Consider the following 110790-nt stretch of genomic DNA (forward strand, 5'->3'; position numbering starts at 1 on the left):
ACCCGCGATCGCCAGCTCCAGCGCACGCCGGCCCATCTGCTCCAGCGGCAGCCGAACCGTGGTCAGCCCCGGCCACACGTCCCGCAGCGTCGCGATGTCGTCGAAACCGGCCACGCCGATCTCGTTCGGTACGTCGACCCCGCGCGCCCGCAACGCGGACATCGCGCCGACCGCCATCACGTCGTTCACCGCGAACAGGCAATCCACGTCGGCCTTGCGATCCAGCAGCTCGCCGGCAGCGGCGTACCCACCGTCGCGAGTGAACTCGCCGGTCTGCACCACGAGCGGCTGCAGTCCGGCCTCGGCGAGTGCGGCAACGAATCCCTCGCGCCGATCGCGCGCGGTCGCCAGACTGTCCGGTCCACCGAGTACGGCGAACTTGCGCCAGCCCAACCGCACCAGCGAACGCGCCATTTCGGCCGCACCGGCACGGTTGTCGGGCTCGATCGTGTGCGCAGGCATCCCGGACTGGCTGACCAGGGCGAGGCCGGCGCCGGAGTTGAGGAACGTCTCCACCTCGGACGCTGTCCGCGCAAGGCTCTCGTCATCAGTACGCCGACTGCCGATCATCACCGCGGCCCGCGCCCGCTGCGCCCGCAACGACGACAGGTAGGCGATCTCGCGGTCGGAGTCGCGGAACGTGCTGGCCATCATCACCAGCAGGTTGCGTTCGTCCGCGGCCCGCATCACGCCGTTCGCGATCGCCGCGAAGTACGGGTCCTCGATGTCGTGCACGAGGATGCCGACCAGGTTGGTCGACGACTTCGCCAGCGCCTGCGCCTGCGCGTTCGGTGTGTAGCCGAGTTCGTCGGCGGCGGCCTTGACCCGTTCCTGCAGCTCCGGACGGGGCACCCGGTCCCCGCCGTTGAGCACGCGAGAGGCGGTCGCGACCGACACACCCGCGCGCTGTGCCACGTCCAGCAATGTCACCGGTGCTCGAAGATTCACTGGCCTACCCTTCCGTACTCTCCCCCTGGGCGGTGGCGGTCACCTTATCGGAATTCGCGCTCCGTCACCGCTGTACAGCCGCGTCCGGTCACGCTGTGTGCGGTCAAGTCGCCGCCAATCCCGGCAGAACCTGGCATTGCGACGCGGGAGTGACTAGCCTTCCGAGCCATGACGACCGTCCGCGCCAGGGTGACGATCCTGGTCTCGTCCACCGTGCTCAGCCTTGCAACCGTCACCGGTACCGCCGCGGCTGCTCCGCTCCCGGACGACTCCGGTACGCCGGTCGCTCCACCACCGGCCGTGACCGGCGTACCGCCGTACGTCGACCAGGCCACGCACAGCACCGAGCCGATCTACGACTACGCCTCCGCGGTCCGCGAGTCCGTGTACGTCGACACCACGATGGACACCGACTCCGACGGCAAGGACGACGTGATCGCAGTCGACATCGTGCGGCCGAGCGAGACCGAACTGACCGGTCTTCGCATCCCGGTGATCATGGACGCGTCGCCGTACTACTCCTGCTGCGGACGCGGCAACGAGAGCGAGAAGAAGACGTACGACGAGAACGGCGTCATCCAGAAGATGCCGTTGTACTACGACAACTACTTCGTCCCGCGCGGGTACGCGGTCGTCGGCGTCGACATCGTCGGCACCGGCCGGTCGAGCGGTTGCGGCGACGTCGGCGGCAAGGACGAGATCGACTCCGTGGTTGCGGTGATCAACTGGCTGAACGGCCGCAACAGCGCACATACCGCCGACGGTCAACCAGTGAGCGCGACCTGGACCAACGGCGCGGTCGGCATGATCGGCAAGTCGTACGACGGCACGCTGGCCAACGGTGTCGCGGCGACCGGCGTCCGCGGGCTGAAGACGATCGTGCCGATCTCGGCGATCTCCTCGTGGTACGACTACACCCGGTCCGGCGGCGTTCCGTACTCCGACGACTACATGCCCTGGCTGGGCGGGTACGTCGGCCACGACAGCCCTGCGTGTGAAGCGGTTCGCGGTGATCTCGGGGACAACGACGACGACGATACCGGCGACTACACGAAGTTCTGGGCCGAGCGGGACTATCTGAAGGACGCCGGCAAGGTGAAGGCGTCGGTGTTCATGACGCACGGTCTGAGCGACTACAACGTGCAGACCAACCACTTCTCCCAGTGGTGGGCGGCGCTGGGGAAGAACAACGTGCCGCGCAAGCTCTGGCTGGGTCTCGAGGACCATGTTGATCCGTTCGAGTTCCGCCGCGACGCATGGGTCGACGAACTGCACAAGTGGTTCGACTACTGGCTGCAGGGCCTGCCGAACGGCGTGATGAAGGAGCCGATGGCATCGGTCGAGACCGCGCCCGACGTGTGGCGTGACTACAAGACCTGGCCGGCCGTGAACCACTCGATCCCGGTGCCGCTGTCCTCCGGCAAACTAGGAGCCTTGGGCAAGGGATCCGTCACCGTCACCGACGATCCGGACCTGACGGAGGACGACATCGTCGCCGACCCGTCCGAGGTGATCGCGGGCCGGCAGATGTTCCTGTCCGCGCCACTGCCGCGGTCGATCCGGATCAGCGGTACGCCGACTGTGACGCTGAAGATCAAGTCCGACTCGATCACCACGCCGGTCACCGCGCGCCTGATCGAGTACGGCGAGGCGGAGCGGTACACCGGCGTACGTCGTACCGATGACAGCACGTGTGAAGGGTCGAGCGTCGACTACGACGACAGTTGCTACTTCACTGTCGACAAGCTCACCGAGCAGAGCGACCACGGCATCGTCGGCCGCGGCTGGATCGACGCCGCCCACAGCGCCTCACTGAGCATGCCGACACCGCTCACGCCCGGCCAGTGGACCACGGTCAACGTCCCCCTCCGCGCCCAGGACGAGGTGATCCCGAAGGGCCGCATCCTCGGCCTCGCGGTCACCCTGTCCGACACCGAATGGACCACCCCCAACGACACCGGCGCCACCATCGACATCGACCTGGCCGGCAGCACACTCAACCTCCCGCTCACCACCGGCAAGGTCCCGGCGCCGGCCAAGGTCCAGCCGATCGACGTAGACATCAAGACCCCGTCCCAGCGCCCAGACCTCCACGACCCAACCCACTGAGCTCCAGGCGACGAGCGCGCGGGACTACTCGAACGTGAACCTGTAGACCTGGGACTCGCGGGGCTGGAAGCCTAGGCGTTGGTACAGGCGGTTTGCTGCTGCGCGCGACGGGCGAGACGTCAGGTCGACTGTCTTGGCGCCTGCCAACCGCGCGATGCGGAGGGCGTCCTCGGTCAACGCAGCGCCAACCCCTTGGCCGCGTGCCGCGTCGTCGACCACGACGTCCTCGATCCGCGCCCGCAGGCCGGTGGGAATCGGGAACATCACCAACGTCAACGTGCCCACGATCATGTCACCACTACGCGCCAGCAGAACCGTGTTGGTCCCACAAGACACCAACCGCTCCAACGCCTCCCGATCGAGCGGCTCAGCCGACGCCGACAACTGCGGCATCAACCGCCCGAAAGCCTCTTCCACCTCGTCGGTGACCTCACCCAGCACCTCGATCGCAACACTCACAACCCGCACACTACTCAACTGGTGAAGGAGCTGAAGCGACCCCAGGCCGCCGTGACGGCTCTCATGTCCGGCGCCGACGTGCAGGCGGTTGTCACCATCAGCGGCCCGAGCGATCTCCTCCACCCGGGCGGTGAGATGCAGATCGACCGACCGTCGCCGGTGACGGCCTTGGTCGGCGGCGACGTGAGCACGCAGGCCGAACAGCTACGAGCCGCCAGCCCCATCACTCACGTCACCGCCGAGGTACGCACTACGACGGACAAACCTGGGTACGACGTCGCGAGCGAGGCCGCCCGGTTCTTCCAGCACTACTTGGCTTCGGCAACGAACTGCATCGGGTCGCCGAAGCCGAGGTCGGTGATGCCGGCGGTGTAGAAGGCGCCGATCAGCAGCGAGCGCCGGTGGGCGGCGAACGTGAGTACGTGCGCGACCATTCCGCCGTACGTGAAGACGCGCGGTGGTTCGCACGTCGTGTCGACGAAGCTCTCGTCGAAGCGGCCGTCCTCGTTCAGTTGGTTGACCAGAGCAACGAACCGCGATCCCGCCTCCGCGTGCCGGGCGCGGAGCTCGGAGATCGGTGTGACGACCTCCCGCCCGCACTCCGGCACCTGGAACGGCCGGTCCTCCACCGACGCCAGCCACATCTCCTCCTGCCAGACCAACCGGTCCAGCAGGTACCGGATCGAGATGTCGTCGTCGATCCCTTCCACCGAGAGCTCGATCGGCCGGTCCAGCGTCGCCGCGTCGAGCCGCCCACCGCGCTCGATCATCTCGCCGGTCAACCAGACGTGGTGCTCGACCATCCTGACCAGTACGTCCATGCCTCTCACCTCTTCCCTGGCCGGCAGGCGCAGACCCGCCGGTGGCTGAAAATGAACCCCACTGGGCGCGGCGAGAAAGAACACCCGCGACGCCTCTCGCCGCCAGTCCCGCGGCGACATCCCATAAGCCCTGGCGAACGCCCGCGTGAACGCCTCGTGCGACCCGTACCCGGCCTCCACCGCGACATCCAGTACGGCGACCTGCTCGGCCAGCAACCGGTACGCCGCCCGTTCCAGCAACAACCGCCGCCGGAACGCGAACGGCGACTCACCCGCCACCGCCCCGATCACCCGATCGAAATGGAATCGCGACAGGTGCACCCGCCCCGCGAGATCGGCCCCGTTCACCACCTCACACGGTCCGGCCAACCCCTCGGCCACCACCGCCACGAACTTCTCGAACACATCCGCCATACCCCCACTCTGCACTCCCCAGCCCCCACCGCACTTGATCGAAATTGCGGAGCACGGGTTGTCGCGGTGTGGAGTACTCCGCAGTGTGTAGTAGTGTGCTGGGTAGAGCACCGGGAGGATGGTCTGAGGGGTCCTTCCTCCCGGTGCGCCGAGGAGGGTCATGGACACGAGCCAATTGCTCAAAGGTGTGCTGGATCTTGCCGTGCTCGCCGTGCTGCGAGATGCGGACGGCTACGGGTACGACGTACTGCGGCGGCTGCGGGCGGCGGGGCTTGAGGATGTCGCGGACGCGTCGGTGTACGGGACGTTGCGGCGGTTGTTCGCGGCGGGTGCTTTGACGTCGTACGTGCAGCCGAGTGAGGAAGGGCCGCACCGGAAGTACTACGGGCTGAACAAGACCGGCCGTGAGCTGCTCGACCGGTCCACCAAGACCTGGAACCACTTCGCCGACACGATGTCGGTGCTGCTGCTGGACAAGGAGGCGGCGTGAACAGCACTCTGACCGGAGCGGTCGCGACCTACCTGGCCCAGGTGCGGGCCGAGCTGAGCGACCTGCCGGCCGGCGAGCTGGAGGACGTGCTCGAGGACGTCAGCGGTCACCTCTCCGAGGTGGCCGGCGAGTTCGACGAGGAGCCGACCTCCGCCGCCCTGCAGGAGCGGTTGGGTATGCCGCGGCAGTACGCCGACGAACTGCGGACCGCGGCCGGTTATCCGCCGCGGACGCAGCCGGTCGCCGATCGCGACGCCGGCCGGAAGGCGCTGCGCTGGGGCCTGATCGCGGCCACCGTCGGCCCGTTCTTCGTTGCCATCGGCGTCTTCGCCTGGTCGCACGCGGAGAGCGCGTTCTTCGGGTTCGTCGGGTTCGCGGTGCTGTTCGGCGCGGCGTACCTCGGGGTCCGGGCGCTGCGCGGTCACGACCCCCGGATCGTGCTGGACACTCCTCGGGGTGAGCAGGGCGCGACCGCGATCCGCGGCATGATCGAGCAGATCCCGCCGAACGTCCGGCACGAGCTCGTCTCGATCGGCCAGCCGGTCTGGTGGGTGGTCCGCGGCGTGATCGGCGGCGGCGGGTTCTTCGCGCTGTGGGGCGCCGGCGCGGTCACCGTGGTCGGCTCGCTGGCGGGCGCCGCGGTCTCGATCTGGATCGGCCGCCGGACCCAGCAGGACCGCCGCTGGCTGTGGTACGTCGTACCCCTCAACGTCGTCGCGACGATCGCCGTCCCGGCCTTCCTGGCCGCGGCGTACATGGGTGCGTCGTTCGGGTTCCTCAACAACTACGGCGACTACCGCGGCAGCTCGTCGTCGTACAACCCGCCGGACGGGCTCATGTACGGCGGGACGGACGTCTCGAACCTCTACCCGTTCGATGCCCAGGGCAAGCAGGTCTCGGTGCGGCTGTACGACCAGAACGGCAACCCGATCAGCCTGCCGCTGCAGGACTGCGCGGCGACCTACGGTGGGCACCAGCCACAGACCGGCAACCTCTTCCCGCAGGCCGTGGTCAGCCCGGACGAGAACGGGAACGTCGACGAGGCAACCTGCAAGGACTCCGCCAAGGCGCCGTTCGTACCGCCGCCGGCCCCGGCCACGTCACTCCCACCCACCCCGACTCCGAACCCGACGCCGACTCCCAACCCGACGCCGGCCAAGACCACCCAGCCGACCGCCAAGGCTCCGACGCCGAAGCCGGGAGTCACGCTGACGGTCTCACCGACCCGCTAGTGCCCCATCCCCGCCGCGGCGACGCTGCGGTACGTGTATCCGAGCCGCCGGTAGACCGCGATCGCGGCAGCATTGTCGCGGTCCACCATCAGCGCCGCGCGCCCGTGCCGCTTGACCAGCTCGGCGGTCACGAACCCACACACCTGCCGCGACAACCCCTTGCCTCGAGCAACAGACCGGGTGGCGACGCCGGCCAGGAACCCGACCTCCGGCGCGCTCCAGGCATCGGCCGCGATACTCAGCAGCCCACCACCGTCACCGGTCACCGCCGCCCACCGCCGTACGCCGCCACGCCCGGGCCACGCGTACGACGACGGCGAGGCCTCCGTCAGCAACTCCTCCACGCCGTCCTCGCCGTCGAGCCAGGCGGCCGTGGTCGTCACCACCGGCACCTCGGCCGTGTCCATCCAGCCGAACGACGCCGAGAACTCCATCCCCGGCACGCGATCCGCCAGCTCCCGCAGCAACTGCTCGTCACCAAAAGGGCGGTACGTCGGTCCTACCTCGGCAACCACCTTCGACGTCAACCGAGCCACGGCGTCCACGGGACCGGCGACAGCCAGTCGATCCCGCTTCGAGAGATCCGGCGCCGCCACGGCCACCGCGTCGCCGTCGTACCAGGCTCGGACGCCTTCGCTGAAGCCTTGCCCCGCCCAGACGATCAACGGATCGCCGGCACTCGCCCGGATCAGGTCGGCCGCCGTCAGGATATTGCGCACGCAACTATTGTGACTCAACCCTTTGGACGGCGTACGGGGCGAGGTGGTGGTAGCCGCGGACCGAGACGCGGCGGAGGCGGCGCAGGCGGTAGGCGGGGTGGCCGTCCAGGGCCGCGGCCAGCTCACGGTCGGCCAGGACGCGGCCCGGCTTGCACTCCGCGGTGAGGCGGGCGGCCAGGTTGACGACCTCGCCGTACACGTCGCCGAGCCGGATCAGGATGCTGCCGTAGGAGAGACCGATCCGCAGCTCGGGCATGTCTCCGGCCGCGGTGACGGCTTCCTGCAGGGCCAGCGCGACCGCCGCGCCTTGGGCCGCGGTGTCGGTGACGAACAGGACCTCGTCGCCGATCGACTTGATCACCCGGCCGCCGTTCAGCGCGACGACGTCGGCGGCCATGCCCTCGAACCGCTCGATCAGCTGGCCGAGCTCGGTCTCGGTCATCCGCCGGGCCAGCCGGGTGTAGCTGACGATGTCGGCGAAGCCGACCGCCCGGATGCCGCGGGCCAGTTCATCAGAGCCGGCCACCGCGCGCCCGGCCGCGGCGGCCAGGTGGCGGCGCCACACGTAGGTCTGCAGGCGCTCCATCGCAGGCAGCAGTTGCCCGGCGACCTCGATCGCCTCGTCCGCGGACAGCTTCGAGCCGGCCAGGAACTCCAGGAACATCGCGGACTGCCAGGACGCCAGCCGGGACTGGGTCTGGCCGAGCTTGCGGGCCAGCGACGACTCCATCTCCTCGGCGACGAAGTTGTCGTCCTCCAGCGCGGCGACCAGCCTCAGCGCCTCGACGTCGTCGTCGGTGAAGGCGACCTCGTCGTCCGGCACGGTCGCGAACCCGAGCGCGCGCCACATCCGCTCGGCCCGGTCGCTCGAGATCCCGGCCCGCTCCGACACCTCGAGCCGGGTGAACTTCCGTTCCCCGCCCAGCAACGCCCGCTCGAACTCCCGCTGCATGCCGACCAGATCCACCTGCCCGTTCGCAGCCGGATCGGGGTCAGGCTCAGGAACCACGACGCCGGAGTCCCTCTCGTTCTGTTCCCTGTCCACCGAGCGCTCGGCTCGACGGTCAGGAGCCACGACGCTCGACGATGGTGGCGTCGATGGCATCGCGGAACGCGGGCAACTTGCGGGTCAGCTCGTCGAACTTCTCCCGGGTGAAGTGCAGCAGTTGCAGCCGCGACTTCGCCGTGACCGTTGCCGTGCGCAACGTGTTCTTCCGGACCGCCACCTCGCCGGCGATGTCACCCGGGCCGAGCTCGGCGATCTCCTCGCCCTTCACCCGGACCGCCGCCGTACCGCTCAGGATCAGGTACGCCGCGTCCGGCGGGGTCTGCTCCAGGATCAGCGACCAGCCGGCCGGCACGGAGACCTCCTCGCCGGCCCGGAAGATGTCCCTGATGTCACGTCCGGACAGATCCGCGAACAGCGGCAGGTCCCGCGGGGATGTCCTACCCAAAGCCACGTCGATCCTCCGAGCCCGCCGGGCCACCCCGGCGATCAGCCGATGTTTCCAGTCGGTAACTCTAACGGCTCGCCACGGCGAAGGTCACCCCAGCCTGGATGCGACCAACAGCACAGGCGGGCGGCGCCGGTGGATGGCGAGGTGCGGGTGGTGGGCGACCTGGTCGGGAGTCGGGAGGGGCTCGTCGACCACGTCGAGGCTGAAGCCGTGCCGGCGGAGAGCGGCCAGCGTCGAGCCGATGGTGCGGTGATACTTGATCACACCGTCGACGAACCAGGAACGCCGCCGTACCCCTTCGTCGGCGTAGTCGTCCACGACGCAGTCGGCGGCGACCACCGGCGCCGTCATCACCGGATGCTCGACCGAGAACACGAACGAGCCACCCGGCGTCAGCCATCGGGCGACCCGCGCGACCAGGTCGGAGAAATCTTCGACGTAGTGCAGGGCCATGCTGCTCACCACGAGATCCGCACACCTCGGCGCCAGATCGAAGGCAGCCAGATCCGACCGCACATAGCGAACAGCCGGATGCTGAGCCGCCGCCGCCAGCATCTGTTCCGAAGCGTCGACCGCAGTCACCTCGTCCGCACCCGCCTCCGCAAGCCGGACCGCCAGACCACCTTCACCACACCCGAGATCGACGACCCGCAGTTCCCCGACCGGCGGCAGTACGCCGTCCATCGCGGGGATCTCGAGTTCGTCGTTCAACCCGAGTCCGGTCCGCCGCAGTTCGCGGTATCCGTGCAGGAATGCCGGATCGTCGTACACCTCGGAGCCCTTCACAGCCAGCGCTCCAGGTCGTGGATGTCGATCATCGGCAGTTCCCACCGCAGCGCGAACTGCTCCAGGTCAGCCGGTCCCGCCATCACGCCGTCCGGTCGCATCACCTCGCAGCACACGCCGACCGGCGCCAGCCCAGCCGCGACACACAACGCGACCGTCGCCTCCGTGTGCCCTTGCCGTTCGGCCAGCAGCCCGGGCCGCGCCGCGAGCGGAAACACATGCCCAGGCCGCAGGAAGTCCGTCGGTACGGCGTCCGCCGACGCCAGCCGTCGTATCGTCGCCGCCCGCTCGGCCGCGGCTACCCCGGTCCCGGACGAGGACGCCAGATCCACCGACACATGCATCGCGGTCCCCTGCCGGTCGCCCTCACCCGGCATCGGCGGGATCTCCAACCGCTCCAGTACGTCGGCCGCACACGGAATCGTCGTGTGTCCGCAGACCTGCGTGAGCAGGAACGTCATCGCCTCCGGCCGGAACCGCTCACCGGCGAAGACGACATCGCCCTCGCTCTCCGCCGTCGGATCCCACACCACGACACCTCCACCGGCGGCGATCTGCGCAACCACCTTCTGCACGCCGACCTCGCCGCTCAACTGACCGGCCCACGGCAACTGCGAGACCGCCCGCAGCAACTCAGGACCGTGCCCCTCGCGCGCCATCCGGACCAGGAGGTCGCTCTCCAGGTTGACCCGATCGCCTTCGGCCAGCGTCCCGAGCTTCGTCTTCTGCAAGGTGTTCGGCACCAGGACGACCGAGAACCGGTCCTTCAGCACTTCGGCGACCGTGATGCTCACGCCGTCGATCCCGACCGAAGACTTCGCGACCAGCCGGGCGAGCAAGCGGTCCGGCGGCTTGATCCAGACCCGGCGGCCGGCCGGTTCGTCGTCGACCCGGAGCACCTTGCCGACTCCCTCGACATGCCCCTGGATCAGGTGACCGTCGATCCGGTCGCCCACCGCGACCGGGAGCTCGACGTGCAGCGTCGTACCGGAGGTGATGCGATCCAGCGTCGTACGGCGCCGGGTCTCGGCGGTCACGGTCACCCGGAGTTCGCCGGGGGCGGCCGCCTCTGCGGTGAACCTGACCCCGTCGACACAGACCGCACCACCCGGCGCAACCTGGAGTCCGGACTTGATCCGCAGTACGTCGTCGGTGACCTCGACGACCGTGGCGGTGTGCTCGATTCGTCCTGTGAACATGCTTCGCTCTCCGGCAGAAGGATCCGGCCAGGGACCCGCACGGATCCGAGCTGAAGCGGGGTATCACCGCATGGCCCCGGTCGTTGCCGGGTCACTCCGCCGTCCGGCGGAGCCGACGGGCCCGGGATCGCTCCCGACCGTCACACCTGGAATCGCACCAGTCGGCAGTAAACCACACGCCAGCCGTTGACCGTCGTGACAGCCGAGGTTACCGTGACCGGAAATCGATTTCTCAGTCAGAACTCTGCCCTCCCCGCCCTAGGAGACACGCATGCGGAAACGATGGTTGCTCCTCGTCCCTGCCCTGATCGGAGCGGCCCTCGTGCCCGCCGACCAGTCCCCACCGGCCCAGGCCGCGCCCGTACCGTCGCCCGCCGAGCGAGTCGCAAAGCTGACCGGGCCGGAGTCGATCAACGACACCGAGGCCCGGTTCGGGCTGAAGGCGACCGACCTCGGCATCCTGTGGGACAACGGATCCGGGGAGATCCTGACCGCGTTCGGTGACAGCTACGGCAGTGGCTGGACCGGGCCGGGCGGTGGGACCGGCGACCAGGCCACCATCGACTGGCGGTGCAACCTGCTCCTCCGCAGCAAGGACCGCAACCTGTCCGACGGGATGACGCTGGACTCCGCGGCCGAGGACCGGCCCGGCCACGCCAAGCAGTTCCTCGACTGCAAGAAGGTCGACCGCGACGAGCACACGGTCATTCCGACGGCGGGCATCTCGGTCGGCAAGCGCCAGTACATGCAGTACATGTCGGTCAACTACTGGGGTCCGGCCGGCAGTTGGTTCACCAACTACTCGGGCTTCGCCTACTCCGACGACAACGGCGAGACCTGGACCAAGGACGCGGACGCGCGCTGGCAGAACACCACGGCCTGGGACGACAACTTCCAGATGGTCGCGCTGACCCGCGACCAGGGCTACGTCTACATGATCGGTACGCCGAACGGACGCTTCGGCAACGCCCACGTCGCTCGGGTCCCGGAGAAGCTCGTGCTGGAGAAGAAGGCCTGGCGCTACTGGGACGGCCGGACCTGGTCACCGCAGGAGTCGGCCGCGGCACCGATCGCGGTCGGTCCGATCAGCGAAGTCTCAGTGCAGTACAACGCCTACCTGGGCAAGTGGCTGATGATGTACCTCGACGAGTCGCGGGCCTCCGTCGTACTGCGCTCGGCGAAGTCCTTGACCGGACCGTGGAGCGGTGAGCAGGTCGTTGTCAAGGGCACCGACTACCCCGGCCTGTACGGGACCTTCATGCACCCGTGGTCGTCCGGCGCGGACCTGTACTTCACGATGTCGCAGTGGGATCCCTACAACGTGTTCCTGATGCACACCAAGCTGACTGACGACGGGCAGGTCACCAACCTGGTCACCGATCCCGGCTTCGAGGGCCAGACCGGCAGTACGCCGACCGCACCCTGGCAACTGAGCGGACGCGGCGGCATCGACCGCACCAACCTCGGCCACAGCGGCGCCAACAACGCATACGTCCGCGACTCGATCGGCGCCCACCAGCTCCAGCAGACTGTTGCCGTCCGCCCCCATCACACGTACCGCCTCTCCGCCTGGATGCGGACCGCGGAGAACAACTCCGAGACGATGCTCGGCGTACGCACTCTCCGCGGCAAGACCATCGCCCAGGAGACCGGCGGCGCGCACCCGGCGTACACGAAGGTCAGTGTGGACTTCGACTCCGGAGGTGAGTCGCTCGTCCAGCTGTACGGCGGTTTCTTCGGCCACAGTCAGGACGTGTGGCTGCAACTGGACGACGTCGTCGTCGAGGAGATCCGGTGAGGCGGCTGGTCCTCGTCCTAGCGATCATCGCCGGCTGTCTGGTCACGACAGGCACCGCGGAGGCCGCGACGGGGCAACTGCTGCGCGACGACACCGGCCTGTATCCGCGGGCGATCCGGCTCGAGCACAGCGGCGCGGCCAACGGCCGGATCATGGCCAGTGTCGTCACCTTCCAGGGCAATGCGGACGGCGTCGGCGCGATCTACGAGAGTACGAACAACGGTGCCAACTTCACGCAGGTCGGCACCGTCGAGGACTCCGGGGCCGCGGACGGCAAAGGGCTGTGCTGCGCCACCCTGTTCGAGCTGCCGACAGCGATCGGCGCCATGCCGGCCGGGACGTTGCTGTGGGCCGCGTCGATGGGCGCCGACGCGCGACCGATGTCGCTACGGATCCTGAAGAGCACCGACGTCGGCCGCACCTGGTCGTACCTGTCCAGTTGCGCGACTGCCCCGAACGACCGCGGACTGTGGGAGCCCGAGTTCTCGGTCGCGGCCGACGGCCGGCTGGTCTGTCACTACTCGGACGAGACCGATCCCGCGCACAGCCAGAAGTTGATGGAGGTCCGCAGTACCGACGGCGTCACCTGGACCGACCCTCGGCCGACGGTGTCCAGCCCGACGTTCGGGCATCGCCCGGGCATGCCCGTCGTACGACGGTTGCCGAGTGGGACGTACGTGATGTCGTACGAGATCTGCGGCCTTGGCGGGCAGTACGACTGCGTCGTGCACACCCGGCAGTCGCCGGACGGTTGGAACTGGGGATCGCCGTCCCACCTCGGCCTCCGCGCGCAGACCGTGGACGGGAAGTACTTCACGCATGCGCCGACACTCGCGATGGCGCCGAACGGCAAGCTGCTGCTGATCGGCCAGATCCTGCAGAACGCCGACGGATCGGTTGCCGCCGACAACGGGCGGACGATCTTCGCCAACACCGAGGGATCGAACGGCACCTGGTACGAGCTGCCCGCACCCGTTGCCGTCAACAACCCCTACAACAACTACTGCCCCAACTACAGCTCACCGATGGTCCCATCGGCCGACGGCAACACCGTCCTGGAACTCGCCACCGACTACGACGGCACAGTCTGCAAGACCTACTACGCCACCGGCTCCGCGATCGGCACCCAGGACGCGAGCGGCGTCACGAATGCGACGTACCGGCTGGTGAGTGCGCAGAGCGGCCACTGCCTGGACGTCTCGGCAGACTCGCGGGAGCCGGGCGGCAACATCCAGCAATGGACCTGCAACAACCTCGGACCACAGAACTTCCAGCTCACCTCGGAGGGCAACGGGTTCTTCCGGTTCCGCGGGCAGAACAGTCAGCTCTGCATGGAGGTCGCGAGCAACTCCTCCACACCCGGTGCGAACGTCCAGCAGTGGACCTGTCAGGACGGCGGGTGGCAGCGCTGGCGGGCAGTGAACGTGGGCCGCGGCTACTACACGTTCGTCGGCCAGAACAGCAACCTGTGCCTGGACGTGGCCGGTGGCTCGCCGGCGCCCGGAGCCAACGTTCAGGTCTGGACCTGCAACAACCTCCAACCCCAGATCTGGCACCTCGAACGCCACTGACCCCCGCCCCCACCCGCCCCCACCCGCCGTCCCGGCCGCCGGCCCCGCCTCCCGCGGTACGCCTCGAACGCCTCGAACGCCGACCCCGCCTGCCCCAGCGGTACGCCTCGAACGCCGACCCCGCCCCGGCCTCCGGCTCCGGGCCTGTCCCCCGCGGCACCTCGTCTGGTGGGTCAGCCCAGCACCCGGTGGGTTGACCCACCGCGTGCGGCTGGCCAACCCACCGTCTCGTGGGCTGACCCACCAGCGGGGGCGCGGGGGTGCGGGGGCGCGGGGTGCGGGGGTGCGGGGTGCGCGGGGTGCGCGGGGTGCGCGGGGTGCGCGGGGTGCGGGGGTGCGGGGGTGCGGGGGTGCGGGGGTTAGGAGGCTTCGGCTGAGGGGCGGCGGCGACGGCGGGGACTGGTACGGCGGGGGCGGATGGGGCGGCGGGGGCCGACTAGGCGGGGGCCGGCGAGGCGGTCCTCGAGTCGCCGGGCCTCGCGGCGGATCGGCTGCGCGACGTACTCGCCGAAGATGACGCCCGACGCGATCGCGACGCCGATGGCGACCGCGGTGGCGAGGCTCACGATGCCCAGCAGGTCGCCCAGACTCATCAGCTCGTACAAGCCCTTGTAGATCGTGAGTCCGGGCAACAATGGGATCGTACCGGACACGACCACGACCAGCGGCGGCACGCCGAACCGGCGACCGAGCGAGTAGCTGCCGATCCCGACGGTGAACGCGGCCGCAGCGGTCGACCAAGCCGGCCCGAAGTCCGCGCGGGTCATCAGCGTGAACACCAGCGACCCGGCAGCGCCGATCACCGCGACCGGCGGCAGGGCCCGCAGCGGCGCGTACGACGCGTAGGCGAACGCGACCGCCATCAGCGCACCGGAGCCGACCATGATCGGCAGGTTCGCCAGCTGGATCGTCTGCGCCTCGAGACCGACGTTCAGACCGAACCTGAGGCCAAGTGCGAGCCCCAGACTCACACCGGCGATGATCCCGCCGGTCAGCAGCATCGCCTCCAGCAGGCGGGCCGCCGCAGTCACGTAGTACCCGGTGATCGCGTCCTGGACAGCACCGGTGAGCGCGATCCCGGCCAGCAGCATGATGATGCCCGCGGCAACTACCAACGATGGTTTCACCGGTGCATGAACGGCGTACAGGATCAGCGCGACCGCGCTCGCGACGAACGCGCCGGCGACCTGCTGGTAGAACGCGGGCAGTCGCTGCCGGCTGAACCACCGGTTGTTCAGGTCGATCACGACCGCGGTGACGACCGCCACCAGCGTGATCAGCCAGCCTCCGCCGAGCAGCAGCGTCGCGCCGCCGGCCATCACACCCCACGCGAGTACGGCGGTCCAGCGCGGGTACGGCGGACCCGCCGACGTCAGCCGGGCCAGTTCGCGACTCGCCTCGTCCCGGGTCAGGTCGCCGCGGGCGAACCGCCGTACCAGCCAATCGACCTCGGTCAGGCGGGAGAAGTCCTGCGACCGGTAGCGGACCAGCCGGATGTGCGTCTCCGGCGCGACGTCCGGCGCCGCCTGGTACGAGATCGCCATCGAGGTGAACGTGATGTCGACCTCGCAGCCGCGCAGACCACCGGCCGCGGTCACACCCAGGATCGTCGCGGTCGCGTCCGCCGTACCGGCGCCGCTGGACAGCAGCACCTCACCGACCCGCAACGCCAGGTCGAGGGTCCGGTAGCCCTCCCGCTGCTCGTCCCGCTCCATCACTCGCCGAGCAGGCGATGGGCCATCGCCAGGTCGGTGATGAGGATGTTCACCCAGCCCCCGAGCAGCGCGGCGCGGATCGCGGAGAACTTCCGGTCCCCGCCCGCGACGCCGATCCGGCGCGGCACCGCCAGCAACTCCTTGGCGGTCACTCCGATGACCCGCTGGTCGAACGTCGAGCGCACGTGCCTTCCCTCTTCGTCGAAGAACCGGAAACAGACGTCACCGACGGCGCCGAGCCGGCGAAGCTCGTCCTGGTCGGCCTCGGCGACCGCGTTCCCACTGCGCTGCAGCAGCGGCGAGGGCTCGAGACTGCCGATCCCGACCAGGGCGTCGGTGAGCTGTCCCCAGGTGCCCAGAACGTCCCGAACGGACACGTCGTTCATCATCGCCCGCCGGACCGCGGGCGTCCCGACCAGTCCGGGCGCGGGCAGGTAGACCGGCATCCCACCGGTCAACTCGGCGAACCGCGCGGTCAGCCGGGTCGCCTGCATCTGCACCGCCGCGTCACCCAGGCCGCCGACGATCTGGACCACCCGGTCGACCACCGGGACGCTCTTGCGCGGCATCCGGTCGACCGCGCTGATCAGCGTCTCGCTCCAGGACGAGATCCCGATCACGTGCGCACCGGTCAGCGTCATGTCCAGGTACGCCGCCGCACCCGAACCCAGCGCCGGCAGTACGTCGTCCCCGGCACCCGCGGTGTCGACCACCACGGCGTCCCGGAGCCCGTACCGGCCCTGCAACTCGTCCTCGAGGTCGCTGTGCACCCCGCTCGGCATGGTCACCACGGTGTGCACGATGCCGACCTCGACGGCCTGCTTGAGCATCCGCGACACCCGCGCCTGGGAGAGGTTGAGCTCGGCCGCGATCCTCGGCTGCCGGATGCCCTTCTCGTGGTACATCCGGGCCACCTTCGCCAGCAGCCGCAACTCGTCCAGCCCGGGCTGGCGCACCGCGCGGTTGCCGTTGGCCACGTCGACTCCCCTTAGGACACGATCAGGAATGGACTATAGGTCAGCGGCGGCGGGCGAACCCGATAAACTGACCGCAGTTTGCAAGACCACACGTGCTCTGGGGTCGGTGGAATTCCGAGCCGGCGGTGACAGTCCGCGACCCGTACACCCGCGAGGGTGTCCGGTTGACCTGGTGGAACTCCGGGACCGACGGTGAAAGTCCGGATGGGAAGATGCACGTGGCAGTCTTCGCGATGCCGTCCGGTGTGCGCTGTCCGCGCGATCGGACCCGTCGTGGAGCTTGTCGTTGCCCCCGGAGTGCCAGGCCGAGAGGACAACGACCGTGACCACCGTGACAACCCGCCTGGACACCATCCAGCACGCCGTCGACCAGATCGCATTGGGGCGACCCGTGGTGGTCGTCGACGACGAGGACCGCGAGAACGAGGGCGACCTGACGTTCGCCGCGAGCCTCGCAACCCCCGAGCTGATGGCGCTGCTCGTCCGGCACACCAGCGGCTACGTGTGCGCGCCGGCCGCGCCGGAGGTGCTCGACCGGCTCGAACTGCCGCTGATGGTGCCGGACAACCAGGACAGCCTGCGTACGGCGTACACCGTCTCGGTCGATGCGAGCAGTGGCGTCGGCACCGGCATCTCGGCCGCCGACCGGGCCCGGACCGTCCGGGTGCTGGCCGACCCGGCGGCGCGGCCCACGGACCTGATCCGGCCCGGCCATATCCTGCCGCTGCGCGCGGTGGCCGGCGGCGTCCGCCAGCGGCCGGGTCATACCGAGGCCACGGTCGAGCTGGTCCGGCTGGCCGGACTGCCGCCGGTCGGCGTGATCGGCGAACTGATGAACGACGACGGCACGCTGATGACCGGAGCCGACCTGCGCGCCTTCGCCGACACGCACGGCTTCGCGATGGTGTCGATCGCCGACCTGGTCACCTTCCTCGGCTGACCAGCCTGCGGGCGGCCGCCGCGATGCCGTCGGGCGAGAGCCCGAAGTGATCCAGCAGGTAGTCGGCCGACCCGGTGGGCGCGAACTCGGGGATCCCGAGGATCGTCACCCGGGCCGGATGCTGCTGGACGACGGTCTCCGCGACGGCACCACCGAGCCCGCCGCCGGACACCGCCTCCTCGGCGGTCACGATTCCGGCCGTCTCCCGCGCGGCCGCGACCACAGCGCCGGTGTCCAACGGCTTCACCGTCGGCATCGACAGCACCCGGGCCGAGATCCCTTCTGTGGCGAGCTGCTCGGCGGCGGCGATCGCTCGCCACAGCACGGTCCCGTTGCTGATCAGCGTCACGTCGTCGCCGGCCCGGACGGTGATCGCCCGGCCGAGCCGGAACTCGTAGTCCTCGTCGTACACCTTCGGCACGCTCATCCGGCTGACCCGGATGAACACCGGCCCGTCCGAGGCCGCCGCCCAGCGCAACGCGGCCGCCGTCTCGATCGGGTCGGCCGGCACGATCACCGTCAGGTTGGAGATCGCCCGCAGCCAGGCGATGTCCTCGATCGAGTGGTGCGTGGGGCCGAGTTCGCCGTACGCCACCCCTGGACTCATCCCGCACAGCTTCACGTTGGTGTTCGAGTACGCCACGTCCGCCTTGATCTGCTCGAGCGCGCGACCGGTGAGAAAGCAGGAGGCGGCCGACACGAACGGGATCCGGCCGCCGTTGGCCAAGCCGGACGCGACCCCGACCATGTCCTGCTCGGCGATGCCGACGTTGATCAACCGGTCCGGGAACGCCTTGCGGAAGCTGTTCAGCTTGCTCGAGCCAACCGAGTCGTTCACCACCCCGACGATCCGGTGGTCCGCGTGCGCGAGCTCGGCCAGCGTCTCGACGTACGCGTCCCGGCAGTCGTACCGCGGCCGGTCGGCGATCGAGGTCTCGACGAGAGTCATCGGAGCTCCTTGGCGTAGCCGGGAACAACGGCGTCCAGCTCGGTCAGTGCCTGCTGGAACTCCGCCGCGTCCGGCACCCGGTGGTGCCACGCGACGTTGTTGCTCATGAACGAGATCGGGTGGCCCTTGTGGGTGTGCGCGATCACGAAGGTCGGCTTCCCGGGCCGGAACGGTACGGCGGACAGCACGTCGAGCAGCTCGCCGTGGTCGTGCCCGTTCACCTCGACCACCGCGAACCCGAACGCCGCCGCCTTGTCCGGCAACGGATCCAGGTCGTTGGTCTCCTTCGTGGTGGCGCCCTGCTGCAGCCGGTTCCGGTCGACGATCACGGTCAGCCGGTCGAGCTGGTACTGGGACGCGGCCATCATCGCCTCCCAGTTGCTGCCCTCCTGCAACTCGCCGTCGCCGACCAGCACATACGTACGCCGCAGCGACACGTCGAGCTTGGCCGACAACGCGTGCCCGACCGCGACCGGCAGGCCGTGACCGAGCGGACCGGTGTTCGCCTCGACGCCGGCCACCTTGCGCCGGTTCGGGTGACCGTTGAGCGCGGACAGCGGCTTCAGGAACGTGGCCAGGTCGTCGACCGGCAGGAACCCGAAGGCGGCCAGCGTGGTGTACAGCGCCCCGGCGACGTGGCCCTTGCTGAGGATGAACCGGTCGCGCTCGGGGTCGGTGACCGAGTCCGGCGTGATGTCGAGGACCGCGCCGTACAGGGTCGCCAGGATGTCGATGGCGGAGAAGTCACCGCCGATGTGGCCGGCTCCGGCGTAGTGGACCAGCTTGAGGTCCTGGATCCGGATCTGCCGGGCCGCCTCGGCGATGTGCGCCACCTGCTCGGCGCGGCTGCTGTGGATCGGCAGCCGCCCGGGCATCGGCATCGTCGTGTGTTCGACGGTCAGCGTCATGCGATCTCCGCCATGGAACTCAGCAAGACCTTCTGCACCAGCTTCTGTGCCGCCAGAGCATCGTGCGACGCCTGTGCGGCGGCCAGTGCCTCGTCGTCCAGTACGTCGAGCGCGTGGTGCACCGCCTTCAGGAACTGGATCGCCTGCTTCGCGGCCTCGACACTGTCCTCTCGGAACGGGAACTGGTCCAGCTGCCAGACACCCTCCCAGTTGTTCTTCCGCAGCGTGTGGAAGAACTCGAACGTCTCGACCAGGTGGACCGACCCGACCACCATGTCGTCGTCCCAGCCGCGCAGGTTGTCGTTCACGTCGATCGCGAACAGGCGGTTGTAGTCGATCGCCAGCTGCGCCGCGTCGGCCGGTGTCTCCTGGCCGTAGAGCGAGTGGCCGAAGTCGAGCAGGATGCCCAGGTTCGGCAGGCCGATCTTCTCGATGCCGAGCAGCGTGCGGGCGACGTTCGGGAAGATGATCTTCACCCGCGGCTCGCGCGGCTTGTACTCGATCACGAAGTTGATGTCGGGGTGTGCCGAGACGAGCTCCTTCAGGCCGTCCAGCGCCAGGTTCCAGATGTCGTGGTAGTTCACCTGGAACGGGTAGTCCCAGCCGTCCTGGCCGGGCCACAACTTCACGTACGAACAGCCGAGGTCCTTGGCCAGCTCGGTTGCCTGGTGCAACAACTCGATCGCCTGCTTGCGGACGCCGGGGTCGGGGTTGGTGAGCGAGCCCTTGACGAAGTCCCGGGTGTAGATCTCCGGAGTGATCGCGATCGCCTTGAGGTTGTTGCGCTTCAGCGCGTCCTTCACCTCGTCCAGCGTCCCGTCGTACCCCGCGAACGGCCAGTTCAGGTCGACCACGGACAGATCGCCGACGGCGCCGGCCTTGTCGATCTGCTCGAGCAGCCCGACCGGGTCGCCGTACCCGTCGGTGGCGTAGCGGTCCTTGTAGGTGGCGAAGTGCCAGACCCCTGCGCCGAAGACCGGCATGTCAGTCATGATGTGCTCCTTTGGCGGGCAAAACGGCGGATCTTGGCGAACATGTCCTCGAGCAGGAAGCGGACGTCGACCTGTTCGCACACGTGGATCGGGTTGTCGGTGCCGGGCAGGTACCAGCCGTCGACGCCGAAGCGCGGTGCCGGCCGGACCCGGAAGTTGCCGCTGTGCGGGTAGAGCATCAGCGAGATGGCCGGGGAGTCGCCGAGCGAACGGGATTCGATCGGCTCGCCGTGCCAGGTGGCGTTCCACTCGATCAGCTGGTCGATCAGGTACTTGCCGAGCGGGCCGGCGTCGCCGATCTTCTCCTCCAGCTCGGCGTAGCTCACCGAGACCTTCGTGTAGACGTCGCTGGTGACCTGCCACACCGTCATGCCGGAGCCGAAGACCACGTTGGCGGCGTGGATGTCGTTCGACAGGTTGAACTCCATCCGGTGGTCCGCGCTGTAGCCCTGGTAGCCGCGACCGCCGATCCAGATCACGATCACATCCCGGTCCACGATCGCCGGGTCGAGCAGGATCGCCGAGGCCATGTCGGTGAGCGGGCCCAGGAACGAGACGAACAGCGGGTCGTCCTTCGTGGCCGGCTTCGACTCCTCGATGATCAGCCGCGCACCGGGCGAGTCCAGCGGGGTCTGCTCGTCCGGGATGCCTGTCGGAGCGCCATTCGCGACGGGAACCTTGCCGGTCAGGTCCAGCAGGTCGAGCAGGAGGTCGATCTCCTCGCGTGACTCCTCCATGCTCCGGTCCGACCGGCGGGTGCCGAAGTGCGCGGGAATCAGCCCGCGGATGTCGAAGGTGGGCGACAACAGCCCATGCACGATCGCGAACTGGTCGTCGGCCTCGTTCTTGGCGTCGGTGTTGATGATCACCCGGCGTCTGCTCGGCTTCACCTGTGTCGACCTCCATCGGCTGATCGAATAAATATTCACTACTGCATAAGACGTCGCCATGAGTGTCGCCACGACGCTAGAGTCCCGTCAAGGGCTCGGTTGAACGTTGTCAGACTTGGAGGGCGATCGATGGCGCCGGCCGTACTCGCGGTGGACCAGGGCACCACGAACTCGAAGGCAGTCCTGGCGAGTGCTGACGGCACCGTGCTGGCCACCGGGTCCGCACCGGTCGCGCTCTCGGCTCCGCAGCCCGGCTGGGCCGAGCAGGATGCCGACGACCTGTGGCGCAGCGTGCTCGAGGCGATCTCGTCGTGCCTGGCCGCCGCGGAGCCCGTCGAGATCGCCGGGATCGGATTGTCGACGCAGCGTGAATCGGTGGTCGGCTGGGACCGTCGTACCGGTGAGGCTGTGGGCCCGGTCATCGGTTGGCAGGACGTGCGTACGACGTCCTGGTGTTCGTCGCTCCCGCCCGGCTTGGACACACTGGTGCGATCTCGCACCGGACTGCGGGTGGATGCGATGTTCTCGGCGCCGAAGCTCCGCTGGCTGCTCGACCACACGAACGCCGATCGCGTGGGCACCGTGGACTCGTGGCTGATCCATCGGCTGACTGGTTGCCGTGAGCACCTGACTGACGCGGGCAATGCCTCGCGGACCTTGCTGTACGACGTACTCGGGCTCGACTGGTCCCCGGCGCTGCTCGAGGCCTTCGGCGTACCTCGATCCGTACTGCCCGAGGTACGGCCTTCGAACGCCGGATTCGGCGTCACCGCAGGCGTTTCAGGCCTGCCGGACGGGATCCCGATCGTTGCCGTGCTGGCGGACTCGCATGCGGCGATGTACGGCCAGGGCTGCACGCGGGCCGGGATGATCAAGGCGACGTACGGGACCGGGTCGTCGGTGATGACGCCGGTCGACGAGTTCGTTGCGGACGGATGCACTCTGGCGTGGCTGACGGACCGGCCGCTGTACGCGCTCGAGGGGAACATCGTCTCCTCGGGCGCCGCGCTCGCCTGGACGGCCACCACACTCGGACTGCCGGACGTGGGCACGTTGATGGAACTCGCGGCGACTGTGGACGACGCCGGCGGAGTCAGCCTGGTGCCTGCGTTCGCCGGCCTCGGGGCCCCGCACTGGGACCGTGCCGCGCGGGCCGCGATCACCGGGATGAGCAGTTCCACCACCCGCGCGCACCTGGCCCGCGCCTGCGTCGACGCCGTCGCTCACCAGATCTGCGACGTCACCGACACCATCCCGGGCACACCCGCACGCCTGCGCGCCGACGGCGGCGCGACCGTCTCGGATCTCCTCATGCAGACCCAGGCCGACCTGCTCGGCCACCCCGTGGAGGCTGCCGATGTTGCCGAGATCTCGGCCCTGGGCGCCGCCGAGCTCGCCTGGGCCACTCTCGGCGCTCGCACCGGCTGGGCCGCCCAGCGCGGCTACCGCAGCTTCGAGCCCGCCATCGACGCCGCTGCGCGAGCGAACCGCCGCGTCGAGTGGGCGGCCGCGGTCGCCTCGGTTCGCACCTCGAAGTGACGTCCATCTCGCTCTGAGTGTGCTGACCGGATGTGGTCGGACATCGCTTTCCGTGACGGGTTGACTCGTCGTGACGGCCCACCTAAAGTGGCGGCCACAGGCCTCGGAAAGCCCTTTCCCAGGCTCACGAGGGGAGGCGGCGATGTGCGAGTTCGGACCGGGCCCGGCCACGGCGCTGCCGGGCGGCATCGGCATCTCGTTGCTGAAGGTGTACGACCTCCGGGCCCCGGACGGTTCGGCCGGCGGGTCCCCGCACGTGCACCTGGCCTGCTCCGAGGGGTACTACGTGGTCGCCGGATCCGGCGCGGTCCAGACGCTGAACCCCAAGGGCTTCACGGAGACCCCGCTCGAGGCCGGCGCTGTGGTCTGGTTCGACCCCGGGACGATTCACCGGCTGGTCAACGGCGGCGGTCTCCAGATCCTGGCGCTGATGTCGAACTCCGGGCTCCCCGAGGCCGGCGACGCCGTACTGACGTTGCCGCCGGAGCACCTGACGGACCGCGAGACCTATCTGAAGGCGACCACCCTCACCGGCGAGGGTGAGGCCCGGACCACGTCCGCGATGGCCCGGCGCAACCTCGCGCTCGACGGCTTCGCCGTACTGCGGGAGTCCTACGAAACCGACGGGCCGTCCGCGCTGGACGACTTCTACGCGGCGGCGGTCCGGATCGTCCAGCCGCAGCTACCGGACTGGCGCCGCCGCTGGGACCAGGGCGCTCGCCGGCTGGCCGAGCAGACCGGCGCCGCCCTCGATGCTCTCGAAGCCGGTACGGCGCCGCACCTACAGACCGCTGAACTCCACGAACTACCCGCCCCCACCGAGTTCGGCCTGCATGGCATGTGCGGTCGCCTCGACACCTACGACATTTCTTCGCGAGAGGCAGAACAGTGAACGAGCGACGCGTCGGCATCGTGATGAACGGCGTCACCGGCCGGATGGGCCTGCGCCAGCACCTCGAGCGTTCCATCGTGGCGATCCGCGAGCAGGGCGGCCTGCCCGCCGCCGACGGGACGATGATCATCCCCGAGCCGATCCTGGTCGGCCGCAACGAGCTGAAGCTGCGCCGGATCGCGGAGCAGTACGGCCTGACCCGGTGGACCACCGACCTGTCCGAGGCGCTCGCCGAGCCGGACGTCGAGATCTACTTCGACTCGTCGCTGACCCAGCTCAGGGAGAAGGGGGTCCGCGCCGCGGTCGAAGCGGGCAAGGCGATCTACTGCGAGAAGCCGATCGCGGAGAGCCTGGACGCGGCGATCGACCTGGCCCGGTTGGTCCGGGACGCCGGGCTGAAGAACGGCATCGTCCAGGACAAGCTGTCGCTGCCCGGGCTGCGCAAGCTCAAGCGACTCGTCGACGGTGGGTTCTTCGGCCGGATCCTCTCGGTCCGCGGTGACTTCGGCTACTGGGTCTTCGAGGGTGACTGGCAGGAAGCGCAGCGGCCGTCGTGGAACTACAAGCTCGAAGAGGGCGGCGGCATCATCCTCGACATGTTCTGCCACTGGCGGTACGTGCTCGACCAGACCTTCGGCCAGGTCAAGTCGGTGTACTGCCAGGGCGCGACCCACATCCCGACCCGGGTCGACGAACAGGGCAACGAGTACGCCGCCACCGCGGACGATTCGGCGTACGGCGTCTTCGAGCTGGAGGGCGGGATCATCGCGCAGATGAACTCCTCCTGGGCGACGCGGGTGTTCCGCGACGAGCTGGTCGAGTTCCACGTCGACGGGACCGAGGGATCCGCGGTCGCGGGGCTGCGGAACTGCCGGGCGCAGCACCGGTCCGCGACGCCGAAGCCGGTGTGGAACCCGGACCTGCCGGCCACCGAGAGGTTCCGCGACCAGTGGGCGACGGTGCCGGACAACGAGGTGTTCGACAACGGGTTCAAGGTGCAGTGGGAGATGTTCCTGCGGCACGTGGTCGACGACGCCCCGTTCACCTGGGACTTCGTCGAGGCCGCCAAGGGCGTGCAGCTGGCCGAGCTGGGCCTGCAGTCCTGGCGCGAGGGCCGCAAACTCGAAGTCCCCGCCCTGAACCTCGAGGGACAGCTGTGACGCTCGAGGTTCTCCTTCCATCCGGTGGTGGGTTGGAGAGGTACCGGTTGGTGGGTGAGCCGGTTGCTCGGGGCACCTATTCGCCGGCTCGGTCGCGGCTGGCGTTCGCGGCTGCGCACGTGGTGGCGGATCCGCTGGGGGACAACTCGCCGGGTGCGCCTGCGGTGATCGATTGGGAGCACACGCTGGAGTTTCGGCGCCATCTGTGGTCGCTGGGGTTGTCGGTGGCTGAGGCGATGGACACCGCGCAGCGTGGGATGGGGCTGGACTGGCCGGCGACGCAGGAGTTGATCCGGCGGTCCGCGGGCGAGGCGCCGGACGGGCGGATCGCGGTTGGCGTCGGCACAGATCAGCTCACCGCTGCGAGCCGTCCCGCCGCCGGCTCCGGCGGTGCCCACGCGTTGGACGCGGTGATTGCCGCGTACGAAGAGCAGCTCGGTCTGGCCGAGGAGGTCGGCGCACAGCCGATCCTGATGGCTAGTCGGGCGTTGTGTGCTGCGGCCGAGTCGCCTGACGACTACCGGAAGGTCTACGACCGGCTGCTGGGTCAATCGACCCGCCCGGTGATCCTGCACTGGCTCGGGTCGATGTTCGATCCGGCGCTCGACGGCTACTGGGGTAGCGACTCGCTCGACACCGCCGCCGACGTCGTCGTCGATCTGATTGCCGACAATGCGACAAAGGTGGACGGCATCAAGGTCTCGCTGCTGGACGCCTCGCGTGAAGTTGCCCTGCGCAACCGTCTGCCGGAGGGCGTCCGGCTCTACACCGGCGACGACTTCAACTACCCGGCCTTGATCAAGGGCGACGACGACCGCTACAGCGACGCGCTGCTCGGCATCTTCGCCGCGATCGCGCCCGCCGCCGCGGCGGCGCTGAAGGCGCTGGACGACGGCGACCTCGACACCTACGACCGTGTCTTCGCACCGACGGTCCCGCTCGCGCGGCAGATCTTCTCGGCGCCGACGTACTACTACAAGACCGGGATCGCCTTCCTGGCCTGGCTGAACGGGCACCAGCCCGGGTTCTCGATGGTGGGTGGCCTGCAGACCGGCCGGTCGCTGCCCCACCTGGCCGACACCTTCCGGCTCGCCGATCAAGCCGGCGTACTGACGAATCCGGATCTTGCCGTTCAGCGGTTCGGGCAGTTGCTGCGGGTGGGTGGAGTCGACGCGTGAATCGCTACAGCCTGAACCAGGCGACGACGAAGTACTGGCCGCTCGAGGATGTCGTCGCGGCCAGCGCCGAGGCCGAGCTGTCGTGGATCGGGCTGTGGCGTGAACCGATCCAGGAGTACGGCGTCGACAAGGCCGCCCGGCTCGTCGCCGACGCGGGACTGAAGGTGTCGTCGCTGTGCCGCAGCGGTTTCTTCACGTCGACCGATCCGGCCGAGCGAGCAGCGAAGATCGAGGACAACCGTCGCGCGATCGACGAGGCCGCCACGATCGGGACCTCCGTGCTGGTGCTCGTCAGCGGCGGTCTGCCGCCGGGCTCGCGCGACCTCGACGGCGCGCGTTCCATGGTCCGCGACGGGCTGGCCGAGCTGGCGCCGTACGCGTCGGAACGCGGGGTCAAGCTCGCGGTCGAGCCGTTGCATCCGATGTTCTGCTCCGACCGGTGTGTGGTGTCGTCGCTGTCGGGCGCCCTGGATCTCGCCGAGCAGTTCCCGGCGACGCAGGTCGGCGTGATCGTCGATGCCTATCACCTGTGGTGGGACGCCGACGTCTACCGGCAGATCGAGCGCGCGGGTGAGCGGATCCTCTCCTACCAGGTGAGCGACTGGGTCGTCCCGCTTCCGGAGGACACACTGCTCGGCCGGGGCATGATGGGCGACGGCTCGATCGAGCTGCGCCGTCTCCGTGCAGCGTGCGATGCGGCCGGGTACGACGGGCCGATCGAGGTAGAGATCTTCAACCAGAAGCTGTGGGACGCGCCAGGGCAGCAGGTCTTCGACCTTGCGCTCGCGCGGTATCGGGAACACGTCATCTGACCCTCGACATCAGGAGCTGACCGTATGAGTGACCGGACCATTCCCGCCGACGGCATCGGCATGCACCTCTACACGATGCGCGACGTGCTGGCCGAGGACTACCCGGGGACGCTGAAGCGCCTCGCCGGGATCGGATATCGCACGATCGGGGTGAGCGGGCGGTTCGACCACAGCGCCGAAGAGATCCGGTCCTTCGCGGACGACGCCGGGCTGTCGATCGTGCTCGAGCACATCGGGTACACCCGGATGGCGGACGACTGGGACAGCGCGCTGGCCGGCGTGAAGACGCTGGGCGGGAAGTGGGTCGTCGTACCGTCGATTCCCTCCGAGCTGCATTCGGTGGAGGGTTTCCGTACGGCGGCCGCGGCGTTCACCGAGGCGGGTAAGGCTGCGCGTGATGCCGGACTGAAACTGCTGTTCCACAACCACGGGCGCGACTTCGACTCGGTCGACGGGCAGATCCTGTTCGACATCCTGCTGGACGTGGATCCGGAACTGCTCGGGTTCGAGTTCGACCTGTACTGGGCGGTCGAGGGCGGCCAGGATCCGGCGCAGTACTTCCAGGAGAACCCGGGCCGGTTCCCGGCGCTGCACGTGAAGGACATGGCCGCGGACGGGTCGTGGGAGGACGTCGGCGCCGGCAAGCTCGACTTCGCCGCGATGTTCGCGCACGCCTCGGAGGGCGGGGTCGAGCAGTGGCTGGTCGAGCACGACAAGCCGACCGACGCCTGGCACTCGGCCGAACGCAGCTACCGCGGCCTGACCGAACTCCGGTTCTGAACGGGACCACCAGATACGGCTTAACCGGATCAGATCTGGTGACGACCGCTCACTGCTGGTGAGATCGGTCTAGGCTCGATCCGTGCCGAAGGAGCCTACGGTCCGGCTGACCGCCATCCGCCGCCTGTACGAGGTGAGCGCCCGGATGGGTGCCGGGCGGAGCCTGGCCGAGACGCTGCAGGCAGTCGTCGACGGTGTGGTGGACGGGCTCGGCTTCGGCATCGCCGTACTGAACCTGCGCCACCCGGACGGCAAGTTCGAGGTGATCGCGGTGGCCGGCTCGCCGGAGGCGCGGGAAGCCCTGCTCGGCACGGTGAGCGCGGCGGACATCTTCGACGGCGAGTTCGCCATCGCGGACAAGTGGGGCGGCTTGCGCTTCGTGCCGCACGAACGGCTGCCCGAAGGCGAGGTCGTCGGCTGGGTGCCCGAGATCCCGGTGTCGGACGACCCCGCCGCCTGGCATCCGCTGGACGCGTTGTTCGCGCCCCTGCACTCGTCCGACGGTGAACTGGTCGGGATGCTGGCGGTCGACCTGCCCGAGGATCAGCGGCGGCCAGGGCCGATCCACCGGGAGTTGCTGGAGATCTTCGCCACCCAGGCCGGGCTGGCGATCGACAAGGCCCGGTTGACCGATCAGTTGCTGGCCGAGAAGACCCGGCTCGAGGCGAGCGAGACAACGTTCCGGATGGTCTTCGAGGGCGCCGGGAACGGGATGGCCACGATCGCCTTCGACGGGTCCGAGGCGGGCCGGATCGTGCGCGTGAACGACGCGTTCTGCCGGATCACCGGGTACGCCGCCGCCCAGCTGATCGGCGTACCGATGGTGGACTTCCTCCGCGACGAGGAGCCGGCCCAGTCCCAGCGGGAGCTCGAAGAGCTTGCCCGAGGCAACAGAACGTACCGGTTCGAGCGCATCTTCACCCAGCCCGGCGGCAACGAGATCTGGCTCGGCGGGACGGCGACGATCGTCGCCCAGGGCGCCGGGCTGCCGCGGATCCTGCTGATCCAGATCGACGACGTGACCGCCCGCAAGGACGCCGAGCGCGAACTGCGCCACCACGCCGCGCACGACCCGCTGACCGGCCTGCCCAACCGTCGCCTGCTCCAGCACCGCTTCGCCGCGGTGCTGGAGCGGACCCGCGCGTCAGGCCGGCCGGGTGCCGTGCTGTTCTGCGATCTCGACCACTTCAAGCTGGTGAACGACGGCTACGGTCACGAGGCCGGCGACCGCGCGCTGCGCGAGATCGCCACCCGGCTGGCCGCCGAGGTCCGGCACGGCGACACCGTGGCCCGCCTGGGCGGCGACGAGTTCGCGATCCTCGCCGAGGACATCGTCGACGAGGACCTCGCGACCCTCATCACCCGCCTCGAGACCGCCGTCAGCCGCCCGCTCCCCGGCATCACCATCGAGGTCAGCACCAGCATCGGCACCGCCCCGATCACGCCCGGCTCGACCGACCTGGACACCCTCCTCCACACCGCCGACCAGGCAATGTACGACGCCAAGCACCGCCGCGGCTGACCTCAGGCGGCGTCCAGGGTGGCTACCTGGTCGGGGGTGAGTTCGAGGTCCAGGGCGGCGTACGAGTCGCGGATCGTCTCCGGGCGGCTGGAGCCGGGGATGGGGACGACGTGCGGGGACTTGGCCAGCAGCCAGGCGAGGGTGACGCGCTGCGGGCTGACACCGAGGTCGGCGGCGAGCCGGTGGAACGCGGGGTGCTTGCTGCCGAGGTCGCCGGCGTTGGAGATGCCACCGAGCGGCGCCCAGGGCAGGAACGCGATGCCGAGCTCGTCGCACAGCTCGAGCTCCGGCTCGCTGGACCGGAACGCCGGCGAGAACTGGTTCTGCACCGAGACGAGGCGGCCGCCGAGGATCTCGTTGGCCTGCTTGATCTGGGCCGGGTTCGCGTTCGAGATGCCGGCCATCCGGATCTTGCCGGCGTCGAGCAGGTCGCGGATCGCGCCGATGGAGTCCGCGTACGGCGTCTTCGGGTCGGGCCGGTGGAACTGGTAGAGCCCGATCGCCTCCACCCCGAGCCGCTTGAGCGACTCGTCCGCCGCCTCCTTCAGGTGCGCCGGGGACCCGTCCACGGTCCAACTGCCGTCACCGGGTCGCTGGTGGCCACCCTTCGTCGCGACCAGGACCTTCGAGGTGTCGCCGCCGTACGACGCCAGCGCCTTGGCGATCAGGGACTCGTTGTGGCCGACGTCGGTCGCGGTCAGGTGGTACGCGTCGGCGGTGTCGATCAGCGTGATGCCGAGGTCGAGCGCCGCGTGGATGGTCGCGATCGACCGGGCCTCGTCGGGCCGGCCCTCGATCGACATCGGCATGCCGCCGAGCCCGATCGCGCTGACCTCGACGTCGCCGATCCGGCGGGTGTGGTTCGTCTGAGCTGCCATGTCTCCAACGTCCCGCGTGCGGGTCTCCGATTCCAACAGGAATCTCCGCACAGACTCAGCACTCCTGGTGCTGAATCGATGTCAAGGGGTTACCTTTCGAACGGTAGTTACGTAAGAATGTGACGCAACTCGACCTCCCCTGGATCGGAGCCCGCCCGTGCCTCCTCCTCCCACCCGTCGTACCTTCCTCCAACTGACCGGCCTGAGCGCCGCCGCGGTCGCCATCGGCGTCGCCGCGCCGGCCGGCGCCGACGCCACCCCGGGACGCCCGATTCCGTCCGGCGCCTTCGCGCTCGGCGTCGCCTCCGGTGATCCGCGCACCGACGGTTTCGTCCTCTGGACCCGACTCGCCCCGACGCCGCTGGCGACCGACGGACACGGCGGGATGCCCGCTGAGCCCGTCCCCGTGCAGTACGAAGTCGCCGAGGACAGCCAGTTCAAGCGCGTCGTACGCCGGGGGCTCGCGATCGCCACCCCGGAGCTGGCGCACGCCGTACATCCCGAGGTGCGCGGTCTGCGGCCGGACCGCGAGTACTTCTACCGGTTCCGCGCCGGCAGCGAGCTCAGCCCGGTCGGCCGGACCAAGACGCTGCCGGTCCAGGGGTCGCAGTTCACCTTCGCCACCGCCTCGTGCCAGGCCTGGTACCACGGGTACTTCGCAGCCCATCGCGACATCGCCCGGCGGGCGCCGGACGCGGTGTTCTTCCTCGGCGACTACATCTACGAGTACGGGATCGTTGCCAGCGACAACCTCTGGCGCGAGGGCGTCTCGGTCGGGCCCGAGCACGGCGTGGAGATCGAGACACTGGAGCAGTACCGGTTGCGGTACAGCCTGTTCAAGACCGACCCGGACCTGCAGGCCGCGCACGCGGCCGCGCCGTGGTTCCTGGTCTGGGACGACCACGAAGTACAGAACAACTACGGCGCCGACAACTCGCTGTACGGGATCCCGCCGGAACTGTTCGTGCATCGCCGCGCCGTTGCGTATCGCGCGTTCTACGAGAACGTACCGGTCGCCCTGGACAGCCTGCCGCATGGACCGGACGGTCAGCTCTACCGGCGGTACGACGTCGGATCGCTCGCGCGGGTGCACCTGCTCGACACCCGGCAGTACCGCGACCCGCTGCCGGTGGACGAAGCCGATCGCGTGTCCGAGCAGCGCACCATCATGGGCGCCGAGCAGGAGAAGTGGCTGTACGACGGACTCCGGCATTCACCCGCGGCCTGGAACGTCGTTGCGGGCGGTGTCGTCCTCAGCGCGATCACCGACGACCGGACCGAGCAGTGGGACGGCTATCCGGCGAACCGGCGCCGGGTGCTCGAGGCGATGGGCCAGGCGGGCACCGCGGTGATGCTCACCGGCGACATCCACCGCCACGTGGCCTCGGAACTGAAGCTGGACTTCGCGAATCCGGACTCGCGGACGGTCGGCGTGGAGCTGGTGTGCTCGTCGGTCGGCTCCAACGGGGACGGCACCGACACCGACCAGTACGCGCAGGACTGGCTCCAGCACCCCTACGTGAAGCTCTACAACGCGCGCCGTGGGTATGTGCACTCGACCTTGACCCGATCCGACCTGACCTCGGAGTTCGTCACCTTCCCCTACATCCAGGCCGACGCGAACGCCGAACCGCGGGTGGTCGCGACCTTCCGCACGCCCGCTGCCGATCCTCGTCTGGAGGCACTGTGATGAATCGTCCTCCCGCCATCACCCAGCTTCGTGGTACCGGCGACATCGGCACCCTCACTCTCGACTGGAAACCTGTGTCGTGGGCAACGGTTGTCGACCACTACGCCGTGTACGTCGCCGAGCCCGGATCCGCGACGTACACCCTGCTGGGCAAGACCGTCTATCCACACTTCGTGCATCGCGGCCTCGGATTCGCCGGCGTCACCAGGTCCTATCGGGTGGTGACAGTGGATGCTGCGGGCAACAGGTCGCAGGCGTCGCGTTCCCTTGCCGCTGCGAACAAGACGTCCGTGACGCTATCCGGTCAACCGATCGCGCGAGTCGGCGTCTATGACGGCAAGGGCTCGGAGCTGGCGCTGTCGCCCAAGGGGTACGCCGACTACCCGGTGCGCTTCCCGTCGGACGTCGACTACACCTACGGGACTTCGGTGCCTTCGGCCGACTGGTCGTACCTGTTCCCCGGGCCGGCGGACAAGTGGGCCGGAACGAAGAACCACACAGTGACGTTCCGGTTCGATCTGACCGCGCCGCCGGAGCAGGATCTCGACCTGGCGCTGTGGCTGATCGACAGCCACGCCAGCATCCCGGGCTCCGCCGTACTGTCCGTCAACGGCACCGAGGTCGGGCGGCTGGCGTTCGCGAACGGTGCCACCAAAGGCTCGACGATTGCCGACAGCACCTACCCCGGTTCACCGCTCAAGCCGTCGTACCTCGAGGCACCGTTGCCCAAGGCACTCTTCCGGACAGGTCAGAACGCAATCGAGCTGATGAAGGACGAGGGCTCATGGATCGCCTACGACGCCTTCGGGATCTATGCGCGGACGTGACGGCAACCCAGGCCGCCGTGTCGACGGCGGCCTGGCTGCCTGACCTCAGCTCTTACACGTGTCAGCTGGCGTGCACGCGTGGGTCGCGGTCTTCGACGACGTACGTCTGGCGCGCAGGTGAACGACGGCGGGGCACGATAGGTCCATGCAGATCGACGAACGAGTACGACGAGCCCGCCCTGACGACATCCCCGCGCTCGTGGACCTGGTGTACGGCCTGGCCGAGTACGAGCGAGCCCCCGACGAGTGCCGGCTGACCGCGGACCAGCTCCACACCGCACTCTTCGGCGAGAACCCCGCCGTCTTCTGCCACGTCGCCGAACACGAGGGCGCGGTGGCCGGATGCGCCCTGTGGTTCCTCAGCTTCTCCACCTGGCGCGGCGTCCACGGCATCTACCTCGAAGACCTCTTCGTCCGCCCCGAAACCCGCGGCACCGGCCTCGGCAAAGCCCTCCTCACCGCCCTGGCCCAAGAGTGCGTCATCCAAGGCTACGAACGCCTCGAATGGTCCGTCCTCGACTGGAACACCCCCGCCATCGACTTCTACAAGTCCCTGGGCGCCCACCCCCAAGACGAATGGACCATCTACCGCCTGACCGACGAACCCCTCACCCGCCTCGGCTCGTAGCCTCCGGGCCGGTGACGCACCCGGAATAGGCGCGGGGGTTCGGCCGTTGATGCGGTGTCTTGGTTGATACGAGGAGGTGTTTGGTGGAGGACTTGCGGGCGCTCAGTTATGGGCTGGGGCAGCAGTACTTCGAGGAGCGGGATTATCGGGGGGCTATCCGGGCTCTGCGGCCGGTGGTGGAGGAGACGCCTGAGGATGTGGGGACTCGGTTGCTGCTGGCTCGGGCCTACTATCACGCCGCGTTGCTGAAGCCGGCTGAGGAGCAGTTGCTCGAGGTGATCGAGCGGGAGCCGACCGAGTACTACGCGCACCTGATGATGGCGCGGACGCTCGAGCGGCAGTCCCGGACCGAGGAGGCCGGCAAGCACCGCCGGATCGCGGCGGCGCTCACCGGTGACGACGAACTCCTCAAGCCTCACAGCGCCTGACGACGGGCGCGTTCAGCGCGCCTGACGTTGGGCGACGTACAGGTCGGGGACGGCGGGGCGGTCGCCCAGTAGGTAGGTGCCGTTCTCGAGGTCGCCTTGGAAGTCGCGGGGCAGGCCGCTCGGGTCTGCGGTGAGACCTTGCAGGCCGACGGTGATGCTGCGGGGTGCGACGTCGGCGAGCTGGATCGCGTAGGGACTGCCGGAGGTGATCCGGACGTTCCAGTGCGCGATCCGCGCGCCGAACAGCGGCCCGGACGCGGCAGACCCACCGACCCGGCCGTTGTTCACCAGCGTGATGTCGGTACGGGCGTTCTCGAACGGCATCGCGCGATGCGTGTCGAACGTCCCCTCGGCCATCCGCCCGCGCCGCCAGACGTTGCCCGCCGACAGCCCTTCCAGGTTGAGGCCGTGATGCGTCGACCCGGACGGCAGCGGCACCGTGAACTGCTCGATCTCGAACCCGTCCACCTGGTTGTCGTGCGACTGCATCCGGCAGGCGAAGCTGTGATGCGCGGACCGGCCGCCGACCACCACGTTCGTCAGCGTCACCGCCTTCGTCGTGGTGAACCCGAACCCGAGATCGCAGTTCTCCACCCGTACGTCGTCCGCCCAGCAGTCGTGAACCGCCTGGAAACACAGGCCGTTCGACCCCGGATGCCTGTTGTGCGCGGTCATCGGCCGCAGCTCGTTCCGAATCGTCAACGACTCGACACCGACGTCGTGGACCGTCGGCCCGACCTCCCGCAACCGCGACGGCCAGCTCGGCCGGAGGTCGTACCTGAGCGGCTGGGCCAACCGCACCAACCGCTCACCCAGCACCGCCTCGATCCGCACCGGCCACTGCAGGCTCGCGTACTGCACGTACTGCCCACCGGACCCGGTCGTCAGCTGCGGTGCCTTCACTGGCCAGTCGTACTCCCGCGTCCCGGCCACGTCCCCGGCCAGATGCCGCAGTACGCCGGCATCGGCCGGATTGTCGGTCTCGAGTACGACGAGATCCCCGGCGGCGAGGTGTTCGGTCGAAGACACGAGCAGCGTCCGTTGACCGCGGGACGCCGCACCGACCTCGGCCAACGTGTCGCCGAGCAACCAACCTTCGGAGCCGGCGTAGTCCTCGGCCTCCGACAGTGCCTTCCGCTCCGGCGCCATCACCCAGATCTGGCCACCCGTCCACGACCAGCGGCTGTTGCCGGTCGACTGCAGGTTCGGCCGGTAGCCCTCCTCGAGCGGGCGGTTGAAGTGCAGGATCGTGCGCTCCCGGCCCGCTCCCGTCAGGACGACGTTCGACCAGTGGATCCAGACCGGCGAGTCGAAGCGGTACACACCGGGAGGTACGACGACCGTTCCGCCACCGCGACTGCCGGCGTACTGGAGGGCCTGGGTGAAGGGGACGGACGCGTCCGCGGTGCTGCCGGGACGAGCGCCGAAGTCGGTGACGTTCGCGACCACCCGCGGGCGGAGCGGGTGCTCGCCGCCGCGGAAGCCGGCGTGGGAGATGTCGGGGATGAGCGGATGGGCGCCGGGTGCCTCGGCCCATTCGGCCAGGAGTTGGGTGGAGAGGTCACCACGAGAGGCCGGCGGGGTGGCAGCGGCGGCAGGTGAGGTCAGCAAGGTGGTCGCGGGAACGGCTGCGGCACTGCCGAGCAGGAGACGCCGGGTCAGGCGGGGCGAGGTGTTGGGGTTCTGCATGGAGAACTCTCCTCAGGGGCGGTGAGGTTTCGCATGACGGGACCTAGTTTCACCACATGGACCCGGCCTGACAAGGGCGTGATGGAATGACGGACAGGTGATTGGCGTTGGGCTGGGCATCGGTAGTTTAATAGTGAACTATCTACCCAGTCGAGGAGGACAGATGCAGTTCGGTGTGTTCACCGTCGGTGACGTGACCGAGGATCCGACCACCGGTACGACCGTGAGCGAGGCCGAGCGGATCAAGGCGATGGTGGCCATCGCACTGAAGGCCGAAGAGGTCGGCCTGGACGTGTTCGCGCAGGGTGAGCACCACAACCCGCCGTTCGTGCCGTCGTCGCCGACCACCCAGCTCGGCTTCATCGCCGCGAAGACCTCGAAGATCATCCTGTCCACCGCGACGACCCTGATCACCACCAACGACCCGGTGAAGATCGCCGAGGACTACGCGATGCTGCAGCACCTGGCCGACGGCCGGGTCGACCTGATGATGGGTCGCGGCAACACCGGACCGGTGTACCCGTGGTTCGGTCAGGACATCCGCAACGGCATCGGGCTCGCGATCGAGAACTACGCCCTGCTGCGCCGGCTTTGGCGTGAGGACGTGGTCGACTGGGAAGGCAAGTTCCGTACGCCGCTGCAGGGCTTCACCGCGACCCCGCGGCCGCTGGACGGCGTACCGCCGTTCGTGTGGCACGGGTCGATCCGCTCGCCGGAGATCGCCGAGCAGGCCGCGTACTACGGCGACGGCTTCTTCCACAACAACATCTTCTGGCCGGTCTCGCACACCCAGCGGATGATCGAGCTGTACCGCAAGCGCTTCGAGCACTACGGCCACGGCGCCGCGGACCAGGCGATCGTCGGTCTCGGCGGTCAGGTGTTCATGCGGAAGAACTCGCAGGACGCCGTCAACGAGTTCCGGCCGTACTTCGACAACGCGCCGGTCTACGGACACGGGCCTTCCCTGGAGGACTTCAGCCGGGAGACGCCGTTGACGGTCGGCAGCCCGCAGCAGGTGATCGAGCGGACGCTGACGTTCCGGGAGCACTTCGGTGACTACCAGCGCCAGCTGTTCCTGATGGACCACGCCGGGCTGCCGTTGAAGACCGTGCTGGAGCAGCTGGACATCCTCGGCGAAGAGGTGGTTCCGGTACTGCGCAAGGAGTTCGCCGCCAAGCGGCCGGCGCAGGTCCCGGACGCGCCGACGCACGCTTCGCTGAAGGCCGCCGCCGAGCGGGCACGCGACCTGGAGACGATCGCGGAGCCGGCCGGATCGGTCGAGGAGACGAGCCGATGAAGGAACGGGTGATCGCCGTGGTGACGGCCGGGCTGACGACACCGTCGTCGTCCCGGCTGCTCGCCGACCAGCTGGCGGCCGCCGTCCGGGACGAGTTGTCCGGGCGCGGGATCGAGTCGCGGATCGAGCTGATCGAGGCCCGCGACCACGCGCATGAGCTGACGAACAACCTCCTCACCGGCTTCCCCTCGGCCGAGCTGGAGAAGGTGCTCGCCACGGTGGCCGGGGCGGACGCTCTGATCGTGGTCTCGCCGACCTTCAGTGCGTCGTACTCCGGGCTGTTCAAGATGTTCTTCGATGTGCTCGACGACCAGGCGTTGGCCGGCAAGCCGGTCCTGCTCGCGGCGACCGGCGGGACCGAGCGCCACTCGCTGGTGCTCGAGTTCGCGCTGAGGCCGCTGTTCGCCTATCTGAAGGCGATCCCGGTCCCGACCGCCGTGTACGCCGCGTCCACGGACTGGGGTCCGAACGCGACGACGCTGCGGCCGCGCATCACTCAGGCCGCGAGCGAGCTGGTCGCCGCCCTGCAGCACGAGACGCCGACGCACGCGGATCCCTACGACAACCCAACGCCGTTCGAGGACCTGCTGAAGGGCTAGGACCGCTCGTCGATGAGCAGTGAGATGCCGTCGAGGATCCGGGTGAGGCCGAAGGACAAGGCGTGCGCGGGGTCGATGACCGACTGGAACTGCTCGCCGACAGAGGTGCCGACCCGTCCCGCCACCGGGAAGTGCTGAGCCGCGCCGGACATGACGCGGGTCAGGGTCGGCGAGATCTGCCGCCACCACTCCTCGTCGGACAGCCCGGACTCGCGCTGGGTCCGGAGCTGTTCGGCGCCGGCACGGGCGGTCCCGTGAACGTGCGTGAGCACCAGGGTCAGGGCCGAGTCCATCTCGACGTCGGTCAGCCCGAGGCCGTCGAGCGGCCGTAGCTCGGCCTCGTACTTGACGGTGATGTTGGGGCCGAGCGCGTTGCGCATGGTCGGGACGTCGTGGATCCAGGGGTGCTTCGTGAGCACGTCCCAGTTGCGACGGGCAATGAACTCCAGCGCTCCACGCCAGCCGCCGGGCTGCCGCGAGGGTTCGTCGGCGTCGGCGTACAGGTCGCCGTACACGCTGTCGAACATCAGGTCGGTCAGCTCGCCCTTGCCCGGGACATGCGTGTACAGCGACATCGTCCCGGCCTTCAGCTGCTCGGCGACCATCCGCATCGAGACCGCGTCGAGCCCCTGAGTGTCGGCCAGGTCGATCGCCGTGTCGACAATCGCCCGCACGGTCAGGCCGGACCGGCCGGGCTTGGTGTGGCTGCCCCAGAGCAGCGCCAGACTGCGCGCCGGATCGGGCGCGGACACCTTCTTTCCTGCCAACGGAACTAACTCCAGCCGCTCGTCGTTGTCCCGATCGTACCTGAGTCGTACAGTGTACGGTACACTCTACGACTCAACCTGGGCGAGAGGTGGGAAGTGACTACGGAACGTGTAATCGAGGCCGTCGGCGTACGGAAGAACTACTGGGGCGGCACCGAGGGCGCGGGGCTGAACGGTTTCGACCTGGAGGTCACCGCCGGCACGGTGACGGGGCTGCTCGGCCCCAACGGTGCCGGCAAGACGACGGCGGTGCGGATCCTGTCCACACTGCTCGAGCTGGACTCCGGTACGGCGACGATCGCTGGGTACGACGTCCGTCGGCAAGGAGCGGAGGTACGGCGCCGGATCGGGCTGGTCGGGCAGTACGCCGCGATCGACGAAGTACTGACCGGGCGGCAGAACCTGGTCATGTTCGGCCGGCTGAACCACCTGGGGCGCACGGCCTCGGTACGCCGAGCCGACGAGTTGCTCGAGCGGTTCAGCCTGACGGAGGCAGCCGGTCAGGCGGTCAGCAAGTACTCCGGTGGGATGCGGAGACGGCTCGATCTGGCGGCCAGCCTGATCGTGGCGCCGGCGGTCCTGTTCGTGGACGAGCCGACGACCGGGTTGGATCCGGCCGGGCGGCTCGAGGTGTGGTCGGCCGTACGGCAGTTGGTCGACGGCGGGACGACGGTGTTGCTGACGACGCAGTACCTGGAGGAGGCGGATCAGCTGGCGAACCGGATCTCGATGCTCAAGGCCGGGGTGGTCGTGGCCGAGGGCACCCCGGACGAACTGAAGACGCGGCTCGGCTCGGACTGGCTGGACCTGGCGCTGGTCGATCCAGCCGACGTGCAGCGGGTGGTCGGGTTGGCCGGACCACTGGCGGACGGAGACATTCGGATTGCCGGCAATCGGATCAGCGTGCCGGTGAAGGACCGCACCAAGGCCCTCGTGGTGATGGCCAACTCGTTGCACGAGGCAAAGATCGAGCCGGAGGACATCACCTTGCGCAGACCCACGCTGGACGAGGTGTTCCTGCACCTGACGGGACCGGAGGTGGCGGCATGACGGGGTTTGGATGGGCGCTCGCGGATGGGTGGACGATCGCGCGGCGGACCTTGACGCACTGGCGGATGCAGCCGGGGCTGGTGCTCTTCTCCTGGTTCTTCCCGGTGCTGATGCTGCTGATGTTCGGCGGGCTGCTCGGCGGGGCGATGGACTTCCCCGACGGCGAGTCGTACTACGAACTGCTCGTGCCGGGGATCTTCGCGCTGTCGATGCTGTTCGGGCTGGAAGGCACGATGACCGCGGTCACCCAGGACCGGGACAAGGGGGTGACCGACCGGTTCCGCTCGCTGCCGATGAGCTCGGCGGCGGTCGTCCTCGGGCGGTGCATCGCGGACATGCTGGACTCGGTGGTGACGCTGATCGTGCTTGCCGCGGCCGGGCTCGCGCTCGGCTGGCGGTGGCATGAAGGACTGCCGGCCGCGGTGGCCGCGTTCGGGTTGCTGTTGCTGCTGCGGTTCGCATTGCTGTGGATCGGGATCTTCATCGGGCTGACGGTGAAGAACGCTCAGAGCGTGACGATGGTGCAGGTCCTGGTCTGGCCGATCGGCTTCCTGTCCAGTGCGTTCGTCGCCACGTCCACGATGCCGGCCTGGCTCGGCACGATCGCGCAGTGGAATCCGTTGTCGGCCACGGCCACCGCGTCGCGTGCCCTGTTCGGCAATCCCGATCCGTCGGCGACCGCCACCTGGATCGGCACCCATGCCGAGCTCGCGGCGATCATCGGGCCACTGGTCCTGACGGCAATCTTCCTGCCCCTGTCAGCCCACCGCTACCGCACGCTCTCCCGGTAGAGATGCCTGTGGGGCTCCGGCGGCATACCGCTGGAGCCCCACTCTAGAGCTTGCCTATGGCATCAATTGGCCGCCGTTGACCTCGATGATCTGGCCGGTGACGTACGACGCCATCCGCTCGGAGGCGAGGAACAGGATGGTGCCGACGCACTCGTGCGGGGTGCCGGAGCGGCCCATCGGGATGGTGCCGATCATCGCGTTCATCTGCTCGTCGCCGGTGTGGCGGTCGTGGAACGGGGTCTTGATCACGCCGGGCGAGATCGCGTTGACGCGGATGCCGTCCGGTGCGACCTCCTTGGCCAGGCCGCGGGTGAAGGTGCTGACCGCGCCCTTGCTGGTCGCGTAGACGACCGACCCGCCGCCACCGCCGTTCCGGCCGGCTATCGAGGTGACGTTGATGATGGAGCCGCCGCCCTGCGCGCGGAACACCGGCACGATCTTGCGGCTGACGGCGAACACCGACGTCAGGTTCACGTCGAGGATCCGGTGGAACTCCTCGTCGGGTACGTCGGTCACAGGGGTCCGCTTGACCAGGTCGCCCGCGTTGTTCACGAGTACGTCGATCCGCCCGTGCTTCGCCAGCACGTCGTCGATCAGCTTCCCGGCCGACGCCGGATCCGCGAGGTCCGCCTGGTGCAAGGACGCCGTACCGCCGGCCGTCTGCACCGCGCCGAGCGTGTGCCTGGCTCCCTCCTCGTTCTGGTGGTAGTGCAACGCGACCGCGGCCCCGGTCTCCGCGAACCCCACCGCCGCCGCGGCCCCGATCCCGCTGCTGGCCCCGGTCACCACCACAACCTGATCCCTGAAATCCAGATATCCCATGCGCCCCATCCTCCCCCGACGGCGCCTGGGAACGCGCCGTGGGCCAGTTCCAAGCGGCGCGGCCGGGGGTAGATTTTTTGGATGGGATATGCGCTGGGGCGGTTGGATCTTCGGCGGTGGCGGACGGGGGATGCGCTGCGGCTGACAGCGGCGCATCGCGATCCCGAGATGGCGAACCAGAACGGGATCGTGGACCGGGCGTCCGCGGTGGACTGGATCGGGCGCGTGGCGGACCTCGACAACGGGCATGTGTACGCCGTCGCGGACGCGGACGACCACCCGATCGGGTGTGTGGCGGTGACGAACATCGACCGGCATCAGGTCGGCTGGACGTGGTACTGGACCCTCGCCGAAGTCCGCGGCCAAGGCGTCGCCCGGGACTCGCTCCGCGCCCTCGCCAACTGGGCCCACCGGGAGGCCGGCCTCTACCGACTGGAGCTCGGTCACCGCACCAACAACGCGGCCTCGTGCGCGGTCGCCGCCGGTGCCGGTTTCCTCTACGAAGGCCTCGAACGCCAGCGCCACGCGTACGACGGCACCCGGTACGACGTCGAACGCCACGCCCGCCTGGCCACCGACCCGCTCAACCCACCCCAACGCCCAGTCACCGTCACCATCTGAGCCGTCAGCCCTTCGGCGGCTGCAGAACGCAGAACTCGTTCCCGTCCGGATCGCCGAGAAGATGCCAGGTCCAGCCGTCCTCGACGATGGGCTCAACGGTCACCTGCGTCGCCCCCAGCCCGCGCACCCGACTCACCTCGGCGGACAGATCCGGCGTCCGAAGGTCCAGGTGCAGACGGTTCTTGCCGACCTTCCGATCGTCCGTACGCTGCAGCAGAACTTCACAGCCACGCCCGTCGCCCGGAATCAGACTCAGGTACGTCGCCGACGAGCCGCCCGCGCGGTCGTAGCCCAGGACCTGGCTCCAGAACTCGGCGGAACGATCCAGGTCGGACACGTCGACCACGATCGCCAGCTCGCCGTGGGAGTACCGCTGCACCTCGCGATCAACCATGCAGCGACCCTACTGATCAGAGCGTGAGCTTCGGGTGGCGGTTGACGTCTTTGTAGAGGAGGTAGCGGAAGCGGCCAGGGCCACCGGCGTAGCAGGCCTGGGGGCAGAAGGCTCGGAGCCACATGAAGTCGCCCGCCTGCACCTCGACCCAGTCCTTGTTGAGCAGGTAGACCGCCTTGCCCTCCAGCACATACAGCCCGTGCTCCATCACATGTGTCTCCGGGAAGGGGATCACGCCGCCCGGCTCGAAGCTGACGATGTTGACGTGCATGTCGTGCCGCACATCGTCCGGATCCACGAACCGCTGCGTCTTCCACCGCCCCTCGGTGTCCGGCATCGCCACCCCCTCGACGTCCACCTCGTTCGTGACGAACGCCGGCGGTACGTCGATCCCCTCGATCCGCTCGTACGACTTCCGCACCAGGTGGAACCGCGTGACCCGATCGCTCACGTTCCGCACGGTCCAGTCCACGCCCGGCGGCACGAACGCATACCCACCCGGCCCGAGCTCGTGCTTCTCGCCGTCCAGGGTCACCGTCACGCTGCCCTCGACTACGAACAGCACCGCCTCGGCGGCCGGATCCGTCTCCGGCCTGTCACTCCCGCCACCGGGAGCGACCTCGACGATGTACTGCGAGAAAGTCTCCGCGAACCCGGACAACGGCCGCGCGAGCACCCACAACCGGGTGTCCTCCCAGAACGGCAGCCGACTGGTGACGATGTCCCGCATCGTGCCGCGCGGGAGTACGGCGTACGCCTCGGTGAAGACGGCGCGGTCGGTGGTGAGGTCGCTCTGCGCAGGCAGACCGCCCGTCGGGGAGTAGTAGCTCATCCTCGTTCTCCTCGGTTCAGCAGCCGCCCGCGGGGGCCGGCCTCGATGTCGACGGGAACGCCGCGGAGCCAGGTACGGCGGACCACGCCGGTGAGCGGGCGATCGGCGTACGGCGTGATGGCGTTCTTGTGCTGCAAGGCGTTCGGGTCGACGACGAAGGTCTCGTCGGGCGCGAGTACGCAGAGGTCGGCGTCGTACCCGACCTCGATCCGGCCCTTGGTCCTCAGCCCGACCTGCGCGGCCGGCGCCTGGCTCATCCAGCGGGTGAGGTCGGCCAGGGTGAGGCCGCGCTTGCGCGCCTCGGTCCACACCGCCGGCAGCCCGAGCTGGAGCGAGGCGATGCCACCCCAGGCGGTGCCGAAGTCACCGGTGTCGAGGTGCTTGAGGTCGATCGTCGACGGCGAATGGTCGGACACGACCAGGTCGATCACGCCGTCGCGCAGGCCGTCCCAGAGGCGTTCACGGTTCTCGGCCTCGCGGATCGGCGGGCAGCACTTGTACTGTGTCGCGCCGTCGGGGATCTCCTCGGCGGTGAGGGTCAGATAGTGCGGACAGGTCTCGGCCGTGATCCGTACGCCGTCACTGCGAGCCGCAGCGAGTAGCGGGAGGACGTCGGAGGAGGAAACGTGCAGGATGTGCACCCGGCAACCTGTCGCGCGGGCGAGTTCGATGACGTTGGCGACGGCTTCGGTTTCCGCCGCACGGGGGCGTGAGCGCAGGAAGTCGAGGTAGGTCGCGCCGTTCGGCGGTGGGGCATCGTCGATCCGGTGGGCATCCTCGGCGTGGACGATCAGCAGGCCGTCGAAGGCGCTGATCTCTCGCATCGCCGCCTGGAGTTGCGCGTGATCCAGCGGCGGGAACTCGTCGACGCCCGAGTGCAGCAGGAAGCACTTGAATCCGAAGACTCCAGCGTCGTGCAGCGGACGCAGGTCGGGGACGTTGCCCGGGATCGCGCCGCCCCAGAAGCCGACATCGACGTACGCCTGGTGCTGGGCGGTCTTCCGCTTCACCTCGAGCGCCGGTACGTCGCACGTCGGCGGGATGCTGTTCAGCGGCATATCGATGATCGTGGTGACGCCGCCGGCCGCGGCGGCCCGGGTCGCGGAGGTGAAGCCCTCCCAGTCGGTGCGACCCGGATCGTTGACGTGGACGTGGGAGTCGACCAGGCCAGGCAGCAGCACCTCGTCGTCGGCCAGGTGCACGTGCTCGGTGGCCGCGAGGTCGGCGTCGTACGGCGCGACGGCGGTGATCCGCCCGTCCCGGACGCCGACGGCACACGCCCGTTCACCTGCGGCGCTCACCACCCGGCGAGCCCGGATCACGAGGTCCAACGCTGTCATGCATCGCCCCTCTCACTTGCTGTCATCGTAGGTGGTCCGCCGCGATCCGCTCCCCGAGTCGCTGCAGCAACGGCACCGGTTCCGCGATACACCGCCGTACGTCGGGCTCCAGGTCTGTCAGGGCGTACGCCGCGACTACGCCGGCTGATCGCAGTCGCTCAGGGTCCAGCTTGTTGCTGCCACAGACCGCGACGACCGGGATGCCCGCGGCGGCGGCCGCGACTCCGGCGACTGCCTTGCCGTGCAACGTCTGCTCGTCGAGCGCACCTTCTCCGGTGATCACGAGGTCGGCGCCCTGGAGCTGTTCGTGGAAGCCGACGAGCTCGAGTACCAGCTCGATCCCTGGTCGCAACTCCGCCCCGAGGAGGGCCAGAGCTGCGAAACCCACTCCGCCGGCCGCGCCGGCTCCCGGGGCATGACGGAGGTCCTGCCCGGTCTCCCGAGCCACCAGATCGGCCCAGCGCGCCAGGGCGGCGTCAAGCTCCTTCACCTGCTCGGGGTTGGCGCCCTTCTGCGGGCCGTAGACGGCGGCAGCACCAGTTGCCCCGGTCAACGGGTTGTCCACGTCGCACGCCACCACGACCTCGATGCCGTCCATACGTTCCCGAAGGGCACGCAGGTCGAGCGCAGCTGTGCCACCCAACGCCGTGACGATCCCGGCTCCACCATCGGTTGATGCGCTACCGCCGATGCCCAGAATCACGCGGGTGCAGCCGTCGTCGATCGCGGCGGCCATCAGCTCGCCGGTTCCGCGTGAGGTCGCTGTCATCGGGGCGGGCGCGCCACCCGGCAACCGGACCAGGCCCGAGACGTCGGCCAGCTCGACGACGGCTACGTCGCCGCGGCGGGCGAAGCCGGTTTTGACTGGTTCGCCGGTCGGGCCGGAGGCGGTGACCGGAACCAGGTGGAAGCCGGCCGCGACAGCGGCGGCCAAGGTGCCGTCGCCGCCGTCAGCTACTGGAACGGAGACCACAGTCAGGTCCGGGTGAACCCGGCGGAGGCCGGCGCCGACCGCGGCGGCGACCTCCGCACTGGTCAGACTTCCTTTGAATTTGTCCGAAGCAACTATTGCCCGAGGCATCAGTCGAGCAGGGCGAGGGCGGTCGGGGCGTCGTCCGGGCTCTCGGCCAGGTCTTCGAACTCGACGATGTTGTCGATCTCCAGACCCATGGACACGTTCGTCACGCGCTCGAGGATGACCTCGACCACGATCGGGACCTGGTGCTCGACCATCAGCTTCTTGGCCTGCTCCAGCGCCGGCAGGATCCCGTCCGGCTCGAACACCCGCAGCGCCTTGCAGCCGAGTCCTTCGGCGACCTTCACGTGGTCGACGCCGTACCCGTTGAGCTCAGGGCTGTTGATGTTCTCGAACGACAGTTGCACGCAGAAGTCCATGTCGAACCCACGCTGTGCCTGCCGGATCAGCCCCAGGTACGAGTTGTTCACGACCACGTGGATGTAGGGGATGTTGAACTGCGCCCCGACCGCCAGCTCCTCGATCAGGAACTGGAAGTCGTAGTCGCCCGACAGTGCCACGACCGTGCTGTCCGGATCCGCGACCGCAACGCCCAGCGTCGCCGGCACAGTCCATCCGAGCGGGCCGGCCTGACCGGCGTTGATCCAGTGCCGCGGCCGATACACGTGCAGCAACTGCGCAGCCTGGATCTGTGACAATCCGATCGTCGACACGTAGCGAGTGTCGGGACCGAACGCGCGGTTCATCTCCTCGTACACCCGCTGCGGCTTGACCGGCACGTTGTCGAAATGCGTCTTGCGCTCCAACGCCGTCTTCCGGGCAGAGCACTCGTCGGCCCACGCGGACCGGTCCGCCAGCTTGCCCTCGGCGGCCCACTCGCGCGCCACCTCAACGAACACCTCCAGCGCGGCGCGAGCGTCGGACACGACGCCGTAGTCCGGTGCGAACACCCGTCCGATCTGGGTCGGCTCGATGTCGACATGAATGAACTTCCGCTGGCCCTTGTACACCTCGAGGCCGCCGGTATGCCGGTTCGCCCACCGGTTGCCGATGCCGAGCACCAGATCCGAGGCCAGGAAGGTCGCGTTGCCGTACCGATGCGACGTCTGCAGCCCCACCATCCCCGCCATCAGCGGGTGGTCGTCCGGCAGCACACCCCAACCCATCAGCGTGGGTACGACGGGAATCCCGGTCAGCTCGGCGAACTCGACCAGCAGGTCCTCCCCGCCCGCGTTGATGATCCCGCCACCGGCGACGATCAGCGGGTGCTCAGAGGTGGCCAGCATCTCCAGCACCTTCTCCGCCTGCGCCCGGGTCGCGGCCGGGCGCGGCACCGGCAGTGGCTCGTAGGTGTCGATGTCGAAGTCGATCTCGGTCAGCTGGACGTCGATCGGCAGATCGATCAGCACCGGTCCGGGACGGCCCTCGCGCATCAGCTGGAACGCCTTCTGGAACGTCCCCGGCACCTGCGCGGCCTCCATCACCGTCACGGCCCATTTCGCGACCGGCTTGGCGATCGAGGCGATGTCGACCGCCTGGAAGTCCTCCTTGTGCAGCTTCGCCACCGGCGCCTGACCGGTGATGCACAGGATCGGGATCGAGTCGGCCGAGGCGGAGTACAGGCCGGTGATCATGTCGGTGCCGGCGGGACCCGACGTACCGATGCAGACTCCGATGTTGCCTGCGCGAGCACGGGTGTAGCCCTCGGCCATGTGCGAGGCAGCCTCGACATGGCGCGCCAGCACGTGCTTGATGCCGCCGTGCTTCTTCATCGCGCTGTAGAAGGGGTTGATCGCTGCGCCGGGCAGACCGAACGCCTGCGTCGAGCCTTCCTTCTCCAGGATCAGGACCGCGGCGTCGACCGCGCGCATGCGGGCCATCAGTCCGTCGCCTTCCCGGACAGGCGCTCGACTCCACGGAGCAGGACGGAGTGGTCGAGACCGCCGTCGCCGTTCGCCTTGGCGGACGCGACCAGTTGGGCAACGAGCGCACCCAGCGGTACGACGACTCCCGCCTCGCGCGCGGCGGCGGTGACGATGCCCATGTCCTTGTGATGCAGGTCGATCCGGAAGCCGGGCTGGAAGGAGCGGGACAGCATGTTCTCCTTCTTCTGGTTCAGTACCGCGGATCCGGCCAGGCCGCCGCCGAGGACTTCGAGGGCTGCCTTGGTGTCGACGCCGTACGCCTCCAGGAAGATCACGGCCTCGGACACCGCTTGGATGTTGGCGGCGACGATCAGCTGGTTCGCGGCCTTGACCGTCTGGCCCGAGCCGCTCGGCCCGACGTGGACGACGGTCTTGCCGACGACGTCGAACAGCGGCTTGGCGATCGCGAAGTCGTCGGCCTCGCCGCCGACCATGATCGACAGCGCGGCGTTCTTCGCGCCGGTCTCGCCGCCGGAGACCGGGGCGTCGAGCATCCGGAAGCCCAGCGCCCGCGCCTGCTCGGCGAGCTGCTGCGTGACGTCCGGCCGGATGCTGGAGAAGTCGATGATCAGCGTGCCGGTCTCGGCCAGCTGGAAGACGCCGTCCTCCCCCTCGAGCACCTGCTGCACGTCGGGCGAGTCCGGGACCATCACGGCGACCACGTCAGCGTCCTTGACCGCGTCGGCCAGCGAGGTCGCGGCACGACCGCCGGCCGCGACGAGTTCCTTGGCGCGGTCCGGGCTGCGGTCGAAACCGGCGACCGTGTGGCCGGCGTTGGCCAGGTGCACGGCCATCGGGTTGCCCATGATGCCTAGGCCGATGAAGGCGATGTTCGTCATGTCTGTCTTCTCCTATGCAGTGGCCGGCCGGCGCTCGCGCGGCAGCCAGCCGAAGCTCTCGTCGGTGGTGGTGGACGGCTTGTACTCGAGGCCGACCCACCCGGCGTACCCCTGGTTCTCGAGGTCGGCGAGCTGCCGGTCGAGCGGCAGCGATCCGGTGCCGGGTTCGTTGCGGCCGGGCGCGTCGGCGATCTGGACGTGCGCGATCCGGTCCGCGTGGCCGGCGATCACGCGATCGACGTCGTCGCCGTTGACCGCGAGGTGGTAGAGATCCGCGAGCAGTCCGACGTTCGGTACGTCGTACGCCGCCTGAACGCGATCGATCACGGCCAACGCGTCGGCCGCGGTGCGCAGCGGGTACCGGTCGGCGCCACTGACCGGCTCGATCAGCACGGTGCCACCGATCCGGGCGGCCGCGCGGGCGGCGAGACCGAGGTTCTCAACGGCGAGCTCGTCCTGCTCGGCCGCGCTCTGGTCGTCGACCCGGTTGCCGTACAGGGCGTTGAAAGCCGGGCAGCCGAGCCGCTCACCGATGCCGATGGTGGCGTCGATGTTGTCGCGGAACTCGCCCGACCGCTTCGGCCAGGAGACCAGGCCGCGATCGCCGCCGGGCATGTCGCCGGCGAAGAAGTTGAGGCCGACCAGCTGGACGCCGGCGTCCTCGATCGCGGTGACGAAGGCGTCCGCGTCGGTGTCCGACGGCACCGCCTCGGCGAACGGCCACCAGAACTCGACCGCGCCGAAGCCCGCCCGCCGGGCGGCCGCCGGTCGCTCCAGCAACGGCAGTTCGGTGAACAGGATCGAGCAGTTCACCGCGTAGCGCAGTGCGTGACTCATGGCGCCCCTTCCTCTTGACTTCCGTATCGTGGAAGTTTGTTTCTGTTCTGCGAAATGACCATAGGATGCCTGGAAAGGACGCGTCAAGGTTTGAGTGGCCGGTCCGCCGTTGTACGTTCCTGTCAGGACCGGGCGATCGGGCCAGAGGAGGTGCGCCGTGCTGGTATCCGAACTGCTCGACGCGCCGGAGCTGGGCCTGCGCCTGCTGCACGCGCCCGACGGCACGCTCGATCGCCCGATCGGGCGGCTCGTCACGACCGACCTGCTGGAGCCGGGCCGGTACCTGAACGGCGGCGAACTGGTGCTGACCGGGCTGGTCTGGCGCCGTACCGAGGCCGACAGCGAGACCTTCGTGGCGTCGGCGGCCGGTCGCGGCGCGGCCACGATCCTGGCCGGCCGGGCGCTGCTCGACCGCGTTCCCGACGACCTGCTCGATGCTTGCCGTCGGCATCAGATTGCGCTCGTCGAAGTACCGGTCGAGGTCGCGTTCGCTGACGTGACCGAGTACGTCGCGGCCGCGGGTGCAGCCGAGACCGGAGCGCGGCTGTCCGCAAGCCTGGTGCGGCAGCGGCAGTTGCTGTCCTCGATCGCCGCCGGCCGGAGTCTGGACGAACTCGCTGCCCGCATCTCTGCGGAGATCGGGCATGCCTGCAGAGTCATCACGTCGACCGGGCGACAGGTCGTGCCTGGTCCTGGTGAACTGGACGACGCGACCCTGGACGCGGTCACCCGGCAGTTTCTGATCGCGGATCGGATGCCGGGGGTCGCGGCCGTGGGCGACGCGGCGTACAGCCTGTTCCCGATCGGGTCGGGGCTCGACAACCGGCTGACGGCCTGGGTGTTGCTGATCGAAGGCGACCATCGGGAGTGGCCGCGCGATCACGTCGAAGCCGTGCAGGAGTTGTGTGCCGTCGCCGCGCTTGATCGCGCTCGCCGGGACGAGGGCCGACTTGCTCTCCGGCCGCTGGTGTCGGACGCCTTGGCGCTGGTCGAGTCAGGCGGTCCGCTCGCCGAGGTCGCGATTCGCTTGCGGCAGGCCGGTGCGCAGTCGGATCGGCCGATGGTGGTTGCGGTCGCCGAACTCCGCGACGAACCGCGCAACGACATCGCGTTCAGCGTTTTCGAAGACGTGGCGTTGACCGTCGGTCCGGCCGTGGTCGCGGCCGGCCGGGACGGTCTGCTGGTCGGCTTCCTGCCGTCGTCGCCCGGGCTGCCCGAGCAACTGCGCCGATCGTTCGCCCGGCTCTCACCTGGGCTCGGGCGCGGGAGACTGTCCGTCGGAGTCAGCGGTGAGACGGGTGTCGACGCATTGGCCGGTGCGCTGGAGGAAGCGCGATTCGCCCAACGTGCAGCGCAGGCGGGCAGGACTCCGGTGTCCGTGGTGACGTCGGACGAGGTCGCGTCGCATGTGTTGCTCCTCGCAACATTGCCCGACGACGTACGCCGTACTTACACCCATCGGGTTCTCGGGCCGGTGCTCGAGCACGACCGCCGTACGAATGCCGAACTGCTTGCCACGCTGCGGGAATTCCTCGCCTGTTCGTGTTCCTGGGCGCGTACGGCGGAGTCGATGCACCTGCACGTCAACACGGTTCGCTACCGGATCGAACGCGTAGAGCAACTGACCGGACGCGATCTGTCCCAGTTGGAGGACCGTGTCGACGTGTTCCTCGCACTGAAATCGCTGTGAACGCGGCGGTTTGGGTGATCACACAGATTCACGTGGTCTGAACCCCCGCATCTTCGGAGGTTCACCGGGTGCAATCGGACGCGGCATGCGCTCAGGCTTTCGAGCAGGCCAGAACCGCCGTAGCCGAGGAGTGTGTCCCGATGAAGACAGTCCCGCGATCGAGCCGCCATCCCGTTGACGAGGTGCTGCCTGCCGGCAAGCTCGCCGTGTACGGCGCTCAGCACGTGCTCGCCTTCTACGCCGGCGCGGTGATCGTACCCATCCTCCTGGCCAACTCGATCGGCCTCAGCACCCAGCAGCTGATCCACCTGATCAACGCCGACCTGTTCACCTGCGGCATCGCCTCGATCATCCAGTCCGTCGGATTCTGGAAGGTCGGAGTCCGGCTGCCGCTGCTGCAGGGCGTGACGTTCACCGCGGTGTCGCCGATGATCGCGATCGGCCTGGCCGCCGGCGGCGGGACCGACGGCCTGCTGGTCATCTACGGCGCGGTGCTCGTCGCCGGTCTCGCCACCTTCTTCATCGCGCCCTTCTTCAGCCGGCTGATCCGGTTCTTCCCACCGGTCGTGACGGGTTCGGTGATCACGATCATCGGCCTGGCACTGCTGCCGGTGGCCGCCGGGGACGCGGTCGGCGGCGCGGGGGCGACGGCCGATCCGACCAGCGGCAAGAACCTGGCCTACGCGCTCGGAACGCTCGGCCTGATCGTGCTGATCCAGCGGGTCTTCAAGGGGTTCATGGCCACGGTCGCCGTCCTGGCCGGCCTGGTGGTCGGGACTCTGGTCGCGTGGGCCTTCGGCGACGCACATTTCAGCGCGGTCGGCGACGCGGCCTGGGTCGGGGTCACCCAGCCGTTCTACTTCGGCTGGCCGAAGTTCTCGATCGCGGCGATCATCTCGATGGTCGTTGTCATGCTGATCACCGCGGTGGAGACGACGGGTGATGTCTTCGCGACCGGTGAGATCGTCGAGAAGCGGATCGGCAAGGACGACATCGCCCGCGCGTTGCGGGCCGACGGCCTGGCCACCACGATCGGCGGCGTCTTCAACTCCTTTCCCTACACCTGCTTCGCCGAGAACGTCGGGCTGGTCCGGCTGACCCGGATCCGCAGCCGCTGGGTGGTCGCGGCGGCCGGCGGGATCATGATTCTGCTCGGACTGCTGCCGAAGGCCGGTGCGATCGTGGCCGGGATCCCGCACCCTGTGCTGGGTGGCGCGGCGCTGGCGATGTTCGCCACCGTGGCCGTGGTCGGCTTCCAGACCCTGGCCAAGGTCGACTTCCACGACCACCGCAATGTGGTCATCGTGGCGACCAGCGTCGGCCTGGCCATGTACGTCACCGCGCAGCCCCAGGTCGCCCAGGCGGTGCCGGGCTGGGCCGAGATCATCTTCGGCAGCGGCATCACGCTCGGCAGCCTGACCGCGATCGGCCTGAACATCCTCTTCCACCACGTCGGCAAGGACTACGGTCCCGCGGTCGCCGGGCAGCCGGGTGACACGGTCCGGCTGGACCAGGTCAACAAGATCAGCCGCGAGGAGTTCGTGGAGACCTTCGGGGGTCTGTTCCAGGGCCCGCGCTGGGCGGTCGAGCGGGCCTGGGACATGCGCCCCTTCGCCGACACCCACGCACTGCGTCGTTCCTTCCAGGAGGCCCTGTTCTCCGGTTCGCACGAGGAGCAGCGGCAACTGATCGAGGCCTACCCGCAGCTCGGCTCGCAGTTCGTCGCGGACGGCCTCAGCGGCGAGGCGTCGCTGCGGGACCAGTCGGACAAGGGCCTGACCTTCCTGGCCGATCCGGAGCGTGACGAACTGGCCACGATCACCGAGGCGTACCGCGAGCGGTTCGGCTTCCCGCTGGTCATCTCGGTCCGGGACGCGGACTCCTTCCACCGGATCATCGAGCAGGGCCGGGACCGGCTGGACAACTGCGAGAACCAGGAGCACGCCGCGGCGCTGCTCGAGATCGCGAAGATCGCCGGGTACCGGTTCGACGACTTCCTCTCCGACGCCAATCCGATCCATAGTGCAAGGACACGCTGGAGCAGCAACAGATGACGACGACAACGCAGGCGCTGCGCGCGCCTTCGATCAAGGTCAACGGGGCGGACACCGCGATCGGCGACGTCCCGGTCCACACCACTGCGCTGGACTGGCTGCGCGACCGTGGCCTCACCGGCGCCAAGGAAGGCTGTGCGGAAGGCGAGTGCGGGGCGTGCTCCGTGCTCGTCGCCCGGCCCGGGACGGATGCGCCGACCGATTGGACCGCGGTGAACGCGTGTCTGCTCCCGATCGCGTCCCTGGACGGCCAGGAGGTCATCACCTCCGAGGGTCTGGGATCGCCCGAGACCCTGCACCCGGTACAGCGGGAGCTCGCTGTACGCGGTGGGTCACAGTGTGGCTACTGCACCCCGGGTTTCGTCTGCAGCATGGCCGCCGAGTTCTACCGCTCCACCCGTACGACGTCCAACGGGCACTGCGATCACGAGCACGGTCCGAACGGGTTCGATCTGCACTCGCTGAGTGGGAACCTGTGCCGGTGCACCGGCTACCGCCCGATCCGGGACGCGGCGTACGCGCTGGGTGATCCGTCGGCGGACGACGCGCTAGCCACCCGGCGGTACGCTCCACCGCCCGCGCCGGCGACGACGCGGATGGAACAAGGCGATGCGGAGTTCGTCCGGCCGGCCGGGCTGGACGACGTACTCCAACTGCTGGCCGATCGGCCCGATGCGCGGATCGTTGCCGGGTCGACCGATCTCGGCGTCGAGGTGAACCTGCGCGGGCTACGCGACCCGCTCGTCGTCGCGATCGACCGCCTGACGGAGTTGCGGGAGTTCGAGTTCGGGCGCGACGAGGTCCGGATCGGGGCGGCGCTGACGTTGAGCGAGATCGAGCGGATGCTGGCCGGCCGGGTGCCCTTGCTGGCCGAGATGTTCCCGCAGTTCGCGTCGCGGTTGATTCGGAACGGCGCGACGATCGGCGGCAACCTGGGGACCGGCTCGCCGATCGGTGACACCCCGCCGGCCTTGCTCGCGCTCGACGCGTCGCTCGTGCTGGCGTCTCACCGCGGCGAGCGCGTCGTACCGCTGGCGGACTACTTCACCGGCTACCGGCAGACGCTGAAGGCGCCGGACGAGCTGATCAAGACCGTGGTCCTTCCGCTGCCGCTCGCACCGCTGACTGCCTTCCACAAGATCGCCAAGCGGCGCTTCGACGACATCTCGAGCGTTGCCGTCGGGTACGCCGTCGACGTGGTGGACGGTGTGGTCCGCGAGGCCCGGATCGGGCTGGGCGGGGTCGCCGCCACGCCGCTGCGCGCCCGGGCGACCGAGGCGGCGCTGATCGGCAAGCCGTGGACCGAGCACACCGTGCGCGAGGCCGCCGCGGTCATGGCCGCCGAAGGCACTCCGATGGACGATCACCGCGCGAGTTCGTCGTACCGCTCGGCGATGCTCGGCCAGTCGTTGCTTCGCTTCCACGCCGAGGAGGTGCCCGCATGAGTTCGCTGTCCGAGCGGCCGCCGGTGGCAGTCGTCGGCGTACCGATGCCGCACGAGAGTGCCGCCTTGCACGTCACCGGTCACGCCCTCTACACGGACGACCTGGTCCAACGGACGCGCGACGTACTGCATGCGTATCCGGTGCAGTCGCCGCACACCCACGCTCGCGTCACGACGCTCCGGGTGAAGCCGGCGTACGACGTACCTGGCGTGGTGCGGGTGCTGACAGCGGAGGACGTACCGGGGGTGAACGACGCCGGCGTGAAACATGACGAGCCGTTGTTCCCGTCCGAGGTGATGTTCCACGGGCACGCGATCTGCTGGGTGCTCGCCGAGACGCTGGAGGCGGCGCGGCTGGGGGCTGCCGCGGTGGAGGTCGAGTACGAGCCACTCGAATCGCTGGTGACGGTTCGAGAGGCGATCGCGGCCGGGAGCTTCCAGGGCACCGGGCGTCATCTGGAGCGTGGTGACGCCGAGGGTGCACTGGCCGACGCGGCGCATGTGTTCGAGGGTGAGTTCGAGTTCGCCGGGCAGGAGCACTTCTACCTGGAGACCCACGCGGCGCTGGCCCACGTCGACGAGGGCGGGCAGATCTTCGTCCAGAGCAGTACGCAGCACCCGTCGGAGACCCAGGAGATCGTGGCCCACGTACTCGGACTGGCCAGCCACGCGGTGACTGTGCAGTGCCTGCGGATGGGCGGGGGCTTCGGCGGCAAGGAGATGCAGCCGCACGGGTTCGCCGCGATCGCGGCACTCGGCTCGACGCTGACCGGGCGGCCGGTGCGGCTGCGGCTCAACCGGACGCAGGACGTGACGATGTCCGGCAAACGCCACGGCTTCCACAGCAGGTGGAAGGCCGGCTTCGACGACGAAGGGCACCTGGTCGCGCTGGACGCGACTCTCACCTCTGACGGTGGCTGGAGCCTCGACCTCTCCGAGCCCGTGCTCGCGCGGGCGATGTGCCACATCGACAACGCCTACTGGATCCCCAACGTTCGGGTCGACGGTCAGATCGCCAAGACGAACAAGACCTCGCAGACGGCGTTCCGGGGCTTCGGTGGACCGCAGGGAATGCTGGTCGTCGAGGACATCCTCGGCCGGTGCGCACCACTTCTCGGGTACGACGCGATGGAGTTGCGGCACCGCAATCTCTACAAGCTGGGCGACAGTACGCCGTACGGTCAGCCGGTCCGGCACGCGGATCGCCTGGAGGCTTGCTGGAGCCAGGTGTCCGCGGGTGGTGACGTGGTCGGCCGGAAGGCGGAGATCGAGCAGTTCAACGCGACGCATCCGCACAAGAAGCGCGCGCTGGCGATGACTCCGGTGAAGTTCGGCATCTCGTTCAACCTCACCGCGTTCAACCAGGCCGGCGCGTTGGTGCACGTCTACAAGGACGGCTCGGTGCTGATCAACCATGGCGGCACCGAGATGGGCCAAGGCCTGCACACCAAGATGCTGCAGGTCGCCGCGACGACGCTCGGCGTACCGCTCGCGCGCGTCCGGCTGGCGCCGACCCGCACGGACAAGGTGCCCAACACGTCCGCCACCGCGGCCAGCTCCGGCGCCGACCTGAACGGCGCCGCGATCAAGAACGCGTGCGAGCAGATCCGCGAGCGCCTCGAGCAGGTCGCGGGCAGCCGGCTAGGCATCAGCCCGCACGACGTGCGGATCAGCGACGGCGTCGTCCGCGGGCTGTCCGAGGGCGAGGATCTGCGCTGGGAGGACGTCGTCAAAGCGGCGTACCACCAGCGGGTCCAATTGTGGGCGGCCGGCTTCTACCGGACCGAGGGCCTGCACTGGGACGCCAACGCGATGCGCGGCGAGCCGTTCAAGTACTTCGCGTACGGCGTCGCCGCCGCGGAGGTCGAGGTGGACGGGTTCAGCGGTGCGTACACGCTCCGCCAGGTCGACATCGTGCACGACGTCGGTGACAGTCTCAGTCCACTGATCGACCTGGGTCAGATCGAGGGCGGATTCGTGCAGGGCGCCGGCTGGCTGACGCTCGAGGACCTGCGCTGGGACGAGAGCAACGGCCCGAACCGCGGCCGGCTCGCTACCCAGGCGGCCAGCACGTACAAGCTGCCGAGCTTCTCGGAGATGCCTGAGGTGTTCAACGTCCGGCTGCTCGAGAAGGCACACGAGGACGGCGCGGTGTACGGATCGAAGGCGGTCGGTGAGCCGCCGCTGATGCTCGCCTTCTCGGTCCGGGAGGCGCTGCGGCAGGCCGCGGCGGCGTTCGGCCCGGCTGGGACAAGCGTGGATCTGGCGTCGCCGGCGACACCTGAGGCGGTGTACTGGGCACTCGACCGGGCTCGGTCGAGCGTGCTCACGGCGAGTGGGGTGTGAGTGAGATGGAGTGGGTGAAGGCGGTTCAGTACCTGCGCTCGCAGCGTCGTGCGGGCGTCTTGGTGACGGTGATGTCGGTGCGCGGGCACGCGCCGCGAGAGGCCGGCGCCAAGATGGTGGTTGCCTCGGACAACGTCTGGGCGACGGTTGGCGGTGGCAACCTGGAGGCGGTCGCGATCGAGCGGTCGCGGGCCTTGCTCGCCGAAGGCACGACGACGCCGGAGATCCTCGACGTGGCCTTGTCGGACAAAGCGCCGTACCAGCATGGGGTGCAGTGTTGTGGGGGTGAGGTGAAGTTGTTGCTCGAGCCGTTGCCGGTGGTTCCGTCCGTGGCGATCTTCGGAGTGGGGCACGTGGGGCTCGAGCTCGCGCGGATCCTCGCCCGGCACGACATCGAACTGCATCTCATCGACTCGCGGCCGGATCAGCTCGAGGCCGAACGGCTGCAGGTGCTCGACGATGCGGTAGCCAACGTCCACGTACATCAGGTGCCGGTGTTGCCGGAGCTCGTGGTGGCTGAGCTGCCGCCGGGGACACACGCGCTGGTGATGACACACGACCACGCGGAGGACGCAGCATTGTGTGACGCCGCGCTGCGGAACGAGCAGCTTGCGACGATCGGGCTGATCGGATCGACGGCGAAGTGGGCCCGCTTCCGCCGCAAGCTCGCCGAGGACGGCAACCCGGCCGAAGCGATCGACCGGATCGTCACCCCGATCGGTCTGCCGGACCTGCCCGGCAAGGAACCGGCCACCATCGCGGTCAGCGTGGCGGCCTGGCTGCTCCAACTGTTCGTTGCCGAGCGCAACCCGGCGCCGGTTCACCGTGAGGCGAAGGCATGACGATCTTCCGAGGCACGTTCCTCGACACCCCGGACAACCCGTTCACCGGTGGCGATCTGCGGGTCGACACCGACGCCGGCGTCCTGGTCACGGACGGAACGATCGTTGCCCGCGGCACCTTCGCGGACGTACGCCGGGCGCACCCGGCCGAGCCGGTCGTCGACCTGACCGGCGGCCTGGTGCTGCCGGGGTTCGTGGACACGCATGTGCACTTCCCGCAGATTCGTGCCGTCGGCGGGCTGGGGTTGCCGTTGCTCGAATGGCTGGACAAGTACGCGTTGCCGGAAGAGGCGCGGATGGCTGACGCGTCGTACGCGGCCGGGGTCGCGTCCGAGTTCGTCCGCGGACTGGCTGCGGCGGGAACGACGACTGCGCTCGTGTTCGGGGCGCATTACGCCGATGCCGTCGACGCGTTGTTCAGCGCGGCGTCCGAGGTGGGGTTGCGGGTGACGAGCGGGTTGGTGGTGAGCGATCGGCTGCTGCGGCCGGAGCTGCATACGACACCTGATCGGGCGTACCACGAGTCGCTGGCGCTGGCCGAGCGGTGGCATGGAGTCGGGCGGAATCGGTACGCCGTGACGCCGCGGTTCTCGTTGTCGTGCACGGACGAGCTGCTTGCGGTGTGTCACGACGTACTCGAAGAGGTGCCTGGCGCGCTGTTCACGTCGCATCTGAACGAGAACGAGGCGGAGATCGCGGCAGTGTCCGAGCTGTTCGGTGGGTGCGACTACGTGACGACGTACGACCGGCATGGGTTGGTCGATCGGCGCAGCGTGCTTGCTCACAACGTGCATCCGACGGACGTGGAGCTCAAGCTGCTCGCCAACGCTGGTGCTTCGGTGGCGCATTGTCCGACCAGCAATGCTGCGCTGGGGAGTGGATTGTTCCCGCTGACTCGGCATCTCCAGCACGGGGTCCGCGTTGCAGTGGGGTCGGATGTCGGCGCTGGTACTGGCTTCTCGCTGCTGAAGGAGGGATTGCAGGCGTACTTCGCTCAGCAGCTCCAGGCCGAGGACGGTCATCCGCTGTCGGCGGCGCACCTTCTGCACCTGGTCACCACGGCTGGTGCGGATGCCCTCGGTCTCAGCTCCGAGGTCGGCGATCTGTCCGTCGGCAAGCGCTTCGACGCGCAACTGCTGCGGCCGGCCGAAGGTTCACCATTGGCGGTCAGCATCGCCCACGCCGACGACCCCGAGGAAGCCCTGGCCCGGACCTTCACCCTCGGCACCCCCGCCGACGTCCGAGCCGTCTGGATCAATGGCGACCTCCTCCACACCTGACCGCCCGAACACCGCGGCCCCAACCACTCACCAGGTGGTTGGGGCCGCGGTGTTTCTCAGCCGGCTTTGGCGACGAGGGCCTGTTGGACTGCTGTGACCCGGGTTGCGAGGTGCTCTTCGTCGAGGGTGACCACGGTGTCGTGTTCTACGACGGGGGCGCCGTTGACCAGCAGGAGTTCCAGCGGGGGCGGGGTGCCTAGGACCAGTGCAGCCACGGGGTCGGCAATGCCGGCATGGGCGAGGGTATCGAGGCGCCACACGGCCAAGTCGGCCAGCTTGCCGGTCTCCAACGACCCGATCTCGTTCTCGCGCCCCAGCACACGTGCTCCACCAACCGTCGCCAACTCCAGCGCGGCGCGTACGTCGATCGCCCGCGGACCACCGCGAGCACGCGCGAAGAGCAACGCGTGCCGCAGCTCCTCCGCCAGGCTGCCGGCTTCGTTGCTCGCGGCACCATCCACCCCCAGGCCAACCGGCACGCCAGCCGCCCGCAGATCGGCAACCCGCGCGATCCCGGCCCCCAACCGCGCATTCGAGCTCGGACAGTGCGCGACGCCCGTCGCCGTCTCACCCAGCCGCTTGATCTCTGCGTCGTCGAAATGAATCCCGTGCGCGAACCACACATCCGAGCCGGTCCACCCGAGGTCGGCGGCGTACTCCAGCGGCGTACATCCGAACTTCTGCTGGCACCACTCAACCTCGTCGAGAGTCTCGGCCAGATGCGTGTGCAGCCGGACACCCTTCCGCCGCGCCAACTCCGCCGCCTCGCGCATGAGCTCGGCGGTCACGCTGAACGGCGAACACGGCGCAACCACCATCCGCAGCATCGACTCCGGCGCCGGATCATGCCACCGATCGATCGCGGCCTCGGTAGCGATCAGGATCTCCTCCCGATCCTCGACCACCGAGTCCGGCGGCAACCCACCGTCCTTCTGACCAAGGTCCATCGACCCCCGCGAGGGATGGAACCGCAGCCCGATCTCCTGCGCAGCAAGGATTTCCGCCCCGAGCAGATCCCCACCCTCCCGCGGGAACACGTAGTGGTGATCCGCTGCCGTCGTGCACCCTGTCCGCGCCAGTCGCGCCAGCGCGGCCTGCGCACCCACACGGACGGCGTCCTCGTCGATCCCCGCCCACACCGGGTACAGCGTCGTCAGCCAGCCGAACAACGTCGCATCGGCCGCCAGCCCGCGAGTGACCCACTGGTACAGGTGCTGGTGCGTGTTCACGAACCCCGGCGTGACGAGACACCCCCGCCCGTCGATCACCCGCGCCCCGTCGTACGCCGGCGCCGGTCCCGCCCCGACCGCCACCAGCTTGTTGCCCTCGACAACAACATGTCCGGTGGCGAACTCCCGCCGCTCCCGGTCCACCGTCACCACGGCGGCCCCGTCCACCACGATCGTCGCTGCGCTCATCAACCCGCTCCTCACCAAGATTGACCTCAGTCAACCCCGCCACCCGGAGACGGGTAACCCACAGCGAGCACGAACCGGAGCAGGCGAAACCCCTGCAGATTGGAGCTTTCTCCAACCTGCAGGGGCAGTCGTCAGCAGAAGCCGGGTACGGCGTGCCAGGCGGAGCCGGCCTCGGACGCGTCGTCGCGGACGACGGTCGCCTCGATCAGCCCGTACGGCCGGTCGGCGGCGATGAACACCTCGTTGGGGTTCTCCACCCCGAACGGGCTCAGATCCACCAGGAAGTGGTGCTTGTTGGGCGCCGAGAACTTGATCTCGGCCACCTCCGGGTGCTGCTGCAGAACCGCTTCACCCATGCCATACAGCGTCTGCTGCAGCGCGAGACTGTGGATCCGCGCGAACTGCTCCAGCAGCAGCGCCTTGATCTGGTCGTACGACTTGTCCCAGTCGACGTCGGTGTGGTCGTACCGCCACCGCGCCACCAGCGACGTGGCGAGGATCCGGTCGTCGGTCTCGGGCAGCGTCGTGTACTTGTCCTTGAGGAAGCCGTGGAACTCCGAGCCGGTGGACTTCAGCAAGGTCAGGTCCTGCACGCCGGAGACGACGTACGTCTTCCGCTCGTCACCGCGGCCCTCGACGTTCACGATCGTCGTCCGTACGCCGCTGCCGGCGCGGACGAAGGAGTGGTCGTGGGGCTCGCCGTCGACGCTGATCCGCTCCCACGGGTACTCCTCGATCGCGATCCGGGCGCCGTCGGCGGCCGGGGCTGCCTCGAGGAAGTGCGCGCCGAGCGTGAGGGCGAAGTCCTCGATCGCGCCGATGCCCTTCTCCTTGGCGAACGCGAACGCGGTGTTCTTCTGCGTGTCGGTCGGCAGCACGTCACGCTGGTCGCCGCTGGTGTGCGCGTCCTCGAACCGGCCGCGCAGCGCGGACGACACGTTCAGGTCGCGGATCTGGTGGCGGGGCGTGTCGCGGTAGATCCGGACCACGCGGCTCTCGGCCTTGCCGTACTGGTTCGCACCCAGGTGGATGGCCATCGGGATCAACTCCCTCGGTAGGTGGAAAAGGCGAACGGACTGAGCAGCAGCGGAACGTGGTGGTGCCGCTCGTCGGTGATCGTGAACGTCACGGTGACCTCGGGAAAGAAGATGTCCTGGCCGGACGCGTCCGCATACGCGGCCACATCGAACCAGAGCCGGTACGTCCCGGGCTCGAGCCCCGTCCCCAGTCGGGCGACGCGCCCGTCGTCGTCGGTCGTGGCCGACTCGAGGACGATGGTCTCTTCGGCCTTGACCCGGGACAGCTGGACCGGCACCCCGCGCGCGGGAAGCCCGAGCCCGGTGTCGAGGACGTGCGTGCTGACGCTGCTCATGCCTGGACCTCCAGCACCTTGCTGAGCCGGAGCAGAGCGATCTTCCGCAGTTCGTCCCGTACGACGGCGGCTTCGGTGACGTCGTCGTGGTCGAGGCGCCGGCGCAGGCTGCTGAGCATCTGCTCTGCCGACAGACCGGTCGCGCAGATCAGGAAGACCCGGCCGAACCGCTGCTCGTACTCGCGATTCCCGTCGGCGAGCGCCGAGCGCAGGTCAGGATCCTCGCCGACCCCGGACTGCTCCTTGCGCGACCACGCCGCCTCCGTGCCGGCCCCGGACGGCCGGTCGCCGATCCGCGGGTGGGCGGCCAGCGCCCGGTCGACCTCGGCGTCGTCGAGCTCCCGGAGCAACTGGTCCGCGACCGCGGTCAGCGCCGTGACCTCGCCGTACGGGCGTTTGGCGACGATGCCGTCGACCCAGCGCGGTACGTCGCAGCAGGCCGACAGCTCGGGGCGCAGCCGGCCGGCGGGCGCGGAGTTGAACTCCTGCAGGTCCACGGATCACACCTTCTCGAATCCCGAAACTTACTTTCCGTATGACGAAAGCCTGACATGCACCTCGCCTGTCGTCAACAGTTTGTTGAAGTTTGGCTGGGCGGGCAAGAGGTCAGGCCTGATCGCGGGCCCGGTTCAGGTAGTTGTAGACGGTGAACCGGGTGACGCCGAGCGCCTCGGCCACGATCTCGGCCGACTTCCGGAACTCGAACGCCCCCCGCTCCTCCAGCCGCAGGACCGCCTGTTGCTTGTCGGTCCGCGACAACTCGCGCAACGGCCGGCCGAATTCCTCGGCAACCTCCGCGAGCAGCGTGTTCACGCCCCCCTCCGGTTTACGAGACAGACGCACGGCGACCACCGGCTCGCCGTCCCACAGCAACGGCACGTCGTCCGGCTGAGCGTCTCCCGGTGACACCAGCTCGGCGTTCAGTCGCTCGACCAACGGCGTGATCGCGACGATGAGCGGATGCGGTTCCTTGTCAACCATCGCGCCGTACCTGGAGCGTCACCTGGCTGGCGCCGCTGGCGAAGGCGGCCTCCAGGACGCCGGTCAGCGTGGGCAGCAGGAGTTCCTGTTCGCCGCGCACGAGCGTGCCCAACGGCCCGAAGTCGCACTCCAGGCCGGCCTCCTCCGCGACGCGCAGCGCCTCGGTGGCGTGCGCGGGCGGCTGCCCTTCGACATCGAAGGGTTCCGTGGTGAACTCCGCAACCAGTCGCATGCCGCGAGGCTAGCGACCAGCGGGCCGGTGGGTCACGACCGCAGCGGGCGACGCGCCAACTTGGCCAGGCCTGCGGTGTCGACGCCGATCAGCTTGTCGACTTCCGCCTGATCGACAGCACCACACTCCATCCCGCGCAGAACGAAGCCTGCGAGAGCCGCGGCCGTCGCCGGCTCATCCAGGTAGCCCGAGTCGCCTTGACCCAGGTACGCCCGCAGGCGAGCCGCCGCGGTCTCCAGCCCGTCGCGGTAGAAGAGATAGTTCGCGACGAACCGCGTCGGCAGCTGGGCGGGATGCATGTCCCAGCCCTGGTAGATCCCGCGACCGAGCGAACGTCGTACCAGCCGCAGGTGGAGTCGCCAGGCCGCGTGGACCGCGTCAGCCGAGCCGACCGGCAGAACATTTGTCGAACCGTCGGACACGAAGACACCCGTCCCGGCCGCGGCCAGCTGCATGACGTCCTTGGCGTGGTCGGCGACCGGATGCTCCATGCTCTGGTACGCCGCGGCAACCCCCAAGGAGGCCGAGTAGTCGTACGTGCCGTAGTGAAGGCCGATCACGCGGCCCGCACCCGCCTTGATCATCCGGGCCACCAGCGCGGTGCCGTCGGAACCGAGGATCGACTGCGGCGTCTCGACCTGGATCTCGAACTTCAACGATCCGGCCGGTACTCCGTGCTCGGCTTCGACCGAGTCGAGCACGAGCATCATCGCCTCGACCTGCTCGACCGAGGTCACCTTCGGCAGCGTGATCACGAAGCCCTCGGTCAGCGCGCCGCCCAGTTCACGGACGAAGAGGTCCAGCGTCCGCACACCACGTCGCCGGCTCGGCGCCTCCAGCGATTTGATCCGCAGCCCGTGGTACGGCGGGGCGACACCGGCGGTCACTGTCTCCGCGAGGGATTGGGCCGCGGCCACAGCGGCCGCGTCCTCCTGGTCGTCCGGCCTGGTCCCGTAGCCGTCCTCGAAGTCGATCCGAAGATCCTCGATCGGCTCCCGCTCGAGCTTGGCCCGAACCAGTTCGTACAGCTCGTCCGTGAGCGCCGGCCCAGGGTCGCCCGTCGGGACAGGCAACATGCCGAGCGCCTCGGCCAGTTGCGCTGCGGAGGCGCCGTACTCGCCGAGCGCGGCGCGGGCCTCGGCTCCCCAGTCGGCCACCGTGCGGGCGTCGTACCGATCGGCCGGGACGTAGACGGTGTGCACGGGCTGGCGGATACCGCGGTCGCCCGGGTAGTCCGCGGCGAGCGCCGCGTCGGCCTCCGCCAGGCGCCGATCCAGCTCGCCGACCAGGTCATCCAGGCTCATCTCCGCCTCCAAGACTGTCTTTTCCGTATTGCGGAGACTAATATCTACTGTGCGGAAGACGCAATGGCACTGGCCTTCCGAGATCTGGGGCTAAACTTCCGTGATCCGGAAAGAGAGGCGGGGTCCCGTGGCGGACACGAACGGCGGCAAGGCGCGCACCGGCAGTGTGCAGTCGATCGAGCGCGCCTTCGGCCTGCTCGAAACCATGGCCGACGCGGGCGGGATGATGGGTCTGTCCCAACTGGCCAACGCCTCCGGTCTGCCGCTGCCGACGATCCACCGGCTGGTTCGTACTCTCGTCGACCTCGGCTACCTGCGCCAGGAGCCGTCCCGGCAGTACGTGCTCGGCCCGAAGCTGATCCGGCTCGGCGAGAGTTCGTCCCACATGCTGAGTGTCTGGGCCCGGCCGCATCTGGCCCGGCTGGTCGACGACCTCGGCGAGTCGGCGAACATGGCGATGCTCGACGGCGACCAGATCGTGTACCTCGCGCAGGTCCCGTCCCGGCACTCGATGCGGATGTTCACCGAGGTCGGTCGCCGCGTCCTGCCGCACTGCACCGCGGTCGGCAAGGCGATCCTCGCCCAACTCCCCGAGGCCGAGGTCCGCGAACTGCTGCACCGCACCGGCATGCCCAGGCACACCGACAACACCATCACCGATCCGGACTCGTTCGCAGCCCAACTCCGCAATGCCGAGGAGCACGGGTACGCCACCGACGAGGGCGAGCAAGAACTCGGCGTGCGCTGCGTCGCGGTCGCCGTCCCCGACGCCCCGTCCCGCCTCGCCATGTCGATCTCAGGCCCCGCCGGCCGCATGACCGAAGCACTGGTCGACCGGGCCGTCCCCCTCCTCACCCAAGCCGCCAAGGCCCTCTCTGACGACCTGCGCTAATGCTGGATGAGGCCGCCGGTCGGGACCGGCGGAACGTGCCCGGTGAGCGGTCGGGTCTGTGCAAGAACCAGGCCGACATCGACCAACGATGACCGCTGCAGACCGGCCACGTCCGGGATCGGCGTCCACACAGACTCCGCGATGTCGCCGTCCGGCTCCGGCCGCAATTCGCCGCCGGTGATCCGGACCTCGTAGAAGATGCCGACGTTCTGGTGCTCAATACCCGCGTTCGCCTCGCTCGCGGGAATCACCCGGGAGTCCACGCCCAGCAGGCGCTCCACCACGGCATCGCAGCCGGTCTCCTCCGCGACCTCCCGGATCACCGCATCGAACGGATCCTCCGACTGCTCGACCCGACCGCCGGGAAACGTCCAGTTGCTCGCGCCGGTCAGCGGCGACACGTACCGCGAGACCAGCACGCGCCCGTCCTCGATGCACACGGCGTACGCCGCCAGCCGAAAAGTCACCGCCGAACCCTAAGCCGAGGCGCCGGTCACCCGCATGCGAGTTATCAGAGCTGGTACGTGCGCCAGCGCTCCGTCAGCGTGTACCCGAGGGACTCGTTCGCGCGCAGGCTGCCGACGTTCGCAGCAGCGCCGCCGGTGCTGAACCGCGTGATGCCGACGTCGAGGAAGGCGAGGATCGAGGCAGCCTTCACTGCCTGGGCGACACCGCGACGGCGGTGCGTCGACAGCACCGAGGTGAACCTGGTGTCGCCGAAGCCCTCGTGTGAGCGGATGGCCGTCGCACCGACCAAGCGGGAGCCGTCGAAGGCCCCGAACACCCGATACTCCGGCCACAGCGCGCGCACCGTGGCCAGGTCTCCGACCACGCGATGCGTCGCCGGCGTGTACGGGTAGTCGGACTCGTTGGTCTTCTCCAAGGCGTGCAGCAACGCCGCCGACTCCGGACCCAGCTCCCGGATGCTCAGGCCGCCGGCGGTGACTCGTCGTACTGCTGATTCGAGCAGCTCACGGTCCGGGTCGTACAGGCGGACTGCCCAGGACTCGGCGACCACGCGGTAGCCGGCTGCCTCCAGCTCGGCACACCGCGGGTCACCTTCCTGCACAAACTCGTGATCGCCCATTCTGCGATTGTCAGCCCAGCTTGCGCAGCAACGGAAGGACGTCGGTGGTGAACTGGGTCAGGAATCGCTCCTGGTCCTGCCCCGGGCCGTGTACGACGAAGTGGTTGAAGCCGGCGTCGAGGTACGGCTGGAGCTGCTTCACGACCTCGTCAGGGTCGGACGCGACGATCCAGCGCTGCGCGACCTGCTCGATCGGCAACTCGTCGGCGAGCCGCTCCATCTCGGTCGCGCTCGTGACGCTGTGCTTCTGCTCCGGCGTCAGCGACAGCGGGGCCCAGAACCGCGTGTTCTCCAGCGCCTGCGCCGGGTCGCGGTCGTAGGACACCTTGACCTCGAGCATCCGGTCGATGTCGTCGAACGTCTTGCCGGCCTTCTCCGCGCCTTCCTTCACCGCCGGGATCAGCTTCTCGGTGTAGAGGTCCATGCCCTTGCCGGAGGTCGCGATGAACCCGTCTCCCGCGCGACCGGCGTACCTGGCGACCAGCGGTCCACCGGCGGCGACGTACACCTTGAGCGGCGTCTCGGGCCGGTCGTAGATGAACGCGTCGACGGTCTTGTAGTACGGGCCTTCGGAGCTGACGCCGTCCTTCGTCCACAGGTCGCGGATCAGCTGCACCGACTCCCGCAGCCGGGCGAACCGCTCCTTGAACTCGGGCCACTCCATGCCCGACACGGCGATCTCGTTCAGCGCCTCGCCGGTGCCGACGCCGAGCATCACGCGGCCCGGGTACAGCTCGCCCAGCGTGGCGAACGCCTGCGCGATCACCGCCGGGTTGTACCGGAAGGTCGGCGTCAGCACCGACGTACCGAGCAGCACCCGGTTCGTCCGCTCGCCGACCGCCGCCAGCCAGGCCAGCGCGAAGGGAGCGTGACCACCCTCGTGCCGCCACGGCAGGAAGTGGTCCGACACCGTCACGCTGTCGAGCCCGAGCTCCTCCGCCCGGACCGAGTACTCCACCAGCTCCCGCGGCCCGAACTGTTCCGCCGACGCCTTGTACCCGACTCGAATGCTCACCCTTAGCTCCCAAACGTCGCCTACGTCGTACTCCGATGACAACCGCGTGCGAGTCCGACTTTATGCCGATGGTGTTTGACCACCGCCAGTCGGTCAGCAAGGATGTGGTCCCGGCGCGGCCCGCGCCTCACCTTCGTCGACCGGCCCCAGCCTGGTCACATGAGAAGGCAAAGGGACTTCCTGTCTCGGGCCGCTCGTCCTGGTCAGCCGCCTCGGACGGGATCGCTGGGGGATCGCGTGCGAGTGCGTGGAAGGCCAGATGACAGCGCACAGGAACTTCAAGCTGCGGGTCCGAGCCCGCGCCGCCAAAACTGGCGAGTCCTACACGGCTGCCCTCCGGCACTTCCGTCCTACTCCGTCAGGAGACGAGATGCCGGACAACACCCTACGAATTGCCGTCGCCCAGTCGACGGTGCACGAAGACCCGACGAACGCCGCCCTGCTGCGCGAAAGCGGCGCGGAGATCCGCGGCCTGATGAAGCAGGCAGCCGAGGCGGGTGCCCGCCTGGTGCACTTCACCGAAGGCGCGCTGTGCTTCCCGAGCAAGCGCGTGATGTCCGAGCTCGGCCCGGACGAGATCGGTCCCAGCGACTGGAGCAAGGCCGAGTGGACCGTGCTGCAGGAGGAACTGGACCGCATCACCGCGCTCTCGGGTGAGCTGGGGATCTGGACCGTGATCCCCTCGGTGCACCAACTGCCCGCTCCGACCCGACCGCACAACAGCATGTACGTCGTCTCCGACCAGGGCACAGTGGTCGCTCGGTACGACGAACGCATGTTGTCGGCCACCAAGCTCACCTGGATGTACACCCCGGGCACAGAACCGGTGACCTTCGAGGTCGACGGCTACCGGTTCGGCCTCTCGCTCGGGCTCGACGTCCTGTTCCCGGAGGTGTTCACGGAGTACGACCGGCTCGGCGTCGACGCCGTACTGGTGTCGTATTCGACCACTGGCTCCTCGGGGAACGAGGTCGTGCCGACTCACGCCCGCGGGTACGCCGTGATGAACACGTGCTGGGTGAGCCTGGCCGTGCCGGCCAATCCGGCAGCAGGTGTGATGTCTGGCGTGATCGACCCGCAGGGCGAGCTGGTGGCTGAGGCGGACGGTGCCGCAGGCATCGCGGTCACTGAGCTGCACCGCCACGACGCGGTGCAGGTCGGCCGGGAGTTCCGGCGCCGGACCCGGGAGCGCGTCGGCTCCTGAGGCCTCACACGTCCGGGTGCGGATCCGTTCCATAGGCATGAACAGGCACGCGATTGTCAGCACCCGGATCGGGGTCCTCACCCTGGTCGCCTCGGACAACGCCCTGGCCGGCGTCTACTTCCCGCACCACTGGGTGAAGCCGACGCCGGAGACCCTCGGTGAGCAGGTCGAAGCCACCGACCCGCTGCTGTCCGAGGCGGCCCGCCAACTCGACGAGTACCTCGCCGGGGAGCGGACCAGCTTCGACGTCCCGACCGTCCTGCGCGGCGACGAGTTCCAGCGCCGCGTCTGGTCGATCCTCGAGGAGATCCCGTACGGCACGACCTCGTCGTACGGCGAGATCGCGGAACGGCTCGGGGATCGCACACTGGCCCAGCAGGTCGGCAAGGCGGTCGGGCAGAACCCACTGTCGATCGTCGTCCCGTGCCACCGCGTGATCGGGAAGAACGGCTCACTGACCGGGTACGCCGGCGGCCTCAAGCGCAAGCAGTTCCTCCTCGACCTGGAAGAGCCGGTCGGCGTCCGGCTCTTCTGATTGGGTGCGTGCAGCTCGACAGGAGGTGTCACCGGCGGCAGACATCCGTCACGCTCGTCAGGCCAACTCGGTCGACGTAATGACCGGACACCTCCTGTCGAGCTGCACGGGCTCGACCCTCTAGGACAGGTCGCCGACCTGCTCGGCGTACCAGTCGAGCTCGACCAGGTGCTCGGCGATCTGGCGGAGGGTCCAGTTGGCGCCGCGGTCCTTGTCCCACTCGGCCGGGTCGACCGCGGCGTACCGCAGGGTGAACGTCCGCCCGAGCCGACGTAGGCGCTGCTCGGCTTCCTGCACGTCCTCGACGGTGAATGGTGCCAGATCGGCCGCGGAGGTGAGCGCGCTCGCATGCCACTCGTCCGGTTGCGTCGGTACGCCGGCGAGGAGCGCCTCGACCTCGGCCAGGTGGTCGACCAGGTGATCGGCTATCCGGCGGACGGCCTTGTGCGGCGTGAACGTGCGGCCGTCATCAGAGGTGAGCGGTTGCCCGTCCCACGCCGGCCAGGTGGGGACCAACCGGAGCGAGCGTTCGACCGCCTGCTCCACCAGTACTCCGGGGTTCTCAGTCATGCGATCACGCTAAGGCTGTGATCCTTCGGTCCCGGCCGAAGTAATCCCGAGTCGGCGGGACAGACCCTCCGCGTCGAACGGGGCACGAACCTTGGCGTCGTTGTCGAAGTAGGTGTACACGTCCCGGCGGCGGCGCTTCGCCGTGGATTTCCCGATCGTCCTGCCGTCGGCCGGCGTACCGCCCTGGTGCCAGGTGCGGATCTTCCCGGCCCAGCGGTCGAGCGACTCGTCGTCGTACCCGCTGGTGTAGAGCTCATCGGCGCCGTGCAGCCGGACGTACACGAAATCCGCCGTGACGTCGTCGAGCATCGGCCACTTGCCGGCCGTGTCCGCGCAGACCAGCGCGACGCCGTGCTCGCGCAGCAGGTCGATGAAGCCGGGGGTCTCGAAGCTTGCGTGCCGGACTTCGATCGCGTGCCGGAGCGGGAGGTCGACGGCACTCTCCAGCAGCGCCCGGCCTTCCATCCGCTCGTCGTGGCCCTTGGCAACTTCGGCCGCCTCCGCCGTGGTCCGCGGCAACGATGCGAAGAACCTCGCGCACCGCTCCTCGTCGTACCCGAGAGTCGGCGGGAGTTGCCACAGCACCGGACCGAGTTTGTTGCCGAGCGCAAGGACTCCGGAGGCGAAGAAGTTGGCCAGCGGCGCGTCCACGTCGGCCAGCTTCTTCAGGTGCGTGACGAACCGCGGCCCCTTCAGGGTGAACACGAAATCGTCGGGCGTCTCGTCGTACCACTTCTGGTACGACGATGGCCGCTGCAGCGAGTAGAACGAGCCGTTCAGCTCGATCGAGTTCAGCCGCCGCGAGACGTACTCCAACTCGGCCCGCTGCGGCAGTCCCTCCGGGTAGTACACCTTCCGCCACGGCGGATACCGCCAGCCGGAGATGCCGACCCGATACGCACTCATGCGCCGATTATCCAGTGCCGCGACCAGGGGTCGGTGTGATGAGGTGTGCGGATGCAGGTTGATCGGGGCACGTACGCCGAAGCACGGACGCCGTGGGACGACCCAGAGTGGCGTGCCTCGGCGTTCGCGTGGGTGGAAGCGCACGTTGCGGCCTTGGGCTGGCAGGAGCGGGGGCCGCGGTGGGTGCGGGTCCGGCCGTGGTCTGTGATCGTGCGGTTCGAGGTGGGGCGGCGACTGTGGTTCAAGGCGAATCCGCCCGCGAGCCGCTTCGAGTCCGGACTGACCGAGGCTCTGGCCCGGTGGGCGCCCGGGCACGTCCTCACGCCGTACGCAGTGGACTCGACGCGGGGCTGGTCACTGCTTCCGGATGGCGGTTCCATCCTCCGCCAGTACCCAGGCGACGAACGAACGTGGGAGCAGGTCGTCGGTCAGTACGCCGAGTTCCAGCGGACCCTGGTCCCGCATGCCGACGAGCTCGTGGCCCTTGGGGTGCCCGATGCACGGCTCGCCATCCTGCCGACGATCTTCGACAAGACCGTGACCGCGAACCAGTCGCTGCAGCCCGCCGACCGCAAGGTCCTGGACGAGCTGCGGCCCCGGCTGCTCGACTGGTGCGACGAGCTCGCCGCGATCGGTATCACCGACTCGCTCGACCACGCCGACCTGCACGACGGCCAGATCTTCGCGCCGGTCGACGGACGCTTCATCTTCTTCGACTGGGGTGACGCTGCCGTCTCGCATCCGTTCTGCAGCCAGCTCGTCACGGCGCGGCACGCCGCCGGCAGCTACGGCGACGACATCATCCCGAGGCTGCGGGACGCCTACCTCGAGCCCTGGACCGCCGACGGCCACACCCTGCCCGAACTCCGTCGTGCCGCCAGCCTGGCCTGGCGTCTCGGATCCATCGGCCGAGCCGTGTCGTGGGGCCGCCTCTTTCCAGGGGCGTTCGACGGACCTTTCCTCGACGGCGACCAGGCCGAGTGGCTGCTGAAGCTGGCGGACCAGCCGCCGTTCTAAGTCCTGTGGTACGAAGGGCTGCATGTCTGTCACCGACAGCTTGACGCCTGCGGATCCGGTCAACGCGCTGCTCGACGGCGGGCTGCGGATGTTGATCACGTCCATGGTCGACAACGCCGGGATCACCCGGGCCAAGACGGTGCCGGCGGCTCGCGTGCGTGCCGCGGTGCGCGACGGGATCGGGCTGTCGCCGGTGTTCGCGCTGATGTGCACCGACGACGCGATCACCACGTCGCCGCTGGTCAACGGGCCGGTCGGCGACAACCGGCTGATGCCGGACCTCCGTTCGGTCGCGCCGCTCGGCCCGGACCGTCGTGTCTACTGGGCTCCGGCCGATCAGCTGTCCCAGGACCACGAGCCGGTGGACATCTGCCAGCGCTCTGCACTGCGGAGGCAGGAGGAGCGGGCGGTCGCGGCCGGGCTCGATGTGAAGCTCGGGTTCGAGCTGGAGTTCACCGTGTTCAGTGGTGACGCCGATGATCCGAACGTCGCGACGATCGGGCCGGCGTACGGCGTACTCGCCGCGCTGAAGATCGAGGATTTCGCGGTCGAGTTGCTCGAGGCGCTGGACGCGGCCGGAGTGCCGGCGGAGCAGTTGCATCCGGAGTACGCGCAAGGTCAGGTCGAGGTGGCGCTTCCGCCGGCGTCGCCGTTGGCTGCGGCCGACCAGTCGCAGCTCGCCCGGCTCGTGGTCCATCGGGTGGCGAGGGCGCATGGGTTGCTGGTGTCGTTCGCGCCGATCACGGTGGCCGGGTTCGTGGGGAACGGGGCGCACATCCACTTCTCGGCTTCGCTGGCCGGCCGGCCGTTCGGGGATGAGGGCGGTCCGTCTGAGCATGGGCGGCAGTTGATGGCCGGCGTACTGGGTGAGCTCGACGGGTTGACCGGCGTACTCGCGCCGAGCGTGGTCAGCGCGGACCGGCGGGTGCCGGGGAACTGGGCGGGTGCTTTTGCTTGCTGGGGGCCCGAGAATCGGGAAGCGGCGCTGCGGTACGTGCCGGGCAGCGTGACCAGCCGCCCGGGGTCCGCGAACTTCGAGATCAAGATCGGCGACCCGTCGGGCAACGCCTACCTGTCGGCCGCGTCCGTACTGGCTGCCGCCTTGAACGGGCTCGAGCAGAAGGCGGTGCTGCCGGACGGCTTGGACCGCGACCCGGTGACGTACGCGGAGGCGGAGCGACCGCCTCGGTTGCCGCTCACGTTAGAGGACGCGCTGACGGCGCTCGAGCGGTCGGAGGTCATTCGCGCTGCTCTGGGGGATGCGATTGTCGAGCCGTTCCTCGCCGTACGGCGTCATGACGCGAAATCGCTGGGTGAGCTGTCACTGGAGGCGCGGGTCCGCGCGCTGCGGTGGCGCTACTGACGCCTGGATCACATACGGTGATCCTCATGGCGTTGGCTGTGAAGGGGAGCAAGGGCGAGTCGTTCCTTGCGGTGGTCGTGGGTGGCGGAGCGGCGTTCGGGCTGGTCGTGATCACGTCGCGCGCGTGGAAGGCGTGCAACGTCGACGTCGCCGGCAGCGTCCCCAACGGCCTCACCCTGCTATTCCTCGGCCTCCCGCTCGCCCTGATCGTGAACCTCGTCCTGTTCACCATCGTCTTCCGCTACGCCGGCAAGGCGTTCCTCTTCTCACTGATCGCCGCCGCCATCGCCATCACCATCGCCGATCTGGCCCTGTTCTCCTGGCAAGGCACCCCCGCCACCGCCCCCGGCACCTGCCCCGGCAACGTCCCACCCTGGTGGCCCACCTGGATCCCGAGCTGACCAACGCCTGGCTCGGATCTGCGGCGTGGGACAGGGACCTGAGGTACTGCGGGTTGCAGAATGAGAGCTGTGAGTAGCCGGACCGACAGGGTGTCGCGGTGGCGGCAAGGCCTCATCGCGGCGGTGATCCTTGCCTCGCTGGTCATCCAACTCGTGCTGAGCGCGTCGTCCGGCTGGACTCGTTGCTCGGGATCGTGATCACCGGTCTGGTGTTCGCGATCGTGCTGGCGCCGAAAATCCACCTGACCGGAGCTGCGCTGGTTGCGACCATCGGGTTCCACTACATCTCGCCGTGGGCGACGCTGGCGGCGTGGCTCGTGCTCGGCCCGCGACCCCGGATGACCTGGCGCACCATCCCGCCCGCCTTCATCTGGCCGATCGCCTGGCTCGTCTACATCTTCGTCCAGGGCGCCTTCACCGACTGGTACCCCTACCCCTTCCTCGATGTCACCGACCTCGGCCTCGCCACGGCCTTCCGCAACGCCCTCCTGGTCGTTGTCCTGGGCATCCTCCTGTCGCTCGGCCTCAAGACCCTCGACACGAAGCTGCCGACGGTCGGACGCGCGCGCAGGGAGCAGATCCCGCAAAACTAAGCGTCCGCAGCGGAGCAGAGCCCGGCGAACCCTTCAGAAGGCCAAGGTAGAACGGATTTCGGCGGTGGTGGTTGGGCCGCCGAAGGAGTCGGCTGCCTCGTCGGTCGCATGGATGCGGTCGAGGAGTGGACCGACGTGGGTGACCACGAGGTGCTTGGTGTTGGTGCGGTGGGCCAGGTCGCCGGCTTGGGACGGGGTGTGGTGGACCGCCGTGGGATAGGGGTCGTTGGCTTCGCAGAGGAGGAGGTCGGCGTTGAGGGCCGTGGCGTCCAGGGCTGGGCAAGGCGCGCAGTCGCCGGAGTAGACGAACGTGTGCCCGGACGACTCGGCGCGGAGGGCGTAAGCCTCGCAGCCGTGCTCAACGGCCCGGCTGGTCAGCTGCAGATCGCGGAGCTGCACCTGGTGACCGTCCGACAAGGGACGGAGGTCCAGTACGTCGCTGAACACGCCGGGATCCGGCTGCGCGAAGAACCCGGCCAGCCGAGCACCCAACTCCGCCGGCGCATACACGGGCAACGGCGGCCGCGCGGGGAGTTCGCCGTACGCCAAGGCGTAGTACGCGTTGAGCAGGTCGCCGATGTGGTCGAGGTGCAGGTGCGACAGCCAGACAGCATCCAATGCAGCGAGCGTCGTATGACGCAGGAGCTCGGCGAGTGAACCAGGACCCGCGTCCACCCACACCTGAGCGCCGCCGGCCCGGAGAAGGTAGCCGGAACACGGGCGGTCCGGCTGCGGATACGGCGCGGCGGTGCCGAGGATTGTGAGCGTGGTCAGAGCTTCGCGCCGATCAGCTGGAAGATGTCGTCGAGCGCGCCCGGCAGGTCATCGTGCCCGAAGTCCGGGTACAGCCGGACGTCCTTGGCCGACGTGATCTTGTTGTACGCCGCGAACTGCGTCGACGGCGGACACACCTGATCCTCGAGCCCGACGAACAACGTCACCTCGGCCCGGATCCGCGGCGCCAGATTCTGTACGTCGATGTAGCCGAGAGTCGTGAACACCTCGTCCTGGCGCAGATGCCGCGGATCCCGCTTCCGGAACCAGGTGGTGATCTCGTCGTACGGATTCGTCTCCAGGTTGAGATCCCAGGCCCGCTGGTAGTCGCACAGGAACGGGAACACGCTCGCGACGTACTTGATCCCCGGCGTCAGTGCGGCGGCCACGAGACTGAGTCCGCCACCCTGGCTCCAACCGGTCGTCGCCATCCGCGTCTCGTCCACCTCGGGCAGACCGGCGATGATGTCCGCGAGCCGCCGGGCGTCCAGGAACACATGCTTGTACAGCAGCCCGTCCGGCCCGTCGTCGAGACCGTGCACCAGGTGGTTGTGCAACGAGAAGCTGTTCGCCGCCTGCGACTCGGTCCGGTAACCCACCTGCTCACGCACATCCAGCGCGGCGACAGTGAACCCGCGCGCGGCGTACGGCAGGAGGTCGACCCAGCTCGGCTGCTCACCGCCGTACCCGTGGAAGATCAGCACGGCCGGGCCGGTGGGTTCGGCCGGGCGAACCACCTTCGCGTGCACCCGGTAGCCGCCGGTGCCGGTGAAGTACAGGTGCTGCGCTGTCGCCGTGGTCAGCGGGAAGTCGGTCGCGTCGGCGAACTCGGTGTCCGGGTCGACCGCGCCCAGTTCGAGCAGTGCCTTGTCCCAGAACTGGTCGAAGTCCTCCGGCCGGGGATTCGTGCCCTGGTAGGCGATCAGTTCGTCGTACGACAGCTCGAAGGACAGCACGGGCACTCCTCAGGGTCAGGGTCGCTTCATTCTGCGCGATCGTCGTCGTCCGGCGCAGTCCCGTCCCAGATCGTGTACCCGTGCGCGGCGTTCAGCCGGTCCCGCAGCGTGGTCTCCAGTTGCGCGGCCCGACCGGGACGCAGCCAGCCGACCGGCAGCAGGACGGTGTGGTCCGGCTGCTTGGTACGCAGGACGATCGCCTCGCCGTGAGTGGTCTCGACCCGGCCGACCTGGGTGATGTCGGTCCACGTCGTCCGGACGCCGCGGACCTCGATGTCGCGGTCGCGCACCTTCGCGACCACCGGCGGCCAGACCAGGATCCACAGACCACCGAGCACCACCAGCCCGCCCAGGGTGAGGAACACCGACACCACCACGTCCGGCAGGCCGAAGGCCCACACGATCGCGGCAACACCGAGAATGATCAGCCCGGCGGCCAGGATCCCGAGGAACCGTCCCGCCCGCATCCGGTACGTCGTACGCATCGCACCAGGATCTCATCCGGGACCGAGCCGCACAGTCACCCCCAGTGAGTCGTCTGTTGTGCGGTCGATCCTTCCCGCCGAAAGGGCGAGTCAGAACCTGTTGGCCGGATGCTGCCGTCAGTTCCCCGACTGGGAGGGGTTGTAGGCGCAGGCGTCGTTCAGGTTCTCGGTCGCGCCCGGCGTCACGGCGGGGTTCGGGGTCTTCTTGGTCGATCCGCTGGTCGGCTTCTTCGTCGGTTTGTTCGACGGAGTGGAGGCGACCGGCTTGGTCTTCGGCTCGATCGCCTTCGCGACGATCTCCTGCATCGCCTCGTACTTCGGGTCCTGGCCGGACGGGAAGTTCTTGCTCTTGTCCAGGTCGACGTTGGAGACGTTCGCGTTCTTCACCTTGAGCCCGAGCTCGATGAAGGCCGGCAGGATCTCCTGCGGGATGTCGGTGCGCAGCAGTTGCTTGCCGGCCTGGGCGATCTGCTGGTACTTCGTCACCAGGGTGGCCGGGTTCACGCTGTTCACCAGCGCGTGGATCGTGCAGCGCTGCCGCTCCTGCCGGGACGGATCGCTCAGGCCGTAACGGCCGCGGGCGAACCACAGCGCGTGGTACCCGTCGAGCTCCTGGTTCGCGCCCGGCTCGATGTAGCCGGACGGCTTCTTCGCGTTGTTCGCCCCCGGCCCGTCGCCGTAGTCACCGCCGATCGGCACCCGGTAGTTGACGTTGACGGTGATACCGCCGACCGCGTCGATGATCTGCCGGAAGCCGGCCAGGTTGACCTGCATGTAGTAGTCGATGTCCAGCCCGAGCGCCGCGCCGGCCGCGAGCTTGACCACGTCCGCGCCCTCGTTGTCGGTCTGGCCGAGGACCCCCGGATGCTGCTTCGGGACGTTCTCGTACATCGAGTCCAGGTAGTACTCCGGCTGCTCGGCCGGGCCGTCCGGGTCGTAGTAGCCGTGCGGGTAGAACTTGTGCAGCGGCGAGTCCTCCGGGAACGGCATCCGCATCCAGTTCCGGCTGAGCGAGATCAGCGCGGTGTCACCGGTCTTGGTGTCGATGCTCGCCACCATCACCGTGTCGGTCCGGACCCCGGTCCGCCCGACCCCGTCGTCGGCACCGAGCAGCAGCAGATTCAGCCGCGGGGTCTTCGCCCACGGGTCCTTCTTGTCCACCTTCGGCCGGGTCGCGCTCTTGGAGTTGCCCTCGGACTGGAACACGCTGCCGACCAGGTCACGCTGCGCCATCACGGTCTGCGCCGCGACGCTCGTCGGTACGGCGATCGCGAAGCAGAGCAACCCGACGAACAGCGAACCGGCCAGCCGCCCGGTGTAGGTCATGCTGACCGGGCGGATCAGTTTGTGCGAGGCGACCACGACCCAGATCCAGCCGACGCCCAGGACGACGACCGCGGCCGTCGCGATCAGCAACTGCCGCGGCGACACCGCGAACGCCAGGATCGAGTCACGCCGGGTCAGCCCGACGTACGCGGCGATCACGAGCAGGCCGATGCTGATCGTCAGCACGAACGCGCCGAGCTTCTTCCGGCCGCCCATCACCAGCCCGGAGCCGGGGATCAGCGCGCTGACCAAGGTGAGACCGATCGCCTTCGACGCCGTGCGGGCCCGATGCGAACGCTGCCGGGACCGGTTGGCTCTGGGCGCGGACCTCCGTCCGGCTGCGCGAGTGCTCCGCGACATGGCTCCGTTCCCTGATCGACGACGTGGCGACTGTCCACAGGCCGCGTGTGCAGCGGCCCACGGTACTTCAGACGCTCACATCAGCAATTCGGTTGACGTGATGCTGGCGACCCCCGTCGACGCACGCCAGATTACACAGACCCCGGCGCACTCTCCCAAGTGCCGTCCCCGACACGGACAGTGTTCGCCGGAACGACGAAGGCCGCCAGGAGTCCTGGCGGCCTTCGGGGGTACTGCGGAGGCGGCGGGATTTGAACCCGCGAGAGGGGATTACCCTCAACCCGCTTAGCAGGCGGGCGCCATCGACCGGACTAGGCGACGCCTCCTCCGACGGTCCCGCAGGGGACTCGACGACGGCCAAGACTATCCGGTGGACCCTCCCGGCGGCAAAGCGGCCTCAGCTGTTCATCAGCCGGCGGGCTTCGGCGATGCGTTGGACTGTCTTCGGGGTCATCGGTTCGGGGGAGACGATCAGGTGGTCGACGCCGAGTTTCTGGTACGCCGCGAGGGCCTCGGCGAGCTCGGGGATCGAGCCGCTGAAGGCGTTCTGATCCGGGTCCGGGACGCTCGGCTGGTCGGGGTCGCGGACGATGAAGCCGACGGTCGGTGCGACGGAGCCCGCCTGCTTGCCTGCGGCCCGGACCGCGTCCTCGAGCGTGCCGAGTCGCTCCGCGACCTTCTCACCGGGGGCGCCGTACCAGGCGGTGTTCCAGGCGTCGGCCCACTCGGCGGTGAGCCGCATCATCCGCGGCCGGTGCCCGGCGACCAGGATCGGGATCCGCCGCGCGGGTGCCGGGTCGAGCACAGCGTCCTTGACGTGGTGGTAGGTCCCGTCGAAGGTGACCGTCTCGCCGCGGATCATCCGGGCCACGATCTCGAGCCACTCCTCGAACCGGCCGACCCGGTGGTCGGTCGGCAGCCCGAACGCCTCGTACTCCGGGTCGTGCCAGCCGGCCCCGACGCCGAGGATCAGCCGCCCACCGGACACCTCGTCCAACGTCGCAGCCATCTTCGCGGTCAGCCCGGGGTCGCGGAACGACGCACACAGCACCATGGTCCCGAGCTCGACCCTGGTGGTGCTCGCCGCGACCGCACTCAGCAGCGTCCAGGCCTCGTGCATCCCGTACATCCGGCCGTCCGGGTCGCGGTAGAAGAAGTGATCCGCCAGCCAGACCGAATCCAGCCCGTTCTGATCAGCCGCCTCGGCCACCGCCCGCACATCCCGCCACCCCGGCATCCCCCCGTCAGGCCCGTCCTCGCCACCCAACGGAAGCATCACACCGATCTTCATGCACTCAACTCCAAGGTCCGACGCCGCTGATGCGGTCGACAGTGATGTGGGTGACGTACCCCGGCGGCACGTCGTCACCGGGCCGGAACTCCGCGTCCGCCCCGATGTACGTCTTCGCCAGCCGGCGCAGTACCTCGACCGCACCGCCCTCGGTGATCCGGGCGGTCCCCTTGATCACCAGGTACTCGGTCAGGCCCATCTCGTTCATCCGGCCGGTCTCGACCGACAGCACCACCCGGCCGTCGCGCCGGATGTTCTTCACCTTCTGGTTGTTCGGCACATGCGCGGCGATGATCTCGTCACCGTCCAGCCCGACCCAGATCACCGAGACCTGGGGGCTGCCGTCGGGGTTGATCGTGACCAGGTGCCCGAGGGCGTTGGACTCCAGCACTGTCCGTGCACTGTCCGGGATCTGCATGCGGCCAACGTACGCATATCGCGAGATCATGGCGATATGACGAGGCCGTACGCCGATCGGGCGGCCGCCGGGCGGGCGCTGGCGGCTGAGCTCGGCGAGGTGGCCGGGTCCGTGCTGGTGCTGGGCCTGGCGCGCGGCGGTGTTCCCGTCGCCGCGCCGGTCGCCGAGTCGCTGGGCGCGGAGCTCGACGTACTGATCGTCCGGAAGCTCGGGTTGCCGGGGCAGCCTGAACTGGCGATGGGTGCGGTCGCGGGAGTCGGCGACGAGACCCATACCGTGCGGAACGAGCAAGTACTCCGGGGTGTCAACGAGGGGACGCTGGAGGCGGTCCGCGAACGCGAGATCCGCGAGCTGCGCCGGCGCGAGCAGGCCTACCGCGGTGACCGGCCCCCGGTCGACGTACGCGACCGTGTCGTGATCCTGGTCGACGACGGCCTCGCCACCGGCTCGACGATGCGAGCCGCGGTCGAGGCGGTACGACGGCAGGGTCCGGCCAAGGTGATCGTCGCCGTACCGGTGGGTGGTCCGGACAGCTGCCACCGATTGTCGGCAATCGCCGACGAGGTCGTGTGCGTGTGGATCCCGCGGCTCTACGCCGCCGTCGGGCAGGCGTACCGCGACTTCGCACCGGTCACGGACGACGAAGTACGCCGGGTGCTCGCCGAACGGGCCTGACGACACAGCGCGGCGCCCTGGAGGTGGCCCAGGGCGCCGCGGTGCTGCCGGCCGCCGGCTTCCGACTCGGCGGCCGGTGTCCGGTCAGCCGAGACGTGCCTTCAGGTGGTCGAGCTCGACCTTGAGCGTGGTCGGGACCGTGTCGCCGAGCTTGGCGAACCACTCCTCGATCAGCGGGATCTCGGCCTTCCACTCCTCCGCGTCGACCTTCAGTGCGATGTCCAGCTCGTCCTCGGTGAGCTCGAGACCGCTGACGTCCAGGCCGTCCGCGGTGGGCACCCGGCCGATCGGGGTCTCGACGGCGTCGGCCTGACCCTCGATCCGGTCGATGACCCACTTCAGCACCCGGCTGTTCTCGCCGAAGCCCGGCCACACGAACTTGCCCGCGTCGTCCTTGCGGAACCAGTTCACGTAGAAGATCTTCGGCAACCGCGCCGCGTCGTGCTGCTTGCCGACCGTCAGCCAGTGGTCGAAGTACTTGCCCGCGTCGTACCCGAGGAACGGCAGCATCGCCATCGGGTCGCGCCGGACGACGCCCACCTGACCGACCGCGGCCGCGGTGGTCTCCGACGACAGCGTCGCCCCCATGAAGACGCCGTGCGCCCAGTCCCGAGACTCGGTCACCAGCGGCACCGTGGTGGCGCGGCGGCCGCCGAAGATGATCGCGGAGATCGGTACGCCGTTCGGGTCGTCATACTCGTCGGCGATGATCGGGCACTGCTTGATCGGAGTGCAGAACCGGCTGTTCGGGTGGCTGGACAGCTCACCCGAGTCCGGCGTCCACTCCCGGCCCTTCCAGTCGGTCAGGTGGTTCGGCGGCGTGGGTGAGTAGCCCTCCCACCAGACGTCGCCGTCATCGGTGAGCGCGACGTTGGTGAAGACCGAGTTGCCCTTCTCGATCGTGCGCATCGCGTTCGGGTTGGTCTTCCAGCCGGTACCCGGGGCAACGCCGAACAGCCCGAACTCCGGGTTCACGGCGTACAGGCGGCCGTCCGCGCCGAACCGCATCCAGGCGATGTCGTCGCCGAGCGTCTCGACCTCCCAGCCCTCCAGGGTCGGGTCGAGCATCGCCAGGTTGGTCTTGCCGCACGCGCTCGGGAACGCGGCCGCGACGTAGTGGACCTTCTTCTCCGGCGAGATCAACTTCAGGATCAGCATGTGCTCGGCCAGCCAGCCCTCGTCCCGCGCGATCGCCGAGGCGATGCGGAGCGAGTAGCACTTCTTCCCCAGCAGCGAGTTACCGCCGTACCCGGACCCGTACGACCAGATCGCCCGCTCCTCGGGGAACTGGACGATGTACTTCTCGTCGTTGCACGGCCACGGCACGTCCTTCTGCCCGGCCTCCAGCGGCGCACCGACCGAGTGCAGGCACGGCACGAAGAACGCGTCCTCGCCGAGCTTGGCCAGGACGTCGGCACCGGTGCGGGCCATGATCCGCATCGACGCGACCACGTACGCCGAGTCGGTGATCTCGACCCCGAACATCGGCTTGTCCGCGGTCAACGGGCCCATGCAGAACGGGACGACGTACATCGTCCGGCCGCGCATCGAGCCGCGGTACAGCCCTGTCATCAGGGCCTTCATCTCGGCCGGGTCCATCCAGTTGTTGGTCGGACCGGCGTCTTCCTCGTCGACTGAGCAGATGAACGTCCGCTGCTCGACCCGGGCCACGTCCGAGGGGTCGGTGCGAACCCAGAACGAGTTCGGCTTCTTCTCCTCGTTCAGCCGGACCATGGTCCCGGCCTCGATCAGCTCGCCGGTGAGCTTGCCGTACTCCGCGTCCGAGCCGTCCACCCAGTGGATCCGGTCGGGCTGGGTCAAGGCGGCGACCTCGGCGACCCAGGCCAGCAGGCCGGCGTGGCGGGTCGGTGCATCGGTCAGGTCGTACTGCGTGGCGACGGCTGGGAGGGGGTCCGTGGCTGCTGCGGGGGCGGTGGTCTCGGTATGGGTCGGGCTGGCGGTTGTCGTCATCGGCGGCTCATTCCCTCTCGGCTGTCGGGCCCGGCGGCCGCCCGGCCCCTCGACGCTGAGGGGGGTACGGCGTCGGCCGCCGGGGTCTCCGGCGGTTCGATTCAGCTGGCTGGCGGTGTGATCTCTCGCATACCAGTGTGTCCAGTGGACGTATACCAGTGTGCAAGTGGTACTACGGTACGCGACAGACACAAGGGCTGTGAACCATCAGAAAGTGAACCCGGTCACAAAGTTTTCGCGACAATCGCTTTCCGGTGAACCTTGTGAAAATGAGAACGGCCCGCGCTGGTCGCGCGGGCCGTTGCGGAGATCTTGCGGCGGATCAGCTGGTCTGCCGCCAGATGTCGTTCAGCACCTGCTGCACGGTCTGCTCCTCACCGGGTGCGCCGGTGACCGCGACGCCGACCAGCCACCACTGGCCGCCGCTGCTGAACGCGCGCGTCATCATCAGCGCGAACGGTTTCGTCTGCTTCACCGTGAGCCAGGTCCGGTTGTCCTTCGCGGTCGCCGGGACCGGCGCCTTGAAGACCTTGGTCCACTGCTGGTCGAACGACGACCGGTCAGCCAGGCAGCCGGCCAGGTCCTTGCACGGATGCAGCGCGATCCGCAGGTCCGGCGTGAGCCTCGGATTGCCCACGCCGTCATCGGTCTGCACCCGGCGGTAGGCGATCGTCGACGACTCGCCGAGGTAGGACACCGCCGGCGGTCGCGGCCAGCCGATCGCGAACGGGAGCTCGGCCGTGGTGATCACCTGCACGTCGGTCCCGGCCGGGTAGGTCGCGCCGATCAGCCCTGGGCCGCCGTCGGGCCGGAGGTACGGCGCCGTCGTGACCTTGCGGAACGCCGGGAGCAGCACGGTCGACGGGAACGGGGACGGGCTGACCGCGGCCTGCGGCGCGGCGTCGGGCTTCTCGTCCTTGACCGAACTGCCGATCGCGGCGCCGACGGAGTACGTGACCGTGAAGACGATCAGCACGATGACCGCGACCACCAGGTAGATCCAGCCGCCGATCTTGCGGCGGTACTGCCGGGCGATGTCGATCTTCGAGGGCTTGGTATGTGCTGCCACCGCTTGTGGTGCGGGTCCCGCTTGTGGTGCGGGTCCCGCTTGTGGTGCGGCTCCCGCTTGTGGTGCGGGTCCCGCTTGTGGTGCGGCTTCCGTTTCTGGTGCGGGTGCGTAGGACGGAACGGAGCCGTTGCCGGATGGCGGCTGGGTCGGCGGCTGGGCGCCGTACTGGCTGAGCTGGGTGCGGACCGCCTGCAGCGACTCCTCGTCGTTGCCGAGGATGCCGTCGAGCGGGTCGATCAGGCGCTCGGCGCCGGACTGGCCGGGGATGAGTTGCGTGATCGCGTACGGGCGCGTGGCGCTGAAGTTCGCCGCCCACAGCGGCGTCTCCTGTTGCTCGGGGTCGAGCGCGGCGTCCCGGCCGGCGCGGACCAGCCGGTCGCGCACCACCGCGTCCTTCGCGCCCGCGTCGCTCAGCACGAGCGCGACGACCTCCATTCCGGTGAAGCTGCGGCCGCGCCACAGCTCCGCGAGCGGGTGCCGCAACAGCCGCTGGTCGAACTCGTACCCGGAGATCTCCGGCGTGCTGTTCATTTGCTCTCCCAGACGGCCCGGTCCGCCAGCACCAGCACCGCCTGCTCCGCGACGTCCGCCTGGATCGGGCTGGCCGTGTACTCGACCTGAACGACGATGTCCGCGCGCTGCACCAGCGTCTTGACCGTGAACGACTCACCGGCCACACCCCGAACGGTCCGCGCCGACTTGGTCGGGTACTGCCGGTCCGGCACCTTGTCCAGCGGCGACCGGTCGAAGGCCCGCTTCGCGGTCTGCTCCGGCCTGAACGGCGGCTGCCCGGCCCCCGCGTCCGCACCGGCGTACGGCGTGATCGTGACCTTCACCGACGCCGAGGTGAAGCTGCTCGACTGCTGTCGGCTGACCGCCGCCTCACAGGTCACGGTGGCGGTCCCACCCTGGTTCATGGTGACGGGCGCCGTACCGCTAGATGCCTTGGGCAACATCACGGACACGTCGCCGATCCGGGCACACACGTCGGCCGGCAACGTCCTGGCCGGGAGGATGTCCTCGGGCTCCACCGGTTCCCCGACCGCGTACCCGAATCCCGCACCCGCGACCGCAGCCACTCCGCACGCGATCGCCGTACCCCGCACCAGTCGACTCGCCATACCCGCGACCATAGCCACGCATAGGTCCTCCGTGACCGATCAACGTCCCGCGGGCCGGCCCGCTTCTGCTCATGCTGCCTGGCGGGTTGTTCGATCGCTGACGCCATATATCCCGCCAGCGCTGACACAACCCGCCAGCCTCAGCCGAGCAGAGTGCTTCGCCGCGACCCCGCCGTACGGCTCCCCTGGGGCCGATTGGCCTCCACCCACCTCCCCCATGTATCGTTACTCGACGTTGTCCAGCGCTCGTAGCTCAACGGATAGAGCATCTGACTACGGATCAGAAGGTTGGGGGTTCGAATCCCTCCGAGCGCGCAAACAAAACCCCAGGTCAGCCAGGTGGATGACCCGGGGTTTTCGCGTTTCTGAGGGTGGTTGACCCCCACGGCTGACCCCAACGTCACTCGCCGTCCCGCTCGTGTCGGAGGTCGTGGAATCGAATCCGCCGAACTCCGCCCAAGGCGCGCCTTCGAGGGGTCGGAATCGGCCTGCTACCTGGAGGTGGTCGCGGTGCGTCTTTCCCGCCTGCCGTTCAGACCAGTCAGGACCTATCAGGAGACGCCAGAGGGGAGGACGCGAGGGGGAGATCTGTGCGGAGGGCGCCAGCAAAGCCCATGACGATGGCGCGCGACCCGAGCACAATGGCGCCATGTTGCAGGGGATTGCTCCGGATGGGGAGACGCCGACACCCGCCCTCGTCGCCGCGTGGCTGGTCATGGACACCCTGCGTGCAGAGTCCGTGCCGATGTGGGCGGCCACCTGGCTCGTTCAGGACTATGACGGTGAGTGGTTGGCGGAGCTAGCCGGCCTCAGTGGACGGGACACCCGTGAGGTCCGCGACCTCCTCCCGGCAGCTCTCGCGGACGCGGGCGTTGACCCTTTGTCCTCAAGGCAGGCCGCCCTCAAGGTGGCATACGACCACATCGCCAACATGCATCTCAGCGGCCGGGCCCACTGGACCTGGGCCGTCAATCAAGTCGTCGAACTTGTGATTGGCAACGGGTACGCCTCCGAGGTCTTCGAACAGCCTCTGGGCGCTTTGTGGGGAATCGACGATGAACTGGGCGATCCATGGAGCCGGACGGAGGATGAGCTAGCCGGCATCGTCCGCCGGGCCTGCATCGAGCAGGTGCAGCAATGATGGAGGCGCCCGCTTTCCTTCTATTGGTGTAGAGGCCCGCGAAAGACCCCGACCAGCTGTCAACGGCTCCCGACCCCAGTCCGACCCCAACGACCCCTAACGACGGGATTCGCCAGGGGTTGAGGGTGATGCGTTCGAGTGCCTTCCATGTGCCTTTGAGCGGGTGCGCGCAGGGGCGCTGATCAAGGTGTTGCGGGCCTGGTTGTCGGGGCTGACGTTGCGGCCCTTCGTCGGGACCATGATGCCGATTCCGACGCCGGTGTAGCCCTTGTCGGTCAGGGTCGGCAGGCCGTGGGCGGCGGCCGGGTACAGCGCGGGCAGTGCGTGTTTTCGGCGGCGGTGATGTCGTGGGTCGAGCCCGGTTCGACCTGGCTGACCCATTCGGGGTAACCGGTCGAGCCGGTGAGGACCTGGATGTTGCCGCAGTGTTGTTTGCGTTTCCGGAGTACCACAGGTCATGACCGCTGTCGGAGGGTGCGCTGACCCGGGTGCTGGAGATCAGCGTGCCGTCCAGGCACACGAACGCCCACCCCTCGCGCACGGCCTCGGCCAGCACGTCGGACAGCTCGGCTGCGTGGGCGGCGATCACGTCGATCGCCTCGTGCAGGTACCGGTAGCCGGTCGCGATACTCACGCGCGCGTCGTGGGCCTTGCGGTGCGCGGTCAGCCAGCCCGCGACACACCCCCGTTCACCACAACGTTGCCTCAGACAACGGCACCGCCCAGATCATCAACCCCGGTGAGAAGACCTCGCTGTATGCCGACGGTCCTGCGCCCCGTATCAATCGGCTCGGAGCAACCATTCTGGCGGCAACATCAAAATGCCGGTCCCGTGTCGCTTATACCGTTGGCACCTACTACGATCCGGCGCCCATCGGTATTCGCCAGACTGGCATTCGTACCTGTTCGAGTTATATCGCCCAGAACGCGGAAGATGCCCGCATGAGCCACCAGAAGCACGACTGGGGCAAGGCGTGCGGCGGCGTGCAGCCCTCGAACAACTCGAGCGGAAAAGGTATCGAATGCCTCGCTGTCGCCTGGAAGGGTCGCCGATGTCCCGCCTCTCCACGCAGCTAGCGCGCCCGGAAACCTGTCCTCGATCTCCTCGGCAGTCAGCCCCGTGAGCGTCCTACTCCAGCGTTCGCGGATGTCGGGCAGCTGTACTGGTGGAGCGAGCTCGAGCGCCTGCGCAACGATGCGGCCAGTCTGTCGAGCGCGACTCAAGTCAGAGGTCGCCACGGCGCCGATTCCCGCGCCACGACAGTGTTCAGCAAGCCTGGTTGCTTGTTTCCTACCAAGGTCGGTGAGTGGTGGATCAGCTTGCCCGGCCCAGCGGCGTTCGTCATTCCAAGTCGACTGCCCATGGCGAACCAGGATTACTTCACCCGAGGTCATTGGGAAATACTCGCATCTTCATGTGTGCGTGCGGTCCCTTGCGCAGCCACTGATAGGCGGCATGGGTGCAGTCCAACCGCTTGCCAGCACGCCTGATCCGGCACGCCAAATCGCGCAGAAGAGCCGACGCAACCAGGTGCTTATCGTCGGAAGGACCCGCCGCCCAGACACGGTTCGTGCCCGACGCGCCAGCTCGCCACCTGTCATCGCATCACCGTCCGGCACATGCTCGAAGCGGCAATCGGCGCATGAGAAGTTCAGTCAGCTCCGGGTGGTCATCGCGCGGCGAGACGTGCAGGCGCTGATCTGGTCGCGGCAGCGCAAGGACCTCACCGACCGTTTCCCGATGTCGAGGCTGCCGCCGTGCGCGAGCTGCCCAACCGTGTCGTGCTCGACGGCGTATGTGAGGTGCCAGAGGTCGTGTATAACACGTCTGCGACGGACCGATGAGCGTCCCGGATTCCTGTAGTGGACGCTCTAGGTTCGCGGTGTCTACGACACGGCGGGAGAGCCGATGCGGGGACAGCGGGTGGCTCCTCTCGAGGCTGGTGAAGAGTCGTGGACGGTGCTGGGCGATGACTGGCGGCAGGTGGCGCCGGTCGAACGGTTCTTGTCTCACCTGACCGATCAGCGGCGCTCGCCGAACACGGTCAAGGCCTAAGCACACGACCTCAAGGACCACATCGATGTCAAGGTCACCACCAGTGTCGGCACGGTCCCCATCACGCCCGCCTCCACCGACCTGGACCCCTGCTCCACCAAGCCGACCAGGCCATGTACGCCGTCAAACACAGACGAAACTGAAGCTCATCACCTCAAGGGAGACGGGGGGACCTCACTTCTTGACTGCATTGCGGAACGCCACGATGGTGCCGACGACGATCACCGCGACCGCGCCGCGAGGCGCGAGGTCCGACGGCGAGATGCCGCTCACTACCCCCAGCACGACCACGATGATCAGGATTATCGCGACCCAAAGCTCCGGCTTCTTGAGCAGGTACGCCGCCTTGCGCTGCCACGTCACAGGGCTCCGCGGGATCTCGTCGGGCTCGCGGGCCGGCATCGTGACACACAGGTCCGGCGGGACCGCCGCGTCGACCACCGCCACCGCCTGATGGCCGTTCCTCCAGTGCGCCGGTTCGATCTGCACCTGGTAGCCGTCCCGCCGGATGAGTTGCCGTCCGCCGTCCGGATAGGCGACGACGGCCGCGAGTTCGTCGTACGACGCCGAGGTCACACCGGATGGGGTTTCGATCTGGGCAGCCTTGCGGCCGACAGTCAGCTCCGCCTTGGTAACCGGCCAGCCCGCAGGCTTGAAGCGCTGCCCGGTTGTCACGGAGGTGGTCCGCGGCGGACCGGCGAGCCACGTCAGCTGCGGATCGGTGGTGGCGTCAGGATCGACTGAAAGGAGCAGACTGCTCCACATCGCTCGAGCCGCCTGCGCTACGTCATGGACCGTAGTGGCGTCGGCCTCGGCGGCCAGCTGGTCACGGTCCTGCACCGGGCGTCCGAACAAGACGTCGCGGGCGGCCAGATACGGCATCCAGTTCTCGGCTGGCTCCGTCTTGATCCGGCGAATCTCCTGGTCCAGGTCGTCGCGCAGGTCGGCCGGGTCGGGACCTCGGTCCCGCAGCCGACGGAGTACCGCCAAGCTCTGCGCGACCACCGTTGGCCGTGCCTCGGGCAGGATGTCGATCCCCGCGGTGAGCATCGCGTTCTCCGCGTCCACCAGCTCGTACGACGACCAGCCGCTGTACCCAACCCCGGCGCCGTGCCGGAATCCGCGTTCCAGCCCGCGCCGCAGGGCCCGCGTCAGCGACGGGCCCGCATACGACCGCGACATCACACCCGAGAGTGCGACCGAGCCTGTTGGCCCGGCGAATCCGGCCGGCAAGGGCTGATCGCACGGCATCGCAGGCTTGACAGGCCACCGCGAGCCGTCAGCAAGCGGGAGCCGCAAGCCAGCCGGCGGCGGGCCGGTCAGCGCGAGTACGGCGTTCCCGCGGGCGAACGCCTGCGCGGCGAGCGACTGCAAGTGATACGGATCGGCGGTGTACAGCCCGTACTCGTCGTAAGCGGCCAGACCAGGACCTTGCGCGCCGTACCGCCACAACAGGTGCAGGGCGATCGGCCCGGCGTGCCGCGTGGCGCTCTCAGCACGAAGGACCCGGCGCTCGTGCTCGAGGTCTGCGAAGTTCGGAGTGCTCAACCAGCGACAAGTCTGCTGCAGAAACCCCGCGACGTCATCGGGCTCGCCTTCGACGTCGAGGGTGGTGTGCAGCATGCTGACGGATCCGTTGACAGGTGCACGGATCGAATCCCGGCCATGCAGGGCAAGGTGCTCGAGCAGGTGCAGCCAGCCGTGCGTAGGCAACGACGCGTCTGCCATCCCGACCCGGAACCACAGACTTGCCCGCATGCGGCGCTCACCAGGCACCCAGTAGACGGGAACCCCGTCCACCTCCGTCGCCCGTAACTCCCCTACCATTTCCCGACCCCCCACGCGCCAGAAGACGTGCCGGACCATCTTGCCGGACCGGCGCCGCTCTGGCTCCCCATTTCCGCTCGTTTGCCACTTTTGACATCCGTGGCGGACCGCTGTCAGCTGCCGAGAGCGGATAGGGCGTCGTTGGTGAGGCGGTTGACGGTCCATTCGTCTTGGGATTTGGCCCCTAGGGACTTGTAGAAGTCGATGGCGGGGCGGTGTGGAAAGTGCGACGGCGGAGACCTGCCTGTCCACCACCGGTGCTGCCCGCTGCGCAACCCTGACGCCCTCGACCAGGTCGTCGTGGTGGTGTGGCCGCCGTTCGGGCAGCCAGCCGATCCGCGAGCGGCGAGGCGAGACGATGCCCCGGGTACGGCGGACTGACCCCGATGCGGTCCGGCCGCCTCCGGATCTGGTCGGGCCGGTCGACGTCGAGCTGACCCATGCGGTCGAGGAGATTCCCGGCCCGAACGCGCTGCCCGGCGGCAGCCGGTACGAACCGAAGTTTGACGGATTTCTTCACTGAACTCGTCAAGTAGACGCTGGGGTGGCCGACGGGAAGCTCGGAGGTTGGGATCGAGCGGCATCACGGGGCTGGCGCAGGCAATGCGGCGACCAGGGAATGGCGCGACGACATCCCATCCTGTTGGCAGCCGATGACCCCGAACGGCCAGGCTGAACGATCCGGCGCATCACGCGTCTCTGGTGGACAGCAGGTCGAGCGCCCGCGCAGCGGACGTGAGCACTACGTCTGCTGGTTCTGCTTGGTTGTACTGATGACCCCACGCCGCTGCGGCACTGAAACTGCCGGCGGACTTCGCGGCACGCAGATCCAGCGGCGAGTCTCCAATGTAGGCCGCGTCCTTGGGCTCGATGCCGAGTTTCTTCGCGGCCAGAAATATGCCGTCCGGTGCCGGCTTCGCGTAGGCAACCTGGTCGCCGCCGATCAGCACGTCAACCGGCAAGCCCGCGGCCTTTAAGAGCATCCCCGCCGCCCGCGTACTGGCACCGGTGAACACCGCCCGCGCCCTGCCTTGGGCTTGGAGGGCACTGAAGGTGTCGGGCACCTCCGGATAGGGCGCCACTTCTACATCTTCAAGCTCCCGGTAGTACACATCGGTCTCCGCCTCCGTCAGTGGCCGCCCAACGAGGTGCTCCAGAATGACTTCCGGTGTGCCGCGCCAGTACGCGTCGACAATGTCGCTCGGATCGAGATCGGGTCCTCCCAGCGCCCGCACTGCCCGAACGAACGCGGCGGGCACCACCGCAGTGGTGTCCAGCAAGGTGCCGTCGATATCCCAGACCAGCTCTTTGACAGTCATCCCGAGACTTTCTGACAACCCCAAAGCCAAGTCAACCTTTTCTGAAGTCATCAAAGCGGCCACGGCCGCGCCTGATGCATAGCTGAACCAGGTTTGTCCGGTGCGTGAGGGCTGGGTACTGGGGCTGGAGGCAACAACCATTCGCGGGAGAGGAGCAGGCCATGGCTGGCACCAGTCCCAGAAGGGGCCAGGGGTGGACCCGACGCCCAGGTGCAAGAACTGCGTGAACTGGCCGAACGGAACACGTCGGTCGGTGTCATGACGATGAAGCTCGGCCGGTCTGAGGATGCGATCCGGTCCAAGGCGAAGTCGGAGGGGATTAGCCTGTCGCCGCCGAATCGTTCGCCGTACGGCGACATGAGCTGAGATCCAGGCGCATGCTGGTGCCATGGCGGGGGTCTGGCGGTGCGGGAGGTGCGATGGGGCGAACGTCCCGGAGCATCACCGGTACTGCCCGCACCGCGACCCCCGCCTCCTCCAAATTCGACGGCTACCTTCACTGAGCCTGTCAATAGTCCGCGAGCGGCTACCCGGTCGGTAGATGAGCTGTAATTCAGTACCGCGTGCCGGGTGTCAACGCATTCCCGTACCGCGGTGGAGCGTGCGGGTGTTGAACGCGATTACCGTTTGTGCGGGTGCTAGCCCGGATCTTTCGTGACTCCGGCGTTCGCTGTGGTAGCGGCTTGATGGCTGGTGTTCGAGGCTGATTCTTGCAGGCGGGTAGGACAAAGGCCCGGGTGTCGTCTCGGGTGGACGCCGGTTCCACGGGCCGGGTTTGTTGCGGGGGCGCGGTGCTGGGGTTTGTTCGTTAGCCCGGGGTCGTGAGTGTGCGGATCCGGGTGAGGCCGGTGTGGAGCACGGTGGTCCGGGCGGCGTTGCGGGCGAGGTGCACGATGGTGCGACGGCCTGTTCGGGCGAGTCTGGCGGCGGTCGAGAACAGGCGTAGTCGGAGGCGTTTGGGTTCCCAGCGGCGCGCTTGGTGGGTGGTGCCGTCGGGGTCGGTGAAGGCGAGTAGCTGCATCCAGGTGGTGAGTTCGCAGGCCAGGGCGACGATCGCGCACCAGATCTGGTTCTGGTCGAAGTCGTGCAACGGGAGGTTCCTGAGTCCGGTGTCTTTGGCTGCCCGGATGCGGTCTTCGGCGCGGGCGCGGCGGCGGTGGCGTAGTTCGAGGTCGGCGAGCTGGCCGCGGGGCGTGTTGGTCGCGAACGCGGTGATCCGGTGGCCGTCGATGTCGGTGAGGCGCAACTGGGCGCCTGGGTGCGGGCGTTCTTTGCGGGCGATGACCCGCATCCCGGCCGGCCAGGTCTTGAGGTTGAGTAGGGCGGTGACGTCGGCGACCCAGGCGCCGTCACGGACCCGGCCGTCGCTGTCGATCGCCGGTGTCCAGGCCTGCTTGGGGATCCGGGGCAGGGCTTGGGCGAAGTCGTCGGGCAGGGTGAACCCGACCGAGTACGACAGCCGCTGGCCGGTGATCCAGTCGAGGAACTCGTGGGTGCATCCGGCCGCGTCGGTGCGGATCAGAACCTTCCGCCCGGGCCGGGTTCCCTGTCGGTGGCCGGGGAGTTGTTTGAGGGCACCGCGGACCACGGTGATGTGGTCGGAGGCGGTGTTCGATCCGGCGTTCCCGGGCCGCAACATGACCGCGAGTGGTTCACCGGATCCGTCGGGTCCGTGGTCGACGAACGCGCACAACGGATGGAATCCGTAACCCCGCTTGAAGGTTGGCGCCGCGCCCTGCTTATCCGAATGCGCACCGACCAGGGTCGCGTCCAGGTCGACGATCAGCGGATTGTCGCCATCGCGACCAGCGTCGGGCGCGTGGTGGCCGGCCAGCGCCCACACCTGCGCGCGTGCTGTGGCCCGGGCAGCGTTGATCGCCTTCAGCACGGCCTCGACGTCGCCGGCCAGAGCGTCGACCGTGCGTGACACGGTCGGATCTGAGGCGACCGGACCGAACAGGCCGGGTTCGCCACGCAGGACCGCGATATCGGCCAGGCAGTCCCCGCCCAGCCCGAGCGCGATCGCGAGATCGGTGACGATCTTGGCCGGGTCATGTCGCGCCAACGGCTTGCGCCACGGCGCCAGCACCCGCGACAGTTCCGCGACCAGGCCGCTGGCCCGGACCGCTTCGGTCAGCAACAGGCCACCTGCCTGCGACACCACACCCGATCCGGCCGCATCAACGCGGACACACGGATACAACCCGGTAGTCTTCACCTCGAAGGTGCTCCTCGATTCGTGACGCCATGGTCCTAGACAAACCACATCGTCGCTGGTCAGGAGCACCTTTCAGTTCAAGGACACGACCTCACGCCCATCACCGTGAAAGCGCCGGGCTAGGCGGGACTGCTCGGCGTGGGCAGATGGGTGTTGTCGTCAGGGGGGAGACGGGGCTGTCGCTGCCGCCGGTTCGCGTGGACGGCTTGGGGACGTCGCCGAACAAGTCGTCGCGTGCGCCCTGGTTCACGGCACGGCGAGCGGGGCGGCCGTGTGATCGCGGCTGGTCTCACCTCGGTAGGAGAACCCGGACTTGGTCTCTGATCTCTTGCACGATGTCGTCGACCGGGTTGGTGACGTTGATTGTCGCGGCCATGCTGACGAACATGATCGCGGAGACGATGTGCGCGAGCGTTGCGGCGTCGCCAGCGCTGTGGCTCTGGTCTCGCTGTAGCACCTCGGCGATCGCCTTTTCAGTCTGCACGGTCAGGACGAGGGCGTCGCGGTGGTGGGGCTCCTGGGGGTCGCCGAAGACGATCTCTCGCAGGTAGGTCCTGCCGTTGTCGACCTGTTTGCGGTTGCACTCCACGACCGGGCGGACGATCGCCATCACCGCGTCGAGCAGGTCGGGGATGCTTTCGGCCGCCGACCTGCCTTGCGTGAGCGCTTCGGCGTAGGTGGAGTTCTGCACGAGCAGGAGGAGTTCGCCCTTGGTCTTTGCGTAGAGGAACAGTGTGCCCGCGCCGATGTCGGCCTTGTCGGCGATCTCCTGGGTGGTGACCTCGTCGACGCCGCGCTCGGCGAAGAGCTCTTGGGCGGCGGAGGTGATGCGGTCGAGCTTCTGCTGCTTGTTCCGCTCGCGCCGGCCGACTGGTTGGGAGTCGAGTGGCATACCTGCCGTCCTTGTCTGCTGTGTGGCTCCTGCTGTGTGGGCTCGAATGTGCCGGCGCTCATTCTTCCACGGCGGCGAGAGGAGCTCTGTCGTGGAGTTCCGGATAGAGCGCCTCGATCGGACCGCTCAGAGCCGCCTTGACCTGGGCGGTCAGTTCGTCGGCAATGATCTCGTACTCATTGGCCTCGACGGCGTCGTAGACCTTGGTCACGAGTTCCGTGGGCTGCATCTTGGGCCCGTCGGCGTGCGCGGCCATGCGGGTCTCGACGTAGCCCATGTGCACACCCGTCACGTGGACGCCTCGGGGTGAGAGCTCGAGGCGCAGAGAGTTGGTGGCCGACCAGAGTGCGGCCTTGGCTGCGCTGTAGATGCCGCCGAACCCGTACCAGCTCGCAACCGAGTGCACGTCCACGAGGACGGACTGCGGCGTGGCTGCGAGGATCGGCGCGAACGCGCGGGCGAGGAGGACGGGCCCGAAGAAGTTGGTCTCCATGTTGGTCCGGATGTCCGACTCGGTCACCTCCAGCAGGCTTGCGCTCGGCGGGTTTGCGCCGGCGTTGTTGATGAGCGCCGTCACGTCCGGCGCCGCGGCGGCGGCCGCAGCGATGGACGTGGCGTCAGTGATGTCGAGGGTGAGGGGGACGATGCGCTCGTCGTCCCACGGGCGAGGAGTGCGGGCCGTGGCGTAGACCTTCGCCGCGCCGCGCGCGAGAGCTTGGTGGACGAAGTGGGTTCCGATGCCGCCGTTTGCCCCGGTGACCAGGACGACTGCTCCGTTGAGGGAAGGCATGTTTCGTTCTTTCTGTTGTGGGATTTGCGGCATGCGGGCGAGCGATGCCGCTATTGCTGGTAGTGCGGCAGGATGGCGCCGTTCTTGACGTAGGTGAGGGCGGCGGTGACGTCGTAGGCGTGGATTGCGGAGGTGAGCGGTGCCAGCTGGTTGGACAGATCCGCGATCACGGTGCTGGTGAAGAAGGCATCCCGTGCTGCGGTGTCGGTGAACCCGAGGATGAGGGAGGCGTGGAAGTGCTGGTCGTCGGGGTTGTCGTGTGCGACGTTCGGGGTGTCCCACAGCTTTTCGATCCAAGGCAGGAACGTCTGCGTGCGCAGTTCCTTGAGCACTCCGGTGCCGGCGAGTGTGGGAACGAGTTGCTTCTTGATGAACGTCCGGAACTCACCGGCGCCGACCCCGTCTCTGCGGCGGAGGTAGACCAGCGCGCGGGCACCGACCGTCTCTCCCTGGCCGGCGACGTCGTACCAGCGGGACGCGTTCGGCGTACCGGTGTAGAGCAGGGTGCGGCGGAACACGTTGATCTCGTCCTGGTAGGCCAGCTGCGTCTGCTTGCGCCCTTTCAGGGGCGAGAGTGCCGAATGCAGGGTGACTTCCGCGACGCCGTCGATCTTCCGGTCGGCGGGGATCGAGGTTTCCACCCCGTCGGTGGCCGGCCACCGGCCGGGGTTGTGCTCGGCGAGGTGGATCTGCCGGTACTCCTCCAGGCCCGGAGTGGCGGAGATGATCCCTGAGTGCGGGCCTTTCCAGTGGTCCATGCCGGTTTGGCGGGGCTGGTCGGTGCGCATCCACAGGAGGATCGAGGAGGTGAAGTGCTTCTTGACGTCCAGTGTCGCGGCGGACAGTGACGTGCTCATCGTGTGGCCCTTCTCGTGCGGTTGAAGTGTTCGGGTGGTCATCGGGTGAGGAACTCGACCGCGACGGGGGCGAACGTCTGGTGGTACTGGAAGATGCCGCCGTGCCCGGAGTCGGGGTAGATGATCAGCTCACTGTTCTTGATGCGTCGGTGCAGGTCCTCGGACAGGATCGAGGGCACCATGCGGTCGTTGTCGCCGTTGGCGATCAGGGTGGGCTGGGTGATCTTCGACAGGTCGTCGGGAGCGGAGCGCCCCCACTTCTTGATCGCCTTGAGCTGCTTCTGGAACGCCGTGACCTTGATCGGTGCGTCGCGGTCGGCGGTGCGCTCCTCAAGCCGGTTGACGAACGCGCGCGCGGCGGGCTTACCGGTGGCGTTGCGGTTGAAGAACAGGAACTCCTTGGGATCGGACCGGGTCAGGGCGGCGCGCAGCATGTCCCAGTACGTGGTGCCGGCGACCTTGTCGATGTCCTTGCCGCCCTTCGGCCCGGTGCCGGTCAGGACAAGCTTGCGGACGAGCTCGGGGTGCTTCACTACGAGCGCCTGGGCGACGAAACCGCCGAGAGAGAACGCGAAGACGTCGATCGTGTCGAACCCGAGCGCGGCGATGAAGTTGTAGGCGTCGTCGGCCATCGCCTCGACACTGTCCGGCACCTGGCCCGTGGACGCCCCGACACCGCGGTTGTCGAACGTGATGACATGACGATCCTTCGCGACGGGGTCGATGATCCGGGGGTCCCAGTTGTCCAGGGTCGCGGCGAGGTGGACGAAGAAGACGACGGGGATGCCACCCTTCGGTCCCAGCTCGCGGTAGGCGTAGGTGACGCCGCCGGCGTCGACGGTGCGGGCGGGCGCGTCCTGGTAGGCGGTGATGACGTCGTCGTGTGTGTGCCTGTTCGTGCTCATGGTGTTCTCCTGTTTCCTGGTTGAAGCATGGTGAGATGGGTTTGTTCAGGTCCTGCTGATGACGGCCTTGCCGCGGATGCCGCCCATTTCCAGTGACTGCACTGCTTGCGCGGCCTGGTCGAAGTCGAAGACCCGTCCGACGACCGGACGTAGCGCGCCGCTGTCGACGAGGGCGGTGATCTGGCGGAGCTGGTCACCGCTGGCGCGCATGAAGAGGAACTCGTAGGTCACGCCGAGGCGCCGGGCCTGGCGGCGGATGCGGCTGCTGAGGGCGGTCATCACCAGCCGGAGCACTGGGTTCGCGCCGAGCTCGCGGGCGAACGCGGCGTCGGGTGGCCCGGCGATCCCGATCGCCTTGCCGCCGGGGCGCAGTACGCGCAGCGACTTCTCGAGGTTCTTCCCGCCGAGGCTGTCCAGCACCAGGTCGTACCCGTCGAGGAGCTGTTCGAAGTCCTGGCTGCGGTAGTCGATGACGAAGTCCGCGCCGAGCTCGCGCACGAAGTCGACGTTGCCGGTGCTGACCGTGGTGGCGACCGTGGCGCCGAGCTGCTTGGCGAGCTGGATCGCGATCGTTCCGACTCCGCCGGAGCCGGCGTGGATGAGGACCCGTTGCCCGCGCTGCAGGTTGCCCCGTTCGACGAGTGCCTGCCAGGCGGTCAAGGCCACCAGCGGTAGCGAGGCCGCTTCCTCGAGGCTGACCGATGCCGGCTTGAGCGCAAGGTCGGCCTCGGCGACCGCGATGCGCTCCGCGAATGTTCCGATGCGGTCTTTGTCGGGCCGGCCGTACACCTCGTCGCCGGGCCGGAATCCCTGCACCTTCGCGCCGACGCCGATCACCGTTCCGGCGACGTCGTTGCCGAGGATCTGCGGCAGCTTGTACGGGAGGATCTGCTTGAACTCGCCGGCCCGGATCTTCTCGTCGAGCAGGTTGAGCCCGGCAGCCTGGACCTGTACGAGCACGTCGTGCTCTCCGACCACAGGCTCGGGGACATCCGCTTGCTGTAGCGGCCCCTTGTACTGCTTGACGACGAACGCTCGCATGGCGACTTTCCCTCTCATACCGACGACGCGGCTTGTCCTGGATCAATCAATCTGAGTTAACTCAATAATGAGTGTACTCAGTAAACTTGTCAAGGGAGACGCAATGCGAGGCGGTCGGCCGCCGATCGCTCGCGCCGGGTACGCGTCCCGGCGTAGGCTCCGCGACCACGATCCGGGCACTCGAATGCCACCCTCGCGTGTGGAGTGACGGCGTCCGCGGACGCGGTACTTCGGGTTGGTTCAAGTCGAGTGCGCCAACCGACTCCACGCCGTCGGCCGCCGGTCACCCGTCGCCGCCGTACGGCAAGTGCCCGCCGGCGTCGTATTGGATGGCGAACTGGTGATCACGGTCGACGGCCGACTGAGCCTCGACGCGCTCCGGCGGCGACGCCTCGAACAGCTATCCGGCGAGTGGGCGACGGAGCTCCAGCTGCCCCCGGTCGCCGCCGATTTCGACGAGGCCCGGATGGCACGATAGGCGATCACGTGGGGTCCTGTCCGTGGACGGAGTCTTTGGCGAGAAGCGACTTACGCCTCAGGACCCCTACCCGGCCGACGCCACACGCCCGTTCACCACACCGTTGCTCTAGACAACGACACCCGATCAGCCGACCAACCCCGATGGGGAACCTCACTTGGGGTTTCTCTTTGTCCGGGGCTGTTCTTGCCAACACTTCTGCCAACACGGCACCACCGCTGACGGGCCCGACCCATAGCCGGCCGAAGGCCTCGGCTCGCCGGGCGCGGATCACTCTCATTCCGTCGATCGCCTGACGCCGTCTGGCTGGGCATCAACGGCAGCATGGAATGCTGGACGGATCTTGGCTCTTGAAGGGGGTCCATGTCCGACGTGCCGGTTGCTCGCCCGAAGATCGTTTGTCTGTGCGGTTCCCTGCGCTTCAGCAGGGAGTTTGCGACCGAGCGCACGCGCTTGACGCTCGATCTGGTGATCGTCCTGGCTCCGGAGGCCACCGAGGCGCCTGTGCTGGACCCTTTGCTCGTGCGGGCCTTGGGCGAACTGCACCTCCGCAGGATCGACCTCGCAGATGAGGTACGAATCGTGAACCCAGGTGGCTACATCGGGGAGACCACCCGCCGCGAGATCGCGTACGCCAACGCATTGGGCAAACCCGTCACGTACTTCCACGAACTGGCGAAGGGGGACAGCTAGTCGGTTTCGCGGCTGTCAGGCGGTCTGTAGCTCGGCTACGAGCTTTTCGACCCGGCCGCGGATGTCGTCGCGGACTTCGCGAACGACCTCGATGGGTTGGCCGGCGGGGTCGGTGAGTTCCCAGTCCTCGTAGCGTTTGCCGGGGAAGATGGGGCAGGCGTCGCCGCAGCCCATGGTGATGACGACGTCGCTGTGCCGGACGTCTTCGGTGGCAAGGATGTGCGGCACGGCGCCGGTGATGTCGATGCCGACCTCGCGCATCGCTTCGACGGCGACGGGGTTGATCTGGTTGGCGGGTTCGGACCCGGCGGACCGGACTTCGATGGTGTCGCCGGCCAGGTGGCGCAGCCATCCGGCAGCCATCTGTGAGCGGCCGGCATTGTGGATGCAGACGAAGAGAACAGCGGGCTTGCTCACGCGGATGCTCCTGTGTGGGTGGTGTCTGAATGAGGTGTGACGACATCGTCGGCGGCCTGGCCCGCGTGGGGGTAGAGAACCACAACGAGGGCAGCGCCGACGATGGCACCGACGGCTTGGAAGAAGATGAAGCCGGGCACCGAGCTGGGCGAGATGCCGGCGAACGTGTCGCTGAACGCCCGCCCGATCGTGACGGCCGGGTTGGCGAACGAGGTGGACGAAGTGAACCAGTACGCCGCCCCGATATAGGCGCCGACGGCAAGAGGGGCGAGTTGGGCTCGGCCGGACCAGGCGAGCGCGAAGATCAGCAGGATCAGACCGGCGGTGGCGACGGTCTCGCCCAGGTAAAGGTGGCCGGCAGACCGGTGCGTGGTCGACCAGGACACCACGGTTTCGCCGTACATGAGGTTGGCGAGAATCGCCCCGGCGATGCCGCCGCCGATTTGGGCGGGGATGTAGGCGGCGAGGTCGCGGCCCTTCAGTCCGTTGCCTGTACGCCGGCCGAGCCACCAGTCGATCACGGACACGGCCGGGTTGAAGTGGGCGCCGGACACGGGACCGAGCATCAGGATCAGGACCGCTAGCCCGAGCGCGGTGGCAAAGGAGTTCTCCAGGAGCTGTAGGCCGGTGTCGCTGGGTGACAGGTTGGCCGCGGCGATGCCGGAGCCGACAACAACGGTGACGAGCAAACCGGTCCCCAAAGACTCGGCGACCGCGCGACGCCACAAGGGTAGTGCGTGGCTCATCCGCGGCTCACCGGAACGGCGAGTTCGTCGAACAGGACGCGGCGTTCGATCTCGTCGCGGATCGGGCGTACGTCGGCGACGTCGAGTCCATTCGGGTCGTCCAGCTCCCAGTTCTCGTAGCGGGTGCCGGGGAAGATCGGGCAAGCGTCGCCGCAGCCCATGGTGACCACGACATCGGCAGCGCGGACCACTTCGTCAGTCCACGGCTTCGGGTACTTGGCGTTGTGGACGCAGAGGAACAGCACGACGGGTTTGCCGTCGTCGTGGTGGCCTTCGACTCGAGCGAGTGCGGTGAGGCGTTGCCGCGCGAACCGTTCGGCCAGCAGGGGAAGGAAGTTCGGGATGGTGCTGCCGGTGGCGAACTGGTCGTAGCTCGAGTGCAGGAACCGTTCGATGGTCTCGGTCATGGGGTGCTCCGGGTGGAGTCGGTCGCCTCCGGCGACAGTGCGGGAGCCAGCCGTTCGATCCGGTCGGCGATCTCGGTGTAGGCGGCTTCGAAGGCCGCGTCGGTATCGGCCGGCGCCGGGTCAGGGATCGACCAGTGGAGCCGCGGTCGCTGCTCGGACGGCAGGTGCTCGTAGGCGTTGTCGCAGACCGCGATCAGCAGATCGTCGCGCCGTACGACATCGCTCACGTTGGCGGTACGCCAGTCAACGGGATCCAGGCCGTGCCGGCGCGCCACCTTCAGCGCGCGCGGGTGGATCCGTTCGGCCGGTTGGGTGCCTGCGGAGACGGCCGGCACGTGGCTGCGCCGGGACCAGATCGCCGCGGCGAGTTGTGAGCGGGCCGAGTTCTGGGTGCAGACGAACACCACCCGCTTCGCCGCGAGCAGCGCCGGAGTGACGATCGCGGCCAGCGCGTCCGGTTGGAGTCGCACATAGGTACGTCGACGGTCGCCCTCGGAGCGGGTTCGAGCGACCAGTCCGGCGTCCTCCAGCACCTTCAGATGATGGGCGACCAGGTTCGTCGGCAGGTCCAGCGCGGCACCCAGTTCACCCGGCGCGACGTCACCAGCGACCAGCGTGTCCACGATCGCGAGCCGCGCCGGGTCGCCGAGTGCCGCATGGATGCGGGCGCGGTCGACCAAAGTCAATCGCTCAGTGCTCATTGACTCAATGATCACTGAGGTAATTTGAGCAGTCAAGCCAGCGGCCAGACCGGTTGGATCAGCGAGGCAGCAGGGGCTCCGGGACGGCTAGAAGACTCGAGATCCACTGCAGGCGTTCAGGCACGGGCCAGTAGTAGACCCAGGTCCCGCGGCGCTCGCAGTCGACCAGGCCGGCCTCGCGCAGCACCTTGAGATGGTGGGAGATCGTCGGGCCGCTCACCTCGAACTGCGGCGTGAGGTCACAGACGCAGATCTCATCGCCCGCTGACGTGATCATCGACAGGAGGCGGAGCCGGATCGGGTCGGCGAGCGCCTTGAACACCGACGCCCCCTCGACAGCCCCGGCCGCATCGAGTGCAGCATCGGAGATCGGCGCGCAACAGCCGCCGGTTCCGACGGGCGTCAACGTGAGCTCCTGTTTCGACATGGGTCTATCTTGACTCTTGTCTAATCACGAGGCAAGCTGATGGTTGTTTCGATGATCTTCTAGACAGGGAGTTGGAATCGTGAGCGAGCAGACAGCGGCGCCGGTGGTCGTCATCGGTGCGGGTCCGGTCGGTCTGGCCGCGGCGGCACACCTCGCAGAACGCGGACTGGACTTCGTCGTACTGGAGTCCGGGCCGAGTGTCGCGGCGGCGATCGGCGAATGGCGGCACGTGAAGCTGTTCAGCCCGTGGCGCTACGACATCGACTCCGCCGCCCGGCGGCTACTCGAGGCGAGTGGATGGACCGAGCCGGACCTGGGCACGCTCCCCACCGGCGGCGACCTGATCGACTCCTACCTCGCACCGCTGACCAAGACGCAACAGCTCAACGACCGCATCCGGTACGACGCAACCGTCGCCGCCGTCACCCGCATTGGGTTCGACCGGATCCGCACCGCCGGACGCGAAGCCGCGCCATTCCTGATCCGCCTCTCCGACGGCACCGAACTACTCGCCTCCGCGGTGATCGACGCCGCCGGCACCTGGCGCAAGCCGAACGTCCTCGGTGGCTCCGGCATCCCCGCCCAAGGTGAAGCCGCCTCAGCGGACGGCATCGCCCGGGCCTTGCCCGACGTCCTTGGCGCTGACCGTGACCGCTACGCAGGACGCCGTACCGCCGTCGTCGGCGCCGGTCACTCCGCAGCTACCACGCTGCTCGACCTGGGCGAGCTGGCTGACCAGGTCCCGGGGACCGAGATCGTCTGGGTCGTACGCGGCACCGACCAGGCTCGCACCTACGGCGGCGGCGACGCCGACGAACTCCCCGCCCGCGGTGCGCTCGGCAGCCGTCTCAAGAAGCTGGTTCAGTCCGGACACGTCGAGCTCGTCAGCTCGTTCCGGGTCGAAGCGATCACCCGCGCCGCCGACGGCCGCGTCGAGCTGGCCTCGGGCGACCGCCGGGTCGTGGCCGACACCGTCGTGAACTCGACCGGCTTCCGGCCCGACCACGACTTCGTCTCCGAGCTGCGCTTGGATCTCGACCCGATCATGGGATCGACCCGCGCCCTCGCACCGCTGATCGACCCGAACCAGCACTCCTGCGGCACCGTCCCGCCCCACGGGGTGGACGAGCTCGCGCATCCCGACCCCGGGTACTACGCGGTCGGCGCGAAGTCCTACGGCCGGGCACCGACGTTCCTCCTCGCCACCGGCTACGAACAAGCCCGCTCGGTCGTCGCGGCACTTGCCGGGGACTGGGAGGCCGCACGTGACGTTCAGTTGGACCTGCCCGAGACCGGTGTCTGCTCGTCCAACCTGGCCTACGGCGGCAGTGACGACGAGGCCGGCGGTTGCTGCGGCCCGGCACCTCAAGCCGTAGAGATCTCAGCGCCGGTAGGTCGCGGCCTGGCCACCGGGATCAGCGGCGGCCTGCTGACCGTCATCGAGGACACCACGACCAAGCAGTCTGGCTGCTGCGGCTGATGCCCGCCACGACCTCCGCGACCGGTGCACAGCTGGCCGGCCGCGGAGGCATCCGGCGCGAGGTCGTCGCTGCGCTGGCACTCACCACGACCGTCAGCTACGGCGTCCTGTACTACGCCTTCAGCGCCCTGCTCGAACCGATGCGAACCGACCTGCGCATCTCCACCACCACAGCCACCGGAGCACTCACCACCGCCTCGTTGGTCAGCGCGTTGCTGTCCATCCCCATCGGTCGCCAACTGGATCGCCGCGGTGGGCACGGGCTGATGACCACCGGTTCGATCCTCGCTGCGGGCGCCGTGCTGGCGTGGTCACAGGTCCATTCGCCCGTCGAGCTGTACGGCGTCTTCGTCGCAATCGGCGTCGCCTCGGCAATGGTTCTCTACCCACCAGCCTTCGCCGTCATCGTCGCCGTCACCGCGCCAGAACGCCGTACGTCGGCACTGCTCGGAATCACCCTCGTCGCAGGGTTCGCAAGCTCGATCTTCATCCCGCTCGCCGGCCAACTCATCCAGGCCTACGGATGGCGGCACGCCCTGGTGATCCTCGGAGTCGTGATCGCGGTGATCACGGTTCCCCTGCACGCCGTCGCGCTCCGCCGCACTCAGCCGCCCGAACCGATCCACCACGAGCAGCGCGAACCACCCGGACGAGTACTGCGCGACCGCGGCTTCTGGCTGCTCGCAGTCGCTTTCGTCCTCCACAGCTCAGCGCTCGCGGTCATCGGCGTACACCTGGTCACCTACCTGACCCGCCTCGGCCACTCACCCACCACCGCCGCGACCTTGACCGGCCTCCTCGGGCTGCTGTCCGTCACCGGCCGGGTCACCGTCACGATCCTCCGACGATGGCTCCCGATCACAGCGATCACAGCCGCGATCATCACTCTGCAAGGCGTCGCGCTCGGCCTTCTCCCCACCGCCGGACGAAGCGTGCCCGGCGCCGCAGCCTGCCTGATCGCGTTCGGCCTCGGCTTCGGAGTCGCCTCGATCGCCAAGCCCGCGATCCTGCTCGACCGGTACGGCGACCACGGCTACGCCACCATCGCCGGCATCCTCGGCACACCCATCACCATCGCTGCCGCGACCGCCCCACTCGCAGCCGCAGCCCTGGCAACCGCCCTCGGCTACACCCCGCTCATCCTCACCGCAGCCGCAGCCTGCATCTTCGCCGGCATCGCCCTCGCCCTTTGTACAGGCCCGGCGTCACGAGGAACACCGAGCCGGGACAGATAGAAGTCCCATGAACCCGGTGACAACGCCTTGATCTGCGGCCGATGTGCGGATGTCCCCAAACCCCGCCGGACGGCCTAGCGTGATCCCACGGTGGCAGCGACGGCCCGGAGGCGACCATGAACGAGGAAGAGATCTGCGCGGAGATGGATCGTGTTCGAAACGACTACCGGGATCTCCTCGAGACTGCGACAGTCGCCGAGCTTCGCAGGCCAACCGACGGCACGAAGTGGAGCAATGAGCAGTTGCTGTTCCACATGCTCTTCGGGTACTTGCTGGTGCGAAACCTGAGGATTCTCGTCTGGGGGATTTCACGGCTACCCGACGGCGCATCCAGGCGGTTCGCCGCGCTCCTGAACGCTGGCACCCGCCCATTCCATGTCATCAACTACGTCGGCTCCCTATTCGGTGCGCGCGCTCTGGGATATCCCCGGATGGAGCGGCTCATGGACCGGGTGCTGACCAACCTCCAGGCATCGCTGCGAACAGGGCCGGAGCGTGCGCTCGACCGAGGCATGCACTTCCCAGTCGGTTGGGACCCCTACTTCGCGGAGTACATGACCCTGCGGGACGTCTACCACTACGCCACCCAGCACTACGACCACCACCGCAAGCAGCTGACCCTCGCGAGCGTGCGGGGGTCGTGAGGCTCGGTGGAGTACGACACGCGACTTGCTCGCCGTACCCCAGTCGTACCCCAACGGCGGCTGCCGCTCACCAGGTCACGTCAGCTGACCGGGCGCCGTCGTACGCACGGCTGATCAGTCCGGGCGACCCTTCAGCCGGCGGCTGACCGCACGCTCGACCTCCCGGCTCGCCTCGCGCTCGGCGAGCGCGTGCCGCTTGTCCCAGGTCTTCTTGCCGCGGGCAAGGGCGATCTCCACCTTCGCCCGACCGTCCTTGAAATAGAGGGTCACCGGGACGATCGTCAGCCCGCTCTCGTTGACCTTGCGCTCGATCTTGTCGATCTGGGCACGATGCAGCAGCAGCTTCCGCTTGCGACGAGAGCCGCCGTTGAACCAGCGGGCCTGCGAGTACTGCGGGATGTGCACACCGTGCAACCAGATCTCCCGGTCCTCGACCTGGGCGAAGCCACCGACCAGGGACGCCCGCCCGGCTCGAAGCGCCTTCACCTCCGGGCCCTGCAGCACAATCCCCGCCTCCCAGGACTCGCCCAGCTGGTACTCGTGGGCAGCCTTGCGGTTGCGCGCGACCACGGGTTCAGCCTCTGCCTTCTTCACACCGTGATTCTCCCCCGACGAGCCAACTAGGCCGAACCGGCCAGCTCGGCGACGCTGGCCAGATACTGCCGTGGGATCTGGGCCCGGGTTCGGATCTCGATCGAGTCGGCGTACGGAACGAGGCGTAACCACGATACGAGCCGGTGCACGCCGACCAGCGCCTCAGTGGCGGCGAGGTCGTCACGCAGCAGCCGTGGGTCGGCGTCGAGGTGATCACGCCAAACCGTCAGGTAGACGTCGAGCAGCTCGTCGCGGTCTGCGTGAGACAAGGGCGCACCGGCCCATTCCTCCACGGAGTCGAGGAAACCGTGCAGCGAGACGAACGGATGACCCCAGATCGCATTACCGAAGTCGAAGAACCGTGGCCTTAACGCGCCGGTCGAGCGGTCGGCGAAGATGTTCGCGGGGTACACATCGTTGAGCTCAAGGTCGAGCGGAACGATGTCGCTGAGGGACGCAGTATGTCGATCCACTACCTCAGCGGCGACCTCAGCTCGTTTCAGCATGTCTGGCTCGGGCCGCAGCGGATGCCCAGGCTGCAGCGACGCCCACTCCTCGGCCACGGCGCGCACTCGGTCACCGGCCGCGCTCGGTGCAAGCTCGATGATCCCGGCGTGTTCGGCCACGTCGATACGGCCGAGGAGGGCGCACTGAAGGCGGGCGAGCGCGCGGACCACGATGCGGCGCGTCGGCTGATGACGGACGTCGGGATGCGTGAGGGTCGTTCCCTGATCATCCGTGAGCAGCCAACTGCGTTCACGATCGACTGCGATCGGCACGATGACATCCTCTGGCGCGAGCCGGGCCAACGCGGCGACCAGACCGGCCTCGAATCGATGGCCAGGATTGTTCTCCTTGAACCACACCAGTCCCTCGACGGACGGATAGCAGCGCACCACGGACCAGAAACGCGCCCGATAGGTCACCGGCTCACCACTGATCCGGCGACCCTGCTCGGCGAGGCGACGACCAACCCAAGCATCCGCGGTCTGCGTCCACTCCGGCGATGTCCAACGACGGACCCATTGGCCCTCAGCGTCCGGGCCAAGCGGTCGAGCCGGCGGCGGATAGTGCGGCACCCCCGGCACGCTAATGCCCTGCCCCGACAGCTCAACCGCGAGGTAGGTCATACCCGCCCCACCCAGGGAACAGCGAAGGAATCCGCAGGCAATCCGCCAACAGATCCGCCATACATTGCATCAGCCGACATGTGACAGGCGAGACGTCCGGCGACCAACCGAGGAAGCCGCCCAACGCACGGATCTTCCGATGTGCGGATGCTGCGAGCGGCCTACGCGAGAGGTTGATACGCGTTGTGCTCCCCAATGAAGATGACCGCTCACTCCAGACCCTGATGACGTCCTTTGCGAGGTCGACCTCCAAAGAGATATGAGAGTTCGGGGCGCTCGCCGCGACGGAGTTGACGGCGTCCTCGTTCAGGACGACAGCTTCGCAGTCAACGGTCCAGGGACTGCGCTCGAAGGTAGCGGGCTCGACGTCGCATGGATCGCCGTCGGGAAGTCCGTCGTTGCGATCACCTCGAGCAGGGTTGCCACGCATCGGAGGATGCCGGACGACTGTCCGGTCACAGACTCATGAGGCGCGCCCACGAGTCGGACCGAGGCCTTTGTCGTCTACCCACCAATAGCCTCCAGGTACTTCGGGGAGTTGGCCGGCGAGCAATTTGTCCAGCGCAGCCAGAACCTCGCGAACCCAGGCACCAAGCGCCGCAGGTGCGTCGATTGGCGGGTCCATGCCGACAGCAGCCGCACGACGCAGGAAGGCGGGATCTGTCACCTCGACCAGGGCGTTGCTGGTCAGGCGGTCCTGGACGGGCGGAATCGCGGCATGGATGAGCTCCACAATGTGATCGTTTGTCACGTAATCGTCTAGCGCTGCGTCCACGGCACCCGTGACGCCGAGCGCAGCGCTCAGCGCCCATCGGTTCAACAAGTCGTCGAGTTCAGGTTCGCTGGTCGTCACCGGGTCAAGCTCAGCCACAAGCAGCGCAAGAACGACCGTTACCGCGGCGTCACGAGTCCAGAACCACTGCCCACGGAAATCGACCCTGCTCGTCCCCATAGCAGGAGACTAGGACGCCACGAGATCATCCGGACATGCCGCTGTCCGCGCACAGCCGATGGCCTCCGGCACATGACGGATCGTCCGGTCGTGCCGATGAGAGGTCGCGCCCTTGACCCCCAGGGGACGACACGTTCAACTAGCGTGTGCAACGTGGACGACCGCGAATACTTCGAGTTAGAGGATGCACAGCTGACGTCGTTCCAACTCAAGTTCCTGGTGGCACTGCGAGTCTTGGTTGACGGACGCCTTCGCCCGTATTGCGTTGAGTTTGACGACGACAGACTCCTGCTCTCCTTGGACATCGACGCGCCCGACGTTGCCCTGGTCAACGTCGGATTGGAACTCAGCGGGAATCGGCTGCGAGGAGACCGGATCAGCGTCGACGATCGGACGTTCCCGCCTACACCGACCCGTGATGGATTCGTTCTAGAAGGCACCCCGACCGACCTCGCTGCCCGGGGATGCGAGTTGCTGGACACTTACGGCCGTCGGCCGGTCGTTAGGTACGAGTGGCTGCACCGACGGAGGGTGTACGCGACGTGCCATCTGTTTGAGGACACCGGTGAACGGCTGGCCGACATGTACCGCAGCGACTGGGCGCCGCGGAGACAGGAAGCCGAACTCATCGCCAAGGGCTTTGTGCACGGCGGGGGCTGGATCCAAACTGAAGGTCTTGGGGAGCCCGACCGAGTGATCTTGGTCCGAGGGGCCCGCTGAAGATCGCGGAAGCCAACACACCTATCTCGGAGACGTCCGCTCGTGCCGCGAAGTGTGAAGGTGCGGAACTGCCGATGAGCGGTTGCCCACCGGGGACGCTTCGGCGTCCGAAGGGTTGACATATATCCATATGGAGATATGTTCGAACGGTGGCCCGTGCCTCGACAACCTCCGATGTCTTCAACGCAGTCGGTGACGTCCACCGCCGCGCGATCCTCGATGTGCTGCTCACAGGCGAGAAAGCGGTTGGGGCGATAGTCCGCGACGTCTCGATGTCTCAGCCTCAGGTCTCCAGGCACCTACGGGTGCTCGGTGAGGTGGGACTCGTTAGGTGCCGGGCCGATGGCCGCCGCCGGCTCTACCGCCTGGCTCCAGAGCACCTTCAACCCTTGCACGACTGGGTGGCCAAGTACGAGCGGGCGATCAACGACCGACTGGATCGGATCGAGGACTACCTCGAAGAGTTGCAACGACAAGGAGACGACAGTGGCACCTGATCGGCACGGCTCTGCAGTCATCATGTTCCCAAACGAGCTCGAGGTTGTCATCACCCGAGAGTTCGACGCTCCGATCGCTCTCGTCTTCGACGTGTTGACGAAGCCCGAGCACGTGAGCAAGTGGGGTGCGACACCCCCGGACCGGATGACGGAATGCTCGATCGACTTGCGGGTCGGGGGCAACTACCACTCCTCCTTCGTGACCGGAGACGGCACCGTGTTCTCGTTCAGCGGGACATACCTGGAGGTCGAGCCGCCGGCCCGAACCGTGGAGACGTGGCACTTCAACTGTTGGCCGGATGTTGAGGCAGTCGAAACGATGGAGCTGCAGGAACGTGACGGAGTAACGACGTTCACCTGGAGACTCGCGTTCCGCGACAAGGCCGGACGCGACCACATGACCAGTTTCGACGGCCAGCAAGACAGCCTCGACGAGATGGAAAACATCCTCAGGTCACTTCTCAACCCCAGCCGCGCCTAACAAGGGAAACGCACTCTCATGCCGCAGACTTCGACGATGGCATGCCCAGCGAAGAGCATGATGGCTGCATGCCCGACTTCATGTGGCTCCCGGCCAATCAAGCATCGCCAGACGACGTCGAGGCGGTCTTCGCCACGGGCGGAGCCCACAAGTGCCGTTGCCAAGCGCTGAAGGTGCCCGGCTGGATCTGGCGGGACACGACCCAGGAGCAGAGGGATGCCGCGCTGCTGGAGCAGACCGCCTGCGGCACCACCGGACCGACGTCGGGGCTGATCGGGTACGTCGACGGCGAGGCGGCCGGCTGGGTCGCGGTCGAGCCGCGGGAGAACTACCCGAGGCTGTGGAGCCGGAAGCAGGCGTGGATGCGGATGGACCCCGAGCTTGAGGGCGTCTGGTCAGTCACCTGCTTCGTCGTGCGCAAGGGCCGGCGTCAGTCGGGGCTGACCTACGAGCTCGCCGCCGCCACCGTTGAGTACGGCGAGCAGGTCGGCGCCCGCGTCCTGGAGGGGTACCCGATCGAGCCGCCGCCGGGCAAGACCGTGATCTGGGACGAGGCGTCGGTCGGGCTGGTGCAGGTCTTCCTCGAGGCTGGCTACGAGGTGGTGGCTTCGCCCACCCTGCGGCGGCGTGTGGTGCGGCGACGACTGGGCAACCATTCCTGACCGTCGCCAGACCGGCCCGACGAAGGGACCATGTCGCTCGGACGTGCCGCAGATGGCGTGCGCTGCGGCAACCGGATCTGCCGCATTCCGCGCTCATGCCGGTGAGCGATTGTTGGCCACTCAAGCGATGGGCAACGCTCAGAGGTCTTCGTCGAGCGCGATTGATGCCCACTCAACGGAAGTCAGGTGTGAAAGTACGGGTGTCTCGATGGATAGTGCCCACCCTTGCTGATACCAGATCACGAGGGCAGTGCTGCGCTGGAGTGGATCGCCCGACAGGGCGTTCGAGGAGAACGCGGCCTCGACGCGGATGGCCGGCAGTCTCGCCGCACCCCCGAATGGATAGTTCTCGAAGCCCTCGATCGGCTCCTGATCGACCGGTACCAGGTATCCGAGGTTCCGGTCGTGGCTGAGTTGCGCCTCGTTCATGCGCCGGTTCGGCAAGCCCTCCAGGAGGCCGTCGTACGTCAGCCGTTGGTGCAAGCGTGTGAGGCGAGGATCGACAACTCCGATACGAATCGGGACGGGAGTCACGGACCCATCGTGACAGGGGCGCAGCGCGCCAGCGCGAGCGTGCTACGCCGAGGGAGATTCGCCAGCTAGCGCGATGCCTACAGTGTCTTCCGCGGAGAGTGTCGCCAGGTTTGGCGGCTCGCCTCCGCTCCGCGCCACGAGGGCCCCACCTGCGTACCCTACCGATGCGCCTTGGTGATGGCCTCCGTTGCTCGGCTCTCGCGCCCTCAAGCTGGTCAAATCTGCCGAGCGGAAGCCAAGTCAGATCGGGGAGCAGGCTGCGTTACGTGCAGTCCCAGTACGCGAGCCCAAGCCCGCAGAGGCGACAGCGGAAGAGGTAACCGGTCAGGTCTCCGTCAGCACTGAGGTTTCGCATCGCCGCGTCGTCCAAGCCTCCGTCCAAGCGGAGCGACTCCATCGCGCCGGGCAGTGCTGCCACGTCTTCCCAGCCGGCTCGACCGAGGAACTCCGCGCCGTCGGTGCAGTGGAACATCCACCGTTCCTGCTGCCACCCCGCGAAGCCTGGAGTCCGACGCACGATCTCGTCCAGTACCGCTGCCGGTACGTCGCTTGGCGCGCCATCCGCTGTCGTGAAGTCCGCATCGAAGTGGTCGGCCGCGCTTCCATCCGCAATGCACCACGGACAGAGGAACTCGACCTCCTCGACGGCGTACACCGGGCCGACGTACAGGAGACCGCGAGCCTTGCCGCATCGCTCGCAGACCTCCGCAGATACAACGACAGATCCCGTCGCGACAGGGTCGGGGTGGTACGGGAACTGCGGCAGTCCGTCGCTCATGCCGGAAGCATCGTGGATCGGCCGACGCCAGCACAATCAGCCCGATGCATCACGTACTCCCATGCCGCTGTGCGCGGGTCGGTCGCGTCAGGGTGTCAGCTGGTGCGAGGTGGTCGGCTTGGGCCGCGACCGCGGGTCAACCGAGTCCGCGTTTCATTCTTTCTTCGCAGCGGACACGTCGACGCAGACGATTCCCTGGTTGCCGTCCTGATCGGCGATCACCGTGAGCGAGGGCGCGTTGCTCTCATCGACGACGGTCCCACCCGCGGCGACGGCGGCGGCGATCCGTTGCTCGGCCACTTCGGGCGCCACATAGACCTCGACGTGGAACCGCTGACGCGGGGTCTCGTGCTCGTCGGCGTCCCCGAACCACAGATTCGGCACCCGTCCCATGGCGTCTCGGATTTCGTCGCCGGGGGTTCCGCGGCCCTGGGCCTCAGGGCTCCCGGTCAGCAGGACGGCCCACATCGGGGCGATGGTCGCAGAGTGCGCCGTGTCGAGGCCGAGCTCGATATCGCTGACCGAGCCCGGGTCGGCGTCGAGCTGCTGGTCGGCGGCGATCTCGGTGATCCGTCGCGCGAGGTCGACGTCCTGCTGGGTCACCCATTCGACGACGTACTCGGTGCCCTCGTCGTCGCGGTAGATGGCGTCGTCGGAGACCAGCTTGAGGTCGACGTACCCCTTGCCGA

The 110790-nt window shown here is 68.3% G+C and carries 115 protein-coding genes, 2 tRNA genes, 1 pseudogene and 1 riboswitch (2 of these 119 cut by a window edge); of the genes and pseudogenes, 50 read left to right on the forward strand and 68 right to left on the reverse strand.

Annotation, left to right across the window (positions count from 1 at the left end):
• A protein-coding gene (locus AB0I34_RS00310; RefSeq protein ID WP_360436893.1) for a LacI family DNA-binding transcriptional regulator crosses the window boundary here: on the reverse strand, nucleotides 1-915 show its 5' portion. The gene continues 66 nt to the left of window position 1, outside the view; 915 of the gene's 981 nt are visible here — the first part of the coding sequence; it begins with the start codon at nucleotides 913-915; its stop codon lies off the left edge, out of view.
• A 201-nt stretch (nucleotides 916-1116) separates the two neighbouring features.
• Between AB0I34_RS00310 and AB0I34_RS00315 the strand changes: the two genes are divergently transcribed.
• Complete coding sequence (locus AB0I34_RS00315) at nucleotides 1117-3057, forward strand: Xaa-Pro dipeptidyl-peptidase (protein ID WP_360436896.1); 1941 nt, start codon at nucleotides 1117-1119, stop codon at nucleotides 3055-3057.
• 24 nt (nucleotides 3058-3081) lie between these two features.
• Here AB0I34_RS00315 and AB0I34_RS00320 read toward each other — a convergent pair whose 3' ends face one another.
• Nucleotides 3082-3516, reverse strand: a complete 435-nt coding sequence (locus tag AB0I34_RS00320) for a GNAT family N-acetyltransferase (protein ID WP_360436899.1) — start codon at nucleotides 3514-3516, stop codon at nucleotides 3082-3084.
• Nucleotides 3517-3537: 21 nt separating this feature from the next.
• On the opposite strand from AB0I34_RS00320, the gene AB0I34_RS00325 reads away from it, so the two are divergent.
• The gene (locus tag AB0I34_RS00325) at nucleotides 3538-3891 is read left to right on the forward strand and encodes a hypothetical protein (protein WP_360436902.1); all 354 of its coding nucleotides are present in this window, start codon (nucleotides 3538-3540) and stop codon (nucleotides 3889-3891) included.
• Here AB0I34_RS00325 and AB0I34_RS00330 read toward each other — a convergent pair.
• Nucleotides 3825-4751, reverse strand: a complete 927-nt coding sequence (locus AB0I34_RS00330) for a helix-turn-helix domain-containing protein (RefSeq protein ID WP_360436905.1) — start codon at nucleotides 4749-4751, stop codon at nucleotides 3825-3827. The two genes, AB0I34_RS00325 and AB0I34_RS00330, sit on opposite strands and share 67 nt — an antisense overlap.
• Before the next feature lie 160 nt (nucleotides 4752-4911).
• Between AB0I34_RS00330 and AB0I34_RS00335 the strand changes: the two genes are divergently transcribed.
• Both AB0I34_RS00335 and AB0I34_RS00340 read left to right on the forward strand, forming a co-directional pair.
• Entirely contained in the window at nucleotides 4912-5241 is a 330-nt protein-coding gene (locus tag AB0I34_RS00335; RefSeq protein ID WP_360436908.1) for a PadR family transcriptional regulator, read from the forward strand.
• Nucleotides 5238-6473: a hypothetical protein gene (locus tag AB0I34_RS00340; RefSeq protein WP_360436911.1), complete on the forward strand. Its 1236-nt coding sequence runs from the start codon at nucleotides 5238-5240 to the stop codon at nucleotides 6471-6473. Before AB0I34_RS00335 ends, AB0I34_RS00340 begins: the two co-directional genes overlap by 4 nt.
• Here AB0I34_RS00340 and AB0I34_RS00345 read toward each other — a convergent pair.
• The 5 genes from AB0I34_RS00345 to AB0I34_RS00365 all read right to left on the reverse strand — a co-directional run bounded on the left by AB0I34_RS00345 (nucleotide 6470) and on the right by AB0I34_RS00365 (nucleotide 10634).
• The gene (locus tag AB0I34_RS00345) at nucleotides 6470-7192 is read right to left on the reverse strand and encodes a GNAT family N-acetyltransferase (protein ID WP_360436914.1); all 723 of its coding nucleotides are present in this window, start codon (nucleotides 7190-7192) and stop codon (nucleotides 6470-6472) included. The genes AB0I34_RS00340 and AB0I34_RS00345 overlap by 4 nt on opposite strands.
• Before the next feature lie 4 nt (nucleotides 7193-7196).
• Entirely contained in the window at nucleotides 7197-8201 is a 1005-nt protein-coding gene (locus AB0I34_RS00350) for an adenylate/guanylate cyclase domain-containing protein (RefSeq protein ID WP_360436917.1), read from the reverse strand.
• Between the two features lie 55 nt (nucleotides 8202-8256).
• Nucleotides 8257-8652 carry a cyclic nucleotide-binding domain-containing protein gene (locus AB0I34_RS00355; RefSeq protein ID WP_131365731.1) on the reverse strand — a complete coding sequence of 132 codons (396 nt, stop codon included), beginning with the start codon at nucleotides 8650-8652 and terminating at the stop codon, nucleotides 8257-8259.
• A gap of 84 nt (nucleotides 8653-8736) precedes the next feature.
• Nucleotides 8737-9435 (reverse strand): class I SAM-dependent methyltransferase, encoded by a 699-nt coding sequence (locus tag AB0I34_RS00360; RefSeq protein WP_360436920.1) that lies wholly within the window; start codon nucleotides 9433-9435, stop codon nucleotides 8737-8739.
• Nucleotides 9432-10634 (reverse strand): 3,4-dihydroxy-2-butanone-4-phosphate synthase, encoded by a 1203-nt coding sequence (locus tag AB0I34_RS00365; RefSeq protein ID WP_360436923.1) that lies wholly within the window; start codon nucleotides 10632-10634, stop codon nucleotides 9432-9434. Before AB0I34_RS00365 ends, AB0I34_RS00360 begins: the two co-directional genes overlap by 4 nt.
• Before the next feature lie 271 nt (nucleotides 10635-10905).
• On the opposite strand from AB0I34_RS00365, the gene AB0I34_RS00370 reads away from it, so the two are divergent.
• Both AB0I34_RS00370 and AB0I34_RS00375 read left to right on the forward strand, forming a co-directional pair.
• Nucleotides 10906-12432 (forward strand): DUF4185 domain-containing protein, encoded by a 1527-nt coding sequence (locus AB0I34_RS00370; RefSeq protein WP_360436926.1) that lies wholly within the window; start codon nucleotides 10906-10908, stop codon nucleotides 12430-12432.
• Complete coding sequence (locus AB0I34_RS00375; protein WP_360436929.1) at nucleotides 12429-14003, forward strand: RICIN domain-containing protein; 1575 nt, start codon at nucleotides 12429-12431, stop codon at nucleotides 14001-14003. Before AB0I34_RS00370 ends, AB0I34_RS00375 begins: the two co-directional genes overlap by 4 nt.
• Before the next feature lie 359 nt (nucleotides 14004-14362).
• On the opposite strand, the gene AB0I34_RS00380 is transcribed toward AB0I34_RS00375, so the two are convergent.
• Both AB0I34_RS00380 and AB0I34_RS00385 read right to left on the reverse strand, forming a co-directional pair.
• The gene (locus tag AB0I34_RS00380) at nucleotides 14363-15718 is read right to left on the reverse strand and encodes a threonine/serine exporter family protein (protein WP_360436932.1); all 1356 of its coding nucleotides are present in this window, start codon (nucleotides 15716-15718) and stop codon (nucleotides 14363-14365) included.
• Nucleotides 15718-16695 carry a sugar-binding transcriptional regulator gene (locus AB0I34_RS00385; protein WP_360436934.1) on the reverse strand — a complete coding sequence of 326 codons (978 nt, stop codon included), beginning with the start codon at nucleotides 16693-16695 and terminating at the stop codon, nucleotides 15718-15720. The genes AB0I34_RS00380 and AB0I34_RS00385 overlap by 1 nt, the downstream gene beginning before the upstream one ends.
• A gap of 88 nt (nucleotides 16696-16783) precedes the next feature.
• Nucleotides 16784-16917, forward strand: a riboswitch (FMN riboswitch).
• Between the two features lie 100 nt (nucleotides 16918-17017).
• On the opposite strand from AB0I34_RS00385, the gene ribB reads away from it, so the two are divergent.
• Nucleotides 17018-17635 carry a 3,4-dihydroxy-2-butanone-4-phosphate synthase gene (gene ribB / locus AB0I34_RS00390; RefSeq protein WP_360436937.1) on the forward strand — a complete coding sequence of 206 codons (618 nt, stop codon included), beginning with the start codon at nucleotides 17018-17020 and terminating at the stop codon, nucleotides 17633-17635.
• Here ribB and AB0I34_RS00395 read toward each other — a convergent pair.
• The 4 genes from AB0I34_RS00395 to AB0I34_RS00410 are packed head-to-tail and all read right to left on the reverse strand — an operon-like array spanning nucleotide 17619 to nucleotide 21374.
• Nucleotides 17619-18584, reverse strand: a complete 966-nt coding sequence (locus AB0I34_RS00395) for a transketolase C-terminal domain-containing protein (protein ID WP_360436940.1) — start codon at nucleotides 18582-18584, stop codon at nucleotides 17619-17621. The two genes, ribB and AB0I34_RS00395, sit on opposite strands and share 17 nt — an antisense overlap.
• Nucleotides 18581-19492, reverse strand: a complete 912-nt coding sequence (locus AB0I34_RS00400; protein WP_360436943.1) for a transketolase — start codon at nucleotides 19490-19492, stop codon at nucleotides 18581-18583. Before AB0I34_RS00400 ends, AB0I34_RS00395 begins: the two co-directional genes overlap by 4 nt.
• A complete protein-coding gene (locus AB0I34_RS00405) occupies nucleotides 19489-20484 on the reverse strand; it encodes a sugar phosphate isomerase/epimerase family protein (protein ID WP_360436946.1) in 996 nt (331 codons plus the stop codon). The genes AB0I34_RS00400 and AB0I34_RS00405 overlap by 4 nt, the downstream gene beginning before the upstream one ends.
• Nucleotides 20481-21374 carry a nucleoside hydrolase gene (locus tag AB0I34_RS00410; protein WP_360436949.1) on the reverse strand — a complete coding sequence of 298 codons (894 nt, stop codon included), beginning with the start codon at nucleotides 21372-21374 and terminating at the stop codon, nucleotides 20481-20483. The genes AB0I34_RS00405 and AB0I34_RS00410 overlap by 4 nt, the downstream gene beginning before the upstream one ends.
• 129 nt (nucleotides 21375-21503) lie before the next feature.
• Here AB0I34_RS00410 and AB0I34_RS00415 point away from each other — a divergent pair, with 129 nt between their 5' ends.
• From AB0I34_RS00415 to AB0I34_RS00445, 7 genes are all read left to right on the forward strand, one after another.
• A complete protein-coding gene (locus AB0I34_RS00415; RefSeq protein WP_360436952.1) occupies nucleotides 21504-22913 on the forward strand; it encodes an FGGY family carbohydrate kinase in 1410 nt (469 codons plus the stop codon).
• Between the two features lie 142 nt (nucleotides 22914-23055).
• On the forward strand, nucleotides 23056-23805 hold the full coding sequence (locus AB0I34_RS00420) for a cupin domain-containing protein (RefSeq protein WP_360436955.1): 750 nt from the start codon (nucleotides 23056-23058) through the stop codon (nucleotides 23803-23805).
• The gene (locus tag AB0I34_RS00425) at nucleotides 23802-24965 is read left to right on the forward strand and encodes a Gfo/Idh/MocA family oxidoreductase (protein WP_360436958.1); all 1164 of its coding nucleotides are present in this window, start codon (nucleotides 23802-23804) and stop codon (nucleotides 24963-24965) included. Before AB0I34_RS00420 ends, AB0I34_RS00425 begins: the two co-directional genes overlap by 4 nt.
• Nucleotides 24962-26143 carry a dihydrodipicolinate synthase family protein gene (locus AB0I34_RS00430; RefSeq protein WP_360436961.1) on the forward strand — a complete coding sequence of 394 codons (1182 nt, stop codon included), beginning with the start codon at nucleotides 24962-24964 and terminating at the stop codon, nucleotides 26141-26143. Before AB0I34_RS00425 ends, AB0I34_RS00430 begins: the two co-directional genes overlap by 4 nt.
• On the forward strand, nucleotides 26140-26955 hold the full coding sequence (locus AB0I34_RS00435; RefSeq protein ID WP_360436964.1) for a sugar phosphate isomerase/epimerase: 816 nt from the start codon (nucleotides 26140-26142) through the stop codon (nucleotides 26953-26955). Before AB0I34_RS00430 ends, AB0I34_RS00435 begins: the two co-directional genes overlap by 4 nt.
• Nucleotides 26956-26979: 24 nt before the next feature.
• A complete protein-coding gene (locus AB0I34_RS00440; protein ID WP_360436967.1) occupies nucleotides 26980-27735 on the forward strand; it encodes a sugar phosphate isomerase/epimerase in 756 nt (251 codons plus the stop codon).
• Nucleotides 27736-27817: 82 nt separating this feature from the next.
• Nucleotides 27818-29257 carry a diguanylate cyclase gene (locus AB0I34_RS00445; RefSeq protein WP_360436970.1) on the forward strand — a complete coding sequence of 480 codons (1440 nt, stop codon included), beginning with the start codon at nucleotides 27818-27820 and terminating at the stop codon, nucleotides 29255-29257.
• A 2-nt stretch (nucleotides 29258-29259) separates the two neighbouring features.
• Here the strand turns inward: AB0I34_RS00445 and AB0I34_RS00450 are convergent, their stop codons facing one another.
• The gene (locus AB0I34_RS00450) at nucleotides 29260-30135 is read right to left on the reverse strand and encodes an aldo/keto reductase (RefSeq protein WP_360436973.1); all 876 of its coding nucleotides are present in this window, start codon (nucleotides 30133-30135) and stop codon (nucleotides 29260-29262) included.
• A gap of 157 nt (nucleotides 30136-30292) precedes the next feature.
• Between AB0I34_RS00450 and AB0I34_RS00455 the strand changes: the two genes are divergently transcribed.
• The 4 genes from AB0I34_RS00455 (at nucleotide 30293) to AB0I34_RS00470 (ending at nucleotide 33708) form a co-directional block, all read left to right on the forward strand.
• Entirely contained in the window at nucleotides 30293-31825 is a 1533-nt protein-coding gene (locus tag AB0I34_RS00455) for an alkaline phosphatase D family protein (protein ID WP_360436976.1), read from the forward strand.
• On the forward strand, nucleotides 31825-32652 hold the full coding sequence (locus AB0I34_RS00460) for a polysaccharide lyase family protein (protein WP_360436979.1): 828 nt from the start codon (nucleotides 31825-31827) through the stop codon (nucleotides 32650-32652). The genes AB0I34_RS00455 and AB0I34_RS00460 overlap by 1 nt, the downstream gene beginning before the upstream one ends.
• Nucleotides 32653-32797: 145 nt before the next feature.
• Nucleotides 32798-33280: a GNAT family N-acetyltransferase gene (locus AB0I34_RS00465; RefSeq protein ID WP_360436982.1), complete on the forward strand. Its 483-nt coding sequence runs from the start codon at nucleotides 32798-32800 to the stop codon at nucleotides 33278-33280.
• Nucleotides 33281-33363: 83 nt separating this feature from the next.
• Nucleotides 33364-33708, forward strand: coding sequence for a tetratricopeptide repeat protein (locus AB0I34_RS00470; protein WP_360436985.1), 345 nt, complete (start codon nucleotides 33364-33366; stop codon nucleotides 33706-33708).
• Nucleotides 33709-33720: 12 nt separating this feature from the next.
• Here AB0I34_RS00470 and AB0I34_RS00475 read toward each other — a convergent pair whose 3' ends face one another.
• Nucleotides 33721-35397, reverse strand: a complete 1677-nt coding sequence (locus AB0I34_RS00475) for a glycosyl hydrolase family 28-related protein (RefSeq protein ID WP_360436988.1) — start codon at nucleotides 35395-35397, stop codon at nucleotides 33721-33723.
• A 163-nt stretch (nucleotides 35398-35560) separates the two neighbouring features.
• Between AB0I34_RS00475 and AB0I34_RS00480 the strand changes: the two genes are divergently transcribed.
• Complete coding sequence (locus tag AB0I34_RS00480; RefSeq protein ID WP_360436991.1) at nucleotides 35561-36694, forward strand: LLM class flavin-dependent oxidoreductase; 1134 nt, start codon at nucleotides 35561-35563, stop codon at nucleotides 36692-36694.
• Nucleotides 36691-37293 (forward strand): FMN reductase, encoded by a 603-nt coding sequence (locus AB0I34_RS00485; protein ID WP_360436994.1) that lies wholly within the window; start codon nucleotides 36691-36693, stop codon nucleotides 37291-37293. The genes AB0I34_RS00480 and AB0I34_RS00485 overlap by 4 nt, the downstream gene beginning before the upstream one ends.
• Here AB0I34_RS00485 and AB0I34_RS00490 read toward each other — a convergent pair.
• The gene (locus AB0I34_RS00490; protein WP_360436997.1) at nucleotides 37290-38045 is read right to left on the reverse strand and encodes a TetR/AcrR family transcriptional regulator; all 756 of its coding nucleotides are present in this window, start codon (nucleotides 38043-38045) and stop codon (nucleotides 37290-37292) included. The two genes, AB0I34_RS00485 and AB0I34_RS00490, sit on opposite strands and share 4 nt — an antisense overlap.
• A 111-nt stretch (nucleotides 38046-38156) precedes the next feature.
• On the opposite strand from AB0I34_RS00490, the gene AB0I34_RS00495 reads away from it, so the two are divergent.
• Both AB0I34_RS00495 and AB0I34_RS00500 read left to right on the forward strand, forming a co-directional pair.
• Nucleotides 38157-39110: an ATP-binding cassette domain-containing protein gene (locus AB0I34_RS00495; protein WP_360437000.1), complete on the forward strand. Its 954-nt coding sequence runs from the start codon at nucleotides 38157-38159 to the stop codon at nucleotides 39108-39110.
• Nucleotides 39107-39901 (forward strand): ABC transporter permease, encoded by a 795-nt coding sequence (locus AB0I34_RS00500; protein WP_360437003.1) that lies wholly within the window; start codon nucleotides 39107-39109, stop codon nucleotides 39899-39901. Before AB0I34_RS00495 ends, AB0I34_RS00500 begins: the two co-directional genes overlap by 4 nt.
• A 54-nt stretch (nucleotides 39902-39955) precedes the next feature.
• Here AB0I34_RS00500 and AB0I34_RS00505 read toward each other — a convergent pair whose 3' ends face one another.
• Nucleotides 39956-40723 (reverse strand): glucose 1-dehydrogenase, encoded by a 768-nt coding sequence (locus AB0I34_RS00505; protein WP_360437006.1) that lies wholly within the window; start codon nucleotides 40721-40723, stop codon nucleotides 39956-39958.
• An 81-nt stretch (nucleotides 40724-40804) separates the two neighbouring features.
• On the opposite strand from AB0I34_RS00505, the gene AB0I34_RS00510 reads away from it, so the two are divergent.
• On the forward strand, nucleotides 40805-41344 hold the full coding sequence (locus AB0I34_RS00510; protein ID WP_360437009.1) for a GNAT family N-acetyltransferase: 540 nt from the start codon (nucleotides 40805-40807) through the stop codon (nucleotides 41342-41344).
• Nucleotides 41345-41348: 4 nt separating this feature from the next.
• On the opposite strand, the gene AB0I34_RS00515 is transcribed toward AB0I34_RS00510, so the two are convergent.
• The 7 genes from AB0I34_RS00515 to AB0I34_RS00545 are packed head-to-tail and all read right to left on the reverse strand — an operon-like array spanning nucleotide 41349 to nucleotide 48487.
• Complete coding sequence (locus tag AB0I34_RS00515) at nucleotides 41349-41738, reverse strand: VOC family protein (RefSeq protein WP_360437011.1); 390 nt, start codon at nucleotides 41736-41738, stop codon at nucleotides 41349-41351.
• A gap of 16 nt (nucleotides 41739-41754) precedes the next feature.
• Nucleotides 41755-42570, reverse strand: a complete 816-nt coding sequence (locus AB0I34_RS00520; RefSeq protein WP_360437014.1) for a bifunctional allantoicase/(S)-ureidoglycine aminohydrolase — start codon at nucleotides 42568-42570, stop codon at nucleotides 41755-41757.
• Nucleotides 42567-43910 (reverse strand): allantoinase AllB, encoded by a 1344-nt coding sequence (allB, locus tag AB0I34_RS00525; RefSeq protein WP_360437017.1) that lies wholly within the window; start codon nucleotides 43908-43910, stop codon nucleotides 42567-42569. The genes AB0I34_RS00520 and allB overlap by 4 nt, the downstream gene beginning before the upstream one ends.
• 22 nt (nucleotides 43911-43932) lie before the next feature.
• Nucleotides 43933-44991 carry a glycerate kinase gene (locus tag AB0I34_RS00530; RefSeq protein ID WP_360437020.1) on the reverse strand — a complete coding sequence of 353 codons (1059 nt, stop codon included), beginning with the start codon at nucleotides 44989-44991 and terminating at the stop codon, nucleotides 43933-43935.
• A complete protein-coding gene (gene gcl / locus AB0I34_RS00535) occupies nucleotides 44991-46766 on the reverse strand; it encodes a glyoxylate carboligase (RefSeq protein ID WP_360437023.1) in 1776 nt (591 codons plus the stop codon). Before gcl ends, AB0I34_RS00530 begins: the two co-directional genes overlap by 1 nt.
• Nucleotides 46766-47650 (reverse strand): 2-hydroxy-3-oxopropionate reductase, encoded by an 885-nt coding sequence (locus AB0I34_RS00540; protein ID WP_360437026.1) that lies wholly within the window; start codon nucleotides 47648-47650, stop codon nucleotides 46766-46768. The genes gcl and AB0I34_RS00540 overlap by 1 nt, the downstream gene beginning before the upstream one ends.
• A gap of 12 nt (nucleotides 47651-47662) precedes the next feature.
• The gene (locus AB0I34_RS00545) at nucleotides 47663-48487 is read right to left on the reverse strand and encodes a TIM barrel protein (RefSeq protein WP_360437028.1); all 825 of its coding nucleotides are present in this window, start codon (nucleotides 48485-48487) and stop codon (nucleotides 47663-47665) included.
• A gap of 157 nt (nucleotides 48488-48644) precedes the next feature.
• On the opposite strand from AB0I34_RS00545, the gene AB0I34_RS00550 reads away from it, so the two are divergent.
• From AB0I34_RS00550 to guaD, 6 genes are all read left to right on the forward strand, one after another.
• Nucleotides 48645-50177, forward strand: a complete 1533-nt coding sequence (locus AB0I34_RS00550; RefSeq protein WP_360437031.1) for a helix-turn-helix domain-containing protein — start codon at nucleotides 48645-48647, stop codon at nucleotides 50175-50177.
• A 140-nt stretch (nucleotides 50178-50317) separates the two neighbouring features.
• Complete coding sequence (gene uraD / locus AB0I34_RS00555; RefSeq protein ID WP_360437034.1) at nucleotides 50318-52231, forward strand: 2-oxo-4-hydroxy-4-carboxy-5-ureidoimidazoline decarboxylase; 1914 nt, start codon at nucleotides 50318-50320, stop codon at nucleotides 52229-52231.
• Nucleotides 52228-53676, forward strand: a complete 1449-nt coding sequence (locus tag AB0I34_RS00560; RefSeq protein WP_360437037.1) for an FAD binding domain-containing protein — start codon at nucleotides 52228-52230, stop codon at nucleotides 53674-53676. Before uraD (AB0I34_RS00555) ends, AB0I34_RS00560 begins: the two co-directional genes overlap by 4 nt.
• Nucleotides 53673-56021 (forward strand): xanthine dehydrogenase molybdopterin binding subunit, encoded by a 2349-nt coding sequence (gene xdhB, locus AB0I34_RS00565; protein ID WP_360437040.1) that lies wholly within the window; start codon nucleotides 53673-53675, stop codon nucleotides 56019-56021. The genes AB0I34_RS00560 and xdhB overlap by 4 nt, the downstream gene beginning before the upstream one ends.
• Nucleotides 56022-56026: 5 nt before the next feature.
• Nucleotides 56027-56863 (forward strand): xanthine dehydrogenase accessory protein XdhC, encoded by an 837-nt coding sequence (xdhC, locus tag AB0I34_RS00570; RefSeq protein WP_360438113.1) that lies wholly within the window; start codon nucleotides 56027-56029, stop codon nucleotides 56861-56863.
• Nucleotides 56860-58143, forward strand: coding sequence for a guanine deaminase (gene guaD, locus AB0I34_RS00575; protein ID WP_360437043.1), 1284 nt, complete (start codon nucleotides 56860-56862; stop codon nucleotides 58141-58143). Before xdhC ends, guaD begins: the two co-directional genes overlap by 4 nt.
• A 56-nt stretch (nucleotides 58144-58199) precedes the next feature.
• On the opposite strand, the gene AB0I34_RS00580 is transcribed toward guaD, so the two are convergent.
• The 7 genes from AB0I34_RS00580 to AB0I34_RS00610 all read right to left on the reverse strand — a co-directional run bounded on the left by AB0I34_RS00580 (nucleotide 58200) and on the right by AB0I34_RS00610 (nucleotide 63450).
• Nucleotides 58200-59561: an 8-oxoguanine deaminase gene (locus AB0I34_RS00580; RefSeq protein WP_360437046.1), complete on the reverse strand. Its 1362-nt coding sequence runs from the start codon at nucleotides 59559-59561 to the stop codon at nucleotides 58200-58202.
• Nucleotides 59562-59692: 131 nt separating this feature from the next.
• A complete protein-coding gene (gene pucL, locus AB0I34_RS00585; protein WP_360437048.1) occupies nucleotides 59693-60598 on the reverse strand; it encodes a factor-independent urate hydroxylase in 906 nt (301 codons plus the stop codon).
• A gap of 5 nt (nucleotides 60599-60603) precedes the next feature.
• Nucleotides 60604-60933 (reverse strand): hydroxyisourate hydrolase, encoded by a 330-nt coding sequence (uraH, locus tag AB0I34_RS00590; RefSeq protein WP_360437051.1) that lies wholly within the window; start codon nucleotides 60931-60933, stop codon nucleotides 60604-60606.
• A complete protein-coding gene (gene uraD, locus AB0I34_RS00595) occupies nucleotides 60930-61430 on the reverse strand; it encodes a 2-oxo-4-hydroxy-4-carboxy-5-ureidoimidazoline decarboxylase (RefSeq protein ID WP_360437054.1) in 501 nt (166 codons plus the stop codon). The genes uraH and uraD (AB0I34_RS00595) overlap by 4 nt, the downstream gene beginning before the upstream one ends.
• Before the next feature lie 109 nt (nucleotides 61431-61539).
• A complete protein-coding gene (locus AB0I34_RS00600) occupies nucleotides 61540-61914 on the reverse strand; it encodes a helix-turn-helix domain-containing protein (RefSeq protein ID WP_360437056.1) in 375 nt (124 codons plus the stop codon).
• A complete protein-coding gene (locus AB0I34_RS00605; protein WP_360437059.1) occupies nucleotides 61907-62146 on the reverse strand; it encodes a thiamine-binding protein in 240 nt (79 codons plus the stop codon). Before AB0I34_RS00605 ends, AB0I34_RS00600 begins: the two co-directional genes overlap by 8 nt.
• A 32-nt stretch (nucleotides 62147-62178) precedes the next feature.
• Entirely contained in the window at nucleotides 62179-63450 is a 1272-nt protein-coding gene (locus AB0I34_RS00610; protein WP_360437062.1) for an aldolase/citrate lyase family protein, read from the reverse strand.
• A gap of 127 nt (nucleotides 63451-63577) precedes the next feature.
• On the opposite strand from AB0I34_RS00610, the gene AB0I34_RS00615 reads away from it, so the two are divergent.
• Nucleotides 63578-64342: an IclR family transcriptional regulator gene (locus AB0I34_RS00615; protein WP_360437065.1), complete on the forward strand. Its 765-nt coding sequence runs from the start codon at nucleotides 63578-63580 to the stop codon at nucleotides 64340-64342.
• On the opposite strand, the gene AB0I34_RS00620 is transcribed toward AB0I34_RS00615, so the two are convergent.
• From AB0I34_RS00620 to fgd, 3 genes are read right to left on the reverse strand one after another with little or no spacing between them, the layout of a single operon-like run.
• Nucleotides 64339-64809: an NUDIX domain-containing protein gene (locus AB0I34_RS00620; protein ID WP_360437068.1), complete on the reverse strand. Its 471-nt coding sequence runs from the start codon at nucleotides 64807-64809 to the stop codon at nucleotides 64339-64341. The two genes, AB0I34_RS00615 and AB0I34_RS00620, sit on opposite strands and share 4 nt — an antisense overlap.
• 44 nt (nucleotides 64810-64853) lie before the next feature.
• Complete coding sequence (locus tag AB0I34_RS00625) at nucleotides 64854-65429, reverse strand: hypothetical protein (RefSeq protein ID WP_360437071.1); 576 nt, start codon at nucleotides 65427-65429, stop codon at nucleotides 64854-64856.
• 10 nt (nucleotides 65430-65439) lie between these two features.
• Nucleotides 65440-66444 (reverse strand): glucose-6-phosphate dehydrogenase (coenzyme-F420), encoded by a 1005-nt coding sequence (gene fgd, locus AB0I34_RS00630; RefSeq protein WP_360437074.1) that lies wholly within the window; start codon nucleotides 66442-66444, stop codon nucleotides 65440-65442.
• A gap of 259 nt (nucleotides 66445-66703) precedes the next feature.
• On the opposite strand from fgd, the gene AB0I34_RS00635 reads away from it, so the two are divergent.
• Nucleotides 66704-67648: a carbon-nitrogen hydrolase family protein gene (locus AB0I34_RS00635; RefSeq protein WP_360437077.1), complete on the forward strand. Its 945-nt coding sequence runs from the start codon at nucleotides 66704-66706 to the stop codon at nucleotides 67646-67648.
• Nucleotides 67649-67685: 37 nt separating this feature from the next.
• Entirely contained in the window at nucleotides 67686-68183 is a 498-nt protein-coding gene (locus AB0I34_RS00640) for a methylated-DNA--[protein]-cysteine S-methyltransferase (protein WP_360437080.1), read from the forward strand.
• Between the two features lie 120 nt (nucleotides 68184-68303).
• Here AB0I34_RS00640 and AB0I34_RS00645 read toward each other — a convergent pair whose 3' ends face one another.
• Together AB0I34_RS00645 and AB0I34_RS00650 are read right to left on the reverse strand one after the other, a co-directional pair.
• The gene (locus tag AB0I34_RS00645; protein WP_360437083.1) at nucleotides 68304-68753 is read right to left on the reverse strand and encodes a hypothetical protein; all 450 of its coding nucleotides are present in this window, start codon (nucleotides 68751-68753) and stop codon (nucleotides 68304-68306) included.
• Nucleotides 68754-68762: 9 nt separating this feature from the next.
• On the reverse strand, nucleotides 68763-69659 hold the full coding sequence (locus tag AB0I34_RS00650) for a DUF72 domain-containing protein (protein WP_360437086.1): 897 nt from the start codon (nucleotides 69657-69659) through the stop codon (nucleotides 68763-68765).
• Between the two features lie 51 nt (nucleotides 69660-69710).
• Between AB0I34_RS00650 and AB0I34_RS00655 the strand changes: the two genes are divergently transcribed.
• The 4 genes from AB0I34_RS00655 to AB0I34_RS00670 all read left to right on the forward strand — a co-directional run bounded on the left by AB0I34_RS00655 (nucleotide 69711) and on the right by AB0I34_RS00670 (nucleotide 73033).
• The gene (locus AB0I34_RS00655) at nucleotides 69711-70676 is read left to right on the forward strand and encodes a hypothetical protein (protein ID WP_360437089.1); all 966 of its coding nucleotides are present in this window, start codon (nucleotides 69711-69713) and stop codon (nucleotides 70674-70676) included.
• Between the two features lie 22 nt (nucleotides 70677-70698).
• The gene (locus tag AB0I34_RS00660; protein ID WP_360437092.1) at nucleotides 70699-72039 is read left to right on the forward strand and encodes a glutamine synthetase family protein; all 1341 of its coding nucleotides are present in this window, start codon (nucleotides 70699-70701) and stop codon (nucleotides 72037-72039) included.
• A gap of 26 nt (nucleotides 72040-72065) precedes the next feature.
• Nucleotides 72066-72440, forward strand: coding sequence for a hypothetical protein (locus AB0I34_RS00665; RefSeq protein WP_360437094.1), 375 nt, complete (start codon nucleotides 72066-72068; stop codon nucleotides 72438-72440).
• 98 nt (nucleotides 72441-72538) lie between these two features.
• A complete protein-coding gene (locus AB0I34_RS00670) occupies nucleotides 72539-73033 on the forward strand; it encodes a Pr6Pr family membrane protein (RefSeq protein WP_360437097.1) in 495 nt (164 codons plus the stop codon).
• A 33-nt stretch (nucleotides 73034-73066) separates the two neighbouring features.
• On the opposite strand, the gene AB0I34_RS00675 is transcribed toward AB0I34_RS00670, so the two are convergent.
• From AB0I34_RS00675 to AB0I34_RS00705, 7 genes are all read right to left on the reverse strand, one after another.
• Nucleotides 73067-73807: an MBL fold metallo-hydrolase gene (locus AB0I34_RS00675; RefSeq protein WP_360438116.1), complete on the reverse strand. Its 741-nt coding sequence runs from the start codon at nucleotides 73805-73807 to the stop codon at nucleotides 73067-73069.
• Nucleotides 73804-74763, reverse strand: coding sequence for an alpha/beta fold hydrolase (locus tag AB0I34_RS00680; RefSeq protein ID WP_360437100.1), 960 nt, complete (start codon nucleotides 74761-74763; stop codon nucleotides 73804-73806). Before AB0I34_RS00680 ends, AB0I34_RS00675 begins: the two co-directional genes overlap by 4 nt.
• A gap of 26 nt (nucleotides 74764-74789) precedes the next feature.
• Entirely contained in the window at nucleotides 74790-75248 is a 459-nt protein-coding gene (locus AB0I34_RS00685) for a hypothetical protein (RefSeq protein WP_360437102.1), read from the reverse strand.
• A gap of 117 nt (nucleotides 75249-75365) precedes the next feature.
• Nucleotides 75366-76934, reverse strand: a complete 1569-nt coding sequence (locus AB0I34_RS00690) for an LCP family protein (RefSeq protein WP_360437105.1) — start codon at nucleotides 76932-76934, stop codon at nucleotides 75366-75368.
• Between the two features lie 236 nt (nucleotides 76935-77170).
• Nucleotides 77171-77260 (reverse strand) — tRNA-Ser (locus AB0I34_RS00695).
• A gap of 71 nt (nucleotides 77261-77331) precedes the next feature.
• A complete protein-coding gene (locus AB0I34_RS00700; protein WP_360437108.1) occupies nucleotides 77332-78225 on the reverse strand; it encodes an LLM class flavin-dependent oxidoreductase in 894 nt (297 codons plus the stop codon).
• 4 nt (nucleotides 78226-78229) lie between these two features.
• The gene (locus AB0I34_RS00705; protein WP_360437111.1) at nucleotides 78230-78643 is read right to left on the reverse strand and encodes a PPOX class F420-dependent oxidoreductase; all 414 of its coding nucleotides are present in this window, start codon (nucleotides 78641-78643) and stop codon (nucleotides 78230-78232) included.
• A 36-nt stretch (nucleotides 78644-78679) separates the two neighbouring features.
• Between AB0I34_RS00705 and AB0I34_RS00710 the strand changes: the two genes are divergently transcribed.
• Nucleotides 78680-79318, forward strand: a complete 639-nt coding sequence (locus tag AB0I34_RS00710; protein WP_360437114.1) for a phosphoribosyltransferase family protein — start codon at nucleotides 78680-78682, stop codon at nucleotides 79316-79318.
• Between the two features lie 84 nt (nucleotides 79319-79402).
• Here AB0I34_RS00710 and AB0I34_RS00715 read toward each other — a convergent pair whose 3' ends face one another.
• From AB0I34_RS00715 to AB0I34_RS00725, 3 genes are all read right to left on the reverse strand, one after another.
• Nucleotides 79403-81289 (reverse strand): phosphoenolpyruvate carboxykinase (GTP), encoded by a 1887-nt coding sequence (locus AB0I34_RS00715; RefSeq protein WP_360437116.1) that lies wholly within the window; start codon nucleotides 81287-81289, stop codon nucleotides 79403-79405.
• Between the two features lie 322 nt (nucleotides 81290-81611).
• A complete protein-coding gene (locus AB0I34_RS00720) occupies nucleotides 81612-82889 on the reverse strand; it encodes a hypothetical protein (protein ID WP_360437119.1) in 1278 nt (425 codons plus the stop codon).
• Nucleotides 82886-83479 (reverse strand): hypothetical protein, encoded by a 594-nt coding sequence (locus tag AB0I34_RS00725; protein WP_360437122.1) that lies wholly within the window; start codon nucleotides 83477-83479, stop codon nucleotides 82886-82888. The genes AB0I34_RS00720 and AB0I34_RS00725 overlap by 4 nt, the downstream gene beginning before the upstream one ends.
• 242 nt (nucleotides 83480-83721) lie before the next feature.
• Here AB0I34_RS00725 and AB0I34_RS00730 point away from each other — a divergent pair.
• Nucleotides 83722-83794 (forward strand) — tRNA-Arg (locus AB0I34_RS00730).
• A 334-nt stretch (nucleotides 83795-84128) separates the two neighbouring features.
• On the forward strand, nucleotides 84129-84620 hold the full coding sequence (locus AB0I34_RS00735) for a hypothetical protein (protein ID WP_360438150.1): 492 nt from the start codon (nucleotides 84129-84131) through the stop codon (nucleotides 84618-84620).
• A gap of 97 nt (nucleotides 84621-84717) precedes the next feature.
• Here the strand turns inward: AB0I34_RS00735 and AB0I34_RS00740 are convergent.
• From AB0I34_RS00740 to AB0I34_RS00750, 3 genes and pseudogenes are all read right to left on the reverse strand, one after another.
• Nucleotides 84718-85269, reverse strand: a pseudogene (locus AB0I34_RS00740) (transposase family protein); the annotation flags it as partial.
• A 167-nt stretch (nucleotides 85270-85436) separates the two neighbouring features.
• Nucleotides 85437-86015, reverse strand: a complete 579-nt coding sequence (locus AB0I34_RS00745) for a histidine phosphatase family protein (protein WP_360437124.1) — start codon at nucleotides 86013-86015, stop codon at nucleotides 85437-85439.
• 835 nt (nucleotides 86016-86850) lie between these two features.
• Nucleotides 86851-88434, reverse strand: a complete 1584-nt coding sequence (locus tag AB0I34_RS00750) for a hypothetical protein (RefSeq protein ID WP_360437127.1) — start codon at nucleotides 88432-88434, stop codon at nucleotides 86851-86853.
• A 286-nt stretch (nucleotides 88435-88720) separates the two neighbouring features.
• Here AB0I34_RS00750 and AB0I34_RS00755 point away from each other — a divergent pair, with 286 nt between their 5' ends.
• Nucleotides 88721-89026, forward strand: coding sequence for a hypothetical protein (locus tag AB0I34_RS00755; RefSeq protein WP_360437130.1), 306 nt, complete (start codon nucleotides 88721-88723; stop codon nucleotides 89024-89026).
• A gap of 166 nt (nucleotides 89027-89192) precedes the next feature.
• On the opposite strand, the gene AB0I34_RS00760 is transcribed toward AB0I34_RS00755, so the two are convergent.
• Nucleotides 89193-89822: an HAD family hydrolase gene (locus AB0I34_RS00760; RefSeq protein WP_360437133.1), complete on the reverse strand. Its 630-nt coding sequence runs from the start codon at nucleotides 89820-89822 to the stop codon at nucleotides 89193-89195.
• Nucleotides 89823-90032: 210 nt separating this feature from the next.
• Here AB0I34_RS00760 and AB0I34_RS00765 point away from each other — a divergent pair, with 210 nt between their 5' ends.
• Nucleotides 90033-90188: a hypothetical protein gene (locus AB0I34_RS00765; RefSeq protein WP_360437136.1), complete on the forward strand. Its 156-nt coding sequence runs from the start codon at nucleotides 90033-90035 to the stop codon at nucleotides 90186-90188.
• Nucleotides 90189-90630: 442 nt separating this feature from the next.
• Here AB0I34_RS00765 and AB0I34_RS00770 read toward each other — a convergent pair whose 3' ends face one another.
• From AB0I34_RS00770 to AB0I34_RS00795, 6 genes are all read right to left on the reverse strand, one after another.
• Nucleotides 90631-92040 carry an IS1380 family transposase gene (locus tag AB0I34_RS00770; protein ID WP_360437139.1) on the reverse strand — a complete coding sequence of 470 codons (1410 nt, stop codon included), beginning with the start codon at nucleotides 92038-92040 and terminating at the stop codon, nucleotides 90631-90633.
• Nucleotides 92041-92329: 289 nt separating this feature from the next.
• Nucleotides 92330-92932 carry a TetR/AcrR family transcriptional regulator gene (locus tag AB0I34_RS00775; protein WP_360437142.1) on the reverse strand — a complete coding sequence of 201 codons (603 nt, stop codon included), beginning with the start codon at nucleotides 92930-92932 and terminating at the stop codon, nucleotides 92330-92332.
• A 58-nt stretch (nucleotides 92933-92990) separates the two neighbouring features.
• Nucleotides 92991-93722: an SDR family oxidoreductase gene (locus AB0I34_RS00780; RefSeq protein WP_360437144.1), complete on the reverse strand. Its 732-nt coding sequence runs from the start codon at nucleotides 93720-93722 to the stop codon at nucleotides 92991-92993.
• Nucleotides 93723-93772: 50 nt separating this feature from the next.
• On the reverse strand, nucleotides 93773-94579 hold the full coding sequence (locus tag AB0I34_RS00785) for a hypothetical protein (protein WP_360437147.1): 807 nt from the start codon (nucleotides 94577-94579) through the stop codon (nucleotides 93773-93775).
• A gap of 38 nt (nucleotides 94580-94617) precedes the next feature.
• Nucleotides 94618-95484, reverse strand: a complete 867-nt coding sequence (locus AB0I34_RS00790) for an alpha/beta hydrolase (protein ID WP_360437150.1) — start codon at nucleotides 95482-95484, stop codon at nucleotides 94618-94620.
• 45 nt (nucleotides 95485-95529) lie between these two features.
• Nucleotides 95530-96525, reverse strand: coding sequence for an NADP-dependent oxidoreductase (locus AB0I34_RS00795; RefSeq protein WP_360437153.1), 996 nt, complete (start codon nucleotides 96523-96525; stop codon nucleotides 95530-95532).
• 235 nt (nucleotides 96526-96760) lie between these two features.
• Here AB0I34_RS00795 and AB0I34_RS00800 point away from each other — a divergent pair, with 235 nt between their 5' ends.
• Nucleotides 96761-97003 carry a hypothetical protein gene (locus tag AB0I34_RS00800; protein WP_360437156.1) on the forward strand — a complete coding sequence of 81 codons (243 nt, stop codon included), beginning with the start codon at nucleotides 96761-96763 and terminating at the stop codon, nucleotides 97001-97003.
• A 453-nt stretch (nucleotides 97004-97456) separates the two neighbouring features.
• On the forward strand, nucleotides 97457-97696 hold the full coding sequence (locus AB0I34_RS00805; RefSeq protein ID WP_360437159.1) for a hypothetical protein: 240 nt from the start codon (nucleotides 97457-97459) through the stop codon (nucleotides 97694-97696).
• A 15-nt stretch (nucleotides 97697-97711) separates the two neighbouring features.
• Here the strand turns inward: AB0I34_RS00805 and AB0I34_RS00810 are convergent, their stop codons facing one another.
• The 5 genes from AB0I34_RS00810 to AB0I34_RS00830 are packed head-to-tail and all read right to left on the reverse strand — an operon-like array spanning nucleotide 97712 to nucleotide 100394.
• Nucleotides 97712-98119, reverse strand: coding sequence for an arsenate reductase ArsC (locus AB0I34_RS00810; RefSeq protein WP_360438119.1), 408 nt, complete (start codon nucleotides 98117-98119; stop codon nucleotides 97712-97714).
• The gene (locus AB0I34_RS00815; RefSeq protein WP_360437162.1) at nucleotides 98110-98859 is read right to left on the reverse strand and encodes an MIP/aquaporin family protein; all 750 of its coding nucleotides are present in this window, start codon (nucleotides 98857-98859) and stop codon (nucleotides 98110-98112) included. The genes AB0I34_RS00810 and AB0I34_RS00815 overlap by 10 nt, the downstream gene beginning before the upstream one ends.
• The gene (locus AB0I34_RS00820) at nucleotides 98856-99266 is read right to left on the reverse strand and encodes a three-helix bundle dimerization domain-containing protein (RefSeq protein ID WP_360437165.1); all 411 of its coding nucleotides are present in this window, start codon (nucleotides 99264-99266) and stop codon (nucleotides 98856-98858) included. Before AB0I34_RS00820 ends, AB0I34_RS00815 begins: the two co-directional genes overlap by 4 nt.
• On the reverse strand, nucleotides 99263-99967 hold the full coding sequence (locus AB0I34_RS00825) for a helix-turn-helix domain-containing protein (protein ID WP_360437168.1): 705 nt from the start codon (nucleotides 99965-99967) through the stop codon (nucleotides 99263-99265). The genes AB0I34_RS00820 and AB0I34_RS00825 overlap by 4 nt, the downstream gene beginning before the upstream one ends.
• Before the next feature lie 58 nt (nucleotides 99968-100025).
• A complete protein-coding gene (locus tag AB0I34_RS00830; RefSeq protein WP_360437171.1) occupies nucleotides 100026-100394 on the reverse strand; it encodes a metalloregulator ArsR/SmtB family transcription factor in 369 nt (122 codons plus the stop codon).
• Between the two features lie 79 nt (nucleotides 100395-100473).
• Here AB0I34_RS00830 and AB0I34_RS00835 point away from each other — a divergent pair, with 79 nt between their 5' ends.
• The 3 genes from AB0I34_RS00835 (at nucleotide 100474) to AB0I34_RS00845 (ending at nucleotide 103753) form a co-directional block, all read left to right on the forward strand.
• Nucleotides 100474-101874: an FAD-dependent oxidoreductase gene (locus AB0I34_RS00835; protein WP_360437174.1), complete on the forward strand. Its 1401-nt coding sequence runs from the start codon at nucleotides 100474-100476 to the stop codon at nucleotides 101872-101874.
• Nucleotides 101874-103109 carry an MFS transporter gene (locus AB0I34_RS00840; RefSeq protein ID WP_360437177.1) on the forward strand — a complete coding sequence of 412 codons (1236 nt, stop codon included), beginning with the start codon at nucleotides 101874-101876 and terminating at the stop codon, nucleotides 103107-103109. The genes AB0I34_RS00835 and AB0I34_RS00840 overlap by 1 nt, the downstream gene beginning before the upstream one ends.
• Nucleotides 103110-103225: 116 nt before the next feature.
• The gene (locus tag AB0I34_RS00845; RefSeq protein WP_360437180.1) at nucleotides 103226-103753 is read left to right on the forward strand and encodes a DinB family protein; all 528 of its coding nucleotides are present in this window, start codon (nucleotides 103226-103228) and stop codon (nucleotides 103751-103753) included.
• Nucleotides 103754-103867: 114 nt separating this feature from the next.
• On the opposite strand, the gene smpB is transcribed toward AB0I34_RS00845, so the two are convergent.
• The 3 genes from smpB to AB0I34_RS00860 form a co-directional block, all read right to left on the reverse strand.
• A complete protein-coding gene (smpB, locus tag AB0I34_RS00850; RefSeq protein ID WP_360437183.1) occupies nucleotides 103868-104347 on the reverse strand; it encodes an SsrA-binding protein SmpB in 480 nt (159 codons plus the stop codon).
• Nucleotides 104348-104373: 26 nt separating this feature from the next.
• Entirely contained in the window at nucleotides 104374-105477 is a 1104-nt protein-coding gene (locus AB0I34_RS00855; RefSeq protein ID WP_360437186.1) for a hypothetical protein, read from the reverse strand.
• Between the two features lie 463 nt (nucleotides 105478-105940).
• Entirely contained in the window at nucleotides 105941-106429 is a 489-nt protein-coding gene (locus tag AB0I34_RS00860; protein WP_360437189.1) for a hypothetical protein, read from the reverse strand.
• Between the two features lie 153 nt (nucleotides 106430-106582).
• On the opposite strand from AB0I34_RS00860, the gene AB0I34_RS00865 reads away from it, so the two are divergent.
• From AB0I34_RS00865 to AB0I34_RS00880, 4 genes are all read left to right on the forward strand, one after another.
• Entirely contained in the window at nucleotides 106583-107149 is a 567-nt protein-coding gene (locus tag AB0I34_RS00865; RefSeq protein ID WP_360437192.1) for a hypothetical protein, read from the forward strand.
• Nucleotides 107150-107298: 149 nt separating this feature from the next.
• The gene (locus AB0I34_RS00870; RefSeq protein ID WP_360437195.1) at nucleotides 107299-107646 is read left to right on the forward strand and encodes a metalloregulator ArsR/SmtB family transcription factor; all 348 of its coding nucleotides are present in this window, start codon (nucleotides 107299-107301) and stop codon (nucleotides 107644-107646) included.
• Between the two features lie 22 nt (nucleotides 107647-107668).
• Entirely contained in the window at nucleotides 107669-108127 is a 459-nt protein-coding gene (locus AB0I34_RS00875) for an SRPBCC domain-containing protein (RefSeq protein ID WP_360437198.1), read from the forward strand.
• Between the two features lie 68 nt (nucleotides 108128-108195).
• A complete protein-coding gene (locus tag AB0I34_RS00880) occupies nucleotides 108196-108789 on the forward strand; it encodes a hypothetical protein (RefSeq protein WP_360437201.1) in 594 nt (197 codons plus the stop codon).
• Nucleotides 108790-108927: 138 nt separating this feature from the next.
• Here the strand turns inward: AB0I34_RS00880 and AB0I34_RS00885 are convergent, their stop codons facing one another.
• The 3 genes from AB0I34_RS00885 to AB0I34_RS00895 all read right to left on the reverse strand — a co-directional run.
• Nucleotides 108928-109323, reverse strand: a complete 396-nt coding sequence (locus AB0I34_RS00885) for a hypothetical protein (protein ID WP_360437204.1) — start codon at nucleotides 109321-109323, stop codon at nucleotides 108928-108930.
• A 262-nt stretch (nucleotides 109324-109585) separates the two neighbouring features.
• Nucleotides 109586-110101 carry a CbrC family protein gene (locus tag AB0I34_RS00890; protein ID WP_360437207.1) on the reverse strand — a complete coding sequence of 172 codons (516 nt, stop codon included), beginning with the start codon at nucleotides 110099-110101 and terminating at the stop codon, nucleotides 109586-109588.
• Nucleotides 110102-110254: 153 nt separating this feature from the next.
• Nucleotides 110255-110790 carry the 3' portion of a VOC family protein gene (locus AB0I34_RS00895; RefSeq protein ID WP_360437210.1) on the reverse strand. 172 nt of this gene lie beyond the right edge of the window, so 536 of the gene's 708 nt are visible here — the last part of the coding sequence; its start codon lies beyond the right edge, outside the window; its stop codon occupies nucleotides 110255-110257.

This window comes from Kribbella sp. NPDC050281, from assembly GCF_040655855.1.
Classification (GTDB): Bacteria; Actinomycetota; Actinomycetes; order Propionibacteriales; family Kribbellaceae; genus Kribbella.

Bases quoted from the DNA above. Each gene is read 5' to 3' on its own strand.
- AB0I34_RS00650 (WP_360437086.1), bottom strand. From the start codon at position 69,659: ATGAGTGCGTATCGGGTCGGCATCTCCGGCTGGCGGTATCCGCCGTGG.
- AB0I34_RS00725 (WP_360437122.1), bottom strand. From the start codon at position 83,479: ATGGCGAGTCGACTGGTGCGGGGTACGGCGATCGCGTGCGGAGTGGCT.
- AB0I34_RS00875 (WP_360437198.1), top strand. From the start codon at position 107,669: ATGTTCCCAAACGAGCTCGAGGTTGTCATCACCCGAGAGTTCGACGCT.
- AB0I34_RS00405 (WP_360436946.1), bottom strand. From the start codon at position 20,484: ATGACTGACATGCCGGTCTTCGGCGCAGGGGTCTGGCACTTCGCCACC.
- AB0I34_RS00820 (WP_360437165.1), bottom strand. From the start codon at position 99,266: ATGACCGAGACCATCGAACGGTTCCTGCACTCGAGCTACGACCAGTTC.
- AB0I34_RS00645 (WP_360437083.1), bottom strand. From the start codon at position 68,753: ATGACTGAGAACCCCGGAGTACTGGTGGAGCAGGCGGTCGAACGCTCG.
- AB0I34_RS00545 (WP_360437028.1), bottom strand. From the start codon at position 48,487: ATGAGTCACGCACTGCGCTACGCGGTGAACTGCTCGATCCTGTTCACC.
- AB0I34_RS00790 (WP_360437150.1), bottom strand. From the start codon at position 95,484: ATGAGCACGAACAGGCACACACACGACGACGTCATCACCGCCTACCAG.
- uraD (WP_360437034.1), top strand. From the start codon at position 50,318: ATGAAGACAGTCCCGCGATCGAGCCGCCATCCCGTTGACGAGGTGCTG.
- AB0I34_RS00335 (WP_360436908.1), top strand. From the start codon at position 4,912: ATGGACACGAGCCAATTGCTCAAAGGTGTGCTGGATCTTGCCGTGCTC.
- AB0I34_RS00315 (WP_360436896.1), top strand. From the start codon at position 1,117: ATGACGACCGTCCGCGCCAGGGTGACGATCCTGGTCTCGTCCACCGTG.
- AB0I34_RS00450 (WP_360436973.1), bottom strand. From the start codon at position 30,135: ATGGCAGCTCAGACGAACCACACCCGCCGGATCGGCGACGTCGAGGTC.
- AB0I34_RS00510 (WP_360437009.1), top strand. From the start codon at position 40,805: ATGGGATATGCGCTGGGGCGGTTGGATCTTCGGCGGTGGCGGACGGGG.
- AB0I34_RS00720 (WP_360437119.1), bottom strand. From the start codon at position 82,889: ATGAACAGCACGCCGGAGATCTCCGGGTACGAGTTCGACCAGCGGCTG.
- AB0I34_RS00855 (WP_360437186.1), bottom strand. From the start codon at position 105,477: ATGACCTACCTCGCGGTTGAGCTGTCGGGGCAGGGCATTAGCGTGCCG.
- AB0I34_RS00400 (WP_360436943.1), bottom strand. From the start codon at position 19,492: ATGACGCTGACCGTCGAACACACGACGATGCCGATGCCCGGGCGGCTG.
- AB0I34_RS00655 (WP_360437089.1), top strand. From the start codon at position 69,711: ATGCAGGTTGATCGGGGCACGTACGCCGAAGCACGGACGCCGTGGGAC.
- pucL (WP_360437048.1), bottom strand. From the start codon at position 60,598: ATGGCCATCCACCTGGGTGCGAACCAGTACGGCAAGGCCGAGAGCCGC.
- AB0I34_RS00420 (WP_360436955.1), top strand. From the start codon at position 23,056: ATGTGCGAGTTCGGACCGGGCCCGGCCACGGCGCTGCCGGGCGGCATC.
- AB0I34_RS00505 (WP_360437006.1), bottom strand. From the start codon at position 40,723: ATGGGATATCTGGATTTCAGGGATCAGGTTGTGGTGGTGACCGGGGCC.
- AB0I34_RS00440 (WP_360436967.1), top strand. From the start codon at position 26,980: ATGAGTGACCGGACCATTCCCGCCGACGGCATCGGCATGCACCTCTAC.
- AB0I34_RS00660 (WP_360437092.1), top strand. From the start codon at position 70,699: ATGTCTGTCACCGACAGCTTGACGCCTGCGGATCCGGTCAACGCGCTG.
- AB0I34_RS00475 (WP_360436988.1), bottom strand. From the start codon at position 35,397: ATGCAGAACCCCAACACCTCGCCCCGCCTGACCCGGCGTCTCCTGCTC.
- AB0I34_RS00580 (WP_360437046.1), bottom strand. From the start codon at position 59,561: ATGAGCGCAGCGACGATCGTGGTGGACGGGGCCGCCGTGGTGACGGTG.
- AB0I34_RS00845 (WP_360437180.1), top strand. From the start codon at position 103,226: ATGAACGAGGAAGAGATCTGCGCGGAGATGGATCGTGTTCGAAACGAC.
- AB0I34_RS00415 (WP_360436952.1), top strand. From the start codon at position 21,504: ATGGCGCCGGCCGTACTCGCGGTGGACCAGGGCACCACGAACTCGAAG.
- AB0I34_RS00610 (WP_360437062.1), bottom strand. From the start codon at position 63,450: ATGAGCCTGGATGACCTGGTCGGCGAGCTGGATCGGCGCCTGGCGGAG.
- AB0I34_RS00485 (WP_360436994.1), top strand. From the start codon at position 36,691: ATGAAGGAACGGGTGATCGCCGTGGTGACGGCCGGGCTGACGACACCG.
- AB0I34_RS00600 (WP_360437056.1), bottom strand. From the start codon at position 61,914: ATGGTTGACAAGGAACCGCATCCGCTCATCGTCGCGATCACGCCGTTG.
- AB0I34_RS00540 (WP_360437026.1), bottom strand. From the start codon at position 47,650: ATGACGAACATCGCCTTCATCGGCCTAGGCATCATGGGCAACCCGATG.
- AB0I34_RS00795 (WP_360437153.1), bottom strand. From the start codon at position 96,525: ATGCGAGCGTTCGTCGTCAAGCAGTACAAGGGGCCGCTACAGCAAGCG.
- AB0I34_RS00605 (WP_360437059.1), bottom strand. From the start codon at position 62,146: ATGCGACTGGTTGCGGAGTTCACCACGGAACCCTTCGATGTCGAAGGG.
- guaD (WP_360437043.1), top strand. From the start codon at position 56,860: ATGACGATCTTCCGAGGCACGTTCCTCGACACCCCGGACAACCCGTTC.
- AB0I34_RS00690 (WP_360437105.1), bottom strand. From the start codon at position 76,934: ATGTCGCGGAGCACTCGCGCAGCCGGACGGAGGTCCGCGCCCAGAGCC.
- AB0I34_RS00515 (WP_360437011.1), bottom strand. From the start codon at position 41,738: ATGGTTGATCGCGAGGTGCAGCGGTACTCCCACGGCGAGCTGGCGATC.
- AB0I34_RS00635 (WP_360437077.1), top strand. From the start codon at position 66,704: ATGACAGCGCACAGGAACTTCAAGCTGCGGGTCCGAGCCCGCGCCGCC.
- AB0I34_RS00880 (WP_360437201.1), top strand. From the start codon at position 108,196: ATGCCCGACTTCATGTGGCTCCCGGCCAATCAAGCATCGCCAGACGAC.
- AB0I34_RS00705 (WP_360437111.1), bottom strand. From the start codon at position 78,643: ATGCAGATCCCGGACAGTGCACGGACAGTGCTGGAGTCCAACGCCCTC.
- AB0I34_RS00825 (WP_360437168.1), bottom strand. From the start codon at position 99,967: ATGAGCACTGAGCGATTGACTTTGGTCGACCGCGCCCGCATCCATGCG.
- AB0I34_RS00840 (WP_360437177.1), top strand. From the start codon at position 101,874: ATGCCCGCCACGACCTCCGCGACCGGTGCACAGCTGGCCGGCCGCGGA.
- AB0I34_RS00480 (WP_360436991.1), top strand. From the start codon at position 35,561: ATGCAGTTCGGTGTGTTCACCGTCGGTGACGTGACCGAGGATCCGACC.
- AB0I34_RS00520 (WP_360437014.1), bottom strand. From the start codon at position 42,570: ATGAGCTACTACTCCCCGACGGGCGGTCTGCCTGCGCAGAGCGACCTC.
- AB0I34_RS00665 (WP_360437094.1), top strand. From the start codon at position 72,066: ATGGCGTTGGCTGTGAAGGGGAGCAAGGGCGAGTCGTTCCTTGCGGTG.
- xdhB (WP_360437040.1), top strand. From the start codon at position 53,673: ATGAGTTCGCTGTCCGAGCGGCCGCCGGTGGCAGTCGTCGGCGTACCG.
- AB0I34_RS00365 (WP_360436923.1), bottom strand. From the start codon at position 10,634: ATGTTCACAGGACGAATCGAGCACACCGCCACGGTCGTCGAGGTCACC.
- AB0I34_RS00710 (WP_360437114.1), top strand. From the start codon at position 78,680: ATGACGAGGCCGTACGCCGATCGGGCGGCCGCCGGGCGGGCGCTGGCG.
- AB0I34_RS00640 (WP_360437080.1), top strand. From the start codon at position 67,686: ATGAACAGGCACGCGATTGTCAGCACCCGGATCGGGGTCCTCACCCTG.
- AB0I34_RS00780 (WP_360437144.1), bottom strand. From the start codon at position 93,722: ATGCCTTCCCTCAACGGAGCAGTCGTCCTGGTCACCGGGGCAAACGGC.
- AB0I34_RS00860 (WP_360437189.1), bottom strand. From the start codon at position 106,429: ATGGGGACGAGCAGGGTCGATTTCCGTGGGCAGTGGTTCTGGACTCGT.
- AB0I34_RS00750 (WP_360437127.1), bottom strand. From the start codon at position 88,434: ATGCGGGCAAGTCTGTGGTTCCGGGTCGGGATGGCAGACGCGTCGTTG.
- AB0I34_RS00830 (WP_360437171.1), bottom strand. From the start codon at position 100,394: ATGTCGAAACAGGAGCTCACGTTGACGCCCGTCGGAACCGGCGGCTGT.
- gcl (WP_360437023.1), bottom strand. From the start codon at position 46,766: ATGGCCCGCATGCGCGCGGTCGACGCCGCGGTCCTGATCCTGGAGAAG.
- uraH (WP_360437051.1), bottom strand. From the start codon at position 60,933: ATGAGCAGCGTCAGCACGCACGTCCTCGACACCGGGCTCGGGCTTCCC.
- AB0I34_RS00760 (WP_360437133.1), bottom strand. From the start codon at position 89,822: ATGACTGTCAAAGAGCTGGTCTGGGATATCGACGGCACCTTGCTGGAC.
- allB (WP_360437017.1), bottom strand. From the start codon at position 43,910: ATGACAGCGTTGGACCTCGTGATCCGGGCTCGCCGGGTGGTGAGCGCC.
- AB0I34_RS00395 (WP_360436940.1), bottom strand. From the start codon at position 18,584: ATGACTCTCGTCGAGACCTCGATCGCCGACCGGCCGCGGTACGACTGC.
- AB0I34_RS00685 (WP_360437102.1), bottom strand. From the start codon at position 75,248: ATGCGTACGACGTACCGGATGCGGGCGGGACGGTTCCTCGGGATCCTG.
- AB0I34_RS00465 (WP_360436982.1), top strand. From the start codon at position 32,798: ATGCAGATCGACGAACGAGTACGACGAGCCCGCCCTGACGACATCCCC.
- AB0I34_RS00370 (WP_360436926.1), top strand. From the start codon at position 10,906: ATGCGGAAACGATGGTTGCTCCTCGTCCCTGCCCTGATCGGAGCGGCC.
- AB0I34_RS00460 (WP_360436979.1), top strand. From the start codon at position 31,825: ATGAATCGTCCTCCCGCCATCACCCAGCTTCGTGGTACCGGCGACATC.
- AB0I34_RS00715 (WP_360437116.1), bottom strand. From the start codon at position 81,289: ATGACGACAACCGCCAGCCCGACCCATACCGAGACCACCGCCCCCGCA.
- AB0I34_RS00700 (WP_360437108.1), bottom strand. From the start codon at position 78,225: ATGAAGATCGGTGTGATGCTTCCGTTGGGTGGCGAGGACGGGCCTGAC.
- AB0I34_RS00330 (WP_360436905.1), bottom strand. From the start codon at position 4,751: ATGGCGGATGTGTTCGAGAAGTTCGTGGCGGTGGTGGCCGAGGGGTTG.
- AB0I34_RS00500 (WP_360437003.1), top strand. From the start codon at position 39,107: ATGACGGGGTTTGGATGGGCGCTCGCGGATGGGTGGACGATCGCGCGG.
- AB0I34_RS00530 (WP_360437020.1), bottom strand. From the start codon at position 44,991: ATGCCTCGGGCAATAGTTGCTTCGGACAAATTCAAAGGAAGTCTGACC.
- AB0I34_RS00890 (WP_360437207.1), bottom strand. From the start codon at position 110,101: ATGAGCGACGGACTGCCGCAGTTCCCGTACCACCCCGACCCTGTCGCG.
- xdhC (WP_360438113.1), top strand. From the start codon at position 56,027: ATGGAGTGGGTGAAGGCGGTTCAGTACCTGCGCTCGCAGCGTCGTGCG.
- AB0I34_RS00815 (WP_360437162.1), bottom strand. From the start codon at position 98,859: ATGAGCCACGCACTACCCTTGTGGCGTCGCGCGGTCGCCGAGTCTTTG.
- AB0I34_RS00560 (WP_360437037.1), top strand. From the start codon at position 52,228: ATGACGACGACAACGCAGGCGCTGCGCGCGCCTTCGATCAAGGTCAAC.
- AB0I34_RS00745 (WP_360437124.1), bottom strand. From the start codon at position 86,015: ATGACCTCGGGTGAAGTAATCCTGGTTCGCCATGGGCAGTCGACTTGG.
- AB0I34_RS00735 (WP_360438150.1), top strand. From the start codon at position 84,129: ATGTTGCAGGGGATTGCTCCGGATGGGGAGACGCCGACACCCGCCCTC.
- AB0I34_RS00785 (WP_360437147.1), bottom strand. From the start codon at position 94,579: ATGAGCACGTCACTGTCCGCCGCGACACTGGACGTCAAGAAGCACTTC.
- AB0I34_RS00625 (WP_360437071.1), bottom strand. From the start codon at position 65,429: ATGGGCGATCACGAGTTTGTGCAGGAAGGTGACCCGCGGTGTGCCGAG.
- AB0I34_RS00380 (WP_360436932.1), bottom strand. From the start codon at position 15,718: ATGGAGCGGGACGAGCAGCGGGAGGGCTACCGGACCCTCGACCTGGCG.
- AB0I34_RS00775 (WP_360437142.1), bottom strand. From the start codon at position 92,932: ATGCCACTCGACTCCCAACCAGTCGGCCGGCGCGAGCGGAACAAGCAG.